Raw genomic sequence first — 115,343 nt, 5'->3', positions numbered from 1 at the left:
GCCGCTGTGAGTGATGCGCTTGATGGCTACTTAGCAAGAAAACTTAATCAGTCGTCTGCCTTTGGTGCTTTTATTGACCCCGTTGCTGATAAGTTAATGGTGGTTGCTGCTCTGGTAATTTTGATTCAAGACTTACAAGTGTGGTGGATATCAATATCAGCGATATTAATGATCGCGCGCGAAATATTTATTAGTGCTTTACGTGAGTTTATGTCTTCACGAGGTAAAAGAGAAATAATCGCTGTTTCACAAATGGGTAAATATAAAACGGCCACACAAATGTTAGGTATTATGGGATTAATTTGGTATCCAACTTATGATATCCCATTAATTTTGTTTGAATTTCCGCATGAAATATTACTTTTTGCCGCTTTTAGTTTTTATGCCATTGCCACTGTGCTTACTTTTTGGTCTATGGTGATTTATTTCAAAGCGGCTTGGCCAGAGTTAACTAAGATTAATTAGTGTTAAATAGCTTGTTTTTAGTTAAAAAAACACCACATTAGTCGCTTTTTGAGCAGTCAAAATAAAATTGATATTAAAGGGTTGACTCATAAGTTTTTCAATGTAGAATGCGTTTCCAGTTGACAGGGAGTCAGCACATGAAGCGGCTGTAGCTCAGCTGGTAGAGCATCACGTTGCCAACGTGAATGTCACGAGTTCGAGTCTCGTCAGCCGCTCCAATTTCTCTTTAAGAGAATGTACAGGGAATACTACCTTAAGGGTAGTAAATGAAAATAGTTTTAATGTAAGTGGCGGGTTGGCAGAGTGGCTATGCAGCGGATTGCAAATCCGTGTACCTCGGTTCGACTCCGGGACCCGCCTCCACATTGCCCGAGTGGTGGAATTGGTAGACACAAGGGATTTAAAATCCCTCGCTTGTAAGAGTGTGCCGGTTCAAGTCCGGCCTCGGGTACCATTTCATTTGTGCAGTAAGAATTAATACATATTGGCGTATGTACGGGAAAGTTTAAAATAATGAAGCGGCTGTAGCTCAGCTGGTAGAGCATCACGTTGCCAACGTGAATGTCACGAGTTCGAGTCTCGTCAGCCGCTCCAAATTTTAAACGTGTTAAAAATCTTAGTTTGCTAGTTATAAGTTTACTGGTTATAAATTAAGACCATGAAGCGGCTGTAGCTCAGCTGGTAGAGCATCACGTTGCCAACGTGAATGTCACGAGTTCGAGTCTCGTCAGCCGCTCCAAATCTGACAGTTATTACTGTCAAAGTAGGGTCCCAATCTCTACTATAAAAAATACTCTCGATGCCCGAGTGGTGGAATTGGTAGACACAAGGGATTTAAAATCCCTCGCTTGTAAGAGTGTGCCGGTTCAAGTCCGGCCTCGGGTACCATTACTGATTATATCAGTTGGATGTATTGTAGAATACCGAAGCGGCTGTAGCTCAGCTGGTAGAGCATCACGTTGCCAACGTGAATGTCACGAGTTCGAGTCTCGTCAGCCGCTCCAAATATGACAGTTATTACTGTCAAAGTAGGGTCCCAATCTCTACTATAAAAAAAACTCTCGATGCCCGAGTGGTGGAATTGGTAGACACAAGGGATTTAAAATCCCTCGCTTGTAAGAGTGTGCCGGTTCAAGTCCGGCCTCGGGTACCATCTTTTTACTTTACGTTCTGTTGAGTAAATTAAAAAAATTCTATAGTAATTAAATTTTTTCCCAATATAATCAAATCCTTGCCAATATCTTCTATACAAATATTTTTAACTACCTCTCTGTAATAGTTGCTAACTAGACTTGATGTTTTGTATTAATATTTAGATTTTTTCAAGATTCTTATGCTTTTAACGGCTTAAACCCTTGTTTAAATTTACCACGCACAAGTTCATTACGGATAAGTTCACTAATACTTGTATCATGACTATTAGCATAAGCCTTCAATACTACCTCTTGAACACCTCCATAAAAATTTAACCGCTATTTTCATTTACGCCATTTGAATTTATGACTACCGATGACAATATTTTTAACATTATTGATACTAAAAATTTAAGTTTTTTTACCAAAATCTGACTAATAGAAATAGTACTGACAGAAATTTCCTTATTTTACTTAAGTCTAGTATCATTCAATGCTGACTGTTTATGCGTTAATTTGACGTAAGCTACTGAGCAACATAGTCTCGTCTAAACAATAATAATAACAATTAACCCCCAATTGAACCCTAGTTCTATAGCAGCCCCGTCAACTATATTGCAACAGTTCACAGAGAAATTATGTCTATCCGACCCCCAAAGCAATTAAACATTATTATCGCCATGTATCTTGGTTATGCTGCCATGATGATCTGCCGTCAAATGATTACTATTCTAAGTCCTGCCATGCTTGCCGATGATACCTTAGGCTTAACAAAAACAAATATTGGAGACTTCGCGGCTTATGGCACCCTAGGTGCACTTGTGGGTAAACTCATCTGGGGGCCTCTTGCTGATGTGATTGGTGGGCGCTTTACTTTTTTAATTGGAATTTTTCTTACCGCACTGTTTGTTATCGCCTTTGGACTTTCGCCTAATGTAATGGCTTTTACTGTCTTTTCATTCTTGCTTTACTGCACAAAGTCTTCAGGCTGGCCAGGTATGACTAAACTGGTTGGAGAATGGTATCACCCTCATCATTACGGACGGGTGTGGAGTATTATCTCTACCAGTTCTAGATTTAGTGTGGTGTTGGCGACTTTATTTTTTGGTTGGTTGTTGAGCTTTATGCATTGGCGTTCAGTAGGCTTCATCGCTGCGGCTTTTGCCTTGGTTATATTTATTGGTTGTTATTTTTTCCTGAAAGAAAAACCTGAAAACCCAAATTTTTTCAGAGAAAATGAAGGTGATAATACCGACACTAGTGCCGAAGGTATAGAGTTGGCGAAAGCATCAAAACAGGCGATTGATAACAAATATAATCACCCCCTTCAAGGCACAAGTATGCTGGCGGGTATGCTGGCATTTGTTAAAAGCCCTAGAGTCTGGTTGGTCGTGCTCATGCTAATGATGCTTACTTGTATGATGGCCTTTTTAGATTTTGTTGCGGTCTATCTTATGGAAACTTACCAATTATCGCCCTCACAGGCAGCAATGGCCTCTACTATATTTCCCGTCGGTTCTTTAGCCGGACTGTTAGCGTCGATCGCATTTTACGACCGTTTTTCCAAAAAGGGCATCCGGACAGTTTTAACTATAGCCATGACGCTGAGTTTATTGAGTGTACTGACCTTGAAATATTTATCTTGGTTTAATCTCAGTGTTGAGGTGAACTACATGGTGGCTTTGAGTGCAATTTTCTTATTCGCTTTTTCAATTTCTCCCGCTTATTACTTACCTATGTCAATATTTTCCATCGAATATGGTGGCCCCCATAGCGCAAAACTAGTGAGCTTTATTGATGCTTTTGGCTTTGCGGCCAGTGCAACATTTGCTTTTATTGGTGGAAGATTGGCTGATAGTGCGGGCGGTTGGTCTAGTTTTATGAATATGCTTATATTGATTTCAGCGGTTGGTATTATATCTGTTTGGGCATTTATGCATGCAGAATATAAAGCGGCAAAGTCAGGGGAAGTGTTAATTAAGCGCTGATCACGTCAATTGCTTAATGTTTATAAACATTTTAACGCCATCCGCCTAAGTAATATTGGCGGGTGGTTCAAAAAACAACTTCTTCTAAATAGACCCTTTTCACCGAAGATTACTGTTTATTTCCTCTATATCCAGTAATATTTTAAATATTGTAGTATGCTACAGCGTCAAAATTTCTGCCATATTAAATAATGAAGTTATAAACCAGATAACTTCTAGGCTACAGCCGTTTTCTAATTATTGTTAACGGTTTGTCGCTAAGAGGCAAAAGGATGTCGCTGTTGATAAGCGCTTTGCTTCACAATTAAGATATTAATTTACTTAGTAGCAATTAAAATTGGCTAAGTCGCAGTAAGATAATCAACGAAGATAATCAACGAGGATATACATGTATCAAATAAACCGACCCGCTAAAACAGCATTGACTATGGCGATCGCTCTGGCATTGAGCAATGGCACAGTACAAGCTCAAGAAAATAGTACAGTAGAAGACAAAAAAGTTGAGACTGAACGTCAGGTCGAAACTATCGTTGTTACTTCAACTCGAAGAGCAGAGAACCAACAAACTGTACCGCTCGCTGTACAGGCAATGAGTGGAGCAAAACTTCAAGAACTAGGCATTGATAGCTTTGAAGACTACATTGCATTGCTACCAGGTGTTAGCTCTGAAGGTCAAGGGCCCGGTAAACAAGAAACATATATCCGTGGTGTATCCGCGGGTCGTTCTGATGTCAGACTTGCTGGCATTGGCGGCGAGCCAAGTGTTGCCTTTTATCTCGATGAAGCACCAATCACCACGCCTGGTCGTAATATAGATTTATATGCAGTTGATCTACAACGCATTGAAGTTTTAAAAGGTCCTCAAGGTACATTATTTGGCGCTAGTTCACAGGCAGGTACTGTACGTCTTATTACCAATAAACCGGTATTGGACGAATTCAGGGCAGGTGGTGAGGTAGGTATGTCATCTACTAAGAGTGGTGGCATCAGTAATAAAACTGAGGGTTATCTTAATATTCCCATTGTAGACGATACATTTGCACTACGAATTGCGGCTTATAATTCTACTGATGCTGGCTTTATTGATAATGCCCTTAGCACGACTCAATTACCATTGACTAATCCAGGATTAGGTGGCGGCGTTCCTTCATCTCGACAAGTGGTAAGTAACGCTACGCTTGCAAAAGATGATTACAATGAAGCGACACATAGAGGCATGAGAGTTAGTGCATTATGGCAAATCGATAACGATTGGGATTTGTTAATACAACACACAAACCAACAGCTTGATACTGAAGGCTCTTTCGAATACGACCCGTCTATTAGTACTGAAGATGACTTGAATGCTTCGACTTTCTCTCCCACTGAAGGTGATGATAAGGTCGACCTCACACAATGGACGCTAAATGGTATGCTTGGCGGACTTGAAGTTATCTATAACGGCTCGTTCACCAACCGAACGTTCCAAGGTAATACTGATTATACGGCTTATATTGAAATAGGCCCATATGTTCCTTACTACACTTGTAGTTACCCAGGTTATGATGAATGTTTTAGTCCTGTGATGACGACTTCTGAACAATTCGAAACAGAGCGTGTTGTGCACGAAATTCGTGTGGCAACCAATGCGGAAGATCGTTTTCGAGCGATTGGTGGTGTTTTCTATGATGATCAGCAACTTAACACCTTAACCGACTTCAACTATGCAGGGTCTATTGCCGCAGGTTTCTCACCAAACTTTCCGATACCGGGCGCTTTTACTAATACAGATGGTAGTGCTCGACCTCCTGGCGTAACCTACTTCAATGATTACCAAACAGATCGTGAAGAGCTATCGGTATTTGGTGAACTTGCTTACGATGTTACTGACGATGTCACCGTAACCGTAGGTGCTCGTCACTACGAGATTGAAATGGGCTTGATGGGACATTCGTCTAATGGCCAAAGAGCATCTGGACCAGAAGCTGCTAACGGAACAAATGTCGATTCAAGACTGGCTGGTTTGACTCCTGCAACGATATCAGGAACTATTTACAAAGCCAATATACGCTGGAAAATGAATGCTGACGCGATGTTTTATGGCACGTATTCAGAAGGCTTTAGAGGCGGTGGATTCAATCGTTCAGCGGGCACAGGTGGCATTCCAGCGACCTTTGATACCGATACTGTTGTCAGTGTTGAATTTGGCTGGAAAACAGCTTGGCTTGACAATACCTTACGTTTTAACGGCGCTATATATCATGTTGACTTCAGTGATATGCAACAAGGTGTTCTAGATCTTAGTATCGCCAATAACTCATTTTTTGACAATGTTGGCTCGTCTGAAATCAATGGTCTTGAATTTGAACTTAATTGGGCGGCGACCGAAAATGTCGACCTTTTTGGCTCATTGAGCTATATCGATTCAGAATTGACCGATATTCCAAATACGCTAGTGAATATAACACCTGTAGGGTCAAACCTGCCTTACGCACCAGAAAGTGAAGGCGTTATTGGCGGACGTTACTATCAAGAAATCGGCGATTTCTCTGCTGTTTTCCAAGGCGTATTCAAATGGACAGACTCACGTTTTAATAGTCTAGTTGATGCTGATCGCGTCGAGTTACCGTCTTATACTCAGGTTAACCTGTCAGCCTCTATTGGCAAAGATGACTGGAAAGCAACGCTCTTTGTTGACAATGCTACCGACTCTCTTGGACAAGTTGCCGCAGGTTCAGCCGATAATGTTTATAGGGTTTCACCGACAAGACCTCGTACTATTGGCTTTAGAATAAGCTATGATTATTAGCATTTGACCTTATTTTAAAGTACTTTAAGATAAGTTAGGGTCGGCGTTTAATCACGCCGACCTATTTTTTTCTGGACCTTTATAGATTCTGGACCTTCATAGATAATATCAATGGTATCTTGATATTTAGCGAGAGATTATTTTGCCAAATCAATTGAAAAACCTCCAACCTGACCAAGTGATTAAACAGTGTCAACTCTTGATTAAGAAAGGCCACTTAAGCCAAGCATCTGCAAATCTTGAAGATATGCTGGTGGAAAATCCAGGACATATTGAAGGTGTTTATTGTCTTGCAGTTTGTCAGCGTAAACAACAAAAGCATAGCCAAGCCATGGCAAGTCTTGATCAAATTCTAGTAAAAATGCCTGAGCACGGCAGAGCTCATCAAGAGCAAGGTTATATTCACAAAGCAATGGCGAACACCACCCAAGCCATAGCGTCTTTTGAAAAAGCCGTTACCTTAAACCCAGCATTGTTTGGCAGTTGGCGTGTACTTGCTGCAGAGCCTGACTATCCAATGCGTGAAGAAGCTAAAAATCGGGTTGAATGGCTCTCTAGCCTGCCACCGGCATTAGTTTCTGTTTCCAGCCTAATATACCAAAAAAAATTACATCGCGCAGAATGGCTCTGTCGTCACTTCCTCAAAGACAATCCACATCAACCAGAAGCTATGCGCTTACTGGCTGAGTTAGGGACAAAGTTTCAAATTCTTGACGACGCAGAATTCTTATTAGCCAGCTGCCTTGAATTTGAACCAAACTATAAAAGGGCCCGTTTGGACTATGTTCATGTGTTGCATAAACGACAAAAATTTCAAAAGGCACTTGAGCAAGCAAAAATTCTGTTAGATTCAGACCCAAAAAATTCAAATTTTAAAATTGGTCTTGGTAATGCGCAACAGGCAACCGGAGATTTTGAAGCGGCTATTAGCACCTTTGAAAGTGTCTTGCATAACAACGCCGCCAATAATTCAATCTACCTAACCCTAGGCCATGCTTTAAAAACAATGGGCCGTGTTGACGACGCTATTACAGCGTACCGTAAAAGCTATAGCATCAAACCTGACTTTGGCGATGCGTTCTGGAGTTTGGCCAATTTAAAAACTTACCGATTTACTGCCAATGAACGTCAGCAAATGCGGGATCAGGAAGCAAGCCCGACAACCGCGATAAATGATAAAATTCATTTCTGCTTTGCTCTAGGTAAAGATTTGGAAGATAGCGAACACTTTGATGAAGCCTTCTTTTTTTACCATCGCGGCAACAAGCTGAAAAGCGAACAAGACCAATTTGATAGTAAATCTCTAGAATTATCGTTTGAATTTCAGCAAAATAATTTTGATGCCGCGTTTTTCGAACGCAATAAACTGGCCGGTTGTTCTGCCCCTGATCCGATATTTATTGTTGGACTACCACGCGCGGGTTCAACACTTTTAGAACAAATTCTTGCTTCACACTCACAGGTTGATGGCACGATGGAATTGGCCAATATCATCGGATTAGCACACCGCTTGAATGGACGACAAGCCAAGCAGGATGAGCCAAGATATCCCAGTATCCTAAAAGAGTTATCAGCTGATGAGCTGACTAAAATGGGCGAACGTTATATTGAAGACACTCAGCATCATCGCCAAGGAGCGATTTTTTTCATCGACAAGATGCCAAATAATTTTAGACATATCGCTCTTATCAATCTGATCCTCCCTAACGCTAAAATTATTGATGCCAGACGTGACGCCTTATCTTGTTGTTTTAGCGGTTATAAACAATTATTTGGCGAAGGCCAACAGTTTTCCTATGATCTTGAGGACATTGGCAATTATTATCGCAACTATGTTGAAATAATGGACCACTGGGACAAAGCATTACCAGGCAAAATTTTACGGGTACAATATGAAGATGTAGTTGCTGATTTAGACACTCAAGTTCGGCGTATATTGGACTACTGTGGTTTGCCTTTTGAACAGGCCTGTATTGATTTTCACACCAATAAACGTGCTGTTCGTACACCAAGTTCTGAGCAGGTTCGCCAACCTATTTATCAAAGTGGTCTGGAACAATGGCGCAACTATGAATCACATCTAGGGCCACTGAAAAAAGCATTAAGCAATCCTAAGTAAGCATAAGTAAGCCTCAAATATGTAAACGCTGCATGTTCTTTATTGGCATTAACGGTCAATCAAGAAGCAGCGGTGTCTGCAATTAATCAGCAGTTTTTAGTACCCGTTAACTATTATTATATCTAAAATATAAAGGAATCAATCTTGGCTAAAAAAATACTAAAAATTGGACATCGTGGTGCCATGGGACATGAGCCAGAAAACACCATAAGGTCTTTTAAAAAAGCAATAGAATTAAATGTTGATGCGATAGAGTTAGATGTATACGTATGCAAGACAGGTGAGCTTGTCGTTATCCATGACGATAAAGTAGACAGAACCACTAATGGTGTTGGCTATACCCAAGATAAAACGTTTGCAGAATTAAGACAACTAGATGCCGGTAAAGGTGAACTTATCCCAACACTCGAAGAGGTCTTAGACTTTGTTGATAAAAGAGTGATGGTAAACATAGAACTAAAGGGCAGAAACACAGCGATTGCAACGTATCAAGTGATAGATAAATATATTAAAAAACATGCTTGGTCAGCGCTTGATTTTATGGTCTCTTCATTCGACCATCATGAATTAAATAAATTTAAACAGCTAGCTCCCCAAATACCTATTGGTGCCTTACTTGACGGCATACCACTTTCTTATTCCGATTGTGCGGTTGAACTTAATGCGCAGTCGATTAATTTAAGTGTAGATTTTATTAACCAGGACTTTGTCAATCACGCCCATAACAACGGTTTAAAAGTTTATGTGTATACGGTTAATGATTATGATGATATTGCCGAAATGGAAAAACTGAATATTGATGGTATTTTTTGTAATTTTCCAGAAAGACTATAATTAAGACAATATTACATGTGATACCAGTATCGATAGCGCCTCGTTAAGAGGCAAAAAATTGTTGGCTAAAATAAGCAATGCAGGAGCAAAACCAGTTGTTTTTTTTCCTGCTTGGGTCGCTTGTTATGAGTACGTGGCAACAAAGGGATGCATCATGTATTTATTATTTTAGGTCTAAGTAAGAAGCCAATAATGCTACCAAAGAGATTCTTGTACATTGCTTCTATCTCTTCTTTACTGATACTGCCGCCAAAGATAAGCATCTCAAGTTTTTCTCCTGGTTCTTTCACAAAATACCCTGATGAACTGAATCCGTTTTTTTCATAAAAAGCTTTACGCTTGATCCTTTGTTCGAAGTTTTTTTCTTGCTTATCAAGTTTCTCAATGTTCAGTACAATTCTTTTTCCTGAGTGCATAACTTTCATTGAATCCATCACTTTACTGCCATACCCACCTGAGCGAAAAGATTCCGATATAGCTAAAAAGTGTACCAATATAATGTCTTTAAACTCAGTGGTATAAATGAGACCTATCCAAGTATCATCTGCATAAAGAACGTTAAAGCCTACCTTACCTTTTCTCAGTTTAAATTTAAGGATCCAGGTGGGAATACGTTGAGCGGTGGTAAACGCTTTCTTATACAGATCGATAACCTTCGAGTAGTTATCGTCATTTTGATTTAGTGGTCGGAGATTAATGCTCAAATGTAATACTCAACGCCTGTTAACGGGCAATAATATAATTGGCTAATATTAGTGATCGTAGTGAACAAAAAGCCAGCTGTATTTTGTTATACGTATTTTATTTATTTTCACGGTGCCCATAACTCAATGCTCGAGTAATTTCCCATTTATTATTTAGATTACGCCAAACCATAACAAAATCAGATTTTCCTTCGCATTTTTTAGTTTTAGTTTCACAAAAAATGTGAACACCTTCAGTGATTGCACCAAACTGATTAATTGGATAGGCTTTGAAGGAACCTGCTACAAGTTTACGAGTGTAGTTACCGCATGCGTTTTTTTTAGTATTTGAGATCATACTTTTCCGATCCCAAGTAACACCACCGTTATCGTGATAAAACTCTACATCAGGAGAGAAATAACTAGCATATTTTTTTAACTCTCCAGGGCTCTGACAGTTGTTAAAAAATTCAAAAAGCTCTGTATCAAGAACTTTCATTTTGTCCTCCAAAGGAGCTTCATTAGCCAATGATTGCATTGATAAAAATACAAATACAAATAAAAATATACTTAATTTTTTCATATAACCTCGATTCCTATAGCATACGTATAACGCCTAAATTACAGCCAACTGTTTTTTTCCCTGTTTAATTTCTTAGCTACTACTTAGCGCTCAAGCCTTTAAACACAGAGCTCAAAGCTATCACAAGACAACTAGCATGAATTAAAACAACCACATAAAACCCTATAGGGTCTGAATTCAGATGCAAAACATGATCATTTCTGGAATGAATTACTCCATATTTATATGCATTAATTAATTGCCATGAAAAAAAAGGAATACAAAGAAACATTAAAAAAATTTTAAGGTAAGCTTTATCTTTTTTATTAATAAGTTTCAGAGGTTTAGGTTCATTCTCAGGGTTTTTTTCTCGTTTTCTTATTTCATTTAATAATAAATCGTATCGTTCGGGATAACACTTTTTATCAATGTTATCTTTAACATCGTACAACTCTACAAGAGTATATTTCGTATAATCGGGATTCATTCAACTCTATCCGTTTAAGCACCTTGATACTAAGTGTTACTTCGACTGGCTAGTTCTTTTTTATACTTTCGTTCCGACATAAACCAAGTTAATACACCAAACAATACTCCAGCTAATGGCCAAACTATATAATGAATAATGGCGGATTTCGATGTGAAGCCATCAGCAAAAGGCTTATTCATAAAAGCCATAAAAATAAACATTGGTAAGCCCCATGATAAGACACCGGTAAATAGCACAAAATTTAATTTCCCTTTTGTTCGCGTTGATTCCCAAACTTTAAATTGATCATCTTTCATTTGATTTAACGTCCATATTTGAATGACACATAACGCCCCATTAAGCATTAATAGGCTAAAAATTGTGGTCTAAAATGAAAGCGAAGCGAACAGCCCACTGTTTTTAGTCCGGTTGAATTGCTTATGTGCACTTCTTACTTGAGTCATTGTTTAAGCTTCGTGTAAGCATGCCACCAAAAATATTTAAAATGCCTTCAAGAGTATCTGAATTTTGATTGTTTTTAACCTTGTTTCCGTGAGTGCCACTCTTGTTTTTATTCTCATGTCTTTCGATTGCATTATCACCTGCACCGACAACAAAATCACATGCAACATTCGTTGGCTTAGTTGTTGAGCAACCACCTAAAGAAACTAAACATGAGATTATGGTAATTTTTACTGAAACTTTCGAGAACATACAAACTCCATGTGCACTAACGCCTCATTGAGAGGCAAATACTATGTTGGCTAAAATAAGCGACGCAGGAGCAAACAGCCAACTGTTATTTGTCTTACTGTAATACCTTGTTATGTAGAAAGTAAACGTAAATACTTCTTTTCATTTAACTCGTTATGCTAGAAAATATTTGAGGTTATTTAGACAATTATTTTCAATGTTAATCTTTTATTATTTAACGCTTATCTCTAATAATTCTCTCATCATTTGTCTGCCAAAGTTGACAAACTTACCTCCACCACTTGAAGTTAACATAACTACTCCAACACCATATTCTGGAGAAAATAAATACTCACAGCCATAACCATCTAAATCGCCACCGTGAAACAATACTGTTTCAGAAAACAGAGGAAACTGATTACTTGCTTCAAACATTCCAAGGCCATAGCTTAATCCAGGGTATTTCTCTCCACCCTGAGTAAATTTCGTATCATATTTTATTTGAGTTGAAACGAGCGGTGAGTTCTCTCCACTTTTACTAAATAACGAGTATGCCTTCATTTGTAACACCATAAGATGAGCCATATCATCAATGCTTGAGTAAACACCGCCATGTGGCGTTAACAATCCCATATCCCATGGCTTAGTCAGAACTTGGCGATCATCTTTTCTGTAAGGAAAAGCTTGTTGAGTGTTCTTTTGGCTTTCAGATAAATTTACCAGTGTGTTTGGAAGCTCATATTTATCAGAAATATAATATTTAACTAATTGAGCATAATTTTTATTTGTCACTTTGCTCAAGACATATCCAAGTAGGGCGTAATTAAAGTTTGAATAGTCCCATTTTTCATTCACTTTAAAGCTTAATTTCATCACTTTTAATGCACTTAATAGCATTTGTTCATCATAACCACCTAAAAATGCATCACCATCAATCCTAGTGACGTTTTTGGGATAATTTGGTAAACCAGAACGATGTGTCAATAAATGTTCAATCGTTAATGATTCAAACTTTGACAGAGAGTTTTTTGGGAAAGCATCGGGTAAAAGGCCAATAACACGGTCAGTTAGCTTAAGCTCCCCCTTATCAATGAGCTCCAATGTAATAATACTGGTTAATACTTTCGACTGAGAGCCAATTTGAAATAACGTTTTGGAGTTTATTGCTTGATTAGTTTCTCTATCTCTTACACCTAGTCCAGATGTAAACACAACTTTTCCTTGTTGAATAATGCCAACAGCTATTGCCGGAATATTTTCCTTAGCCATAAAGCTTTTAACTTGTTGTTCGATTTTAAGCTTATCTACTAGAGTAGTCTGAGCGAATACTGGTGGAATAAGGAATAAAGAAAGGAAAGCTAACTTTTTTATCATGATTTATCTCGTTTTAGTAAAGTTGGCGACTATTGCCAAATCTTAATTTTCTGCATAACAGCTTATATATGTATGTATGTATGCGTTTAAGCATCACACTCGCCAAAAGTAACATTAAATTAACATTAATGTCCGGTACTTTCAAAGCATTAGAAACTAGTAATGCTAAATCACATGTATATTAGGGTGTGTTACTAAGACGCCTTAGTAACACACCTCGAAAAATCATACTGACTTCCATATAAAAGGGCATTACATCGTTTACGCTAATAGATAATTCAAAAAAAATATATGGCAAAATTTTTAACTGCAATGTCAGTAATGCAGACAAATTAGCATTAGCAGTTTTATGATGAACGACCTTTTACCTAGCTAAATTATGCTTAATTGATGCTTGTATCGACTTTTAATGGTGACAAAAATTGTTATTCTTTTATGCTGCTTTGTGTACAAAACGCCATAGAGAATTTATTTATCATCCATTAGCGCTGCGGTATCATCAAAGATGTTATTTTTACTATTGAAGCAATATTGTCTGTATAAGTTAATGAGCCTGTAACAAAATCTGTTACAGGCGCAATTAAATCAATAATTTGCTGATGAGCTTTGTTGTTTTCTTAGTATTAATACTATTGAGAAAAGCCATCATGCTTGCCATGGTATTAACATTTTTACAGGGATATTATTATCAATCATAGGCAGAATTTATAATGATCTGGTTATGACGTTTGCGCGCTACATACACTATATACATCTGTTACTTGCTCAGGTATATTCTCATTATCTTCGTTTTTAAATACACCTTTAAATATCCCTTTAAAGACATTGTTTTTTAAACATATTTTTTAGAGATTATCCAAGTGAAAGAAAAAGCTACTTCTTTTGATATCGCCTATCAAGCCGGTGTTTCTCAGTCAACAGTTTCTAGAGCACTACGCAATAGTCCTTTAGTTAATGCAGAAACTCGACAAAAAATTCAGGCTATTGCTAAAGCATTAAATTACAAAGTAGATAAAAATGCCAGCAACTTACGCTCACAGCATTGTGACACTATTGCCTTGTTATTATTTGAAGACCCCACCAATGACAATTCAGCGATTAATCCCTTTTTCCTTTCTATGTTAGGTAGCATAACGAGAGCTTGCGCACATAAAGGTTATGATTTATTAGTCTCTTTTCAACAATCGAGTAATGACTGGCACGCAGATTTTGAAGACAGTAATAAAGCAGACGGCCTGATATTATTGGGCTATGGCGATTACGTTGATTATGAAGAAAAGTTAATTAAATTGAGCGAACAAGGAACACACTTTGTGCGCTGGGGTGCAGAAGTTAAAAATTTACCTGTGGTCTCTATAGGTTGTGATAATTTTCTTGGTGGCAAAGAAATTACTGAGCACGTGATCAAGCAAGGGAGAAAACACTTTGCTTTTTTAGGCAGTGCCTCTAGTCATGCGCCTGAATTTTTCGATCGCTATAAAGGCCATTGCCAAGCACTAGAAGATAATAGCTTAGTAGTGAACACTAACATGCAGTTTAATGCCTTTTACACTGAAGAGGCAGGTTACAAGGCGGCTTGTGAATTGATAGCAAGTGGGCAAGAATTTGATGCAATTTGTGCGGCTAGCGATTTAATTGCCATTGGCGCGATGAGAGCACTTAAAGAACGTGATATCAACATACCTGAGCAAGTGGCTGTTGTTGGCTTTGATGATATTGCCATTGCTAGCTTTACCTTTCCACCTTTAACAACGGTTAAGCAAGATACTCAAATAGCCGGTGAGCTATTAGTAAACACCTTGCTTGACTCAATTAATGGTAAAGAGACTTCAACGACCTTAATAACGCCAGAATTAGTGATTAGAAAATCTTCTGGCTATTAACTACTGGATATTAACTACTAGCATAAAGCCTAATAGTTAATACCCGTAACGCTGCGCTTAAATGGTTAGTCAGCATTTTGGCTTGCTATTTTATCCTCGGTACCATCTTTGACAAAATAGACCGACAGAGCCGCTAATATCATTGAGACACCCGCCATCATTATAATGTAAACCGCTTGGTTATCAAAAACGGCGGTTAATATCCAGCCAGCAAAAATACCTGAAACAATTTGCGGCGCAGCAATGGTGAAGTTAAATATTCCCATATAAACGCCTGTTTGTTTCACGGGTAATGAGCCCGCTAAAATGGCGTATGGCATGGCTAATATTGCCGCCCAAGCAATACCAATACCTACCATAGGTAAGAATAGGTCTACTGCGCCTTGTGGCACTTCAATTTGAGTAATCCCCAAGTTGACCATGATTAACTCAGGATTTTGCATCAGCATAATACTTAAGTAACCTATACCACCGGCAAGTAACGAGACAGAGTAAGTGAGTTTACGACCAATTTTACTGGCTACTTTAGCCATAAACAATGAAGCTATCGCGGCAAAAAAAGAGTAAGCAGCGAAAATGATGCCCACCCAATCTCCAGCGCTGCCTTTTGCGTTAGCAATATGTGTAGGTATGGTACCGATAGACGCTAAATAATCTGGGTCAAACCATTTGGCCTCAATACCCCAAATATGCTGAGCGATAGCTGGCATGGTATAAACCCACATAATAAATAATGCAAACCAAGAGAAAAATTGCACCAAGGCTAATTGCTTCATGGTACTGGGCATAGTTTTCATTAGGCCAAAAAATTCAACCAATTTATCGCTAAGAGTCTGCTCAGTATCGCTTTGTTCTAATGGGGCTAAGCCATGAGTGCCCGGGGCATATTCTTTGGTTCTAAATACTGTCCACAATACTGATCCTAGCATCACTGAGGCGCCAATATAAAAGGCCCAAATAACGGAAGGGGCAACCGACCCTGCGCTGCTAGCGGTGTTTTCTAGGCCAACAACATTGGTCAGCACGAAGGGCAGTATGGAGCCAAAAACGGCACCAATATTAATTAAAAAAGATTGGATTGAATAGCCAATATTACGCTGCTCAGCGGGCACCATGTCAGATACCAAAGCGCGGAACGGCTGAAAGGCTAAATTGAACGACGCATCCATTAAGGCTAGCATCATAGCGCCAAAAAATAAGGGCGTAATAACGCTAGCTAAGGTCGCTGAATTTGGCATTAATAGCATGCCAATAGCCGCCGCAAATCCGCCCGCTAAAATGTAAGGGTTACGTCGACCTAAACGATTCCAGGTTTTGTCTGATGCGGCGCCTACTATGGGTTGAATTAACAAGCCCATAATGGGCGCGACTAACCAAAATAACGATAAAGAGTGTAGATCAGCCCCTAAGTCTGAAAGTATTCGGCTGGCATTGGCATTTTGCAAAGCAAAGCCAAACTGCACGCCTAAAAAACCAAAACTTACGTTCCATATTTGCCAAAAATTAAGGCGGGGTTTTTGATGAGCGGTAGGGGTGTTTTTATTTTTATTTTTATTTATATGTTCATTGATACTTTTATTAGTATCGGCATCAGTTGTGGTCATGTAGCGGACTCTTATAATTAATGATTTTAGCGAGTTTAATAATCTAAATATACTCATTATACCGCTGAACAGCTATCTCCTACATACGTATTCAGCGGTATAATAAAATGGTATTTTTTGTATGAACGTTACTATTTAGTTGTATTTTAGTTAATTATCTATGCTGAGTGTTAATGGTTGGTGTTGCCAATTAAATTTCACTGTTAGTGTCTTTTCTGTTTTATGCCAATAAACCTCAGACTCGGCTGTATTAGGGCCTATTGGCAATTTCTCACCTGCAAGCGTAATGTTTTTAGGCATAGTAAGCCAATGATGAATGATTAAAGAAATCTGCCTGTTTTCTGGCATGTTAGGGTAACCTTCACCGCTGCGATTAAAGGAGAATACTGTGTTTTTTTCTCCTGAGCCATGCTTGTTGAGATTATTTTGCTTGGCGCTAAAATGTAATATTTCATACTGGTTTTTTGATAATGACTGCAAGCTTTTACCATCATCTTCATACATTTCTCCTGCACTGCGCTTAACTGAATCATCGGCGTAATAATGTAGCCTTAGTTGGCTGCTATCGTAATCTTGGGTTGATTGAATATCGTCAATCATGGGAATAAACGCACCCGCGCGAACCAATACAGGCAGCGTTTCTAGGTTAGTGGCTAAAGAAATGGTCTGCTCGCCTTGATACTTTTTATCGGTGAAGTAATCAAACCAAACGCCTTTGGGTAAAGGTATTGATACTGATTTTACGCCAGCATCTACAATGGGTGTTACTAAAAAAGCATCGCCCCAAAAATAACTGGTCGCATTGTCCATTAAACTTAGGCTTCTTTCATTTTCAAACTTATCTTTAAGCTCATTTTCAGACTTATCTTTAAGCGCGCCATCAAGCTTATATACAGTCGTTTCATTAAGCTCATTAGCAAAAAATAGCGGGCGCATTAAGGGCATACCCGTGGTGCTATTTTGATAGGCTAAGGTGTAATTGTAAGGTAGTAAGTTATATCTAAGCTTGATAAATTTTCGCAAAATATCTTGGGTTTCTTTATCATGAAATACGACTTCTGGCGCTATATTATCTTGTGCATGTGGACGGTATATAGGTTGAAATACACCGTATTGTAACCAGCGAATATATAGCTCTTTATTAAAAGTTTCACCGCCAGCAAAGCCGCCTAAATCTGAATGGGTATAAGCCATGCCTAACACACCCATTTGTAGGCTAAGCTCTACTTGGGGTTTTAATCCGCCCCAAGCGCGACTGACATCACCAGTCCATGGGATCATGCCATAGCGTTGTGAACCGGCAAAACCTGAACGCATCAAAATAAATGGCCGCTCGTTGGGCGCTAAGCTGAGCTGATTTTCAAAAACCATTTTAGCCCACTGATGACCATACACATTATGAATAGCATCGCCATTGACCACGTTACCGTCGCTTAAGGTATGTAAAATGTCACTCGGGTGAACCTCTGGCTCACCTAAATCACCCCACCAACCCGTTACGCCTTGCTGATATAAGGTTTTATATATGCTATTGAACCAGGTTTTTCCTTTATCGCTAAAGACATCGACTAAGCCGGTATTGCCAAAGTAAAAGTCAAAACGCTTGGCGTTACCGTCAGTGTTTTTCGCTAAAGCCTGACTTTTTTCGGCATCAGCCCATTTGTTCGAGCTGGTCAGTACAAACGGCTCGGTAATTAGTATGGTGTTCACGCCTTGCGCTTTAATGTCACTGATCATTTTTGTTGGGGTGGGAAAGGCGCCTTTATCCCATGCTAAGTTACCCATGTGGCCTTTAATGTCTTTACCAAACCAGTATAGGTCGAGTATTAACGCGTCAAGAGGAAAGTCTAAGTCGATAAATTTATTAACCGTATCTCGTACTTCTTGTTCAGTACGATAACCAAAACGCGAGGCGTAGTTACCTAGCGCCCAGCGTGGTGGCATGGGTTGCTTACCGGTAACATCAACATAATTATTGATAAGTTCAGGGTAAGTCTTGCCAGCAAAAACCAGATAAGACATACGACCTGATACCGCTTCAAATTGCATGATTTTTTGTTCTGACTTGCCTAAATCCATCCAACCTTTTGCTGAGTTATCAAATAACAAAATGTATTTATTACTCGAGAATACGGCAGGTAAACTGAAATTCATTTGGTTTGATTGGGTTTCATAACCGTAATGTGCGCGATTATATAACGGCATACGATGACCACGCCTGTCCATACCTAATACCCGTTCACCACCACCCAAGAGCTTTTCGTTTGCACTTAACTTAAAACGAAAGCCTTGCACATTATACGCTTGATTATCTTCTGTCGCCGTAGTTAGAAAAAATCCAGCTTCTTCTGAAACTAACAATTTGTCGCCTTGATAATAGCTAATGCTAAAAGGCGATTTATTAATGACCGCGTTAATTTTTCCAGCAGACAGTATCAGTTGCTGGGGATTTTCGCTGACCACAAAACTTTGCTTTAGGGCCTGTTCTTTAATGGCATATGAAGGTAAAAATGCGGCATTATTGCGTTTATTTTTATATTGATAATGTGCTTCAATCGCATAGTCGCTATAGGCACTTAAGGTCAAGGGTCCTAGTGTTGTGGTGATCACTAAGCTTTGATCTTTTAGTTGATGGTTTAGGTAGCTATTTTTTTCGCTGGCCATGGTTTGGACCGCGAATAAGAGTACAAATAGACAAGTACTTTTTATCAGTAAAAGTGAACGCAAGATAAAGCCCTTTATTGAATTTTTTATCTAATAACCAAGATAATAACCTGACTCAAGCTAACACAGCACTTTGAATACGTATGCAAGCTTGTGTTAGTTATATTATGTTATTAGTCATCACTAGGTTAATAGGTAAAGACATGGTGTTATGTCGGGCTATATTTTCAGCTCGTAATTTTCAGCTAGTAAAGTTTAGCTCGTCAGTTTTAGCTGATCACTTTATGTCGAGCAGATCGGGTATAAGTCATGGGAAATATTCCCCCCACAAGCGACTACATACGTATGCAAAATTAAGGAAAATCAATGCATACGTATGCAAAGGCTATTCCCCACCAAATGAATTGCGTATTCTTATGCTGTAATAATAAAGAGAGAATTCAAGAGCAAGTAATAACCCTATTTTTAGTGTCTTAAATGAATTCAAAATACAGCCTGGAGTTTTATAATGAGTGAACAAATGTGGTGGCGTGGTGCAGTAATTTATCAAATTTATCCGCGCAGCTTCTATGATAGTAATCAAGATGGTATCGGTGATTTACCTGGCATAATCAGTAAGTTAGATTATATTGCTAGTTTAGGCGTTGATGCTATTTGGATCTCGCCATTTTTTAAATCACCCATGAAAGACTTTGGCTATGATATTAGTGATTATCGTGATGTCGATGCTATTTTTGGTACTTTAGCCGATTTTGATGAATTAATTGCTAAAGCACATGAACGCAATATTAAAATCATGATAGATCAAGTGTTGAGCCATACATCAGATCAGCATCAATGGTTTATTGATAGCCGTGAAGACCAAAGCAATGATAAATCTGACTGGTATGTTTGGGCTGATGCTAAAGAAGACGGTACCGCGCCTAATAATTGGTTATCTATTTTTGGTGGTAGCGGTTGGACATGGGAGCCTCGTCGTCAGCAATATTATTTGCATAACTTTTTAACTAGCCAGCCAGATCTTAATTTTCATCAGCCAAAAGTGCGAAAAGCTGTGCTTGATAATGTTGAATTTTGGTTAAAGCGCGGTGTTGATGGTTTTAGGTTAGATGCGATAAACTTCTGTTTTCATGATGCTCAACTGCGTGACAATCCGGCTAAACCAAAAGCGTTAAGACAAAGTATCGGCTTTGATGAAAAAAATCCTTATGCTTATCAATATCATTATTTTAATAACACCCAAGATGAAAACTTAGTTTTTATTGAATCTATTCGAACCTTATTAGATCAATACCCTGGTACCGTCACTTTAGGTGAAATATCTTCAGAAGACTCATTAAAAACCATGGCAGAATATACCCAAGGTGATCATAGATTACATATGGGCTACAGTTTTGATTTATTGACCGATGAATTTTCAGCTACTTACATTAAGCAAGTTGTACAAACGCTTGAAGAACGTGTGTCTGATGGTTGGCCTTGTTGGGCGATTTCAAATCATGACGTGCAACGGGTGATCAGTCGTTGGGGGAAGAGTCAAAATGCAGCGCAAAATGCTGATTTAGCTAAAATGCTATTCGCCATGATTTCCTCTTTACGCGGTAGTGTCTGTAGTTTTCAAGGGGAAGAGCTTGGTTTAACTGAAGCTGACATTGCTTTTGAAGATATTCAAGACCCTTACGGTATTACTTTTTGGCCGCAATTTAAAGGACGTGATGGTTGTCGTACGCCGCATCCATGGCAACATGATGAAATTAATGCCGGCTTTAGCCAAGCTAAGCCTTGGTTACCTGTGGCGGTTGAACATCAAGAAAAATCGGTGAATTTACAAGACAGTTCAGCAGACTCAGTGCTCAATAGTTATCGTCATTTTACCCAATGGCGTAAACAACACAGTGCATTGCTTTATGGCGATATTGCTTTTGTTGATTCGCCAGAGCCGATACTGGCTTTTATCCGACAAGATAGCGTTGAAAAACTCTTAGTGTGTTTTAATTTTAGTGATCAAACTCAAGCGTTCTCACTTGATTTATTCAGCGATGAACTCTTAGCGCTAAGCGATCATAACTTAACAACCGCTCAGGTTATTAAGGGAAAAACTGTTGACGGTAAAACGCTTGATAGCAAAATAATATTACCCGCTTTTGGCTGTTTTTATGCTTCGTTATAACGTGATATAGAGAATATAAATGATGAGAAAATTGTTATCCCTTTGCAGTTTATGCGCGCTAACCTTAGTGGTTAATGTAAAAGTATATGCTAGCGATGTCAGTGAAAAATTTACGGCAAAAGCGGTTAAATTAGCGCCTTATCAACAACGAGACTTTCAGGATGAAATTTTTTACTTTGTCTTACCGGACCGATTTTATAATGGAGATAAAAGTAATGATTTAGGCGCAGCAGCAAATGATACCAAACGTGCTATATCACGTGGTGGCTTTGATAAAAAAAATAAAGGTATGTATCACGGTGGTGATTTAGCCGGGCTGACAGAGAAATTACCTTACCTTGATAATATGGGCATAAGCGCTATTTGGTTAACACCGGTATTACGCAATCAAGCGGTGCAAAACGGCAGTTCAGGTTATCACGGTTATTGGATTGTAGATTTTAGTGAGATAGACCCACATTTAGGCACGAATGCAGCATTAAAAAACTTTATTGATAAAGCCCACGAGCGCAATATTAAGGTATTTTTCGATATTATTACCAACCACACAGCTGATGTTATTAAGTATAAAGAATGTCACAGCAGTGATGGCTTAACTTGGCTGCTTGAAGATAAAAACTGCCCGTTTAAGTCACTAGCACAACTTGCACAAGGCGATACCTACACACCCTTTATTCCACAAGGTAGTGAAAACCTGAAAACACCGGCATGGCTAAATAGTGTTGATGTTTACCATAATCAAGGTGATTCTAATTGGGTAGGTGAAAGCGCCATTCGTGGTGACTTTGCCGGTCTTGATGATGTTGATACCAATAGTGAGAAAGTGGTTAAAGGCATGATTGATATTTACACCGCCATTATTGATGAGTTTAAACCTGACGGCTTTCGTATTGATACAGTAAAACACGTTAATATGGCTTTTTGGCAAACGTTTTCACCTGCCTTGATAGCACATGCCAAAACACAAGGTATTGATAACTTTTTTATGTATGGCGAAGTCTATAGCTTTGAGCCTGAGCTGCTAAGCCCTTTTACCGTAGAGGGAAAGCTACAATCAGTTTTAGATTTTGCGCTACAAGGTGCACTTCAACAAACCTTGGTTGAGCAAAAAGGCACTGATGTGCTCGCAAAATTATTTGCTCAAGATTATTTATACCAAACGTCGCATCAGGATATTGAAAATACTAATGCAAACCAACTGGTTAACTTTACTGGTAATCACGACATGGGGCGCTTTGCTTATACCTTAAAAGAAAGTGACTATAACTATAGCGAAGCAGAGCAAATTCAACGCAATTTGTTAGCCCACGCCCTGTTGTATTTTAGTCGTGGTGTGCCGGTTATTTATTATGGTGATGAGCAAGGTTTTGTTGGCGATGGTGGTGATCAAGCCTCACGCCAAGACATGATGCCATCTCAAGTGGTGAGTTATAATAATGATGATTTACTGGCAAGCAATCATACGACTGCAGATGATAATTTTGATACCAGCCACTTGTTTTATCAGAAATTTGCTCAGTATGCCGAGTTATACCAACAATACCCGGCGTTACGTTTTGGCAAACAAAGTACGGTATACGCGCAAGGTAAACCCGGTGTTTTTGCTATTACGCGCTCACATACCTTTTCGTTAAATGAACAAGAAAAAGAGCAAACTTTACTGATTGTTTTTAATACGGCCGATCAGGTTAAATCACTTAAGGTACTTAATAGCGGTATTTATAACGATAAGCATGCGAAGCGGCTTTATTTATCAGCCGATAGCCAAGGCGATGATAAAATAGCCCCATTAAGCTTTGCTATTTATCAGTTGCCATAACCTACCATCAGGTTAGCAACTTTTATCTCAACCTTTTACTGACCTTACTGACGATACCTTAGACAGCCGATAACTAAACCGACGGTTGTTTATGCCTTTAAACTGGCATGCATTAACAAGGCAGGTATCTAAATGATTAACGCTACAATAGGGATCACGATATTCGTGGTTCTCTTCTCACAATCCAATTAGCGGTTCAATTCGGCGATTATAGTGCTGTTATTTATTTTTTCAGTATTTTCACTATCATCCTGAACACAGCTTATTAAAAATATTTTTTGATCATCGCGTTACACTTCTTAACAAGGCGAATACGTTTTTTCGGGTATTATTACATGACTCTTCAGTATTTAATCCATTCTTTACAATACGATAAATATTTTATTCCCCATAATTTCCGAGAACTAATATGACATTACAAAAATCAATACTTGCCGCTGCCATCACATTGGCAACGTTTAACAGCTATTCAGCTTCTTTTCAGTTAAACGAAACCAGTGCTTCTGGCTTAGGTCGTGCATTTGCTGGTGATTCAGTGATCGCCGACGACGCGGCTGTTTTAGCGCGCAACCCAGCAGCCATGGCCTTATTCGACAAAAGCTCTTTTTCATTAGCCGCCACATATATCGATCCCGGTGTCAATATTAAAGGTATAGATGCACCCGATATGCTTGGCGCAGACTACGATGTTAGTCAACTTGACCAAGATGGTGTGGTACCAACCGCTATTATTCCAGCCATGTATTTTATTAACCCGGTCAATGATACTTTTGCTTATGGTATTGGCATTAATTCAAATTTTGGCCTTAAAAGTGAGTACGACAACGATTATGCTGCTGGCTCGATTGGTGGTAAAACCGACCTGAAAACGGTCAACGCTAATATTAGTGGCTCATACCGTGTCAATTCACAGCTTAGTCTAGGTTTAGGTATGAACCTAGTCTACGGTGAGGCTGAATTAATTAGGCATGCAGGTAGCGTGTTAAAAGCGGGTGTTACTATTCCTGGCGTTGGTACCCTTGTTGCACCAGTACCAACCAGTACTGAAATTGTTAATATGGCAGGTGATGATTTTGGTTATGGTTGGAATGCCGGTGTTGTTTATGAAATCAATGAAGATCACCGATTTGCGCTTTCTTATCGTAGTAAAGTAGAACTTGCATTTGAAGGCGAATTTTCTGGACTTGCAGTACCGGAAACTGCGGCTAGCTTATCGGTAGATATGCCAGCCGTGTCAGAGTTTTCAGGTTTTCATCAAGTTACACCGCAATGGGCTACACATTACAGCATTATGTATACGCAATGGTCGAGTTTTGAAAAACTTGAAGCCTATGCCGGCAATGAACTAGCGTTTGAAAAGCAAGAGAATTTTGAAGATAGCTATCGCTTTGCTTTAGGCGCAACCTATGATGTTAATCCAGTACTCGCGTTAAGACTTGGTGTTGCGTTTGACCAATCTGCTGCTGAAGACTATCGTTCAATTTCAATACCTGATAGTGACCGATTATGGTACAGCGCTGGCGCTACATATCAGTTAAGTAGCACTGAGAGCATCGATTTTGGTATTTCATATATTAACGGCGATAATGTCGTGGTCACTGAAGAAGATGCTTTATTAGGTCAATTACCTGAATCACTTAGTGCATTTGTTGGTAATAAAGACTGGAGCTTTAGCTCAGAAGGTAACGCCTTGCTGTTGGCCGTGCAGTACAACAAAAGCTTTTAAGGTGATAAGGTGTTTTGCGCAGTTAATTAAATATTCACCTTATTTACCGGTAGTTTAAAGCGTTTTTTTAGCTTTATATCAGCTAAACCGTGCTTCAGTTAAAGCCAATCGTGTAGACGATTGGTTTTTTTATACTTAAGGTAAGTCTCCATTATTGATATGGGTTCTAACCTTTGATGCTGGTATGAGTAAAATAGCTTTATGCTATTACTTTGATTTAAAATAAACTTTCAATAACAGTTGGACGTTGTCCTAAAACATTCGCTGTTTTGGCTAAACGTTCGGTCTTATTTATTTACATTATGTCGACTTAATAACAGCAGCTTACAGATTAATGTAATGCTATACTTTTGACAATAACACGATATTCCAGTGACAAATATTCTACATTTAAGAGGTTTTTATGGCACAACAAGGTTCTGGCGGTAATGTTTTAGCAGCTATATGCAGTTTTTTTATTCCAGGTTTAGGCCAATTGGTGCAAGGGCGTTTACTGCCTGCTATTTTGTTTTTTGTTTTCGCCAGTATTTTCTGGGCACTTTCATGGTTAATCTTCCCGATTGCCTTCGCACTTATTACACACTTGTGGGCAATTATTGACGCTGCAAAATTCTCCAGCGGTAACAGATTTTGAAAACATTAAAAACGCAAAATAGCGCAGTATCAAGATTATACTTGGTTGTTATTGCCCTAGTGTTACTGGTTGGCTGTCAATCGGCTTATTATTCTGCCATGGAAAAAGTGGGTGTGCATAAGCGCGATATTATGCTCGATCGGGTTGAAAACGCCCAAGGCGCTCAAGAAGATGCTCAGCAACAGTTTCAATCGGCATTAGAGCAGCTGTCTCAATTGATAAATTATGACGGTGGTGATTTGACCACGCAATATGAATTGGTCAATGACCAATATCAAGCCAGTAAAGCTTCGGCTGAAGAAGTGGCTTCTCGTATTGAGGCTATTGAAAGCGTTGCCGATGCACTGTTTGCTGAATGGAATGAAGAAATTCAACAATATTCAAGTAATAGCTTGAAGCAAAAAAGCCAGCAAAAACTGAGAAAAACCGAGCGTAATTACCAAAGTTTGATTAAGTCGATGTACCGAGCTAAAGACGGAATGGCACCTGTGTTATCAGCTTTAAAAGATAATAGTTTATATCTCAAGCATAATTTAAATGCGCAGGCTATTGGCGCCTTACAAGGCGAGTATAAAACCATTAAACGCGATGTTGAATCTTTAGTGTCAGAAATGAGTAAAGCGATAGCGCAATCACAGCAATTCATCAACTTGTTAAAAGCAGAATAGCTTGTGAAGCTTTTTATTTTACCGACCATGGTGCTCACATTACGATAGTTTTTTTGTCTTTTTATTATATATAATTAATCATGTAAAACAGGAGCATAAGCAAACTACTTTGTGTATGGCTCTGTGTTATTTCTTCAACGTATAGGAATCCAACATGGGTCGTTATTTTAAACGCCTAAGTCAAATTTTAGTTATTACCTTTATCCTCCTTTATGGTCTCATTTGGTTACTCTCACCGATTATAATACGTTATGCTCTTAATACTTATGGATTGCCTAAGCCTTTATTGCTAACTTCTGCATCTAGTATTCGCTATAACCCGTTTACAGCTCATTTAACTATTAGTCATTTAGAAGTTAAAACTAATCAGCAAAGCAGCGCACTTAAACTGCAAAGTCTGAACGCAGAATTACATTTACATCAGTTATTGTTTGATAAAATTTATGTGGCCGAATTTACGGTCAATGGCTTATTTATTCCTGTCACGGTCAATGAGTCGTCACTCAATGTTGCCGGCATTGAATTACGTAGCGAAAATTCTACCCCGTTAGCAACAGAAGCAGAAACAGAGCAAGCAAGCACTGACTTTCCTTATCAAGTTATTATCCCTGAATTTACCTTAACCGATGCTGACATCGAATTAGTGCATTTTTCACAAACACATAACATTCAATTAGATTCATTTTCTTTACAGAACATTTTACTTGCACAAAATGAACAAGAGATTAAATTAAATCTAGTCAGTCATTTAAATGGCGCACTAATAGAAGTGGCGTTAGATGGTCGTTTGTTGAAACAACAAGGCAAAATTAGTATAGATTTGAATGCGAAAAATATTGCCTTAAGTTCAGCAAAAACTTTTTTGCCTAGTTCTATATCAGCATTGGATGGCAAAGTAAGTTTTGACAGTAAAATGGATATTGTTATCAGCAATGAGCAAACATCAGTCAATACTAGTGACCTAATAGCCTCAGTTGATGATCTGCATGTCGAGCAAAATAATATTGCTCTAGCTATTAAGCGTCAAAAAATTCAGGTGCAAGATTTAGCGGTATTATTACAGCCAAACAAACCCATCAATCTTGATGTCATGTTGAATTATGTTATTGAAGGACTTGCGGCAAAATCGAAAGAGAGTAATGCGCTCTTAGCTGAAATAGAAAATTTATCAGCCAATAATATTGCCCTTCAATACCAGCAAAACAGGGCTAAAGTAACGATTGAAAATGTGCAAGTGGCTAACAGTGAGTTTTCAAAAAATAGGCAACAAAATATGCCAGCATTAGCGGCCTTTAATAGCTTGTCGGTAAATAATATTGAGTATACGCCTGAGCTTATCGCCGTTAATAACATAACTTTATCCGGACTTGTGGCTAACGTTTTATTAGATAAAGAAAAGCAATTGGCGACACTGGTTGCACTTGCTAATAACGAGGATAAAAAAACACTTGGCACTGAGCAAGAAAGTAAAACGGCTGATAATGAGCTTGTTACACCAGAGCTTTTAGTTGATGAAACGAATAAACCTATTAAGCCTATATTTAGACTAGGGCAGTTTAGCTTGCTTGATGGCGCACAGATAGACTTTAAAGATACGAGTGTTACACCCTATTATGAGCGTAACGTAAACATTACTCATTTGCTTTTGTCAGATCTTGATAGTGGCAAGCCTGAGCAGGAAGTTGTGCTTAATATACAAGGAAAAAGCGATAAATATGCTAGTTTTGACCTAAAAGGACGAGGCTTACCCTTTGCTCCCCAGCAGAAGTTCACGCTAGATGCTGTGGTTAAAGAGGTGAGTTTACCGGGTATTTCTAGCTATATTAAAGAGGCCTTACAATACGAGATTGAAAGTGGCCAACTTGATATAACGCTTAAAGCCGCCTTGACGGGTAAGCAACTGGATGGCGATATTGATTTATTACTTCGAGGTATAGAGTTCACTTCAGCGGATGATCACGAAAGAGGTGTGATAAAAGAGCAATTTAGTGTGCCATTTAATGTTGCTTTGGGTATGTTAAAAGATTCTGATGGTAATGTGGCCTTGTCGCTACCACTTACTGGCGATACGAGTTCACCTTCATTTGGCTTGTCAGGCTTGTTAACCTTATTGGTTAAACAGGCGACGATGTCAGCGGCAAAAGATTATTTGATCACCACGTTTGTCCCTTATGCCAGTGTGATGAAAGTGGCCATGGCAGCGGGTGAATTTGCCCTTAAACTAAGAATTAACGACTTAACTTATCCGGCCAGTGCAACTGAATTGAATACAGAACAATTAGAATTTAGTCGCCAAATGTCTGTGATGCTTGCCGATAGAGACAAGGTTAATGTTAAGCTTTGTGCTGTAGCAACCGCGAGCGATATTGCATTGACTGATGCTTCACAAGCGCATCAGCCGGAAAACATAGCGCGCTTAAATATACTATCGCAACAACGTGTGGAGATATTTAAAGCGCACATGGTTGAGCAATTAAAAGTTCCTTCCGCACGGCTTTTGTTTTGTACGCCACAAATAGACACTTCAAACGGGGCTAAACCACGTATAAAGTTTGTTATTTAGGTTATTTACTTGCTTAATAAGTCGTTCACTTAATTAATCAAATGAGTCTAACTTTAGTGTTTTTAAAAAAGTAGGGGTGTTATTTTATAATAGCATCAAGCATCAAGTATAAAGAGATAGCAAGAAATGCCATAGTTAGCCTATAGTTAATTTCTTCGCATACAACACAAGCAAAAGGCAAGACCCGCTTAAATTGATACGACAATAACTGCTACAACAGTTGCTGCAATAGAGCGAAATTTCTCGTACTTGTGTGTTAAAAATTCGGCTATTATGCCGAATTTTTTGCTTTTAATTAATACTTACGATTGACTTGTGGCTTGAGTTAAACGTTGAAAAAGTTTTTCAGCTTGTACTCTTTCACTAAATATTGATGTGTTATCTAAGCTTTTTCTAAGTACGGTTAATGCTTCTTTGTTACGTTCAAGCTTGGTCAATGTGAAGGCTAAATGATAAGTAATACTTGGGTTGTTTGAGTCCATAGCATAAGCATTACGTAGTAGATTTAAGGCTAAGTCATAATCGCCTTGTTGAGCGATGATCCAAGCATAAGTATCTGAAAATGCGGCTGACGTCGAGTTAATCTCAACGGCTTGCTTTGCGTAAAACCTAGCGGATTCCAAATCTTCAAATTGTAAAATACTGGCTAAATTATTTAATATCGCCGCCTGATTTTCTAGCGATTTAACGCTAGCCAGTTTTTCGTAGTGCGGCTTAGCGGCTAATAAATTGACATTATTTAAATAATGATCAGCAAGTAAATTGCGTGCTAAATGGTAGTCAGGAAAATCTTCCAGCAGTGCAGTTACCAGCTGAATAAATTCATCATTTTTTATATTTAGCTGCGCGAGTTGATAGAGTTTAATTAATGCTTGGGTATTTTTCTTATCAAGTATTAAGGTTTTAAAGTAATACGCTTGAGCGGGTAGAAATTGTTGTTGGGCATAATAATAATGGCCACGAAGTAGTGCTGTAAGACTATTTTTTGGATGTTGCTGTTCAATGCTATTCAAAAGCTTGTTGCTTACAGCATAATCTTGCAAAATTAAATTTATATTAACCAGCGCAAATTCAATGTTAAGTTTATCAGCTGAGTTACCCTCTATAGTAGAAAGAGCTTGCTCAAGACTCACCTTACTTGCGACTAACATGTTTGCTTTAGCTTGAAGTTCGGCTAACGCATAAAATTCTTGTGAAGATTTTGCCAAACTCGATAATATATCTATTTGCTTGTTGCTGTTGTCTTGATCTTTTAAGGCTAAGTAAACTTGCGCTTTTAAGCGTACATATTTAGGATTTAAAAAACTTAACTTGGTTAATTGATCCAATAAACTCATTGCCGCTATGTTCTTTTGCTGGCTAATATAAATATACAGCAAAGTCTCCAATGCAGAGATATTGCTTTGTTCTTTTTGTAACAGCTGAACAAGTGTTGCAATGGCGTGGTCAACTTCACCCAAATCTCGATTGATTTTTGCTTGCAATATTAATACCTGACTTGCATTGGGTGTGCGTGCTAATAAGTCATGACAAATAGTTAACGCTGGCGCGAGTTGATTCACTAAGGCAAGGGCAGAAGCTTTATTGAAAAGGCTGGTATAATCATTGGGTTTTATCACTAAAATTTGTTCAATAATGGTTAATGCTTCAAGCCATTTGTTTTGTGCTAAAAGCAGTGTAGATTTCAATTTTAAGTAATCACTATTGTTTACATCAGTTATCAGTAAGTTATCTGCGATAAGCATTGCAGCAGCAATATTATTATTTTCTTTTAAAATTAGCGCTTTGGTGATCAGTAATTTTGGATGTGCATCTAGGTTTAGCGCACTATCAAGTAACGCTAAAGCGCTAGTTGATTGGTTAAGACGAGTTAACAATAGCGCTTCTGCACGAAGGTAGTCAGCTGTTTTTTGAAAGTGAACAGGCAAATTATTTAACATTTGCTCAGCTTTAAAGAGTTTATTTTTTTTCAGGTATATTTCAACTAACTGCAGTGATAATTTTAGATCATTTTTAATTAACGCCGGCTTATTTTCAAGTGTCGTTTGTGCTTTAGACCACTGTCCTTGGCTTATATAAATAGACACCAGTAAATTAATGGCAAATAAGTCGTCTGAATTATCCTTTAGATAAGCTTGCAGTTGTGTTTGTGCTAGCTCAAAATCCCCTTTGACATAAGCACTGACACTAGCGACATAGAGCAACGACTGATTACTTCGCTTGTCTTCATCACTCAGTAAAGATAAGCGATTGCTGATGTCGTCTAAAATTAAGCGAGACTCTGCTTCTTGATGGCTATTTGATAGCAATCGGCTTTTTAGTAATAGTGCGAAGGGGTCTTCAGGGCTATTTTTTAGCACTAAATCAATAATGCTTAAAGCATCATTTATACGATTTTCACCAGTATATACATTGGCAAGTGTACGTTGAATAAAGGGGTCTAATGGCGCAAGCTGATAGGCTTTTTCCAATGCGATTAAGGCCTGCTTATATTCAAATTTGGCTATGTGTAATTGCCCTTGCAAATACCAACCTTTTGCATCTTCAGGAAATAAAGATAACAGCTGCGTTATTTTTTCATTTGCTTGGAGGTGTTTTTTTTGCGCTAAAAAATGAGTGGAGAGGCTTTGTAGTACCTTAATATTATCAGGCGCTATCACATAGGCTTGTTGTAAATATGAGTTGGTTTTTTCTGTTTTATCTAGAGTACTATAGGCATTAGCAGCTAATAATAACCATTGTAAGTGGTTGTTGTTATTTAATTTCCCTAAGTCGTTTAATGCAATAACTTGTTGGTATTGTTTAGATAACATCAATGCGTTAGCTAATTCATTTAATATTAAATTGATGTCGGCGCCATTGCTTAACGCTTCTTGATATAAGCTCGCGCTGTCAGTGTAATGATGCTGTTGTAGTAGTATTTTTGCCATTAATAATTGGCTGGGTAAGTCATCAGGCGTATTTTTTAAAGCATTTTTTAGATGTATATAAGCCGCTTCTATTTCACTGGCATTAAATGCGATGTGGGCTTTTTCATAGTCATAACTGGCATAACTAAAAGGAATGACCATCATTGACAATATTAAAACGGTATAGCGCATAGTACCTCGGGTTTCTTTAAAAGTAGTGTTGATATTGAAAATTTTATAATAGAATTTTAGTAAAAATAATACGCGAGCAGAAATGAAAAAAAGATGGTCACAGCCATCTTTTTTATTGATCAGGGTTAAGTGCGGCGTTTACCAAAACGCGTTAAGCAGATTAACGCGATTAAAAACATGACTATCGTATTAGGCTCAGGTACTTGCGCTGGATCACTAGCTGATTTGCTGAAAGAAATACCAGATAGCTTCATTCCATCATTACCTTCCCATGCGGCATTACCACCAAATACAGAATTTAATGCCCCAATTAACCACATAGTTGAATACTGGTCCTGAGTATCACCATGAAAATTTGAGTAATAACCACTAGCATTTTCGACTTGAGCATAATCTGACTTTAGGGTATGGCCACTTGCTAAGCCAGCCCAAGTTTTGTTATTTAAACTGTTAGAATTAGTAAACACTGAATTATCTAACGCTGCTACACTGACTTGGGTTTGGCTTGCACTTTTTGCTATCCAGCTATAGCTTGCACTGACTAATGATACTTCTTCAGAAAAAGACAATAGAAAGAAGTCATAGTCTTTATAACCACAAGTACCAAAATTATCTGCAGAATGGCTGTATGTATTGCAGTAACCACCATGTTGTTCGTCTTGATTTTGCATAGACCAACCACCATTAAATTTATCAAAATCTACAGCGCGTTTAATTGCACTGTCTTGACTACGATCGGTTGATAAATTAGCGGTATCAGACCAGCCAGAGACATTAATAGTTACGCCATCGACGTTAACATCAAACTGATTAAAGTTACTTCTTGTTTCAATTACGTTACCAAAACCTGCGGTTGTGGTACTTGCTAATGCAGGCCCAGAGAGTAATAACAATCCTGCCATCATTAGCCTTGTGAACGAATACCTCATTAATCTACTCCTATAATTCTTTATTAAATGTATATTAATATTTTCGACATATACAACGCGTTAAGCAAAAAGCAGGCCGATATACTTTGTTCTTTACTTACAGTTAGTTATGTTTATGTTTTTTTTGAACTGTAAAAAAAGCTGACAATATTTTAAGGTATTTATACTAATGACTCGCATTTCACTGCTTTTAACTTTAATCTATTAAAAAATAACAGTTATTATGGTGTGATGTGAAGATAAGTTGCTCGAGAATTTGGTGCTTAGTTACTTTTGAACTTTTACGTTTGTTTACCACTAAGCGTGGCTTATTGGCGTTATCAGCCTTTGCCACAATCTGGTTTATTATCTTGTATTATTTTGTTGGCTCAGCGTCTTCAATGGTTATTTCGCCTTCATTTGAAAGCATGGCGTCGCAACTGTTTGGTGCTTTGGGACTAACGGCGCTTTTAGATTGGCCGGTCGCTGAATACGCTATTTATTGGTTGGTGGCGGTATATTTTTTCCCAAGCTTTGCTTTATTGGTCTGTAGCGATCAGTTTTGTTCAGATAAGCATCGTGGCACATTAAGGTTTATCACCCTAAGAACAACTCGAGCCGAGTTAGTATTAGGGCGTTATGTAGGTCAGCTGCTTATTATAGCGATATTAATATTGCTGACCTCAATAGCGACAACTATATTAGCCAGTGTGCGAGATGTAACACTTTTATCAGCCAGCCTACAGATAGGTGCTAAATTATCTTTAGAATTATTAATTGTTGTTATGCCGTTTATTGCCTTAATGTCATTGCTTAATAACTTGGTTAATTCAGCGCGACTGGCGATAGTTGCCGCTACATTATTTTTTGCTTTAGGCCCCTTGGTGCTTGCTTTTATTCAATATCAATTTGGCCAAGTTTTTTATCTAAACTGGCTATTTCCAGGTGAGCAAATAAGCAGTATTTTATCGCAAAATAACATGGTTACTAGCCAATATTTATTACCTTTAATACAGACCGCTTTGTTATTAATGACCAGCCATTTCCTGATGAAGAGGGCATCACTATGAGTTTAATTATCGATGTTCAACACGTCACGAAACGATATGGAGATAAAACAGCCCTAAACAAGGTTGAGTTTTCCTTAGAAAAAGGTGCGCCAGTGGCTTTAGTAGGCCCTAATGGTGCAGGTAAAACCACTTTGTTCAGCTTGTTATGTGGCTATATTCAGCCATCATCAGGCAAGATTAGTATATTAGGACATGCCCCTGGAAATTCAGCGCTGTTTGGGCGTTTGTCAGCCTTGCCCCAAGACGCGCAACTAGACCCTAGGTTTACGATTGCGATGCAATTAAACTTTTATGCTCGCTTACAAGGTATGAGCAACAAGTTAGCTAAAAAAGATACGGCTAGGGTTTTAGACATGGTAGGTTTGTCGGATGCGTTAACTAGCCTACCAAGTGAGTTATCGCATGGTATGCGAAAACGCGCAACCATAGCGCAAGCCTTATTAGGTAGCCCGGAAATTGTCATGTTAGATGAAGCAACCGCTGGGCTTGACCCGGCTAATGCTAGAGAGATACGCGCTATTGTTAGTGAGCATGCCAGCGACGTTAACTTTATTTTAAGCTCTCATGATCTTAGTGAACTTGAGCGACTATGTGATCAGGTGCTTTATCTCGATAATGGTCAGTTAAAACAGCATCAAACGCTGAATAATAATGACAGTGCTGGATTTTTAACGCTGAGAATGAAACAAATTTATTCAGAAATTATACCGGTAATATTACAAATTCCTGGGGTTAGTCAGGTGGCTATGACACAAGATAAAGAATACTTACTTACCATCAGTAATGAGCAAGGTAAGCTAAGCATTGAAATGAATTTATTGACGGCTTTAGCAAGCAATAATTGGTCTTATACTCAACTTATTAATGGTAAAACACTTGAAAACCAATTGTTTTAACGAAAAAAAATCTGAAATTTTTTGATGGGAATATCACTGTTGTACTACTCACTTACCTGGCTAAGGGCAAATAGATAAAGACCATTTCCAGCGTTATGGATTTCAACCATATGTCTATATCGCTGTCGGTGATTAAGTTAATACAGGGTGCAGCCGTCGAGAATAACTCTTCCTGGCGGTGCAACCCTATCTCGCTCTACCTTCATTATCCATGCCTTTTAACTAATCTTTTATTGATTTGCAAAAAGTTGCCTATTTAAGAGGAGCGGGTATATATTCTCCCTCTAAGCTCGCTGGTATTTGGCCATTAGATAAATTATTAAGCCAGCTTAAATACTGCTCATAAGACATAGGTTTAGCATAGTAATAACCTTGGCCAATATCGCAACCAAAACTGCGTAAAGTTTCTTCATCTAAGCTGCTATTGATGCCTTCTGCAACCACTTCTAAGCCCAGCCCTTTTGCCATTTTTACTGCAGTTTCCGCAATAACTTTACGTTTATTATTGCTACAAACATTTTCAACAAATTCTCGGTCTACTTTTAACTCTTGGAACGGCAACTGATTAATTTGCGACATGGAAGCATAGCCAGTACCAAAGTCGTCAAGACTAATCGTAATACCTAGTTTAATAAGGTTTTCTATGGTTTCTATTGCGATGTTATTTTGTGCAAAAGAAACAGATTCTGTTAATTCGAAAATGATTTTTTCTGCTTTAATATCACTGCGATTAATTATCTTGGTGATGTCATCAATAAAATTTGCTTGAATAAGGTCTTTACCACTGATGTTGATAGACACCATGTGATTGAGACCCGTATGTTGGGTTAGTGCTGCTTGTTGACTCAAAGCGGTTTCTACTACCCATAAGGTTAATGAGGGTATTAAACCAAAATCTTCCGCGACAGGAATAAAAATGTCAGGTGAAACATGACCAAGCGTTGGATGTTGCCAGCGAATTAAACATTCACTACCACAGACTTTATTGGTTTTTAAATCGATCTGTGGTTGATGAAATAACTCAAACCCTTGCGTTGTTATTGCTTGTTGTAGGTCAATGGCCAACTGTATTGATGAAGGACTACTTTGGTTATCTTTTGGCGTGAAGTAAGCCCATTTATTTTGCGTTAACTCAGCTTTATTTGCGGCAATTGACGCGTTATTGATCATACTTGTACTTGAGCTATCATGAGCAGAAAAGTTTGCTAAACCCACATACGCGGATAATGGCAGTTTGAGATCTTTAATATAAAAAACATCACGAACGGCTTGCTGAATTGAGTTAACAAATAGTGCTATATCTTGCTCGTTAGGTGAATTGTCAATGACGATAGCCAAGCTGCTATTTTCGAGATAGCAGAGTTTCTCAAATTGCTCAGTGATATTAAGTACAGCATCATTAAACCTGAACAATGAAGATAATTTTAGATAGACCTGTTGAAAGAATTGGATGCATATTTGTTCATTGATATACAGTTCGATACGGTGAAATTGCTCTGGTTTGATCACTATTACGGTAAAGTCTTGCTTACCTTCTTCTATTAGCTGACTGATTTTATGGTCTAAATTTGTTTGTCTCGGTAAATGGTTACTTTGGTGGTAGGCAACCATAGTTAGCTTTTCTTGCTCATTGCGGCGAATACGCTCAGCTAAGGCAAATGACATAAAAGTTACTTCAATCATGATGGCAAATAGGAGTGCATTACCCGTTAAAAAGCTATATTCAAGCTGATTAAGCAGCACCATAGGTTGAATAACACCGCCAATTAATAAGGGCAACCAGGACAAGAAGTAAAAGCGTGCCCATAAAAAATCCCGCTTCAAGCGGTTAAGAATTAAGAAGAGTGTGACAATGTAAAATATTGGCTGCAGAGAGAAAAAAAGTTTAATTTGTGTTAATTCGTCGAGTGAAAGAGAATATAGCCCTAATAAACTTAGAACAATACTAAATACAAGTGAATATTTGTAAGCCCAATGTTTTAAACGGTCATAACGTAAAAAATAAACCGTAAATAACAGTAAAAAAATAATCAGTAAAAAATGTGTAAAGATAATATATTTATTGAGTAACTGCATTACCTGGTCGGAGAAAAGAAAATATCCATAACCTGTTAATGAGGACAGTGCTGCAAAAGCAGATAATAAGTAACCAATATACAATAAATAAACTTTATCTTTGTCAGCAAAAAATAATACTAAGTTATATATTGCCATGATGAGTAATATGCCGATAAATGCGCCATATATTAATTGAGATAGCATTACTCTTTGTTCGAAGTCTTGCGGGGTAAATAACAGCAGAGGAATATTAGGAGGACCAGAGTTTTTCACTTTTATCAGGTATTCACTATGGCCGAATTGATTCAGTTGTAGTCTTGCATAAGGGTAAACATTTTGGCTTAATTCTTTTGAGTTGGCGCGTTTATGATAAATTTCTTCTGGCGCGGTTAAGGCGTTTAGTTGATAAACGATAAAAACATCAAGCATACTATGTTCGGCCATCAATATTAGTTGCTTGTTGCCACTATCTTGAATAAAGCTTTCTGGCGCGCTGGCAGTTATCGATGTTTTATCAATAGGATAATGCAGAGATAGTTTTATCCAATAACTTTGCTGTGCTAATGTATAAGGAATACTATTTAATTTACTAGCGATAAAGTCAGTATTACTTAAGACATTATTAAGGTCAGTATTGTTAGTTTTATCAATGTAATAGCTGCTATTAATAGTAACGTCACTATTTAGTTCGCTGATGTTTTTTTGGTCAATATTATGAATAAGGCCAGCAAAGCTTACAACAATAGCAAGTAAAATGATGGCAATTAAAGCGGTGGAAATTCTTTTGCTGAATTCGGAAAATATCAAGAAATACATACTCATCTAAGTGAATGATAATTCAAAATGTTGGCCTTGCGGTTAACTTTCAAGACTCACCACATTTTCGTTACGGCACACATCATTTCGCTCAACAGCTTGTAGTCTAATGCTTAGCTTATGCTTGTTAGATATTTTTACTAGATTATATTACCTTGCTATACAGAATAATTGCACGTTAAAGGTGCTGCATTGTACAAATAACTAAAAAGTACAACTAACGCTATAACCAGTAAAAGTAAGCAGTAAAAAAATCGACAGTTCGATAGTCGCTAAAAAATTTAATATTTCTATTACCAATAATGTAACAGAAATATGACTATCAAGTCACTGTTTTAGTATTAATGAAATAATTTTCGAATGAAATTCAACGACTAGGGTGTAAAATAAGATTGTCAGAGATAAAGCTTTGGGTGGTATATTTTATAAATCAAACCTACAAAAATAATCAGCGGTAAGTGTAGAGCATATCTTAATAAATTCTTTATTTTTAAATTCCACACTAATTTTATAGTGACTTGGAAGCAAAAATTTTGTCATGGCTGAGTGAAACTAACCCATAGTTTTTAAAGACCAATAGAGGACATTAACATTTTAGAAGATGTATCTAGTTGTCAGTTATCCTTGGAGATAGTGAACATAAAATTGGGTATAGTTAGCATTGTCTCAGCAACAAAAGTTAGTAATTTAAATAACGCTTTAAAATTAGCTAATGAATAATTGCTATGATCTAGGCATGTTAAAAATAGCTGCTGAAAGGCAAACGGAAAAATGGGTCAATAAAGCGTTACTGTTTAAGCTTGCAGTTCACCGCTAATTGGCGAGATATAGCTAAAGTTCGTTGCTAAGATAGCCTGTAATTTATGAGGAATAAAAAACATGTGCGGTCGGTTCAATATGACCTTTGATAAGGGTGTTAAAAAACTTTATACCAGCTTAAAAATTAACAAGGTAATTGATAAGCCTATTAATAGCCGTTGTGTAAAGGCGGCGGATACCATTTCCATTGTCAGGAATGTAGGTGATCAACGGCGTGTGGAAAACGCTACTTGGTGGTTATTGTTAGACCAAACGGTAAATGGTTTTAAAGCGTCTAAATTTACTTCATTTAATACACGATATGATAAGTTAAACACCCCAAGAAGTGCAGGTTATCAAGCCTACCGTAGTTCACGGTGTGTTATTGCGGTTAAAGGTTTTGGTGAAACTGAATTTGTGAATAAAAAACCTATACATTATTACGATATGGCAGCAGAGTCAGGTGGTTTAATACTTGGTGGTTTGTGCCGTGAATGGAAGCACCAAACAACAGGTGAAATAAAACTTAGCTGCTCGGTTATTACCTTGCCACCACACCCAAAGCTGATGAAAATTCACAGCAAAGCAATGCCGCTAATCCTACCGCAAGAATCACTATTAGTAGATAGGTGGCTAAATACTCAATTTAATGAGGTTGAGCAATTTGAACACTTGCTACAACCCCATATTCCACAAAATCTTATTGCTCACCAGATTGATAAACCTATGACTTATAAAACGATCTCAGAGTCACAGCTTATTAACCATGATTGATTCTATAGGGTGGCCGTAACGCTTAATTAAACACTGTCTTTCTTTAGAGCCAGTGGTCTCCTTGGGCAGAAAAACATCTTATTTTAACAAGTGTTTAACACGTATTTTGATAGAAAATATGACACTTCAGCAGATGCAGCTAAGGAAAAAACATTACCCATTATTGACGTTGATAAGCTATTGCAAACTTAGCACAAAAAGTAGAGGTTCAACCATGAACAGACTAGGATTATTGGCTTTGGTAGCAAAGTAGAGCTGTGATCTATCATAGTTGGTCTTAATCATGATGTGACATATGAACTTAGCGTCCACTTACTTAACGTTTAATGCGTGATTTTCTAAGGCCTAATATGGCCCTTAACGAATTAGAGATAAATAAAAAATTGCCGTTAAGTTTTATAATAACAAAACCTTAAAATTTCATAGGCTTCTCGGGTTTTGATAAAGTCATCTGCGCAGCCGCCTTTATCAGGGTGATTAATGAAAACTTTTTTTTGGTAAGCCTGACGTATCTTAGACCAATCCACACCTTGATTTAGTCCTAACGTCGTCAGGGCATCGCCAACCTTATCTACCGCCTGATATTTTTGCCAAAAACTATCAAAAAGTGATTCAACCTCTTCAACAGTGATGTTATTTAAATTAGACCAGTTTAAATAGTAGTGGGCCAGATCATTATCGCGCGTGGTCAGGGAATTTTTAACGCCAGCGCAATGTGGTATCAGACATATTTTTAAAGGAAAAATTGTCAGTGAAAAACCCTCTGATTGAATATCATGTTGAATTTGATACAGCGCATTCATAACAAAAAAATTCTTTTGGAAAATGGCTATCTGAGGAGCGACATCCGTTAGAATAAGCGCAAGAAAGTCTTGTTCACAAAGCTTTACCAAATCAAGCAGCGAGCAGGAGCTTTTCTGCTCTCTTAAATATCTCAGTATCGAAATAATTAAAGGATTGGTCATAAATTTCAGTTCCCTTTCTATTTATTGCACACACATTACTGTCAGCGGGCACAGTACAAGCTAGCGTTCACTGGTTAGAGTCAAGAGTATCTTGCTCGCTCTTAAACAGACCATAGCAATAATGAGGATATCAGGTCAAAATAGTACTAACAATTAAGCTTTTCAGCTCAGCCAAAATATCCACTGTTAGCGAATAGAAGACCATTTTATGAAGATATAAAACAGCGCTTAATAGACTTTTTAGATACAAAAGCTGAACATGTCAGAATATAGACATGAAAGATTAATCAAGAGATACAAATTCATTAGCCAGAAATTATTTGAGATATACTTTCTAATGACATGTTTTATTTAAAGACCCTGTAACAAAAACTGTTACAGGGTCTATTTAAACGATAAAAAAATTTTAGTAAAACTCAAGGAAAGGGAATCGCATGTGCCTTTATTTACTCCCTGTTTATTCTTTAGTTATAAAATCAACTCGCCGCTTGAATCCGTTTTATCTGGTTGCTTACATCAGATAAATTTCCTGTTTTAAGCCAAACTTTTGCGCCATTACTTTTTGCTGTTACTGTTAATGTGTCGCCTAAAGGTAAACGCATCCAGCTATGCTTTTGCAGTAAATCATTTTGTGCTTGTAATTCCCCGGCTAATACTAATACCTCTGCACCTTCAGGAACCGATAAACTCATTTTTGTATTCGGTTCAAAATAATAAACCGAGACTTCTTCATGTTTGTCTTTGTATAACGGGGTAATAGATACGCCAACTGTTAGCGAAGGAATCGCTGACATTTTATTCATCTGGAGGCGAACATGGGTTCTATCTTCAGGTTGAAATTGCCACAATTTTACAAAAATAATACAGCCGTTATCAGAGCGTGGCGTATGACTCGATTGTGGAGGATTTCGAACATACGAGCCGATAGGGAAATCTCCACTTTCATCTTGAAATACACCGTCAAGTACCACAAACTCTTCGCCGCCGGTATGAACATGAGGAGAAAATTTACTGCCTTTTGCGTATCTTACTATGGAGGTTGCTCTAGCCACCTCGCCACCTACTCTATCTAGAGGTCTTCTTTCAACACCTGGCATAGGTGAGGCTAACCAGTCTAACGAGGCACTATGAACAATGGCTCTTTGCGTAAAATCATCAAGAATTCCCATCAATAAATCCTAGTTAAAAAAGAGTAAAGGGGAGCGAGTTGTTAATGCCATTGAAGCGGTTAAACAACTCGCGATATAGTTTTATTTAAGGCTTGGTCGGTCTTGAATCTTTGCACGCCATGCAAGTAAATGTGTGTATTGACTTGGCACGGTGAGTTGACCAAAATCAGCAAAAGCAAGACCTGCGAATAAGGTGATATCAGCCATCGTAAATTCGTCACCGGCGACATACGGCGTGTTACTTAATACGGTATTAAAATATTTAAAACCGGCCAGTACATTGTTAGCTTGTTTATTGCCCCATGCTTTATTTTGGTCTATTTCAAGGTCGGGTCCTAAACCATCAGTCGCATGATGAAAATAAGTAGCGGCAGCGTCAAGTACCATAAATTCAGCTCTGCGTTGCATCATGCTAATAACAGCACGCTCTTTTGCAGACGTTCCTGTTAATGAAATACCCGCAAATGTGTGATCGATATATTCAATAATAGCTGAACATTCAGAAATATAAGTACCATCATCTAATTCGAGTACTGGAACACCCGCAGCTGGATTTTTTACTAGGAAAGCATCACTTCTATGCTCAGCGTTCATTACATCAACAGGAACAAAAGTAACCTGGTCTAGCGCATTTTTTTCAGCTAAAGCCATTCGAACACGAAGTGGATTAGGAAAACCTTCAACATCATATATTTTCATTTTTATTTCCAATTAATGAGTGTAGTTAAATAAGTATTATTTTATTTACTATTAACTTACTTAGTTTTTATATCTAACAACCAATTTGTCTATCTATTGGTAGGTAGTTTGGTTGTTTTTATATCAATTGTCAAATGTTAACTTGTAGCTAAATGTAGCTGCTAGCGCGTTGTAAAATAGCTTGCTTTTACATTGAACGCTAGTTAATATTATCTATCAGTAGGTAGGCAGGTTTGAGGTGTTAATGAATAAAAAGCGCGTAATTATTGTTGGTGGTGGATTAGCTGGTTTGTACACAGCATTTCAGTTAGAACAGTTAAATATTCCCTATGTGCTTTTTGAAGCGAAAGATGTTTTTGGTGGGCGCATTCATAGCGAACAGCCTAAGGGAAATAATGATGAAGCGTTATTTCATGATCTTGGCCCAACATGGATATTTCCGCATCATTATCGTATGAAAGCATTAGCCGCTAATTTGCAGCAAAATTTATTTCATCAGCATATTGCTGGCGCGGTTGTTTATCATGAACATACCAATATAGCCCCTAAAATCATTAAAAATGGTCAAGGGCCTTTATTGCATCGTTTAGAAGGGGGTTTATATAAACTCATTTTGGCTTTACAAGCTAAGTTATCAAAAAGTAATTACCAGCTAAGTTGTCAAGTGGATCGTTTACTAAAGGTCAATGATACTTGGCAAGTAACAGTGAAAAATACAAAAGATGCTTCGGTGGTTATTCACGAAACCGACCATTTAATATTAGCCTTACCACCCAGACTTATTCATGAATACTTAACGCCTGCTCATTGGGCGAGTGAAGCGTTAACAAAAGCGTTATTGGCTGTACCCACTTGGATGGCAAACCAAGCAAAGTTTATAGCGACTTATCATAAACCTTTTTGGCGAGACAGTGGCTTGGCAGGACAAGCATTTAGTCGCGTTGGACCTATGGTAGAAATTCATGATGCCTCAGCCGCAGATCAGCAGGGTTTTGCATTGTTTGGTTTTATCGGACTTTCATCCCAAGCCATAAAAAGTGTCTCTATTGAAGATTTAAAAGCCCAGTGCGTTAATCAGCTTAAGTTATTGTTTGGCGAAGCAGCCGAGGACTATCAACAATGTTATTTAAAAAGTTGGGGTAACGATGTCCATGTTGCCACAGATAACGACAGAGCAGAGCCACCGGCGCATCCTGATTTTCATATCAAGCGATTTTCTCAGGAGTTATCGTCATTAAATTTATATTTGGCAGCTAGTGAGTTTTCTGAGCAAGACGCGGGTTACCTTGAAGGCGCGATTAACGCTGCTGATACAGCGATTAGTTTATTGCAAAAAGAACTCTTGTTTAAAAGCACTAAAAACGGACCAGCATCTTAGTAGTATCTATTTAGCGAAATTATTAAGTATTTGAATAAAATGACTTAGTCATTGATAATAGCTGATATTATTGAGTAATTAACATCAGCAGTAACCTTGTCTGCTTATATCGCTAATACGGGCCTTAAAGTTACTCAATAACTTCATTATTTACTTAACCTCTCAGATAGCATTTATTTATGAATAAAAAATCTCAAATACTCACATTAGCTGAAAACAAAGTAAGGTCTGGCGGCTACGGTAATTTTAGCTTTAGAGAGCTTGCCGATGAAATCGGCATTAAAAGCTCAAGTGTGCATTACTATTTTCGCACCAAAGCTGATTTAGCTGCAGAATTAGCCCATCAGTATACCGATGTATTCTTAGCATCACTAAATGATGAAAAAGCAAAGCAACCAGAGAGTAGTGCGATTAAGCTCTATATTAATATGTTCAAAGCGGCATTGGAAAAAGATAACCAAATGTGCTTATGTGGTTTATTAGGCGCACAGTTAGACGCCTTGCCAGAGCAAGTAAAAAGTGAAATTAAACGTTTTTTTGAATTGAATATAAACTGGTTACAACAAAGATATATTGAAGAAAAAGACATGACAGCAGCAAGTGCCAAAGCTAAAGCTATTCAGTTATTAGCCTCTTTAGAGGGCATGATGATTTTATCTAAAGTATTAGATGATAAAACGGCTTTTGATAATATTCAAGATTATCTTTAACCACGTATTCTGACAAACTATGCTATTTAGACAATGTTGCTAAACAATATTTACTTAAGCTACGTGCCATTGTTTTGGAATTATTGAGGAATGGTTATCGCATTAAGCCATATTAGAAAAACACCTAAATCTCATTTTTTATGTCCAATCACATAAGTCCGTGAATAGCCTAAACGAAGCTAAACCTATATGAAATTAATCCCAAAAAACAGGGTCAAAGCGAAACAAAAATAATTCAGCCTATGCTTGTGTAAACACACTTGGCAGTCACAGACAGTGAGTCACCTAATTTACTCAAACACACAGCTAATAGTTGGCTAGGTTTCGCTCAGCTAAACAATTTTAGCCAACGATAACTTAGCCTGCTATTTAGGCGTTGAGCAATATAAGGACGCAGATATGAATACAGATAAAGTTGCTGAGGATTTTAGCGATATAGAAGGGGCAACGGTTGTTATTACGCATAGAGTGCGTGAGGGCAAGCATGCCGATTACGAAAGTTGGTCTAATGAAATTGCGCCGCTTTGCAAAGCCTCAAAAGGGAATCTGGACTGGCACATTGTCCGTCCAATCTCTGGACTGACCGAAACCTACACAATTATTATCCGATTTGACACTCGAGCACATTTACAAGACTGGATGGAGTCGCCGACTCGCTCTCGTCTGATTGACAAGGTTCAGCCGTTATTAGTCACTGGCGATGATTTTTTTATCAGTAGTGGGCTAGACTTCTGGTTTACCCCAGAAAGAGCTAAAGCTAAAGTCCCCGTCCGCTGGAAACAGTGCATAGTGACATGGTCTGCCATTTACCCTTTAGTGCTTGGTGTGCCGATAGTCATTGCACCCGTGCTGCAACTATTACACTTTCCCGATAATCACTTTATAACTACGCTTGCAGTAACAGGAGTCATTGTTTTTCTCATGGTTTATTGGATCATGCCTCGTTACACACGATTTATCCAGCGATGGTTATTCAGTTGAGACACATTTATAGCCCAACAACAAGGTGCAGATGACAGCTTTTTTCCACTTTGCTTTGGCGAATACAAAGCTGAAGCGGGATTTTTTCACTACTACGAGAGATTTTTTTGATGGAATTTAAAATATTCGGTCTTTTTATCATTACAGCTTTAACTGAAATTATGGGGTGTTATTTACCCTATCTTTGGTTACGTGAAGATAAGTCAATTTGGTTGTTGGTTCCAGCTGCGCTAAGCTTGGCCACATTTGCGTGGTTGCTTTCTTTGCATCCTGAGGCCGCTGGTAGAGTTTATGCAGCCTATGGTGGTGTTTATATTTTTATGGCTATTTTATGGTTATGGATTATAGAAGGAATTCGCCCAACAGCATGGGATTTAGTGGGTTCAGGAGTAGCACTTCTGGGTATGGCTATTATTATGTTTGCCCCCCGCACGTCATAACAATTAAAAAATGTAAGCTGTGCGGCTGTTTCAGCGCTGATATAGCGAGAAAGGCCTAACGTTATTAGGGCGTCTAAAAAAGCTTTACCCCAGATCCAGCCACTTGAAAATAAAAGTTTTTAGAGACTAAATACAATCCAAAAATGACTGCGGCGTAGGCTTTGCAGCGGCTAAAGTATCACCATCAAATAGTTAACGTTATTTGGTCTTTAATTTTTTGTAAAGATAGTAGCCTAACTTTTAATCACTATGGGTAAATTTTGATTTTAAAATTTGTGAAGCCTTAAAAATTATTCTACTTTTATAAGTCTGTTATAAGTATTCATCTTGTTTTAAAAATGAAAAGTTTACAAGTGAGATCAACATGTCAAAAAAATTAGATAGTGATATCCCTCAAGAAGCATTTGACTGGTACGACGAATATGCTCATGGAGGAATGGATCGCAGAACCTTTATGGCAAAATTAGGTACTTTGGTTGCTGTAGGTTATTCAATGGCCTTATTAACATCAACACTGCTGCCTAATTATGTCTTAGCCGAACAAGTCTCTTTTAATGACGCTGATATAAAAGCAACCTATGAGACCTTTGATTCCCCAAATGGTTACGGCAAAGGCGCTGGCTATTTAGTCACGCCAACCAAACAAACAGGCACTTTACCCGTTGTTTTAGTTATTCATGAAAATAGGGGACTGAACCCATACGTAAAAGATGTCACTCGTCGGTTGGCTAAAGCGGGTTATCTTGCCTTTGCTCCAGATGCGCTGTTTACACTAGGAGGATATCCTGGGAATGACGACGAGGGTAGAGCAATGCAAAAAACCATGGAGCGTTCTAAAATACAACAAGATTTTGTTGCGGCAGCAAAATTCATCAAGAAGCATAACAGAAGTAACGGGAAACTCGGTGCTGTTGGGTTTTGTTTTGGCGGTTACATAGTTAATTATTTAGCTGCGATTGAGTCTGATCTTATTGTTGCTGGAGTACCTTTTTATGGCACACCTGCACAAAGTGAGTTAAGGAAAAATATTAAGGCTTCGTTACTTATTCAGCTTGCTGAACTTGATGAAAGAGTTAACAAATATTGGCCTGAATATGAGAACGACTTAAAAAAGGTAGGAGCCCCTTATCAAATGCACATGTATAAAAATGCCCAACATGGTTTTCATAATGACTCTACTGGTCGCTATGATAAAGAAAGTGCAGACCTTGCATGGGATCGTACGTTAGCATTTTTTGCTGAAAAATTAGTTTAAAAAACACTTCGTAGGAGGACCCACAAGTAAGGGATAACGTCAGTTTTTGGGTGATTAAGAAGGGCGTAAATGATCACTCTGGGATTTTTTTGACAGTAAACGTTGATTTTACTCAGCTCTTTATAACTTAAATAACTATAGCCTCAGATAATTTAACAGCATAATCGACCTTAACACCAAGATAACATCAGCTATTTTCCACTTACAATGATGGGGTAAATGCGTTATATCTATAGGCTAGTGATGGTAAAATATGATGTCTGTAAATTTAACTATTGGGTAACTGAAATAAAAATGATAAAAGTAATTATTGAGCGTGTACTCGCTGACGATATGGAAAGAACATACGATTCTGAAATTCGCAAAAGTTTAACCGCAATAATGACGGCAAAAGGTTATATTTCTGGCGCATCATACCGCAACATTAATAATCCTAATATTAGAACGATTATCACCAACTGGGATAATGTGGCTTGTTGGAATCGTTGGCATAAGTCAAAAACACGTCGTGAAGTTAATAAGGCGATTATTTTAATGCTAATACAAGACGAAAAAATTAAAGTATTAATATCGCAGTCATAATTTTTCTGCTAACGTCTGCAAAGCGCTCAAGAGAGTCATTGTTGGGACGATTTTGAACACCAAAAAACGACTGCTTTATCGCAATAGTTATGGTTAACTCTCCCTCCAAAGGCAGCGAGATTGCCTCAGGTTTTGAGACATTTAAAATCGGCATTAAGTTTCAGTGCTTTTTGATATAGATAAAGCATGGTCTATTTCAACAGCGAAATATTCAATTGTACTTTCTAAATTTGAATGTCTAAGCAATAGTTGGCTCGCGGCTAAAATTTTTTCTTGAGCGTAAATTAGTGATGCTTTAGCTCTTCACAGAGCATGTATTTTATACTGGGTTATATCTAAGCCTATAGTGGACACCCAGTATTTAACTATATTTGTATCATAGTGATAACAGATATGTTTCCTAATTTCTTTTGACCAACAGCTTTACCTTACGCCAAGTAGGGATTATTTAATCCTATTGACGTGCAAAACTGATCGCAAAAATGAAAAGGTGAGGTTTATAAATAGGGATACTCATTATTCAATTGTGTATTTAAAGGCGTTGCTATTAATATATGGCACCTCTAATTTACTGATCCCTGCATCTTCAAGTAGTTTCGGTATAAAAATATAAAAATATAGTAATAGAGCAGAAAATGTAATGCATGCGGAGAAAGAGCAGCGTTGGGTTGATTTCAAAAATTATTTTTTTGCGATCTGTTCTAATAAAAGTTATTCAATGATGGTTTCGGAGAAAATAATAATGTCAGAAATAAATAAGTTTTCAAAAACAGTCACTTTAGACGAATCACAACCTGCTTCACAAGCCATGCTTTATGCGATTGGTTTGACAGAAGAGGACATGAAAAAAGCACAAGTGGGTATCGTTTCTACAGGATGGGAAGGCAACCCCTGTAACATGCACTTAAATGAACTTGCTAAAGAAGTCAAAAAAAGTGTCATTGCTGCTGATTTGGTGGGATTAATTTTTCACACCATAGGGGTGAGTGACGGTATTTCAAACGGAACGGCAGGTATGAAGTATTCCTTAGTTTCTCGTGATGTAATTGCCGATTCTATTGAAACGGTTGCCGGTGCTCAATATTATGATGCTATGGTGGCAATCGTTGGCTGTGATAAAAACATGCCCGGGGCAATGATGGCCTTGGCGCGTGTTAATCGTCCAGGTATATTGGTTTATGGCGGCTCTGTTAAAGCGGGAAAATGGAAAGGTGAAGACTTGAATATTGTCTCTGCTTTCGAAGCTTATGGAAAAAAATTACAGGGCGTTATCTCTGATGAAGACTATAAAGGTGTGATTCAAAATGCGATCCCAGGAGCGGGCGCTTGTGGTGGAATGTACACCGCAAACACTATGTCTTCAGCGATTGAGGCTTTAGGGATGAGCCTGCCTTACTCTTCGTCTAATCTAGCGGTGAGTGAGGAGAAAAAGATAGAAGTGACCAAAGTGGGTGATGCCATTAAAAATCTACTGGAAAAAGACATAAAACCACAAGATATTATGACCAAAAAAGCGTTCGAAAATGCTTTAAGAATGATCATGGTTTTGGGCGGCTCTACCAACGCAACTCTGCATATGATAGCTATGGCGCGAGCCTGTGGTGTTGATTTAGGTTTAGATGATTTCCAAGCTATGGCTGACAAAACGCCATTGTTGGCAAACTTAAAGCCCTCAGGTGAATACTTAATGCAAGACTTACATGCCATAGGCGGGATCCCTGCGGTAATGAAGTATTTATTGGCTGAAGGTTTGTTGCATGGTGATTGTTTGACCGTTACAGGGCAAACCATTGCAGAAAACTTAGCTGATTTACCTGGCCTGCCAGCAGTTCAAGATATTATCAGACCTTTAAGTAACCCATTAAAAGCAACGGGTCACTTACAAATTCTTTATGGAAACTTGGCTTCTGAAGGCTCAGTTGCCAAAATTACAGGCAAAGAAGGTGAAGTATTCGAAGGTCCAGCAAGAGTTTATGAAGATGAATTCGCGGCAATAAAAGGCATTGAAGACGAAGTACAAAAAGGAGAGGTTATCGTTATCCGTTATTCTGGTCCAAAGGGAGCGCCTGGAATGCCTGAAATGCTAAAACCAACGTCAGCAGTAATGGGTGCGGGTCTTGGCAAAGACGTAGCACTAATCACTGATGGTAGGTTCTCTGGCGGTTCTCACGGCTTTGTTGTTGGACACGTTACCCCTGAGGCTTCAGAAGGTGGATTGATTGCTTTGGTGCAAAATGGCGACATTATCCGTATTGATGCAGTGACGAACAAGTTGGAACTCAAAGTAGACGAGGCTGAAATTGCCCAGCGTAAAGCCGCATGGATAAAACCGGCTTATAGAGCTACCAATGGTGTGTTACGAAAGTATATTGCCACGGTAAAATCTGCATCGCTAGGGTGTGTTACCGACGAAATAGACTAACAGAGCCCGTTTTCAGAGCCCGCTTTGATTTTGCATTCTGTTGTGATGCTATCAAAGCGGTCAAAGTTCTGAGATTAAGTTTCCAGCGAAAAATCTCCCGACACTGCAGGTGACTGTTTAGTCGACACACTAGCTTGTGTAGTGCTCGTGCTACGTTTTTCTGAATGCAAAAACACCTCAGTCTGTCTGGTTTTAACCACTAAATAGTCAAGATCAACCATAGGATATGCGGTGTCTGAAGGTTTGACTTGCCTGATAACCGCACTGATTATAGTAGATATTAATGTGGTTGAAATATCAGCCTCATACCTTTCTTTGAACGTATCGAGGATTTATCTGGTCCTCATACCTTTAACGTAACTTTGCATAAATTGTTTTTATTCACTTTGTACACGACGGACGGCATTTAGCCAGCCTTCATACAGATGATCACGCGTGGACTTATCAAATTCAGGTTCAAAACGTTTTTCGCGAAGCCACATCGACTCTAAATCTTCTAATGAGTTATATACTCCAGCTTTAAGTCCGGCAAGATAAGCCGCCCCCAATGCTGTAGTTTCCGTGATCTCAGGGCGATCAACTGTCGCGCCTAATACATCAGCAAGAAATTGCATTAGCCAGTTATTAGCGACCATGCCACCATCAACGCGTAATGCTATGGGGCGTACACCATCACTTTCCATCGCTCGTTGTAAATCTTTAGTTTGATAACACACTGATTGTAAGCCAGCGGTGACTATTTCTTTTATACCCGTATCTCGTGTTAAACCAAAGATGGCTCCTCGGGCATTTGGATCCCAATAAGGAGCCCCTAAACCCGTAAATGCAGGGACTAAATAAACACCATGATCAACAGGTGTTTGTTGCGCTAACGGTTCTGCCTCTGAAGCGGCATCAATCAGTTTTAAGCCATCTCGCAACCATTGAATAGTCGCTCCGGCAATAAAAATACTGCCCTCTAAAGCATAGGTAACCTTGCCATTAAGTCGATAGGCTACGGTTGTTAGTAATCTATTTGATGATTTCAGTGCGGTGTTGCCGGTATTAACAATCATAAAACACCCGGTGCCGTAGGTGCTTTTGGCCATACCTTCATGGAAACAGGTTTGACCAAATAGCGCGGCCTGTTGATCACCAGCCATACCTAAAATAGGAATTTCAACGCCTAAAATATTTTTATCTGAGACACCAAAATTATCAGACGAGTCCATAACTTCAGGCAATAACAAGCGAGGAATATTGAATGTAGTTAATAACTCTTCATCCCATTCTTGGCTGTGTATATTAAACAACATGGTACGCGATGCGTTTGTTGCATCAGTGCGGTGTTCTTTTCCGTTGGTTAATTTCCATAATATATAACTATCAAGGGTACCAAATGCTAATTCACCGTTTTCAGCACGAGCTTGGGAGCCTGCTACATTGTCTAAAATCCAGCGTATTTTAGTGGCAGAGAAATAAGGATCGATTAACAATCCCGTTTTTTCAGAGATTAATGTTTCTATATTATTGCTTTTGAGTTGTTGGCAGTACTCACTGGTACGACGATCTTGCCAAACTATAGCGCGATAAATGGGTATGCCAGTTTTGCGATCCCATATCAATGTCGTTTCACGTTGATTTGTAATACCAATGGCTTTAATAGTATCAGTGCTATTATCAATGGCAGCAATAACCTTTTTACAGGTACTTTCTACTGTGCGCCAAATATCATCAGGCTCATGTTCAACCCAGCCATCATTGGGGAAATGTTGTGAAAACTCCTCTTGGGCAGAATGTTCACTTCGGCCATCACGGTTAAATAATATAGCCCGAGAGCTGGTAGTGCCTTGATCAATTGATAGAATATAGTCAGTCATGCAAAATCCAGTGATGTTATTGTTCGGTGTTAAATGATGTTAAAAAACGTTAACTTATGTTCGTTAATGTTCATTTATATTAGCTGTATATGTTTTATCCATTATTTACAACAGGATAAATAATATTATCAGCTAAATTTCTTTGCTAATATCATTCATCCTGTCAGAATAGTGACTAATTGTTACGTTAACTTAAGTTTTGATTAAAATTAACATAGTTGCTTTAATTCAAACGAATCAAATAATCCAAAAGTATAAATTAAATGAACCAACAACAACGCCAAGCGTTAATTATTGAGAAGATTCAAGAGCATGGTTTTGTAACCATTGACGAGCTGGTTGAACATTTTAAAGTAACACCTCAAACAGTGCGCCGTGATCTTAATCAACTTGCTAAAGCACAGAAAATTTCACGTCATCATGGTGGTGCGGGTACTGAATCGAGTACAGTGAACACTGATTATCAAACACGAAAGATTACCGATCTTCACTCAAAAGAAAAAATTGCTGCTGAGTTGGTGCAAATGATTCCTAATGGCGCATCGCTTTTTATTAATATTGGTACCACAATCGAAACCATTGCCCGAGCGTTACTAAACCATAAAGGTTTGCAGGTTGTAACCAATAATTTAAATGTTGCCTCAATACTTGGCGCTAAAGAAGACTTTACAGTAGTTATTGCCGGTGGCGAAGTTAGACACAGAGATGGTGGTGTTATGGGGGAGGCCACAGAAGACTTCATTAAAAAATTCCGGATGGATTTTGGTATTATTGGTATCAGTGGTATCGATTTAGATGGTTCATTATTAGATTTTGATTATAGAGAAGTCAGGGTAGCTCAAGCCATTATCGAGAATTCACGTCAAGTACTGTTAGCGGCTGATCAATCAAAATTTGGTCGCAACGCTATGGTACGCTTAGGTAACATTAGCCAAGTAGATCATTTTTTTACTGATGCGACACCACCGGATGAAATAAAACAAATTCTTGTCGACCATAAAGTCACTTTGCACTTAGTATAGTTTTGCATTTAATTTATGCTACCTGAGATCATTAATTAGGGTATAAATTTTTCCATTAAGTGTTGTCAAAGTAAGAAAGTTTATTTTTAACAAGGGTCTATGTCAGTTGAGCAGAGAAATATTCAACAACTATTTTAATGATTAACTACTGAGGAAATTTTTACTACAATTTCTTGAATAATATCATTATTTAAGAAATTGCATTATTCATTTAAAAGTCAATATTTTCCAATCCAATTACCGCTACTTTACTGATATTTTCCCCTCACTTTTATATAGTTCAATATAGCATTAGTCTTTAATGAGCATAATTTAATAGGCAGATAGTGGTGAAATATATTAAGGCCAACAAGAAAAACTTCATTTAATAAGCCATTATCTAGATAACAGCCTGTCTCTATTATTAATCTCTTGTTTTATAAAACCTATCGAACAAACAGATGATCTAACATTAGCTTTACTTCTTTTATTAATTATCAAGTAGTTATTAAAAGAAGCAATAATAAATGTTCGTAAATGTTCGCTTTGTGTTGATATTGTTTCTTTTTAAAGGTATTGTCGACAAAACAACATTGTATTATCAGTGGATTTAGCCAGTGAATTTAGCAATAAGAAAGTTAGAAGCTACGTCAGATTCTTCCTTGCGGCAATTAAAGAGGACAATATGAAAGATCAAAGTGTTATTTATGACTTACTCGTTATTGGTGGTGGCATTAATGGAACAGGCATTGCTGCTGATGCAAGTGGTAGAGGTCTAAATGTTTTACTTTGTGAAATGAATGATCTTGCCTCATCAACCTCATCAAACAGCAGTAAACTTATTCATGGCGGCTTACGCTACCTTGAGCATTACGAGTTTCGCTTAGTTCGTGAAGCGCTTGCTGAGCGTGAAACCTTATTAAAAAATGCGCCTCATATTATATGGCCTTTACGTTTTCGCTTGCCTCATCGCCGTCATTTACGGCCTTCATGGATGATCAGAATTGGTTTGTTTATGTATGACAACTTAGCTAAACGCGCCACTTTGAAAGGTTCGCATGGTATCAAGTTTGGCAAAAACAGCCCAGTTATTGACAGCATAACTAAAGGCTTTGAATATTCTGACGCTTGGGTTGATGATGCCCGTATGGTGGTGCTTAACGCGATAGCCGCTAGAGATAAAGGCGCAAATATTATGACACGCACTCGTTGCTCTAATGCTAAGCGAGTAGATAATATTTGGCAAGTAACCCTTCATGATAATTTAACGGGGCAACAGCAAACTGTTAAAGCTAAAGCTTTAGTTAATGCGGCAGGTCCATGGGTGACTAGCTTTTTTGATGACGCATTGAAAACACCTTCTCCGAAAAAAATTCGTTTGATCAAAGGTAGCCATATTATTGTGCCGCGTATTCATAATGAACCTCAGGCATATATTTTACAGAATGAAGATAAGCGCATCGTTTTTGTTATTCCTTATGAAGATGACTTTTCTTTAGTCGGTACGACAGATATAGAGCATATTGGCGATCCAGCAACAGCTTGTATTTCAAAAGAAGAGAGTGACTACTTAGTGTCGATAGTTAATGCTCATTTCAAGCATCAAATAACCACTGAAGATATTGTTGCCACCTATTCAGGCGTAAGGCCTTTACTTGATGATGAATCAGATTCAGCCGCCGAGGTAACACGTGATTATACTTTTGAAGTAGATGCTCCTGACGGTAAAGCACCATTATTGTCAGTATTTGGTGGCAAGATCACAACCTATCGTAAATTATCTGAAGCGGCAGTTGATGGCATTATTAGTCATTTTCCTAAAGCGGGTAAAAGTTGGACAGCCGATGCTGCACTTCCAGGGGGTAATTTTGACACTCAACACAACCTACAAACTAGCCTTAAACGTCAATATAATTGGCTGCCGCGAAAAATAATTAATCGTTATGTTCGCTCATATGGCACCTTGAGTCATGAAATTTGTGCTGGTATTAGCTCAATGGATGAAATGGGCCAAAACTTTGGTGCAGGCCTCTATCAACGTGAGGTGGAGTATTTAATAGCACAAGAGTGGGCCGTTGACCTTGAAGATATTATCTGGCGACGCAGCAAATTAGGTTTGCACTTAACCCAAGTAGAAAAAGATACATTAGCAAGCTTTCTTGTAGCTTCTACTGACAGTTTGAAAGCCTCGTCAAAGCAAAACTCCCTATCAGAAAAAGTATAGCTATTTTACCTCCTATCTAAAACGATATCACTGACCTTGGCTGTTTCAGTAAGCTAAGTTCAGTGATAAAAATTAAAAATTAAAAATTAACAGCAGAGATTAATGTAAATTATTTAACTGTTTCATTTGTTTGCAGTCCAGATGATTTACATCAGACTGCTTTTGTATACTTAATAGTTTTGCAATAAATAAAAGGCTCTGTTCCTGTTAGCTGTTATCCCTTAATATCATCTTAGTTTCACCAATATATTAACAGTGCATCACATTATTATGATTTGCAGATAAAGTGTCTTTACATGGCTACTGTCATTAACAAAACATTACGGTTTTACACCAGTCAGCGCTCTTTTTTCTAACGCATCAATTCTATCTTCTATTGGTGGGTGAGAAGTCCATAAATGGGTAAAGCCTTGCTTTTTTTTTTCACCGATACCAAAAGCGGCCAATTGCTCAGGTAGTGCTTCAGGTTCTTTTCGAGCTAAACGCTTTAAAGCACTGATCATATTTTGATGACCCGCTAAATCAGCACCACCTGTATCTGCTACAAATTCACGTTTTCTAGAGAAATACATCACAATAACGCTGGCGAGTATCGATAATAGAACTTGCGAGATAAGAACCGTAACAAAGTAACCAATACCATGTCCGCGATCATTTTTTAAGATAACTCTGTCAACTACATGGCCAACAAGGCGAGACAAAAACACAACAAAGGTATTCACCACCCCTTGAATTAACGTTAACGTTACCATGTCACCATTCGCAATATGGCTCATTTCATGACCAAGTACTGCTTCAATTTCACCCTGGGCCATATTATCAAGGAGTCCTTGAGATACAGCGACTAATGCATTGTTTTTAGTTGCTCCTGTAGCAAAAGCATTCATTTCATTTGAAGGAAAAATAGCGACTTCAGGCATTTTTATACCAACAATATTGGCTTGCTTTTCTACCGTTTGTATTAACCATTTATTAATGTTGGTTGTAGGTGCTGTAATAACAACTGCACCCGTCATTCGCTTCGCCATCCATTTAGAAATGAATAATGAGATAAACGAACCACCAAAACCAATAACACCTGAAAGTATCACTAAGGATTGGATATTTAAATCGGAGCCATTTTCTGCCAATATACTATCAACACCTAGCAGTCTTAATGTGACACTTAATACCAACATAATAGCAATGTTCGTAAGTAAAAAGAGAAAAATTCGTTTCATTATAATTCCTAAAGTTGAATGTTCAGATACATTATAGTATCAATGCTGAGATGAGAAAATTTACTCAAGTATTTGTGTGTTAAATCAGGTGATGAATGTGTAAAAGAAGATTAACTTGAATATTTACATCGACCATGAAAATTGTAATAAACCATAACTCAGACGGTGTAAAAACGTTTTGATCACTTTTTCGAATAAGCACAGAATACTTATGATTAATCTCAATACAATTCAATAACCCACTATATATTTAGTCTAATATTCAGTAAGTTAATTGATTCTATAGTAGCTTTATGTTAGGCCATATTAAAGGTTTATCTCGCTCCCAAGTAATATTTCTTCTGAAATACTTGATAACTTTTTTTCTAAAGAAACCCCGGTCAGAGTAATAGACGTATTTGTCGATAACTTAGATCTAGAGCGCCTTGGCTTTAAAAGAATAAAAGGGTCGGTGACAGTTGATAATTAGTCTCATTTGATTGTTGTTTACTTTTAAATAATAACAATATCATATATTTAAACTAAACCTGTATTGGCTGTTATTTTTATGGTTAGTATCCTATGAATCAACTTAAATAAATAAAGTGATGATTATGAATTACAAAACTGTAGGAATACATATAACCAAAAAAAAATAGAAAGTATTTTGTGGCTGAAATTAATAATCACAAAATTAAATTAGAATCAGATGCTATCAGAGAAAACTAGAATTAGGTGAGCAGTCACTTTTGGTGGAAGATATTAGTATCCGCAATAAATACGGGTCAAATGACAAATATAAACTAGCAACTACTATAGACAAGCAAAAATGTACTGACATTTACTTTTTCAAAAGTACTGTTAGTATGAAATATTGGACCACAGACACTAGCGAAAAATCAGTTTTTAGACTTAGTGTCCTTAATGAACTTCTAAACCAACAACGAGAGTAAAAATTATGGAATATAAGAACAATCATAATAAATGAAAGATATGACTATATTAGCCTTCTCATATAATGAGGCTATGTAAAAAAGTGTATTTAAATAAAGTGATTCAATCGAGGTAAGAAATGTGTGGCTAACTCTATTTATATTTAGCCAGCTGAATTGGAATAGAGCTAGTATTCTTTTTCTTTACAGCGATTTATTTAAAAAAATATAGTTGGGTACGCATCGAATCAATGGTTAGTTTAAGTTCAGTTTTGTTGACTTTACATTGCTATATTAAACTATGTTTTTATTTTCTTAATTGGGTTATTATTTCAACATAGCGTTTGAAATATAGGGTAAATACCCCTTTATATATTCCCCAAAAAAAACTACAAGTTGTTGATTTTATTAGGGTGTAAATACTCAAGAATGAATAGGTAATGGAAAATATAATGACTTATAATATGTTGAATTTAAAGGAAATAAAGTCTGTCCTCTTTGTCTGTATGGGCAATATTTGTCGTTCGCCAAGTGCAGAAGCGGTTTTTCGTCAGAAATCACAAGCGCTCTCATTAATCATAGATTCAGCTGGGATCCTTGGTTCACATGCCCGTGAAAAACCTGATCACCGAGCACAAAAAGCGGGTATTGCACGAGGATATTCCTTTGATAAAATTAAGGCGCGTAAAGTTACTGAACAAGATTTTGAAAATTTTGACTTGATATTAGCGATGGATAAAAAAAACGTTCAAGATTTAATGAAAGTCGCGCCTGAAGGTCTTCAGTATAAAGTACAGTTATTTTTAGATTATGCGGAAAATGTTGAGGATCAAGAGGTACCAGATCCTTACTACGGTGGTGCTAAAGGCTTCCAGTTTGTTTTAGATTTAGTAGAAGATGCCAGTGACGGACTAATTAAACGCCTGATAAGTGCATAAGAGCCTTTTAAGCTGAGCTTAAATAACCTTTAAGTACTAATAGCTGTTTATGCCTATGTTAAAAATATTGCCCACTTGTGCTGGTTAAGCTACACCACGGCAGCGCTGCTCTCAATCACAATAGCCAGTTATTTCTTTTGCCTTGATTTATTTTCACTTCGTACAACAAGATCACAAACTTAATGACATTGGCATTAAGTAATTTGCAGACAGATAACTAGAGATAACTAGCTAAAATAGAAAACCAAAACACCAAAATACAGAAATTAAAAAGCCAATTGCGTAATGCAATTGGCTTTTTTTTTAAGCCCTTCAGATATTTATCCTGAAGATTAGCGGGTAACTTAACTAAGTGTTGGTTTAGTTGGACCCGCTGAATTTCGGCTAGTAACATTAGAAAAAAGTGCAGATTTTCCTGACTTAATATGCACTGTTCTCTGTTCATTCGCTACAAAGTCACGAGGAATAGTGCCATCACTAACAACAGTTTCTGGCTTAGTCATTGGCGCTGATGCTTTACCTGATGTTTTACTTGCTGCCGCTTTAACTTTACGTTTAATGTTTTTTACTTTAGCCCGTACTTTCTTAGGTTTTTCATCAAGGGTTACTGGCTTATCTTCAGTAGAGGCTGCAACGCTATCTTCAACAGTTGCTGCAACAGCATTTACAATTGCTGGCGTTTCTACTTCAGTTTTTGCTACTAAAGGCTCTGGTGCTATTGTTGCAGGTTGTTCGATAGAAACTTGTTCTTCTATCTTAGCCTCTACTACAGGTGCCTCAGCTTTTTGGCTGTTAACTTCTTCAGTAGTGTCAGTATTTTCTACTTGTACTTCAGCTGTTGACGCTACTTCATTAACGGTTGATGTTGCTGCTTCGTCCGCTACGTTTGCTGTTTGCGTATTAACAGTTACATCAGCTTTAATAACCACTGTTTCAGGCTCATCAAAAGGTAAGTTTTGCTGAACTTCATTTTCTGTGTCATTAATCACTTGTGTTAATGCGTCTGCTTGTACCTTTTGAACTTGCTCAACACTAGGTGCTGTCTCAGATACTTCAGCCGTAGCATTAGCGTCATTAACATTACTACTAGATTCAACTGAGTTTTGTTCTGGATAACGAGCCGTTACTGGATCTTCAGTAATTTCACTCTTAACATCGCTTGCCTCTGCATTTTGTCTACGACGTTGGCCGTGGGCACGCATATGGCGAGGAGAACGTCGGCTTCTTGGGCGTTGTTCTTCTTTTACATTGTTAGTTGCTTGTTCGACAGTGGCGTTATCAACATTATCAGTCGCATCTGCTACTGTTGAGTTATCAACTTTGCTAGTCTCAACTTTACTAGTTTCAACTTTGCTAGTTTCAACAGTATTGTGTTTAGGTGTCGTGTCTTGAACTAGGCTAACATCAGCTGCAATATTCTCAACATGCGTATTGTTTTTAACATCACTATTAACCCGCACTTTTTGGCGAATATTACGACGTTGACGACGCTCAGTTAGTTTGTCTTCTTTAGGTTTTTGTACGCGTTCTTTTTGAGGCTTAGCTGTTGTTGCAGGTGCCACAGGCGATGTAGGTGTTACATTGCTTTGGCTATTTGCATTATTGTCATTGGCCTCTTGAGATTTACGTTTGTCATTGCGAGAATCGTTGCGACCTTCATTACGAGAGTCATTATGGCTTTCGTTACGGTTTTCGTTACGTCCTTCATTACGGTTTTCGTTGCGAGAATCGTTACGATTATTGCGGCGCTGACCTTGACGAGCTCTTTGAGGGCGACGTTCACTACTTTTAGTGTTGCTCTCTTGAGGTTTTTTCGGTTCAGGTTTAACTTCTTCTTTTTCTTCTGCCGCAAAAAGAGACTTAGCCCAAGACACAATACCAGCAAGTAAGCTTTTTGTTTCAGCTTGTTTTACTACAACAGGCTCAGCAGGCTCTTGCTTTTTCGGGGCTTGTTTAGGTGAAGACATACCTTGAAGTAGCGGTTCATCACGTTTGTTGACTTCTTTATCAAATTTTGGCATCACAGCTTCTTCAGATGCTGCTTGTCTAATCATTACATCGTAGCTGGCTTCTTCGATACCTTCGTCATTTCTTACGCGAATAACTTCATATTGTGGCGTGACCATATTCGGATTTGGGATAATAAGAATATTGACGCTGTGTTGTTTTTCAATATGAAATACTGAGCGGCGTTTTTCATTTAATAAATAGGTTGCAACAGGTACAGGAACTTGTGCTTGCACTTGTTGTGTATTGTCTTTAATGGCTTCTTCTTCCATTAAACGTAATATTGATAATGCCAATGACTCAACGCCACGAACATGACCAGTACCACTACAACGAGGACATACACTTTGGCTAATTTCACCAATAGAAGGACGTAAACGCTGACGTGACATTTCAAGCAAGCCAAAGCGAGATATGCGACCTAACTGAATGCGAGCTCTGTCTTGTTTCACAGCATCGCGCATTCTATTTTCAACTTCACGTTGATGGCGAACTGGGGTCATATCGATAAAATCGATAACCACTAAACCACCTAAGTCACGTAAGCGTAATTGGCGAGCAATTTCTTCAGCGGCTTCTAAGTTAGTATTGAATGCTGTTTCTTCGATATCACTGCCTTTAGTTGCTCGGGCAGAGTTAATATCAATTGAGGTCATTGCTTCTGTTGGGTCAATAACGATTGAACCACCAGAGGGCAAACGCACTTCGCGTTGAAAAGCTGTTTCTATTTGCGTTTCAATTTGATAATGGGTAAATAAAGGTACGTCATTGCTGTAAAGCTTAACTTTACTCAAGAAGTCTGGACGCACAACTTCAATGTGTTTTTTAACACTTTCAAATATTTTAGGGCGATCAATCAATACTTCGCCAATATCACGACGTAAATAATCGCGAATAGCACGTAAAATAACGTTAGTTTCTTGATGGATTAAAAACGGTGCAGGACGGCTTGCGCCGGCTTCTGAAATAGCATTCCAATGGTGTAATAGAACGTTTAAATCCCATTCAAGCTCATCATATTCTTTACCAACACCTGCGGTGCGAACAATTAAGCCCATGCCCTTAGGTAGAGTAAGCTTACTTAATGAGGTTTTTAAGTCTGTGCGCTCATCACCTTCAATGCGACGTGAAATACCGCCAGCGCGAGGGTTGTTTGGCATCAGTACTAAATAACTACCGGCAAGACTAATAAAAGTAGTTAACGCAGCGCCTTTTTGGCCACGTTCTTCTTTATCAATTTGCACGATAACTTCTTGGCCTTCACGCAATACTTCTTTGATATTAGGACGGCCTTGAAAGCTGTAACCTTTAGGGAAGTATTCACGCGCGATTTCTTTCATAGGTAAGAAACCGTGACGATCAGCGCCGTAGTCGACAAACGCCGCTTCTAATGACGGTTCAATACGGGTGATTTTGGCTTTATAGATATTTGATTTTTTTTGTTCGTGACCAGGACTTTCGATATCTAAATCGTAAAGTTGTTGACCATCGACAAGCGCTACACGTAATTCTTCTGATTGTGTAGCATTAATTAACATACGTTTCATAGTTTGTGTGACTCATTTTAGTCACAACACACCATTGCTTAGAACACAAAGTAACCTATCGCTATGGTAACAGCAACTTGTCAGCCTCACGGGTGTCAATCTTACTACGCCATATTACGTAGCAAGCTGTTAAAAATTCTGATTGTCTAATATAACTGAGGTGTTTGACACCGCAATAAAATTGATTCTTTATGTGCTCAGCCTGTGTGCTGTGCGCAACAGAAAATTAAGTGCTTCGTTAATTTTAGTTCGATATTATTATCGTGTTTTCTAATAATTTAACGGTTGAAAATGTGACTTATTTTTTCTGTTTAATTACATAATTGCTTTAATTGCGCTGGACAATATGTTTATGCGTTATTTTTGACAAGTTACACGCGTCAAATTCGCAATAGGCCTTACTTTTAATATCTCAACAATGATGTTTGATAAAATTGTTTCATACTAACGTGGCCGCATACTTGCCTCTTACGTCTCGCTTAAAGCATCCTTTTTACTTGTTACTGCTAATATGTAGCAATAACCATCTTATTATCACACTTTATTTATGGGTAAGGCAATTAAATCCTCGTTTTAATTGCCTGTACTTAGAAAAAAATATGTTAAACTGCGAACAATTATGGTTCCTAGTAAAACAGATATGACTGATAGCCCAAAAGCGCCTAGCAAAATAGATATAACAGATACCCCAAAACCTCAAGTTAGATTTTTCACTGTAGACAGTGAAGATGCGGGTCAGCGTATCGACAACTTTTTAATGAAAACATTAAAAGGTGTGCCAAAAAGTATGTTTTATCGCCTGTTACGAAAAGGCGAAATACGTGTTAATAAAAAGCGTACCAAGCCTGAGTACAAGTTAGTTGATGAAGACATTATTCGCGTTGCTCCTATTCGTGTGTCGGAAAATACTAATACAGTGTCTACACAATTAAATGTTGTTGCTAACTTAGAGAAACAAATACTCTTTGAAGACGAGCGTTTAATTGTTATCAATAAACCTTCTGGTATGGCAGTACATGGTGGTAGTGGATTAAGTTTTGGTTTAATTGAAGCACTGCGAGCTTTGCGACCAGATGCGCGAATGTTAGAACTAGTGCATCGACTTGACCGAGATACTTCCGGTTGTTTAGTTGTCGCAAAAAAACGTTCAGCACTACGACACTTGCATGAACAACTTAGAAATAAAACCGTACAAAAATATTATCACGCTTTGGTTAAAGGCCGTTGGTCGAGTAAATTAACCCGCGTTGCGGAAGGGTTAAAGAAAAATGACTTAAAGTCTGGTGAACGTGTGGTGGTGGTAGATAATATCAACGGTAAAGAGTCAGAAACGCGTTTTAAAGTGATCCAACATTATAAAAATGCCACGCTTGTTAGGGCCTTTCCAGTCACAGGGCGAACTCATCAAATTCGTGTGCATTGTCAAACCAAAGGCCACTCGATTGCCTGCGATGCAAAATATGGTCATGAAGATTTCGACCACGAAATGAAAAACTTAGGTTTGAAGCGTTTATTTCTCCATGCTGCGAGTATCGAATTCATTCACCCATTAAGTAATGAACGTATAAAAGTTGAAGCTCCGTTAGAACCATCGCTAGAAAAATTGTTAAAGAAATTAACTAAAGCGGATGTCCAATAAAAGTACCTAAAAAATACTGAGCTGTTGCGTGAAAGCTCAGTATTAATGTGCCAGTTATGGCATAAATAAAAATATCATTGTTTAAACTTAAAACTCTTCAACAGATTTTGTTCTAGGGTTTTAAGTTTTGCTAAGACGATGAGCTCTTTATTTTTAGGGTGCAATGAATAATAGCTTGTAGCTTTATTTACGGTGAGCATAATAAAACCTTATGGATCTAATACACCAAACAAGCTAAATGCCATTGCTAAAACATTGTTGGTAACTTTTAGAGTATCTAGTGGCTCGACCATACTTAAAGTCACCACCTTTTATGCCTGGTATTTATCCATTTTTTTGATAAAAAAGTGGAACACTTAATGAATCAAATTGCTATTAGAGATGAAGCACCTAAAGCATGAGTACTTATCTTTTTTAATCTCAACCCAGTTGTCAGTCTAATAGCGTGCCTTGCCCGACAATAGGCCTCTAGCACGGTTCTATTGGCTTAAATCCCTGTAAGCCAATAGCGTAACATGTTTACATTGAACGTGCTTTTTGATGCACAACATCATAGATAGAGCCAAATGATTGTTTTACATTCAGGTCCATATTTATATGGAGTTTTCTTGCTATATCACTAGATGATATAACCCCTCGTATATGATGACTTTTTCTATCTAGCACTAGGCAGTGACGAAGTTGATAATTTTCTAATGTTGACACTACATCACTCACCGAAGCATCTAATAATTCACGATAATCAAAAGCGTGAAAATCCGACTTTGGAATCATTAAATCTTTCACTAACACATCTTCTCGACAAACCCCTTTAGATAGCTTTGCCACAATGTGTTGCTCTGACAATTCATTGGTGCTGATCAGGCCAATAAAGTTATTTTCTTCTGAGACCACAATGTTCATTCTAACGTGGGTTTTTAACATTAATTCTAATGCGGTCACGGCCATAGTATCGCCGTCGATCATAATAGCTTTATGAACTTTAAAATCAGTAAATATTTTTACCGCAGGTGATTGTAAGTTAATTTCTTCAAACTGCTCTGGTGAGACAATATTATCGGTATCTTCTAAGTTAACTAAATGTAATTTTTTCATATTTACCTCTGAATGTTTGCTGCATTTGTTGCCAATAATATCGACGGGTCGATTGATATCTAAACAAATGCTTTTAACTATTTATTTAACCTGACATTAGAATAATGGCCGGCAATATAAATATTAAATTAATGATCAATAACTTGCTGTTATGGGGCGTTATTGAATACTTTTTATTTCTCAACGTTAATAACTTGGTGCTTATCGAAACGAACTCGTTTGATTAAATATAGACTGCTGAGCCAAAATTCACTGTTTTAAATTTTGCATGAAAAAACACGGCAGACACAATGCAAGAAAAATACACAGCTATAAAAATAAGCTTTTCAGGCATTTCATTTATCTCAAAGTCAGTTTTTGGTCTTAGCAAGATATTGCCGTGCTTAACTTATAGGAGCGAGAGCACGACTCATCAAGAAGATAAAACCTTAATATTATGTGATAAGCGTATGGTGAAAAATAAAAGCTGGGGGAGCTCTAGAGTGAAAATTATGAAAATAATACTGCAGAATGAAGGGACTAAAATCACTTAAATTAATATAGTTACAATTTTGAAGCTGCACAATGAATGGGTATAACAATGAAGGGTCATCAAAATCTAGATTGTCAACTTGTTCAATTTCAGCAAGATTCGATTTTGTAAAATTTAAATCACCTAAAGCGGTTAATTCTATTTCATTCGCTGAAACAGCAGGTAATAACATGCTTATAATGAAAAGAAATTTAAACATCGCTTTAAACATTTTTTTAAACATTGCCTAGGTAAATTTAAGGTAAATTATAGTTATGCTTTAAGTGATGGAGTGGTGATAGCCATAATTCAAGTTAAAAAATATAAAAATAGCTCATTAATTACCAAAAGTTAATCGCTCAACTAGCAGAATGTAAGCTTGGGTGTGATGAATACGGTTATATATAACGCACTGTAATACCCAGTTGATTAATTATCTGCTCATTTTTCATGGTTGAAATGAAAAACTACAGGATTACAAAGTTGCATAACGACTGACTAAATTTTCCGCCTTATATTTAGCCATTTTTACTGATGAAAAAGTAGAACACTTAATGAGTTAAATGGGTATAAAACAATTTGTGAATGGAAACTAAAAGAGATACACGCCATGTTGAACAATCAATGTATCTCTTTTTTTGGCTAGTTAAGTTATTTATGCTGGATCTTAAGCGGTTATAAGAACAGATAATATTTTTCTGTGCTATTTGATACGATTCAACGTCAAATTAAGCGCTAATTTAAGCAGCACAGTGAGTTTATTTAAACACTGACCTGTTCAGCTAACACATTTACATCATGTTGCTTTAATAACTCAACCAGCTTGATAAGCGGTAAACCAATTAAAGTGTTGGGATCATCACCTTCCAACTTTTTGAACAAACAAATGCCTAATCCTTCACTTTTAAAACTACCGGCACAGTTATAGGGTTGCTCTGCGTGCAGGTAATTTTCAATGTCGCTTAGCGAAAGCTGATTAAAATGCACTAAAAAAGGCTCTATTAAAGCGGTTGTGTAATCTAAACCGCTGTCATAAACACATAACCCGGTGTAAAAAACGACAGTTTTATTACTAAATTTTTCTAGTTGCTTAACGGCATTTTCAAAGTTATGTGGCTTGCCAAGTATTTCACCGTCACACATAGCTACCTGATCTGAGCCTATAATTAAAGCGTCAGGAAATTCGCCGGCAACTGCTTTAGCTTTTTCAATGGCTAAACGTTCAACTAACTCGACAGGTGACTCGTTGTGAAACGCGCTTTCATCAATATTAGGTTTAGCACAGACAAAGGGAATATTAAGTTTTTCTAAAATTTCTTTACGAAAAGGGGAGGTGGAGCCTAAAACAAGTTTTTTCATTAATATCACTCAAAATATAAACAGATTGCTGTTAATATATGGCCTATCTTGAGTTTTTAAACAAATTTAGCTATTTTTCTTTTGACACTAGGTGATTGGCACCTTATTATGCGCGCCTTATGAAAAATCTTAAACTCCCGATAACGATAGACCCATCCAGAAGCGCACAGCGAAAGTTAGTGTGTGACGGATACTTTGAAGTATCTGGGATGAATAGATTGCTAGCTGTGTGTCAAACACGGTCTGAGCAGGTCCAAGTAAATGCCACTTTTGATGTGGATGAAGTTGGCTTGATAGTAATATCAGGCTCCTCATCGGCAACAGTTGCATTAACTTGTCAGCGATGTACTGAAGAGTTCGAATTGGAACTAGAAGTAAGTTTTACTTTTAGCCCAGTGAAAGACGTTGAAGCTGAAGCTGAGTTGCCGTCATATTATGACGCAATTGAATTAGATGAAAATGGTGAAGTTAACTTGCTTGAGTTAGTGGAGGATGAGTTTTTACTCGCGATTCCATTAATTCCAAGGCATTCGATCAAAGATTGTCAGTCTCCGGCTGATAGTGTTTGGGGTAAATTGCCTGAAGAGCTTGAAAAACCGAGTCCATTTGATGTATTGAAAAAACTTAAATAGTTAATTTTTAGCTAATAACCGAATTTTTAGGAGTAGGCAATGGCAGTTCAAAAGAGCAAAAAGTCTCGTTCAAGACGTGGCATGCGCCGTTCACATGACGCAGTAACGGCAACGCATTTATCAACAGATCCAGTATCTGGTGAAACTCACCGTCGTCACCATGTAACAGCTGATGGCTTTTACAAAGGTGTTAAAGTAATCAATAAGTAATCTGTAACGATTACCTTGATTAATCTAACCATAGCGTTAGATGTTATGGGGGGCGATCAAGGCCCCCACGTAACACTTCCTGCAGCAATGCTCGCAATAGAAAACTTCCCCAATCTTCACTTATTATTGTGTGGTGACGAAGCCGTCATTATTGAAATACTTTCAAAAAAACAATTTTACCCTCATCCAAGAATAACCTTATACCCAACAACCCAAGTTGTTGAGATGAACGATAAACCTATTTTTGCCTTGCGTAATAAAAAGCAATCATCCATGCGCAAGACCTTAGATTTGGTTCACGAAGGCCAAGCACAAGCTTGCGTGAGCGCGGGTAATACAGGGGCACTTTTTTCAATGGCGCACTTTGTTTTAAAAACCTTACCTGGAGTAGAGCGCCCAGCACTCATTTCTGCATTACCTAGCAACAAGCCTGATCAACATGTTTTTATGTTGGATTTAGGGGCGAATGTTTTTTGTGACTCAAACGTATTATATCAATTTGCCATTATGGGATCAGTCATGGCAAAAGAGGTTGACGGTATTGAAAATCCGAAAGTCGCGTTATTAAACATGGGTGAAGAAGAAAATAAAGGCAGTGATCATATCAAACAAACTGCCAGCTATTTACAGGCCAATGATGATATTAATTATATTGGTTTTATAGAAGGTAATGATATTTTTACTAATAAAGCTGATGTTATTGTTTGTGATGGTTTTGTTGGCAATGTTGCGTTGAAAACTTGTGAAGGTGTGGCCAAAATGGTCTACACACAACTACAAGAAATCATCAAAAAACACTTTTTAGCGCGAATTATGGGCAAATTATTGTCTAAGACCTTAAAAAAACTCTTTAAACCCATGAACCCCGACCAGTACAACGGTGCAAGTTTGATAGGATTGCGCGGTATTGTGGTGAAAAGCCATGGTAACGCCAATGTAACCGCATTTTATACGGCGATTACTGAAGCTATTACCGAGGTTGATCGGCAAGTACCGACAAAAATCAAAGATAAGCTTGAACATAGTTTATGCCACAAATAATATTTTTTGGCTATATAGCCGCGTAACAGGTGAATATAAGCTTGAGCAATTACAGCAGCGTAGATCGGGTAATGATTTACGCTGATACAGTGAAAAATTAAATTAAATTAGGTCTAATAATGCAAAATAATTTAGCGTTTGTCTTTCCCGGTCAAGGTTCACAATCTCTAGCTATGTTGGCGGATTTTGCTGAAAATGAAGTAGTACAAAATACTTTTGCGGAAGCATCTGCAGCACTAGGTTACAATTTATGGCACTTGGTTCAACAAGGGCCAGTTGAAAAGTTAAACCAAACAAACTTTACCCAACCTGCGTTATTAACGGCTAGTGTTGCCATTTGGCGTGTATGGCATGCTAATTCATCAATAACACCTAAACTATTAGCAGGTCATAGTTTAGGTGAATACTCAGCGCTAGTGTGCGCAGGGGTGTTATCGTTGGCGGATGCTGTTAAGCTCGTAGAGAAGCGTGGTGAGTTCATGCAAGCATCTGTGCCTGAAGGCGTTGGTGCGATGGCCGCCATTATTGGTCTTGATGATAAAATTATTATTGATGCCTGTGCAAAAGCGGCAAATGATGAAGTTGTTTCAGCGGTGAATTTTAATTCACCTGGCCAGGTGGTTATTGCAGGTCATAAGGCGGCCGTTGAACGAGCGGGTATATTATGTAAAGCAGCCGGTGCAAAACGCGTGCTACCTTTACCGGTAAGCGTGCCATCACATTGTGCATTAATGAAAGATGCGGCAGAAAAGTTAGCAGAAGAATTTAACAATGTTAGCTTTAATGAACCGACTATCCCAGTGGTTAATAATGTTGACGTTGCCACTGAAAACTCGGTTGAAGCTATTAAAATAGCACTCATTAAGCAATTATATAGCCCAGTTCGTTGGACAGAAACTATTCAATATTTAGCGCAACAGGGTATTGAAATTGCGATCGAAGCAGGGCCAGGTAAAGTATTACAGGGCTTGTTAAAACGCATTGATAAAACCATCAGTTGTCAATCTGTTAATGACAGTGCGTCGTTAACTAAAGCATTAGAATCAGTAGAGTAAAATTATATGTTTTCATTAGACGGTAAAGTCATTTTAGTGACGGGCGCAAGTCGTGGTATAGGTAAAGCTATTGCAACACAACTTAAAGCTTTGGGTGGTAATGTTATTGGTACGGCAACCTCTGAACACGGTGCGGCTAATATCAGTGAGTATTTAGGTGAAGGCCAAGGGTTGGTGTTAAATGTCACTGACGATGCCTCAATCAGCGCTATGTTTGATTTAATCAAAGAAAAACATGGTTCAGTTGATGTTTTAGTCAATAATGCGGGTATTACGCGTGACAATTTACTGATGCGTATGAAAGATGATGAATGGAATGATATTATAGAGACCAATCTAACATCGGTCTTTAAAATCAGCAAAGCGGTATTACGCGCTATGATGAAAAAACGCCATGGCCGCATTATCAATATTGGCTCGGTTGTGGGTACAATGGGCAACGCGGGTCAGGTTAACTATGCGACTGCGAAAGCCGGATTACTTGGTTTTACTAAATCTTTAGCACGTGAAGTTGCTTCTCGTGGCATAACCGTTAATACCGTTGCACCTGGTTTTATTGATACAGATATGACCCAAACATTAACGGATGAGCAAAAAGAAGGCATTTTTGCCCAAGTACCGGCCAACCGTTTAGGTAAGCCGGAAGAAATTGCTAACGCTGTTGCTTTCTTAGCATCTGATGGTGCGGCGTATATTACGGGTGAAACATTACACGTAAATGGTGGCATGTACATGGTTTAACACAAGTTTGCTTTTTGGCGATTTTATGTTAAATTCGAACAAATTATATACTGTCAACAGATTAGACCAGCAAAAAAGTAAAATTAGAAGCTTGCATGGTCGGCTTTTGACGAATAAACTACATACAATTCTGAACAATTGTATTTTCTAGTAAAGGAAGAAAAATGAGCACTATTGAAGAACGCGTAAAAAAAATTACTATTGAGCAACTTGGTGTAAGCGAAGACGAAGTTAAAGTTGAAGCTTCTTTTGTTGACGACTTAGGTGCAGATTCTCTAGACACTGTTGAATTAGTAATGGCATTAGAAGAAGAATTCGATACTGAAATTCCAGATGAAGAAGCTGAAAAAATTACAACAGTTCAAGCCGCAATCGATTACGTTACTGCTAACCAGTAATAATAAACGAATGTGATTAATTTCAGGCGGTTTAATTACCGCCTGATTTGTTTTTATAGTTTGAAAATATTTACAGCAAACACTTAACTTAAGTCATATTAAGCGCTAAGTGAGCTGAAATTAAACTCCCGCTTTTATTCAATTCTATCGGAGGCAGCACATCTCATGAGACGCGTTGTAGTAACCGGTCTTGGCATGCTTAGCCCTCTAGGCAACAGCCCTGAATCAACCTGGACAAATCTACTACTTGGTAAAAGTGGTATTGCTGACATTACGCATTTTGATACCACTGAGTATCCAACGCGTTTTGCCGGTTTAGTTAAAGGGTTTGATGCAGAAGACTATATGGCTCGTAAAGATGCCAGAAAAATGGATTTATTTATTCAATATGGCGTTGCTGCAGGTGTGCAAGCCGTTAAAGATTCTGGTATAGAAATTAACGAAGAAAATGCCCCACGTATAGGGGTAGCTATTGGCTCTGGCATTGGTGGTTTAGGTCTTATTGAAGAAAACCATGCTAAATTGTTAAATAATGGTCCACGTAAATTGTCACCATTTTTTGTACCTTCTACCATTATCAACATGATTGCGGGTCATTTATCCATTATGTTTGGCTTGAAAGGCCCCAATATCTCGATTGTTACCGCTTGTACTAGTGGTGTACATAATATTGGCCATGCAGCCCGTATGATAGCCTACGGTGATGCTGATGCTATGGTGGCTGGTGGTGCAGAAAAAGCATCAACCACATTAGGTCTAGGGGGCTTTGGTGCTGCACGTGCCATGTCAACGCGAAATGATGCACCACAACAAGCTTCACGACCATGGGATAAAGACCGCGATGGCTTTGTTCTGGGTGATGGTGCGGGTGTACTTGTACTTGAAGAGTATGAACATGCGAAAGCCCGTGGCGCAAAAATTTATGCTGAACTAGCAGGTTTTGGTATGAGTGGTGATGCCTATCATATGACCTCACCGCCGGCTGATGGTGCAGGTGCGGCTTTAGCAATGAAAAATGCCATCAATGATGCGAAAGTTGATATTGCTAAAATTGGTTATATTAATGCTCATGGCACTTCAACACCGACAGGCGATATTGCCGAAACCAATGCGATTAAATCTGTATTTGGTAGTTCAGCTTTTGATGTCATGGTAGGGTCAACTAAGTCTATGACAGGGCATTTACTCGGTGCTGCCGGTGCTGTTGAAGCAATTTTCAGTATTCAAGCATTAGTTAATAATGCGGTGCCTCCAACCATTAATTTAGATAACCCTGATGAAGGCTGTGATCTTGATTATGTTGCGCATACTGCACGAGATGCTAATTTAGATTACGTGTTGTGTAACTCATTTGGTTTTGGTGGTACAAATGGCTCGTTGATCTTCAAAAGAATTTAGTGAACTGTAGAGATTAAAAAGTCACGTTATTACATCAAATGTAGTTTTAATTTCATTAGCGCTTGAATTTAAAAGCTTAAGCCTGAATACTGCTGTATTCAGGCTTTTTTATGGCAATTATGGTATTAAGTTTTGTAGACGGAAAAATAGCTAATTCGATATCAATTGATGATCGTGGCCTAGCTTATGGTGATGGTTGTTTTACTACCGCTTTGATTACTGATGGTAAAGTGGCTATGTTGCCAGAGCACCTCAATCGTTTGGCACAGCAAAGTCAGCAACTAGGCTTACCTAAAGTAGCCTTACCTGTGCTAGCAGAAAGTATAAGAAAAATCAGCGTAGGAATTAAGATCGGCATCGTCAAAGTTATTATCACCTGTGGTAGCGGCGGTCGTGGCTATTCGCGCCTTGGTGCAGAGCAAGCTAGGGTAATTATTTCCGTTAGTGATTACCCTAAGTTTTATCCTCAATGGCAAAAACAGGGGATTTGCGTAGGGATCAGTGAACAAAAGCTCGGTATTAACCCTATGCTAGCTGGTTTAAAACACTTAAACCGTTTAGAGCAAGTTATGTTAAGAGCCGAGCTAGATAGACGCACAGAAGATGATCTAGTTGCTAGTGATATCAATGGCAGTGTTATTGAATGTTGTAGTGCTAATGTCTTTTGGTTAAAAGCGGGGCAATGGCAAACACCGATATTAACCACTGCCGGTGTAGCTGGCTTAATGCGGGCGAAAATATTGTTAAATAATCCAAATATTCAACAAGATAATTATCCACTGTCTCAATTAGATAATATCGATGCGATGTTTATTAGTAACGCCATTTTAGGTATAGTGCCGGTTAAGATTTTTAATGGTCAACAATTGGATATTTCACAGGTTAAAAGCATACAAAGCCAATGCCTTAACGTTGAAAGCTAAGATATAAAGATGAAAAGATTTTTTTTAAGCCTGTCGTTGTTGGTTAGAAGAACATTAATGACTTTAGCGGTTTGTGTACTATTCAGTATTTTGGCTGTTGTTGGCGTTATGATAATGTCAGAAATGAAAGTTCAGCAGCCACTCGCTATTAAACAAGCTGAGTTTTTAACGATTAAGCCTGGTACTTCATTTAATGCTTTTTCCAAGCAGTTGGTTGATAAAGGCTGGTTGCAAGAGCGTTTTTGGCTACGCAGTTATGTGAAATTTAATCCTCAAGATAGCAAAATAAAGTCAGGAACTTATCAAGTACAGGCAAACATAAGTACAATAGCACTACTTGATTTAGTGGTGTCAGGTAAAGAACACCAATTTTCCATTACCCTTATCGAAGGTAGTACTTTCAAGCAAGTCTTGGCTCAGTTAGCACAACATCAACATATTACCCATCAACTTGCTAATTTAACACTAGTGGCTATTGCGAAAAAATTATCCATAGCGCAAGATAACCCTGAAGGATGGCTGTTTCCTGATACCTATGCGTTTACTCAAGATACAACCGATCTGAGCATTATTAAACGTGCATATGAAAAAATGCAAAGCGCGTTAGCAGTGCAGTGGCATAATAGAGCTGAAAATTTACCCTACAAAACGCCATATCAAGCACTTATCATGGCGTCAATTATTGAAAAAGAAAGTGGCAGGCACACTGAACATCCTCGTATATCGTCGGTATTTGTTAACCGTTTAAATAAAAAAATGCGTTTACAAACCGATCCAACGGTAATTTACGGTTTGGGTGAACGTTACCAAGGTGATATCACTTACGCTCACTTGCGGGAAAAAACCGCTTATAATACCTATAAAATAAAAGGCTTACCGCCAACACCCATAGCGTTACCTGGTGCTCAAGCGCTACAAGCCGCATTAAATCCTGAGTTGAGTGATTATTTGTATTTTGTCAGCAATGGCGCAGGCGAACATATATTCTCTAAAAATCTAGCCGATCATAACCGTGCGGTAACCAAGTATCAGCGTAAGAAAAACTAACGTTCACATTTTAATAAAGTATTTTGGATGATTTCAGCATGAAGAAAGGTAAGTTTATTGTTGTCGAAGGCATAGAAGGCGCAGGTAAGTCATCAGCCATTAGCGTTATTGAAGCTGTGTTAAATAAATATAATATCCCTTTTATAAAAACTCGAGAGCCAGGTGGTACGCCATTAGCCGAAGCTCTGCGAGACATTGTAAAATCAGTCAGTCATGATGAAGCGCTAACGCAAGAAACTGAACTTTTGTTGATGTATGCCAGTCGTAGTCAATTGCTAGTCAATAAAATTTTACCCGCCTTAGCAAAAGGTACGTGGGTGATTGGCGACCGTCATGATTTATCATCACGGGCTTATCAAGGTGGTGGACGACAATTTGACGATGCGATAATGAATACTATAGCTGATGTTACCTTAAAGGGCTTTACACCCGACTTAACCGTTTATTTAGATATTGCGCCAGAATTGGGCTTAGCTCGAGCACAAGCGCGAGGCGAATTAGACCGGATTGAACAAGAGAAAATTGAATTTTTTCAGCGCGTACGCAACAAATATCTAGCTTTAGCACAAGCGTCAGACAGCACAGATATTATAGATGCGAGCCAAGATATGGACCTAGTGCACAAAGCTGTAGTTAAAGCTGTTGAAGCTTTTATTAATAGTAAACAAGGCTAACAGATGAAAACTTGGTTATTGGCGCTTCAGCAGCAATTGTCTCGACAAATTCACGAAAATAAGCTTCCTCATGCCTTGTTATTTTCTGGTGTTGATGGCGCGGGTCAAGAAGAAATAGCACACTGGCTGATCAACGTGCTGCTGTGCCAAGACTTAACACAAGACTTGCCACAAAACAGAAAACAAGAAACAGAAGAAAACTTACGCAAAGTAAGCCAAGTAAGTGAAGAAACGACCAATGCGCAGCCGTTTATTTTTCAACCTTGTGGTTATTGCAAAACTTGCAAGTTGTTTGCCAATGGCAGTTATCCGGATCATCTGACTATCGTTAATGACAAAAATACCATTGGCGTAGATGCAATACGGAAACTGAGCCAATTTTTTGAGAAAACCGCTCATATCGGCATCGCCAAAACAGCCTTAGTCAATCATGCTGACACCATGACCGTATCAGCAGCTAATGCGTTATTAAAAACGTTAGAAGAACCAACATCTCAAAGTTTCATTATGTTAACAACGCATAGCAGTGATGTGCTGTTACCCACTATTATCAGTCGTTGTCAAAAATTTGAAATACGTCCTCCGGTTGGCAAAAAACTTTTGGCTGAATATAAAAAACAGGGTAATGATGCTTTTGTAAACCTTAGCCATCTAAGCGAATTAACAGACGAAGCCACTGCCGTTGCGTTTACCGCGTTTCGTGATAAGGTCAAAGACTATTTATGCGCTCATCAACACCGTGCAGAGATATTAACCTTATTGGTTGAACGTCATGATGGCTTTCGTTGGTTGGAAAAAATCTTAGTTAATTTGATGCGTAATCAATGGGGCTGGCCAACAGCAGGGCATGAAAATCAACAAGCAAGTGTCATCAATAAACAACAGTTATGGCAGGTATATAATTTAGTCCAAGCGGCCAATATTAAGTTAAAGACATTAGTGCAAGTTAACCGGCAGTTTTTAAGTGAAAAATTACTCGCCGATATTAGCCTTGTCGTTGAACAAAAAAAGCAATAAAAACATTAATAAAAAAGCCAACAAAAATAGAGGGATGATTTTGAAAAATATTACACTTGATTTTATGTCAGATCGTGATTTATATCAGTCATATATGCCGTTTATGAAAAATGGTGGTTTATTTGTTCGCACCACAGAGCATTATGAATTAGCCACTGATGTGAACTTGCTTGTGACATTACCTGACTCCTTAGAGCCTTCAAAAATTAAAGGCAAAGTTTCTTGGATCACTCCCATTGGTGCGCAAAACGGTACACCTGCAGGTATAGGTGTTAGTTTTTTTGAAGATCCTGACAATATGCGTAGCCAAATTGACAAAGCGATAGGGCATTTATTGAGTTCATCTGAGCCGACCTTATCAATGTAACATGCTTATTTTTATCTAACTAAAATAGCACTATTGAATATTATGCCCATTGAGAATATTTTTGCGACGTCAGCAACTCATTAATTCAATGGCTATGATAAATACCCAAACTAACCTTTAGCACCTTTGTGCGGAGTAACCCTGTGTTCATAGATTCCCATTGTCATTTAGACCGTTTAAAACTCGAAGATTTTGACAATAATTTAGATAATGTTGTTAATGCGGCCTTGGCAGAAAAGGTTAATACTTTATTGTGTGTTAGCGTTACTTTAGAAGACTTTCCAGCGATGGCAGAAGCAACGGCTAAATATGACAATGTTTGGCTAACCTGTGGTGCGCATCCGCTAAATCAAGCGGATGAAATTGACCCGGCACTATTAACTCGTTTAGCGACCGACCCACGTGTTGTCGCTATTGGTGAAACGGGCCTTGATTATTTTTATGCGCCCGAAACAAAACCAGTGCAGTTAGACTCTTTTCGAAAACATATACGCGTTGCTAATCAGCTAAAAAAACCCCTGATTATCCACACTAGAGGTGCTCAAGAAGATACCTTAGCTATGTTAAGAGCAGAGCAGGCGGAAAATGTTGGCGGCATTTTACATTGCTTTACTGAAAGTTGGGAGATGGCTGAACAAGCAATAGCGATGGGTTTTTATATCTCCTTTTCCGGCATTGTTACTTTTAAAAATGCGACTGATTTAAAAGAAGTGGCGAAAAAAGTACCCTCAGACCGTTTTTTAATTGAAACGGATGCGCCTTATTTAGCACCAGTGCCCCATCGTGGTAAACAAAATCAGCCCGCTTACGTAGTTGAAGTCGCAAAACATTTAGCCAGTATTCGTGGTACTTCGGTTGCAGAGATTGCCCGACAATCGAGTGAGAACTTTCATCGTTTGTTTCCTGAAACTATTCCTGTCAAATAGTGCTACTTCAGAGAATTATTTAATACTATGAGTCAAAACTAACCATAAAACTAAGGCTAGTCTTGTGTGTCATAATATTTATACTAAGAATAAAAATAAAAGAGAGCAGGTTTGTTAAATCGTATTTGGAGCGGATTTTTCTTTGTTGCCTTTATTTCTGCCATAGTGCAATGGCTGGTTTTTGATCAAATTTTAATTTTTGAAGAAATTGTTAACGCCATTTTTGATATGTCTAAGGTAACGGTTGAGATTGCGATTGGCCTGATTGGCATTTTAAGTTTTTGGTTAGGCATGATGAAGATAGCGGAACATGCCGGTATTATCGACAAAATTGCACAGTTTATTTCACCACTATTTGTCCGTCTTATGCCAGAGGTACCCAAAGGGCATCCGGCCATAGGTTCAATGACCATGAACTTGTCGGCAAATTTCTTAGGGTTAGATAATGCGGCTACGCCTTTAGGCTTAAAAGCCATGCAAGATCTGCAATTGCTGAATCCAAACAAAGAAACGGCAAGTGATGCGCAAATACTCTTTCTGGTGTTGAATACTTCCGCGGTAACCTTATTCCCTGTTACTGTTTTTGTTTATCGTGCCCAACAGGGAGCGTTAAACCCGACTGATGTTTTTGTCCCTATTTTATTGGCAACATTTGCCTCAACCCTCGCAGGATTGTTTGCGGTTGCATTTGTGCAAAAAATAAAACTTTATCAGCAAGTTATTTTACTTTATTTAGCCGCAGGCATCGCACTTGTCGGTGGTGTTGTGGTTTATTTCACTACCTTGAGTGCAGAGTTGTTAGCGCAACAATCCTCCTTGATGGGCAATTTACTCATATTCTCCACGCTAATTAGTTTCTTATTCGTCGCCTTAAAACGCAAAGTGAATGTATATGACAGCTTTATTGAAGGGGCTAAACAAGGTTTTGAAACCAGTATAAAAATCATTCCTTATCTGTTGGCCATGTTGTGTGCGATTGGGGTATTTAGAGCCAGTGGCGCTTTAGATATTTTGATTGAAGGCATACGACAGTTAGTGTTGCTTTTTAATGGTGATACTCGTTTTGTTGATGCACTACCTACGGCATTTATGAAGCCCTTAAGTGGCTCTGGCGCTCGTGCTATGATGATAGAAACCATGAATACTCATGGCGCTGATTCATTCGCTGGTCGCTTAGCTTCTATTGTGCAAGGCTCTACTGAAACTACATTTTATGTTTTAGCGGTTTATTTTGGCTCTGTTGGTATTCGTTATAGTCGCCATGCCTTGGCTTGTGGACTTATTGCTGATCTTGCCGGCATTACTGCTGCTATTGGTGTTTGTTATTGGTTTTTTGGCTAACCCTGTCTATTGTCGACACTTGGTGGGCATTGTTAAACATGATAACAAGATGGATTAACGGATGAGTAAATGCGGCTGTATTTTACAAATACGCTTATTTAACATTAGTTTATTTGTTTTTATTTGTTTTTATTGGTGAGTAATTGTAATATCACTTCACGCTATTTCATAGTGTCTACGACTAATGCCTAATGAGTATTGTCGACAATACCCTAGGCTTCACATTGACTATTGCTGAAGAGTTGTTATCATAAGCGCCATATTTTTATATCTGTCGACAATATTAATGGCGTTAAACAACCCTACAACTCAAGCCGCGGTTACTACGGCAGATAAAGTATTTGAGCAAATGCTACACGCCATTGTTGATGGCACCATCAAATCTGGTAGTAAAATTAGTGAGCCAGAACTAGCTAAAAACTATCAAATTAGTCGTTCAACCTTGCGTGAAGCGCTAAATCGTTTGGAAAAATGTCATTTAATTGAACGCAAAGCCAATGTTGGCTCTCGTGTGGTTGAATGTTCAATTGCTGGGCTGTTAGAAATTTACGTCGTTCGCGAAGCACTCGAAGGCATGGCATGTCGCCAAGCCGCGATAAATATGACTGAAGATGAAATTATTGAAATGAAGGTCATGCTTAAGCAGCATGCAAGTGCCAAGGCATTGCGCGACGGTATTGCCTACTATCAAGAAGAAGGTGATTTAGACTTTCACTATAAAGTGATACTCGGTAGTCATAATCAACAACTCATTAATATCTTGTGTGGTCAGCTTTATCACCTTGTTCGTATGTATCGTTGCCAATTTGGAATGAATAGTCCACGAGCAACTAAAGCGTTTGATGAACATTCTCGCATTATTGAAGCGATAGCTGATCGTGATGGTGAATTAGCCGAAATGCTAATGAGGCGTCATATTGCGGCTTCACGCAAAAATATCGAAAAGAAAATTGCCCAGCAACAATAGCGGCAGCTGTAAAGTTAATTTAATACAACATATACACGACTAAAAAAGGATAAAGCAATGTCTAAACAATTATCTCCTGGTGCTAAATTTCGCCAGGCTTTAGCAAATAATAAACCCTTGCAGGTTGTAGGTACCGTTAACGCTTATTGTGCAATGATGGCTGAACAATTAGGTCACCAAGCTATTTACTTATCTGGTGGTGGTGTTGCGAATGCCTCTTATGGCTTACCCGATTTAGGCATGACATCATTAAATGACGTTATTGCCGATGTATCACGTATTACTTCAGCTTGTAGCTTACCGCTTTTAGTGGATATTGATACCGGCTGGGGCGGTGCATTTAATATTGCTAAAACTATTCGTGATATGGAAAAAGCCGGCGCTGCTGCAGTTCACATTGAAGATCAAGTAGCGCAAAAGCGTTGTGGCCATCGTCCGAATAAAGAAATTGTTTCTACAGAAGAAATGGCGGATCGCATTAAAGCGGCTGTTGACGCGCGTATTGATAGCGACTTTTTCATTATGGCTCGCACTGACGCGTTTGCTCAGGAAGGTTTAGAAGCCGCGCTTGAACGTGCTAAAGCCTATGTTGCTGCTGGTGCAGATGGTATTTTTGCTGAAGCTATTCAAACTGAAGCGCATTACCGAGCTTTTACTGAAGCGCTTGATGTGCCGGTATTAGCCAATATTACTGAATTTGGCCAAACAGAATTGTGGAATAAAGCCCAGTTAGGCGAGTGGGGCTGTGCCATGGTGCTTTATCCATTATCTGCATTTAGAGCGATGAATAAAGCAGCAGAGTCTGTTTACAAAACCTTGCTTGCAGATGGTGACCAAAAAACAGAAATCGATAACATGCAAACACGTATGGATTTATATGATTACCTGGGTTACCACGATTATGAGCAAAAGCTTGATGCTTTGTTCTCTGAAGGTAAAAACAAGTAGTTATATCTGTTCTACTTCAACACCTTAAAGTGGAACAGCTATAAGCATTAAAATATATCAATAAGAAACTAAATTTTAACCCTTAACAGTAAATTAATCACTGTTAAGTACTAGGGGAAAGAATAATGAAAGATAAAAAATTATCAGGTGCTGGCTTACGTGGACAAAGTGCTGGCGACACAGCTTTATGTACGGTAGGAAAATCAGGTTCGGGCTTAACTTATTGTGGTTACGATATTGCTGATTTAGCTGAAAATTCAACTTTTGAAGAAGTGGCTTACTTACTCTTCAACGGTGAACTCCCTAATGAAACAGAGCTAGCTAGCTATAAAACTGATTTATTGGCGATGCGTGATTTACCGCAAGCTTTAAAAGCTGTACTTAAGCTGATCCCAAAAGAAGCACATCCAATGGATGTTATGCGCACGGGTTGTTCATTTTTAGGTAATTTAGAACCAGAAAATGATTTTAGTGAACAAAATAAAGCTGCAAACCGCTTGTTATCGGCTTTTCCTGCCATTATGTGTTATTGGTATAAATTTTCACATGAGGGTATAGAAATTGACTGTACTTCAGATGAAGCGTCGCTAGGTGGACATTTTTTACGTCTATTAAATGGTAAAAGTCCGTCTAAACAGCATGAGCGCGTGATGGATGTATCATTAATTCTATACGCTGAGCATGAATTTAATGCCTCTACGTTTACGGCACGTGTTTGTGCTTCAACGCTATCAGATATGTTCTCATGTGTGACCGGTGCTATTGGTACGCTACGTGGGCCACTTCACGGCGGTGCTAACGAAGCTGCAATGGACATGATTGAAAAGTTTAACTCTCCTGCTGATGCCAAAGTACAAATGGCTGGTATGCTTGAGCGTAAAGAAAAAATCATGGGTTTTGGACATGCGATTTACAGCACATCTGATCCACGTAATGTCATCATCAAAGCATGGTCTGAAAAGCTGGCCGCTGAAAATGGCGATACGTCGTTATACGATATTTCAGTAGCCTGTGAAGAGTTTATGTGGGACAGCAAAAAGTTATTTTGTAATGCTGATTTTTTTCATGCCTCAACCTACAATTATATGGGCATTCCAACGAAATTATTTACCCCTATTTTTGTTTGTTCTCGTTTAACGGGTTGGGCGGCTCATGTTATGGAGCAACGTGAAAACAACCGTATTATTCGCCCGTCTGCTGACTACATTGGTGCAGAGCCTCGTAAAGTGCAACCTATCGCTACTAGGTAAGCTAACAGGTAGTTATTACTTAGCATCAGTATAAATAAAAGCCTTATCTATGCTGATAGGGCTGCTATAAGCTGCTAGTGATAATGCCGTGTCATTAATTAAATTACTTAAAAAGAGTCTGTTGTACTCTTTTTTACTATGTGGAGTAAGTTATGAATTACGATTACCGCAAACCTTTGCCAGGTTATAAACACAATGGTGTAACAATAGATTTTTTCGATACACGAGAAGCGATTGAAACAATCAGCCCCGGTGCTTATAAAACACTACCTTACACATCACGTGTGCTCGCTGAACAATTAGTTCGCCGGTGTGACCCTGCAACCTTAACTGATTCGCTAAAGCAAATTATTGAAAGCAAGCAAGATTTAGACTTTCCTTGGTATCCGGCACGTGTGGTTTGTCATGACATTCTTGGTCAAACCGCTTTAGTTGATTTAGCCGGCCTTCGAGATGCCATTGCGGATCAAGGTGGCGATCCAGCTAAAGTTAACCCTGTTGTACCCACACAATTAATTGTCGACCATTCACTCGCCGTAGAAGCTGCTGGCTTTGATAGTGAAGCCTTTGAGAAAAATCGAGCAATTGAAGACCGTCGTAATGAACACCGCTTTCATTTTATTGAGTGGACCAAAACTGCTTTTAAAAATGTTGATGTTATCCCCGCGGGTAACGGCATTATGCATCAAATTAATTTAGAGAAAATGTCGCCGGTTATTCAAGCGCGTGACGGTGTCGCTTTTCCTGATACTTGTGTTGGTACTGATTCTCACACACCACACATTGATGCCTTAGGTGTTATTGCTATTGGTGTTGGTGGTTTAGAAGCCGAAACCGTTATGCTGGGTCGTCCATCTATGATGCGCTTACCCGATATTATCGGTGTAAAGCTGACCGGTAAACGTCAACCGGGCATCACAGCAACGGATATAGTATTAGCGATCACTGAATTTTTACGTAATGAAAAAGTGGTGTCTGCTTACTTAGAATTCTTTGGCGAAGGCACTAGAAGCTTAACTATTGGTGATCGAGCGACTATCTCAAACATGACTCCAGAATATGGTGCATCAGCCGCTATGTTCTACATCGATGAACAAACCATTGATTATTTGAAAATTACCGGGCGTGAACCAGAGCAAATAGCACTGGTTGAAACTTATGCTAAGCACACTGGCCTGTGGGCTGATGATTTAGTAGAGGCGCAATATCCACGGGTTATCGAATTTGATTTATCAAGCGTAGGTCGTAACTTAGCCGGTCCTTCTAATCCACATCGTCGTTTAGCGACAGCTGATTTAGCCTCAAAAAATATCGCTAAAGATCTTGCTGCTTGTAAAGTGCAAGAAGCTAATGGCCAAATGCCTGATGGTGCGGTCATTATTGCCGCTATTACCTCTTGTACAAATACCTCTAATCCGCGCAATGTTGTCGCTGCAGGCCTGATTGCTAAACGTGCAAATGAGCTAGGCTTAGTGCGTAAACCTTGGGTTAAATCTTCATTTGCGCCAGGTTCAAAAGTAGCCAAGCTTTATTTAGAAGAAGCGGGCTTATTGGTTGAAATGGAAAAACTAGGTTTTGGTATTGTAGGTTACGCCTGTACCACGTGTAACGGCATGAGTGGCGCGTTAGACCCAAAGATTCAACAAGAAGTGATTGACCGTGATTTATATGCAACCGCCGTATTATCAGGTAATCGTAACTTTGATGGCCGCATTCATCCGTATGCAAAACAAGCTTTTTTAGCGTCACCCCCTTTAGTGGTTGCTTACGCTATTGCCGGTACTATTCGTTTTGATATTGAAAAAGACATTTTAGGTCAAGATCAAAACGGCAACGACATTACGCTGAAAGACATCTGGCCAAGTGATGAAGAAATTGATGCGATTGTTGCCTCATGTGTCAAACCTGAGCAATTCAAAAAAATCTACACACCAATGTTTGATTTAGGCGCTTTTGAGCCCGCTGAAAGTCCGTTATACGCTTGGGATGAAACCAGTACTTATATTCGTCGTCCTCCTTACTGGGATACAGAGGGACAAGGCGCACTAGCCGGTGAACGTACCATGAAAGGTATGCGGCCGTTAGCGGTATTGGGTGACAACATTACCACCGATCATTTATCACCTTCAAATGCTATTCAATTGGACAGTGCTGCGGGTGCCTACTTACATAAAATGGGCTTACCAGAAGAAGACTTTAACTCGTATGCAACTCATCGTGGTGACCACTTAACCGCGCAACGTGCAACATTTGCTAACCCTAAATTATTTAACGAAATGTGTCGTGATGAAAAAGGTGAAGTTAAGCAAGGCTCACTCACGCGTATTGAGCCCGAAGGTACTGAATCTCGGATGTGGGAAGCCATTGAAACTTATATGGAACGCAAGCAGCCGCTTATTATTATTGCCGGTGCTGATTATGGTCAAGGTTCATCACGCGATTGGGCGGCCAAAGGTGTTCGTTTAGCGGGTGTTGAAGTGATTATTGCTGAAGGTTTTGAGCGTATTCACCGTACTAATTTAGTGGGTATGGGCGTGTTACCGTTAGAGTTTATTAACGGTGAAACTCGTCATACTTACCATATTGATGGTTCAGAAACTTACGATGTAGTGGGTACGCCAACGTCAGGTGGAGCGATGACGGTCGTCATGACGCGACGCTCAGATAAAGGTCAGGGCGAAGTCGTTGAGATTCCAGTAAAATGTCGTTTAGATACTGCTGAAGAAGTGTCTGTTTATGCAGCCGGTGGTGTTTTACAAAAGTTTGCCAACGATTTTTTAGAGTCTAATGGCTAAAGGCTTATTTTTGATGATAGTGGCGTTACCTGTATTGAGCTATAAATATAGCGGGTGTACAGCTGTCTTGTGGTCAATAAAAATAATGGCTTTAGATAGTAAAGGTTAATGAAAAATATAAGCAGCAATTTAATTGCTGCTTTTTTATGTTCAGGGCGAACGGTATGACGTGATCACATGGATGTTAAGGAGCGTCGATGTAATCAACGAACGTTTTGACGTGATCACATGGATGTGAAGGAACGTCGATGCGCTAAACGAACACTAAATTTCTCACATGGAAGGTGAGTAAAGTGGCTCATATTGATAAAATTTAGAGGTGTTAAATGTCTTCAGTTTCTCAAATAAAAATCCCCGCAACCTATATGCGAGGTGGTACGTCAAAAGGTGTATTTTTTAATCTTACTGACTTGCCAGAGCGTTGCCAAATAGCGGGGCAAGCTCGTGATAATATGCTACTTCGAGTTATTGGTAGTCCAGATCCCTACGGTAAACAAACCGATGGTATGGGTGGGGCTACATCAAGTACCAGTAAAACCGTTATTTTGGCTAAAAGTGCTGTGGTAGATCACGACGTTGACTATTTATTTGGTCAAGTGGCGATAGATAAAGCGTTTGTTGATTGGAGTGGTAATTGTGGGAATTTGACCGCTGCAGTGGGCTCATTTGCCATTATGTCGGGTTTAGTTGCTGCTAGCCGTATTCCGGAAAATGGTATTTGTACGGTACGTATTTGGCAAAAAAACATTAGCAAAACGATTATTGCTCGCGTGCCTATTACGCATGGGCAAGTACAAGAAACTGGTGACTTTGAACTTGATGGCGTAACCTTTCCTGCTGCAGAAGTACCAGTAGAATTTATAGCGCCTGTTGACCCTAGTGAAGCTATGTTTCCGACAGGTAATGTAGTTGATGAGCTAGCAGTTCCCGCGATAGGTACTTTTAAAGCAGCTACAGTTAAAGTCACTATGATCAGTGCTGGTATTCCCACTATTTTCTTAAATGCTGAAGATATAGGCTACACAGGTACGGAATTACAAGAGGCGATTAATAATGATGAAGCGGCATTAGCACGTTTTGAAACTATTCGTGCTGCTGGCGCAATTAAAATGGGTCTGATAAATGATGTATCTGAAGCCGTTGCACGTCAACATACCCCAAAAGTGGCTTTTGTCAGTGCCGCTAAAGACTATGTAACATCAAGTGGTAAAGCGGTTTGTGCAACGGATATAGACCTACATGTTCGTGCTTTATCTATGGGTAAGTTACATCATGCAATGATGGGCACGGCAGCCGTGGCTATTGGCACTGCAGCCGCAATTCCAGGCACCTTAGTGAATTTAGCCGCTGGCGGTGGCGAACGTGACGCTGTTGTTTTTGGTCACCCATCGGGCACCCTTAAAGTGGGTGCTCAAGCATCAAAGGTTGATGGTATGTGGACGGTAAATAAAGCCATTATGAGCCGCAGTGCTCGGGTATTAATGGAAGGTTGGGTGCGTATTCCTGCGGATTCGTTTTAAGTTCATTACTGGCTTTGATCAGCCATAAAGGCTTTAATAAAGCACTATCAGTAATGCTTTTGATAGTGCTTTTTGTTAATGCACAAGATTTTTTTATTATAAAAGTTGTTATCTATAAAAATTTTTTAAGGCATTTACGTGAGACTAATTAATTGCTATGCGTCATTACAATAGCTCGCTATTGTTCGACTCTATGCTGCTATATTGTGCTATTGACTGAGAGTTATGTAAGCATGCATGATTTATCTATTGGCTATGGCAAAAATAAAACCTATGGCTGTTGAGCAATATGACACTATTTATATAAAGAGATGGTTGCTAAACCGTAAATAAATAATCATCAAGGTTGGCAAAATAAAAGCTTAAAGAAATATATCAAAAAGCGAGTAGTAGACGATTTAACGATGAAAAAATGATAAATGCGCCACTAAAGTTAATATTTATCATAAAATTGCTAGATAATTGCGAATTGCTGCTGATAGCGCTTTAGTTTTCTGCGCTATCAGGGTATGTTATGCGTTTTTATTGTAGGCATCTTCATTAATGACAAAAAACACCTTTTATCGTGACTTATATAAGCAAGTTGAAGCCTTGATCAGTGATGAAACTGATGTGATTGCTAATATGGCCAACGTCAGTGCTTTGTTATTTGAGCAATTAGCAGATGTTAATTGGGTTGGTTTTTACCGTTTGATCAATGACGAACTTGTCCTTGGTCCATTTCAAGGTAAAGTGGCTTGTATCCGTATCCCTTTAGGTCGTGGGGTTTGTGGAACAGCGGCAAGTAAAAATGCAGTACAACGTGTTGCTGATGTGCATGCGTTTGACGGTCATATTGCTTGTGACGCTAGCAGTAATGCTGAAATAGTATTACCTTTAAGGTTGAACGAGAAAGTGATAGCTGTGCTTGATATTGACAGCATAGCGTTCAACCGTTTTGATAGTGATGATCAAGCAGGATTAGAAAAAATAATTAGTTTGTTTGAAAATGTTATGATTAACCATGGCGTGGTAAACTAATGAAAGAATTTATTGTTATTCATGACTACCTAGTTTCAGAAGCCGTTGTTGGCGATTGGGAAGGTGATGAAGAGATAGTTGCTGAGCGTATTAACGAGATTTATCATACCGTTTATGACTTAGCAGAAGAAGATATTGCACCAGAGGTTTTAGAGCAGTTGCTTTCTTTGGTGTGGGACACGTGGATAGGGCAAGAAGCCTTAGCTGAAATCGAAAGTGAAGATATTTATGATTGGTGCCGACATTTGTTGGAAAATCGTGAACAATATCTAGCAGAGCAGAATTAAAATTTTGAAAAGTTGTATTTATGGAAACTAAAATAGAAAGTGAAGTAAAAGTGGTAGCAGACGCGGCAGTTGAAACAACAGTAGCAGACGCAGCAGTTGAAACAACACCAGTAGTAGATGCGGTGGTTGAAACAACGCCAAATGTTGATGCTGAAGTTAAGCGTATTAGCACAAAAGAAATTATTGGCTATTTGGCGGAAAAATTTCCAGCATGTTTTTCTATCGAAGGTGCTGCAAAACCATTAAAAATTGGCATTTTTCAAGATTTAGCAGAAAAGCTGATTGGTGATGAAACGGTAAGTAAAACTCGCCTACGTCAAGCACTTAGACATTACACAAGTAGCTGGCGTTATTTGAAAGCGATTAAATTAGGCTGTTTTCGAATTGATATTGACGGTAATGACTCTGCAGAGATTGATCAAGAACAAGCAGATTATGCCAGCAAAACATTAAAAGAAAGCCAAGAAAAGTTTGGTACCAAAAAACCTAAAGACAAAGTGGCTAAAAAACCTTATAAAGGTAATGCTGCTAAGGGAACTAAGCCGGTTGCTAAAGACTCTACAGATGGTAGCCGTAAAGAAAAATTCAATACGGTAAAATCAACCAAGCGCGTAGTTGCAAAACCAACCGTTACACTTAAACCGGTTGAAACAAGTAATGTTGTTGTTGGCAAAAATATCAAAGTGCAATTGGGACAATCTTCAATGGACGCTGTTATTACAGAAGTTTCTGGCAAAGATGTTAGCGTACAATTAAACTCGGGTATGGTTGTGAAAACACAAGTTAAAAATATTTTTACAGAATAAATTTGGAGTATGTGAATGCATAAATTTTGTTGTATAGCTATAGCGGTATCATTGTCACTTGCCAGCATCTCAGTTTTTGCTGAGACTAAGGTAGACAATGAAAGCTTATTGATACTGGCGCCAGAAAGTCAACATGCTGCCTCTACAAAGCGAATTACGGCACAGTTTACGCGTGCACACTACAAAAAAATAAAAATTGATGACTTACTTTCAGAGCAAATTTTTGATCGTTATATTAAGCAATTAGATTACGCTCGTAACGTATTTCTGGCTGCTGACGTTAAAGGCTTTGAGCAGTATCGTGATGAATTTGATACGGTTATTGCCCGCGGTAAGCTTGATGTTGCCTATGAAATTTACAACCTTAATTTACAACGCCGATTAGAACGCTATCAATATGCACTAAGCCTTTTAGCAAGCGAAAAACCTTTTGATTTTGACCTTGATGAATCCTACGACTTTGATCGTGAAGATGCTCAATGGCCTAACTCTGTTGATGAATTAGACGAGTTATGGCGTAAAAAAGTTAAATATGATGCATTAAATTTAACGTTAGCCGGTAAAGAGTGGGAAAAAATTCAAGAAGTATTAGGCAAACGTTATCGTTACGCGATTAAACGCTTAAAGCAAAGTGAAAGTGAAGATGTGTTTCAAGTCGTCATGAACAGCTTTGCCCGCGTAGTTGAACCACACACTTCATATTTATCTCCCCGTAATGCTGAACGTTTTCAAATGGAAATGAATTTATCACTGGAAGGTATTGGTGCAGTTTTACGTGCAGAAGAAGACTATACCGTTATTCAAAGTGTGGTTTCTGGTGGCCCGGCTGATAAATCTAACGAATTAAACCCTAAAGATCGTATTGTCGGTGTTGCACAAGATGATAAAGAGTTTGTCGACGTTATTGGTTGGCGTTTAGACGATGTTGTTGAACTGATCAAAGGTCCTAAAGGCAGCAAGGTTAGGTTACAAGTTTTAGGCGCAGAATCAGAAGATGACAGCAGCATTAAAGTGGTTTCTATTGTTAGAGATACCATAAAACTTGAAGATCGCGCGGCAAAATCAGAAGTCTATTTTGAAAAAGAAGGTGATGAGAACACTAAAAAACTGGGTGTGATCACTATCCCCAGCTTTTACAACCATCTTTCTCGCGATGTTAAGCTTGAAATAGCTAAACTTAAAGAGGAGAACGTGGCTGGTATCATTGTTGACCTTCGTGGCAATGGTGGTGGCTCGTTAACAGAGGCAACTTTACTTACCGGGCTATTTATTGATAAAGGCCCCGTAGTACAAGTGCGTGATGGTGCTAACCGCGTACAAGTTAACAGTGATAAAGACGGTATTAGTTTTTATGACGGGCCACTGACTGTTATGGTTGATCGCTACAGTGCTTCAGCGTCAGAGATATTCTCAGCAGCCATTCAGGATTATGGACGAGGCATTATTGTTGGTGAACACACTTTTGGCAAAGGCACTGTCCAGCAACATAGAGGTCTAGGCCGTGTCTATGATTTGTACGAAAAACCGTTTGGCAGCATTCAATTTACGATTGCCAAGTTTTATCGCATTAATGGTGGTAGCACCCAACACCGTGGTGTATTACCCGATATTGAATTTCCATCGGCGATAGATCCAGCTGACTGGGGCGAAAGTAAAGAAGAAAACGCCTTGCCTTGGGACCAAATCCCAAAAGCGCAATATAATAAGCTTGATGATATTAGCAAAGATGTATCATATTTGACTTCATTGTACAGTTCACGTGTTGAAAAAAATCAAGAGTTTAATTATTTACTCTCTGATATTGCAGAATATAAAGCTGAAAAAGATGATAAAAATATCTCATTAAACTTAGCCAAGCGCAAAGAAAAAAGAGAAAGTCGTAAGGCTAAGCAATTAAAGCGTGCGAATGAACGACTTACCGTTATGGGTAAAGAAAACGTAGCTGACTTAGATGACTTACCAGAAGATTTAGAAGCACTAGACCCGTTTTTAGACGAAACAGCAAGAATTACCTTTGACTTAGTGTCACTGGGTAAAGTTGCCAAAAAATAGCTGCTTTACTGATGCAATAATGAAAGCCACCTTAGGGTGGCTTTTTAGTGCCAGGTTTCTTCGACTGATTTTTACCTGAAATAACTGCATAATTATTCTTTAAATCCTTATAAACAAAGGGCTAGTTAGCAGCTTATTGTCAAAAATAGCTTGCACTATCTGCGAACAGTCGGCATCTTACTAGCACAAATAATTTAACCACTATAATAATTAAGATAATAAGGTGTAAATTTATCTATGTCTGACCCTCAATCTTCGCGACAACCTTCTATGTTGGACTCTCTTATTCCAATCGTTGTCCTTATTTGTTTATTAATTGCCGCGGTAACTTTTTTTGGTGATAGTTCATCATCAGGACCTAACCAAATAGCCTTGTTTTTAGCGACGGGCGTAGCTGCGGTGATTGGGCTAAAAAATGGTCATAAATGGCATGAGATGGAAAAATCAATTATCCATGGCATATCAATTTCATTAGGCGCGGTGCTAATTTTATTAGCAGTAGGGTCATTAATTGGTACATGGTTGTTATCAGGTACTGTGCCTACGATGGTTTATTATGGCTTGAAAATTATAGACCCCAGTTGGTTTTATGCCGCAACCTGCCTAGTGTGCGGTGTTGTAGCGATGAGCATAGGCAGCTCTTGGACCACTGCCGCGACAGTAGGTGTTGCATTTATTGGTATTGCTGGCGGCTTTGAATTATCGCCATCGGTTACTGCTGGTGCCGTCATATCAGGCGCCTATTTTGGTGATAAATTATCGCCATTATCCGAAACGACTAATTTAGCCCCTGCGGTAGCCGGTAGTGAATTATTTGCTCATATTCGCTACATGCTATGGACAACGATTCCTTCAATTACCATAGCGCTAATTTTATTTCTTATTATTGGCTTTAACCATTCTACTTCAGGGGTGGGGAACACAGATAGTATTGTGTCATTAACGAGTACCTTGGAAAATACCTATAACATATCAGCCTTGAACTTAATCCCCTTACTGCTACTATTAGTAATGGCTTATAAAAAAATGCCAGCATTTCCAGCGGTTGCTATCGGTGCGGTATTAGGCGCTATTTGGGCGGTGATTTTTCAACAAGACTTGATTTCTAGCATGGCTCAAGAAGGTGTAGATTCAACTAAAGCCACTATTATGGTAGTATGGACGGCATTTTTTGACGGCGTAGTTGTCGACACAGGTAACGCGGAAATTGATCAACTGTTAAGCCGTGGTGGTATGTCGGGTATGTTAAATACTATCTGGCTAGTGGTTACCGCATTAAGCTTTGGTGCAATTTTAGAGCATTTAGGTATGTTGAAAAAATTTGTTGAGTCAATCTTAGCGAAGGCAAAATCAACAGGTAGCTTAATTGCCAGTACCGTAGCAACTTGTATAGGCACTAACTTGATCACAGCCGACCAATATATGGCTATTGTGATGCCGGGAAGAATGTACAAAGAAGAATATGAAAAAAGAGGCTTAGACCCAGTAGTATTAAGCCGAACATTAGAAGATTCGGGCACTATTACTTCACCATTAATCCCTTGGAATACCTGTGGTGCATTTATGTTTGGCGCTATGGCATTAACATCTTATGATTATATCTTTTATTGTTTCTTTAATTTAATTAACCCTATTTTAGCCGTGACATATGGTTATATGGGCTTTAAGATAAAAAGACTAGTGACAAAGAACTAAAAAATTTACAAAATTAATAAATATTCACAAAGCCTGTTTAATACAGGCTTTTTAATGTCTATTACAGGCGTTAACTTCTAACCAAGATACAATGTACTCTATTAAGGATGCGCATGAGTGATTTTACCCCACGCTATTTAGCTGACTATAGCGAAGCAAACTTTTCTATTTCTACCGTTGAGTTAACCTTTAAACTTGATGAATATAAAACTCACGTGACCAATCGCATGCACATGACTCGAAAGGTGGCAGATAATCAACCCTTGATACTCGATGGCGAGCACTTAACTTTATTATCAGTTTTGATTGATGATGAACCGCTCTCAAGTGATGATTATCTCGTCAGTGATAGCAGTTTAACCCTTGCTATTGATCGCAACGAATTTACGCTAGAAATCGTTACTGAAATTAATCCTATTGAAAATACCGCACTTGAAGGCTTGTTTAAGTCAGGCGAGGCCTACTGCACTCAGTGTGAAGCGGAAGGTTTCAGGCGCATTAGCTATTACCTCGACCGTCCCGATATTATGGCAACGTTTACCACCAAAGTTATTGCCAACAAAGCGCAGTTTCCTTATTTGTTGTCTAATGGTAATAAGATTGCTGCAGGTGACTTAACCAGTGGCCAGCATTTTGTGCAATGGCACGACCCCTTTCCTAAACCCTGTTACCTATTCGCCTTAGTTGCCGGTGATTTTGATGTTTTAAAAGATACTTATAACACCAGTTCTGGTCGTGACGTTGCCTTGGAAATATTTGTTGATAAAGGCAATATTCATAAAGCGCATCATGCTATGGCGTCGTTAAAACATGCGATGAACTGGGATGAAGAAACCTTTGGCCTTGAATATGATCTTGATATTTACATGATAGTCGCTGTTGATTTTTTCAATATGGGCGCGATGGAAAATAAAGGTCTAAATGTATTTAACAGTAAATTCGTTTTAGCCGATGAAGCTAGCGCGACCGATGTTGATTACTTTAATGTTGAGGCAGTTATTGCCCATGAATATTTTCATAACTGGACCGGTAACCGTGTTACTTGCCGAGATTGGTTTCAACTGAGCTTAAAAGAAGGGCTGACAGTATTTAGAGATCAGCAATTTAGTGCTGATATGCATTCAGCTTCAGTTAACCGTATTCAAAATGTGCGGGTGTTACGTTCGCTGCAATTTGCCGAAGATGCTGGCCCAATGGCACATCCGATTCGACCAGAAAAAGTTATCGAAATGAATAACTTTTACACCTTAACGGTTTACGAAAAAGGTGCTGAAGTTATTCGTATGATTCATACCTTGCTTGGCGTGGATAAATTTAGAAAAGGTTTAGATCTATACTTTCAACGCTTTGATGGTATGGCGGTGACATGTGATGATTTTATCAGCGCCATGGCAGATGCATCGGGTGTTGATCTTAGCCAATTTAAGCGCTGGTACACCCAAGCAGGAACGCCTGTATTACAGATTAGCGAAAGCTTTGACGAAGACTTGTCTGAATATCACTTAACCATAGCGCAAACTAATGGCGAAAATCCTGCCTTGCATATTCCTGTTGGTATTGAATTAATTGCTAATGATGATCAGCCAAATCAGTCGCAGTTACTACAATTAACCGAGCAAAAGCAAACATGGACTTTTAAAGCTTTTAGCCAGAAACCTGTATTGGCTTTACTAACGGGGTTTTCTGCACCGGTTAAAAGCCAATTTTCGCAATCGGATCAAGACCTACAATGTATTATGACCCGTGCTAACGATGATTTTTGTCGCTGGGATGCAGGGCAAAAACTCTTAACAACCTATATCACTCAGCTGATGCTGCAACCGACGTTGAGTTTACCTGAACATTTATACCAAGCCTTTAAAACCATATTAACCGCCGATATTTCAGCCGCTTTTAAAGCTGAGCAATTAACATTACCGAGCTTTAGTGAATTAGTTGATAATATTGAAGAAGTTGACCCTATCGCTCTACTTGACGCCATTGATAGTGTTAAGCATGTTTTAGCAAAAGAACTAGCACCATTTTTTTTACAGCAGTATCAGCAAAATATACAAGCTGATTATGCAAGTGACGGTATTGCTATCGGTAAACGGGCATTAAAAAATATTTGCCTATCTTACTTGAGTACGCTTAGTAGCCAAGAAGCTTTATTAACCAAGCAGTTTCAGCAGTCAAATAATATGACCGACACTTTAGCTGTGCTTAACTGTGCGGCGAAAAATAGTCATGAAAACTTTGCTAATATGATGTTAGATTTTGAGCATAAATGGTCTGACACAGCATTAGTCATGGATAAATGGTTTGCGATACAAGCAGGTGTTAATGAGGAGGCTATCTATGAAAATTTAGCGGCACTTATTGCACATCCTTTATTTAGCTTAAAGAATCCAAATAGAGTTCGTGCCCTTATTGGTGCTTTTACGGCTAGCAATCCTCGTTATTTTCATTGTGCTAGTGGCCGAGGTTATCAGTTTTTAATTGAACAATTAATTCTGCTTAACGATATTAATCCACAAGTGGCGTCGCGATTAATTACGCCGCTTATTCAATTTAAGTCGTTTGATCAGTACAGACAAACCATGATAAAAACCAAGCTCGAACAATTTGCTAAGCAAGTAAATCTTTCAAAAGATTTAAAAGAAAAACTTGATGCTGCGTTAGCGCATTAGGAAAAAGCATGAAGTACTATTTTAGCTTGAATATAACGAGCCAAGAATACTTACCTTATTATCAAGGGCGAATTAAATCCATTATTGTTATGACCGAGCAGAGAGTAAAGGTTGAATTTCCGGCGATGCATTTACGAGTTTATTTAACTAGAAATGGCATTAAAGGGCGCTTTTGCTTGCAAACACTTAACAATAAGTTTTTATCATTAGATAAAGTATCATGATTAGAGTTTTTGCTTTAAACAGTGGTCGGACCATTTGAAATAAGTGTCGCTATTAGCAGGTTGTATGTCGGCGGTTATTTCTGTTCACTATTTGAGGATTACAGCTTATTAAGATTAGGCGTTTAAAACAAGCGTTTTAAACGCCTTTTTGTTCTCATCAGATGACCTGATTCAAGTCTTGAATATAAAGGGCTTTAACAAAGACTTTAGCACTTGCCACTGGGTCAAAATGATGTAATTATTGTTTTATACCATGTACGTAGCATATAAAAATAAAATGCAAAATCACATCTGGGGAGATAGGAAATGAAACAGAACCTTCGCAACGGTTTTTACAAAAAGCCACTGGCTTTGAGTATAGCTGCCGCTTTGATAACATTAGCTAATGTTAATGTTCAAGCAAAAATCTTTGAGTTAGGAAACTTCGACATTACTTTTGACTCTACATTTTCAGCAGGTACAAGCTGGCGAGTAGAAGACCGTAATTGGAATGACAACGTTGGTAAATCTAATAACGTTAATAATGGTTTTGATTTTAGCCAATATCATCCAATACTAAATGCTAATCCGAGTGCGGCTACTGTATGGGACGGGGCTGGAAGTTATTCGACCAATGGCGATAACGCTAATTTAAATTTTAATTCGGGCGAAAGCTTTTCAAAATTAATTAAAGGGACACATGAGCTTGGTGTGCGTTATGAAAACTTAGGTTTTTTTGGTCGCGCTATGTATTTTTATGATTTTGAAATGGTCGACGGCGATAGAGCTTGGACAAATCCAAGTTCTGGTAAGGTTAATGATCCATGCCGTGATAATGAAGCGAAAGACCAAGTATGTCGTGATGTTCGCATGTTGGATGCTTTTGTTTATGGTGATTTTGAACTCGGTGCAATGCCGTTTTCTGTCCGTGTTGGTCAACAGGTGATTAGTTGGGGCGAAAGTACCTTAATCTCTCACGGTATTAGTGAACTTAACCCCGTAGATATTGCCCGCTTAAAAGCACCTGGCGCAGAGTTAAAAGAAGCCTTTATTCCTTTTGGCGCCGTATGGGCATCGCTAGGGGTTACAGAAACTTTTAACGTTGAAATGTTTTATCAATATAGCTGGGAAAAAACTGTTTTACCTGCACCAGGGAGTTATTTTTCAACTAATGATTTTGCCGGTGATGGTGGCCACTATAATAATGTGCAATTAAACTTTGCTAGTAATCCAGATATGGATCTTGACTCATTAATTAACAATTTAAATGGCTTAAGAGCGCAAATATTAAATGGCAATGTTGCTCTTGCTGACGCTGCTGGTGCTTATGTGGGTGGTTTCCCAACGAAATTAACCTTACGTGAAGATGGCGCTGAAAACGATCCAGAAGATGGCGGTCAATACGGTTTGCGCCTTTCTTGGTATTTACCGGCGTTAAATGATACAGAAGTTAGCTTGTATCACATGAATTATCATAGCAGACGTCCAGTATTTTCAGGTATTACCGCTGACTTTACCGGCGCAGCTTTAGCTCATGATGTTGGTATGTTAGTGTCGACTGAAATCACACAAGATAACTATACGGATTTACAGGCTTTTTCTCGTGTTGAACTGGATTATATTGAAGATATAAAACTGTATGCTTTAAGCTTTAATACCGCTATTGGCACAACATCGGTTGCCGGTGAAGTGACCTTCCGTCAAGATGAACCGTTGCAAATAGATGACGTTGAATTGTTATTTGCGGCTATGCCACAACAATTAGCGAATAATTTAGGGCGTGATGAGCTTGATGGTATTTCGCAAATGCCTACTTTCGCTGGTGGCACACGTGCTAATGGCTATATTTTATCTGACACAATACAAGCACAAATGACTTTAACCCATTTATGGGGACCAACGCTTGGCGCCAGTCAATTTGTGACCTTGCTTGAAGTGGGTGGTATTGATATTCGTGATATGCCAGAGCAAGATGTTTTACGTCTAAATGGCCCAGGCACTAGCCGAAATGGTGGTGTTGCAGGTAAAGAAGGTCTAGAACTAGCGCTACAAGACGGCGTTGAAACCAACCCATTCCCAAGTGCTTTTGCATGGGGTTATCGCTTTGTAGGTAAATTGGATTATACCAACGTGTTTGCCGGCATTAACGTTTCACCAAAAGTTGTCTTTTCACATGATGTGAATGGTATTACACCGGATCCTTTATTCTTGTTTGTTGAAGATAGAAAGTCAGTGTCATTAGGTTTAGGGTTCGATTACCAAAGCCGTTGGTCTGCTGATTTTAGCTACAACAGCTTTTTTGGTGGTGTAGGCACTACGAACCAATTGGAAGATCGCGATTACGTATCTTTTAACATCAAGTATTCAATTTAAGGCTGTAGGAGGATTACTTTCATGAGAAATATTTTTAAAAATACCTTTAAAAAGGTAACGCTAGTATCAATAGCGGTAACCGTAGCATTAGCATCAACCAGCGCTACTGCAAAAATTAGCGAGCAAGATGCAGCTAAGTTACAAAAAGAATTAACGCCCTTTGGTGCTGTTCGTGCAGCTAACGCAGATGGTTCTATTCCAGCGTGGACAGGTGGGATTACATCAGCACCTGCGGGCTATAAAGTGGGTGATCATCATCTAGACCCATTTGCTGATGACAAGGCAATGTATACCATTACAGCTAAGAACCTTGCGCAATATAAAAATTTATTAACGCCAGGCCAAATTAAGTTATTTGAAACTTATCCTGATACTTACAAGATGAGTGTTTATCAATCTCGTCGTTCAGCATCATATCCTGAGCATGTTTATCAGGCGACTGTGGAAAATGCCACTAGAACTGAACTAGTTGAAGGTGGAAATGGTATTATTCAAGCGGCAATTGGTATCCCATTTCCAGTACCAAGTGATGGTTTAGAAGCTATTTGGAATCATATTTTACGCTATCGTGGTGAAAAATTGACGCGTGAAGGTGGTCAAGCAGCGCCAACGGCGTCAGGCGATTATACCTACATGGGATTTGATGATCAGTTACTTATACCCTATGGCGTTAAGGGTGTTAAAGCTGAAGAGCTTCAAAAAACCAATATTTTATTTAAGTTTAAACAAAAAGTGACTGAGCCCGCACGTTTAGCAGGTACGGCTTTATTGGTTCATGAAACTATGGATCAAATAAAAACACCTCGCCAAGCTTGGACCTATAATACCGGTCAACGTCGTGTTCGTCGTGCACCTAATGTTGCTTATGACGCACCAGGTACAGCGTCAGATGGTTTAAGAACAACAGATGACTTTGATATGTTTAACGGCGCACCGAATCGCTATAATTGGACATTAAAAGGCAAGCAAGAGTTGTTAATTCCATATAATGATTATCGTTTGCATAGTGATGATTTAAAATATGATCAAATTTTACAACCGGGTCATATTAATCCTGAATTAGTACGTTACGAGAAACATCGTGTTTGGGTGGTCGAAGCGAACTTAAAATCAGATACACGTCATACTTATAAAAAACGCGTGTTTTATATTGACGAAGATAGCTGGCAAGTAGCGGTTACTGATATTTATGATAACCGTGATGAACTATATCGAGTGGGTGTTGCCCATGGTATTAATTACTATGAAGTACCAACGCAATGGTCAACTTTAGAAGTGTTTCATGATCTACAATCTCGTCGTTATATTGCGATGGGTTTAGATAACGAAGCCAGTATGTATGACTTTTCAGCCGATTTAAATGATGTTGACTTTACGTCTTCAGCATTACGTCGTGAAGGTCGCAGATAAGTAATAACCTTGATAAAACGGCTGGCGAGTGCTAGCCGTTTTTGTTTTAAAGTTTTCAAATAGTTATTTAATTTTTATTCCACCGTTTATTAGCTAAGCTAAAGACGGTGGATATCTTGGTATCGATGGGCATTGCTAAAGCCCATTTTCTCCTTAATATACCTAATTTGAGGCTTATGGCCTCTACAGTCCAAATGAATGGAGCTAATATAGTTAATGATGCGTCTTCTCGTTATTTTACTCAGTTTTCTTACTATCCCTATTATTAATGCGCAAACACTCGACTCGGTAATTGCTCCACTGGCGAGTAAATCACTCTTGCTTGATATTACGGTAATTAATCAATCAAAATTAGTGGTTGTTGGTGAGCGTGGTCACATTTTACTTTCAACAGATGGTGTGCAGTGGCAGCAAGCACAAGTGCCTGTACAAGTAACATTAACCGCGGTTTATTTTACCGATGAAGACAACGGTTGGGCGGTCGGCCATGACGCCACTATATTATCGTCAAAAGATGGTGGCCTTTCTTGGCAAATACAACAGCATCTACCACAAGTAGAAAAACCCTTGTTGGATGTGTTGTTTTTAGATAAAGATAACGGTATTGCTATTGGCTCCTATGGTTTGTTTTACCGTACAAATGACGGTGGCGAGCATTGGGTTATAGAGCATCATAATGAATTGCTTTACCCAGAGGACCAAACGTATTTAGCCGAATTAAAACTACAAGATGAAGAAGCGTATTTAGATGTGCAAAGCAGTATATTACCGCATTTTAATCGCGTTGTTGCCGATGGTCGTACGTTATATTTAGCGGGTGAAATGGGTTTAATTGCAAAAAGTAATGATTTTGGCGCGAGTTGGGAAAAACTTGATGAGATATATCCAGGTTCATTTTACGATATAAAACGCACACAGGAAGGCAACTTACTGGTTGTGGGTTTACGAGGTCATATCTTTCGTAGTTTACGTAATGGTACGCCATGGCAAGCAATTGATAGCGACGTTACCGCCTTGTTAAGTGCTATTGTGCTTAGTGACGATCAACGGGTTTTTATCTTGGGTAATAACGGCGTCTTATTAGAAAGTCGTGATGATGGTGCTACATTTACCCAACATCTTCAAAAAGATGGTAAAGCACTTATAGCGGGGGTTTGGTATGAAAATAAAATTATCGCCGTCTCTGATGTTGGTATCAAAACCATTAACGTAACTAAGTAACTGTCATGAAATTTAACTCTATTATTAATGTTGTCGAAGCAACACTTTTTCGTCGTCGATTAGCCGTACTGGTATTTTTTGCTCTGACCAGTATATTTTTGTTGTTTCAAGCAACACAAATTAAGCTTGATGCAGCCTTCACCAAGCATATCCCACTTAACCACACTTATATGAAAACCTATCTCGAGCATAGGGAAAATTTTGGTGGTGCAAATAACGTATTGATTTCAGTGTGTGATAGCAGTGGGGATATTTTTAATTCTGAGTTTTTTACCGCCTTAAAAGGCGTACATGACCAGCTATTTTTTATACCGGGTGTTGACAGAATTCAGGTGAAATCTTTATTTTCACCTAGTACACGATTTGTTGAAATCGTTGAAGATGGTTTTGCCGGTGGGCCAGTAATACCGGCCAGTTTTCAATCAGATGCCGCGGGTTTAGCTATTGTAAAAGGGAATATAGAAAAAGCGGGCATTGTTGGTAGTATTGTTGCTGATGATTACAGTTGTTCTATGGTGAAAGCCTCGTTAATGGAGATTGATCCAAATACGGGTGAGAAGTTAGATAGCATCGTACTTGCTGGTCAATTGGAAGATGAAATTCGGGGTAAGTTTGAAAAAGACAATATCTCAATTCATATTATTGGCTTTACCAAAATGGTGGGTGATGTTGCACAAGGAGCAAAAGGGGTTGTAACTTTTTTTGCTATTGCCATCGCTATTACAACGTTAATGGTATTTTGGTTTTGTCGCTCAATTGCTTTAACTATTTTACCTATTTCATGTTCATTGATTGCCGTTGTATGGCAACTAGGTATGTTATCAACGCTCGGGTTTGGCTTAGACCCTATGTCGATTTTGGTGCCCTTTTTAGTCTTTGCAATCGGGGTTAGTCATGGTGTGCAAATGATTAACTCTGTTTCTAAATTGGTTAATACGGGAAAAACTAGCAAAGAAGCGGCGCAACTAAGTTTCCGTGTGCTATTAGTGCCAGGTGGTATCGCACTGTTGTCAGATACTGTGGGCTTTATGACGTTGTTATCCATTGATATTGGCATTATTCGCGAGCTTGCCATTACTGCGTCACTGGGTGTCGCCATGATTATTTTAACTAATTTGGTCTTGTTACCGCTGTTAGTTTCTTACATGCATGTGCCAAAAAGTAAAGAAAACCAGCAAGCTAAAGAGGGTTCTGCGACCGATGGTATATGGCACTTTATGTCGTTATTTGCGACACGTAAGGTCGCGTTGATTATACTAGCTTGTACGGCTGTGCTTTATATTGTGGGTTACCAAGAAGCCCAAAATATGAAAATAGGGGAGTTACATGCCGGTGCACCCTCACTGCATGAAAAGTCACGTTATAACCAAGATACCTTTTTAATTACCGACAAATATGCCATTAGTGTCGATTATATGTCAGTGATTGTTGAAACCACGGCAGACGCTTGTACTTACTATAATCATATGAACACTATTGATAGATTTCAGTGGCGCATGGAGAACATTCCAGGCGTGCAGTCAGCGGTAAGTTTAGCGTCCATCGCAAAAATTGTGAACGCGGGCTACAACGAAGGTAATCCGAAATGGCGTGTGCTATCTCGTAATACACAAACCTTGGTGCAATCAATTGCACGCGTGCCATCCTCTAGTGGTTTACTCAATAGCGATTGTAGCGCCATGCCGGTGATTTTGTTTTTAACAGATCATAAAGCCGAAACAATTAATCGTGTGGTTGATGCGGCAAAACTTGCGGCTAGCGAACTAGGTAATGATAATTTATCGTTTAAACTTGCTTCTGGTCCTGTTGGCGTAATGGCGGCGACTAATGAAGCGGTAGAAGCTGCCCAGATCCCTATGATGCTTTATGTTTATGGAGCGGTGATTATTTTATGTTTGTTAAGCTTTAGAAGTTTAAGAGCAACAATCGCTGTCGTTGTGCCACTTTACGTCGTATCAACGCTTGCACAATGGTTGATGACAGCACTTGATATTGGCTTAACGGTATCAACGTTACCCGTTATCGCCTTAGGCGTAGGTATAGGTGTTGATTACGGCATTTATATCCTCTCTACTATGAGTGTTAAGCTGCGCAATGGTGCTACGGTTCAAAGTGCTTATTTTGACGCGCTTAAAGAGCGAGGCAGTGCGGTACTAATCACCGGAGTGACTTTAGCCATAGGTGTTTCAACCTGGTTTTTCTCTGATTTAAAATTTCAAGTTGATATGGGAATACTATTAACCTTTATGTTTTTAGTTAATATGATTGCTGCCGTACTGGTATTACCAGCTATAGCGGCATTTTTATGGCCACAACGAAAATAAATGCTAATTAATTTAAAAAATAATTGTGCATAAATAAACAAGAAAATGACCGAAAGGTCATTTTCTATTTATAACTAATGAATAAATAGAAAATGTCAGTATCAGAGACAGATAAATGTACAGTTTTTAAAGTAATGCATCTAAAATAGTCCTCGCATTTCCCTATGTTTATTAATAAGATCGCTGTTATAATTTGTAGTCTAAGACAGACTAAAAATAATAATTTTTTTAAGCGTTTTATCCAAAAAGGGAAAAGGCATGACGTTAGTAGACGGTTTACCTTCAGTGATACTCTCGAACGTAGCAGAGTTAATACAAAAAAAAGTTCCATCGGCAACAGCTCCCCTTGTAAATCAATTTTCTGAGTTGCTTTATAAAAACATTTCCACGTTAGATTTAGATCATAGAAATGATAGTGACATGTACGGTGCCACGCTAAGTCTGTGGAATACGTTGAACGATTCTCAAGATGATAAGCCAGTGATTAAAGTCTTTAATCCACAGGTTTCAAAAAACGGTTGGAAATCTAGCCATACCATTATCGAAATAATTGTCCGTGATATGCCATTTTTAGTCGACTCTGTGCGTATTGCCTTAAGTCGATTAAACCTAACACCACATTTAATGCTAAATTCGCCAATAAAAATTATTCGTGGCAAAAGCAAAAATATCACTAAACTTTCTTCCTCTGTCGACCAATCATTTAAGTCAACGTCTGTTGAAACAGTATTTTTTATCGAAATTGATCGTCAAATTGACGCTAAAGTATTAGAAAATATCGCCAAAGAATTACATTCAGTGGTCAGTGATATTGCTGTGACAGTAAACGATTGGCAACCTATGCAGGCACGTCTGCGTAGTGTTATTGAGGAAGTTAAACAGGCTGTTTTACCTTGTTCTAAAGAAGAGCACCGCGATAGCGTGAGCCTTTTAGAATGGATGTTAGCCGATAACTTTACCTTATTAGGTTATCGCGCTTACCAAGTGAAGACATTAGAAGGCGACATAGCGCTGTCGGCTGATATTAGCACGAGTTTAGGCTTAATGAACCAGTATGGCGGCAGCAAAGAGCGCCTGATGTCTGAGCTGAGCGAATCAGCCCGAGAAATAGCGTTAGGCAATAACTTACTTGTTTTAACAAAAACCAATGCTAAGTCGCGCGTACATCGTCCCGCTCATCTTGACTATATTGGTGTGAAACGTTTTGACAATAAAGGCAATGTTATTGGTGAAGAGCGCTTTGTTGGCTTATTTGGTTCGGCTTATTATACCAATAGCGCTTTAGATTTACCGTTAATCAAATCTAAAGTTTTGGTTACTTGTAACAATTCCGGTTTTGCTCAAGGCACCCATGCTTATAAAGCATTAATCAACATACTTGAAACTTACCCAAGAGATGAGATTTTACAAAGTTCACCCGCTGAATTATTGAAAAATGTCATCGGTATATTTCAAATGCAAGAGCGTGATTATTCAGGCTTGTTTATGCGCCGTGATGCCTTCAACCGCTTTTACTCTTGTATGGTTTATGTACCACGCGAGCGTTACAACACGGCACTACGTGTTAATACTCAAAAATTGTTACAAGAAGCATTAGGTAGCAATGAAGAAGTAGAATTCACCACTTACTTCTCAGAGTCCGCACAAGCTCGTACGCACTATATCGTTAGAGTTAACTCGACAAAAGCAGACATTAATGTGAAAGAAATTGAAAAGAATTTAAACCATGCTGCACGCAGTTGGGATGATAATTTAGCTGATTCATTAAACTCGCATAAAGGCGAAGCCAAAGGCAAAGCGTTAAGTAGAAAATATACTAGCTTCCCACAAGCCTATAAAGATGAAGTTTTACCGGGCACAGCTATTGTCGATATTGAAAAGTTTGAAGCTTTATCTGCTGACAACAAACTTGAAATGTTGTTTTATCAACCACAAGAAGAAGACGCTAACAGCCGCTCTGTAAAATTAAAGTTATTCCATTCGGGTGAGCCATTACATTTATCTGATGTTCTACCTATGTTGGAAAACTTTGGTTTACGTGTTATCGGCGAAAGTCCGTATGCCGTAAAATCAGAAAGCGGTGAAGTCTATTGGATTTTAGACTTCTCAATGTTACTTACTGGCAAAGGTAAGTTCAACTTAGAGATTGTTCAGAGCTTATTCCAAGACGCTTTTGCAAAAGTGTGGTCAGGGCAGTTAGAAGACGACGGATTTAACCGTTTAATCTTAGGCGCTGAATTAGGCGGTCGTGAAGTATCAATTATCCGTGCCTACGCTAAATATGAGCGTCAAATTGGTGGTACCTTTAGCCAAAATTACACTGAAAATACTTTTGCTCGTTATCCGAGTATTGCCAAGTTATTAATTAGACTGTTTAACTTACGCTTCTCACCGGCTAAAAAGTTAAATGAGAAATTGATAGAGAAGGTGCACACTAGCATAGAGTCCTCTCTAGACAGTGTTGCTAGCTTAGATGATGACCGTATTATTCGCCGCTTTGTTGAGATGATTAATGCCACTATTCGTACTAACTATTTTCAGCCACATCCTGTTACGGGTGAGAAGTCTTATATTTCATTCAAGATTTTACCAGCGCTAATTACAGACGTACCTTTGCCTTTACCTAAATTTGAAATATTTGTTTACTCTCCGCAAGTAGAAGGTGTGCACTTACGCGGTGGTAAAGTTGCTCGTGGTGGTTTACGTTGGTCTGACCGTCGCGAAGATTTCCGCACTGAAGTACTAGGTTTGGTGAAAGCCCAACAAGTTAAAAATACCGTTATTGTCCCTGTGGGTGCAAAAGGTGGTTTTGTTTGTAAGCAACTACCAAGCGGTAACAGAAATGAAATTTTTGAAGCGGGTAAAGAGTGCTATCGTACCTTCATTCGTGGTTTACTTGATATTACCGACAATATTATTAACGGTGAAATAGTCCCGCCATTAAATGTTGTGCGTCACGATGAAGATGACCCTTATTTAGTTGTTGCCGCTGATAAAGGTACCGCTACATTTTCGGATATTGCCAATAGTATTTCTGATGAATTTAATTTTTGGTTAGGCGACGCGTTTGCCTCAGGTGGCAGTGTTGGCTACGACCATAAAGGCATGGGAATAACCGCTAAAGGTGCATGGGAATCAGTTAAACGTCACTTTCGAGAAATGGATATTGATTGTCAAACTACTGATTTTACTGTCGTTGGTATTGGCGATATGGCTGGTGATGTTTTTGGTAATGGCATGTTATTATCAAAGCACATCCGACTACAAGTCGCATTTAACCACTTACATATCTTTATTGACCCAACGCCAGATGCAGCGACTACTTATGTTGAGCGTGAGCGTTTATTTAATCTTCCAGGTTGTTCATGGGAAGATTTTGATATGTCACTGGTTTCGGAAGGAGGGGGATTATTCAATCGCTCTGCTAAGTCAATAAAGTTGACGCCGCAAATTAAGAAAATGATTGGTACGCAAAAGCAAACCATGGCACCTAATGACTTAATTCAAGCTTTATTAAAAATGAAGGTTGATTTGTTATGGAATGGTGGCATTGGTACTTACGTTAAAGGCTCAAAAGAATCTCACCTAGAAGTGGGTGACCGTGCTAACGACTCATTACGCATCAATGGCCAAGATCTAGAAGCGAAAGTAGTAGGTGAAGGCGGTAATTTAGGCTTAACGCAGTTAGGTCGAATTGAATTTGCCGCTAAAGGCGGTCGTCTTAATGCTGATTTTGTTGATAATGCCGGTGGCGTTGATTGCTCAGATAACGAAGTTAACATCAAAATATTACTCAATGGTTTAGTTCAAAATGGTGACTTAACGGTTAAGCAGCGTAATAAAATTCTTGCTGACATGACCGAAGAAGTGGGTGATATCGTGATAGATGATTGCTATCGCCAAACTCACTCTTTGTCAATCACAGAGTTACGTGGTGTTAAGCAGCTGAAAGAACAAGCACAATTTATTACTGAGTTAGAGCGTTCGGGTAAATTAGTTAGAGCGTTAGAATTTATTCCAAGTGATGAAGAAATTGCCGAGCGTTTATCTTTAGGTAAAGGGTTAACACGCCCTGAGCTTTCCGTTTTACTTGCCTATAGTAAAATGGTACTAAAAGAAGAGCTGGTTTGTCCTGAAATTAGCGACAACGAATTTCACCAAAGCTTGCTCATTAAAGCCTTTCCAAAAAAGCTGCAAGATAATTACAGTGCGCAAATGCAAGATCATCCCCTACGAGCTGAAATTATAGCGACTAAGTTAGCCAATAATATTGGTAACGATATGGGCTTTAATTTTGTTCACCGTATGAAAGAAGAAACTGGGGCAACAACGTCTGAAATTGCTAATTGCTATAGTATGGCGAGTGCGGTATTTGAGTTATCAGACATTTGGACACAGATCAGTGATTTAGATAATAAAATTTCTACCTCTATCCAAACAGAAATGCTATTTCAGTTACGCAGAACAGTACGCCGTGCGACACGTTGGTTCCTTCGTCATCGCTCTAAGTCAATGAACATCGCTCAATCAATTGAATTTTATCATGCCACATTTGCTAAACTTTCAAGCAATATTACTAGTTATATGATTGAAGATGAAGCAGCGCAAATTAAACGCGTAGAAAATGATTTGATTAAAGCTGGGGCGCCTGAGTCTGTGGCATTAAGAATTTCATTACTGAGCACCTTGTTCTCGGTAATGGATATTGCAGAAATTGCAAAATCTGAAGCCGTGCCAACTGAATTAGCGACCGATCTTTACTTTAAACTGGGTGCTAGATTAGACTTACATTGGTTCTTAGATCAAATTACCACGCAACCGGTATCGAACCACTGGCAAGCGCTAGCAAGGTCGTCATTTAGAGAAGAACTTGATTGGCAACAACGTTCATTAACTTCGGTGATATTAAGTGGTAATAAAAACTCAACCGATATTGACGCCATGTTGGATAAATGGTTTGTAGATAATGCCCAACCACTTGAACGCTGGCAGCATATTTTGGCTAACTTTAGAGTTGGGCAAACTCATGAGTTTGCCAAGTTCTCCGTTGCGTTGCGAGAATTAATGTTGTTAAGTTTGAACTGCGACCCCGTGAAATAAGTGTTAAGATCCCCGCCATGAGCGGGGATTTTTTTGTCATCAAGTTTATGTTTAGCGATTGATGTTAGTTTCTCGCATGGCAATTTATACCAATTTCATTAATTAGGTGGTCTACTTTATACGCAGGAAAAATGGCCAAATATAAGGCGTTTATTTTAATAACTAGTTGTTCTAATTATTAAATAAATAACGCAGTAGTTGGTTATTTTAACCAGTAAAAATGATCAGATAATTAGTAAGATTGGTATTAGTATTATATATAATTAAAGAGGTATTATGTTTTACTCAGCTATTCGTAAAGTGTTTTTTAAATTCGATGCAGAAGCAATTCACGAATTAACGATTAAAGGCTTTAAAGCAACAGGCGCTTCGCCGCTTAATTTACTTTATAAGCAAACCATAGCCAATAAACCGGTAGAGGTTATGGGCATTAAGTTTCCTAATCCAGTCGGTTTAGCGGCAGGGTTAGATAAAAATGGCGAGTGCATTAAAGCCTTTGAAGCTTTAGGTTTTGGCTTTGTTGAAGTGGGAACAGTAACGCCACGACCTCAACCAGGTAATGACAAGCCACGAATTTTCAGATTACCAGAAGCAAACGCTATTATTAACCGTATGGGTTTTAATAATAAAGGTGTTGATTATCTCGTTGACCAAGTAATTAAAGCTAAGTACCCTGGTGTTTTGGGTATTAATATTGGTAAAAATAAAGATACGCCAGATGAAAATGCTAAAGATGATTATATTCACTGTATGCGTAAAGTTTATGACTATGCTACTTACATTGCGGTTAATATATCATCACCTAATACCCCAGGTTTACGCTCGCTACAATATGGCGATGCACTTAATGAACTACTATCAGCATTAAAAGCTGAACAAACTGCGTTAGCAGAGCAATATGGTAAGTACGTGCCTGTTGCGGTAAAAATAGCGCCAGATTTAAATGCCGAGGAAATAAAGTCTATTGCTGAGTGCTTAATTGCCAACAATATTGATGGCGTAATTGCCACAAATACCACCTTAGCACGTGATAAAGTGTCACATTTACCCTTTGGTAATGAACAGGGCGGATTAAGTGGCGCACCGGTAAAAGAAAAAAGTACTGAAGTTATTCAATTACTAGCAAAAGCACTTGATAACAAGCTGCCGATTATTGGTGTCGGCGGTATAGCGTCTGGCGCAGACGCTCAAGAAAAATTTGCGGCAGGGGCAAAGTTAGTCCAAGTGTATACTGGCTTTATTTATCAAGGGCCAGAATTGATAAAAGAAATCGTGCAAACACTGAAGTAAAATTGCTTAGTCTTACGCGATCAAATTGATTGCAAAAGCAAAAAATATAAAAAGGCTATCAACTGATTTCAGTTGATGGCCTTTTTGTGGTTCAATCTCCACTTATAATTCAATGCCCACTTATATAGGGTGAGTTAAATTTAGGGTCCAGACTTACTCGCTAATATAGCCTCTAAACGTTCCATTCGCTCTACGAGTAATTGCAGACTAGTATCAAACTGATTGATACTAGTCGCGGTAAACATTTGTTGCTTATCACGACTTTTTGCATTGGCATCTAAAGTATTGAGCTGTGTAGATAGTTTTTTAAATTGCTCTTTTAAGCTACTGGCAGTAACCATTTGCTCAGAAACAGCATTAATTGAAAACTCGGTGGCGGTAATCTTATCTTTTAAATCATTAAGTGCGTTATTTTGCTGGCTAACTGAACCGGTGTTTTTATCTTGCTGTTGAGCCATGTTGATACTTTTTGAATTTAAGGCTTTAATTTCTTCTTGATTTCTCCGCCAAGCTGAAGCCCAGAGTTTATCCATTTCAGATAATAATAATTCTGTTTTTTCACTAACCGCTTCTAACTTAACCTTTAAAGCAATGGTTGACTCACCGATTTCTTCACCGGTAGCTGAGAGTTGGTTTTCTAGCTGTTGAATTCGCGCAGAGCTCGACGCTAAGGTATTATTTACACTCACTTGCTGTTGATAAAAATACCAGCCAGTACCCGCTAGAGCAAAATAAGGTATTAATATTAATAATGTTTGCGCTGCAGTTAATGTTTTGGGTGTATTAGTTGCAGAGTTCACTTGCTCTGACTTGTGTGCTTTAGCTACAGGTTCACGAGCCATCTTAACTTGATCTTGATCGATATTAATCGTTGGAATTTCAGGTTCTACACGGTTTGACAAGATAGCTTCCTACTAACAATGGCTGTAATACCCATTGGATTAATGAATTGATTTATTTGGCCATATACTAAGTTAAGAGTATAAGTTGAGAGTAACTGTATAATATTTAGTAAATATTGTACAAAAAAACCGACTTTAATAGTCGGTTTTTAATTTTAGGCTTAAAATCTCTCAGTTAGCTAAGACTAATAACTGTCATTATGCACACTTTGCACAGCACGTCCTGAAGGATCGGCCATGTTAGCGAAACTTTCATCCCAAGCTAACGCTTCTGGTGTACTACAAGCGACTGATTTTCCGCCAGGTACACAATCTGCTGCGGATGCTAGCGGAAAGTTTTCTTCGAAAATACAACGATAAAAATAAGCTTCTTTAGTATCGGGTGTATTCACGGGGAACTTAAATTCTGCGCTCGCTAGTTGTTGGTCGCTAACTTGTGCTTCAACATGCTGCTTTAGACCATCAATCCAAGAATAACCCACGCCATCAGAAAATTGCTCTTTTTGACGCCATAAGATCTCTTTTGGCAAGTAACCTTCAAAAGATGAGCGTAAAATAGCTTTTTCCATCTTGCCATTACCGCACATTTTATCTTCTGGATTAATGCGCATGGCAACATCCATAAAGTTTTTATCTAAGAAGGGTACGCGTGCTTCAATGCCCCACGCTGACATAGATTTATTCGCACGTAGACAATCAAACATGTGTAATTTATCAAGCTTGCGCAACAATTCGTTATGAAACTCTTCCGCATTTGGCGCTTTGTGGAAATATAAATAACCACCAAATATTTCATCAGCACCTTCACCAGAAAGTACCATTTTAATGCCCATGGCTTTTATTTTTCTCGCCATTAAATACATAGGTGTAGAGGCACGAATCGTGGTTACATCATAAGTTTCTAAGTGATAGATCACTTCTTTAAGTGCGTCGATACCTTCTTGTTCGGTAAATATAATACTATGGTGTATTGTACCTATGCTCTCAGCAACGGTTTTAGCGGCAATTAAATCTGGCGAGCCAGCTAAGCCGCAGGCAAAAGAATGCACTTTAGGCCACCATGCTTCAGACAAATCATTTTCTTCGATACGTCTAGCGGCAAATTTTTGCGTAATGGCAGAAATTAATGATGAGTCTAAACCGCCAGAAAGTAATACGCCGTAAGGTACGTCAGTCATCAAATGGCTTTTAACTGATTCTTCTAATGCTTCGCGTATTTTTTCTTTACTGGTGTTGTTATCTTTTATCGCTGAATATTTTTGCCAGTTGCGTTGGTAATATCTTTCAACTTTACCGACTCTGCTATCTAGAATATGACCTGGAGGGAACTCTGCTACCGTTTTACAAATGGGCATTAACGCTTTCATTTCTGAGGCAACATAGAAGTTACCTTCAGCGTCATAACCGGTATAAAGTGGAATAATACCCATGTGATCACGGGCAATTAGATAACTATTGTCTTGCTCGTTATATAGACAAAAGGCAAACATACCTTGGAGCTTATCGACAAAGTCAGTGCCAAATTTTTCAAACATTGGAATGATAATTTCACAATCCGAAGCGGTTTGAAAATCATAGTCAGGCGTATGTTGGCTGGCTAATGCTTTATGATTATAAATTTCACCATTGACCGCTAAAACTTTTGATTTGTCACTGTTATATAATGGTTGAGCGCCATGTTCAGTGTCAACAATTGACAGACGTTCATGCACTAAAATTGCGTGGTCATTGTTGTAGATACCAGACCAATCTGGACCACGATGACGAAGTAAGCGAGAATATTCTAAAGCTTTTGGACGAAGTGCGTCTGCACCTGTTTTAATATCTAATATACAAAATATCGAACACATTGAAGTGCTACCCCTTTATATTTATTAATGACAAATTGTGTGGTGAATGCGCTCTAACAAGTTTATTCAAGCGTATTATGCGATATTATCTCTAGGTAAACATGATAGTGTTTACAGAAACTTATCGTTCAGCAATATTGCTGTTGTGTGACACCTTACAGTATTTGATAAACAATCAATAGTATTTTTACTCTAATGACACAATAAGGTGTAAAAGTGGTTTTTGGTGTAACATTAATCGCTCGTGTTAAAAAAGTAGATACATTAATATATCAATGATAAGTATAGAGAAATTAGCCGTTTGATTTTAATTTCAATCATAAGTAAGAGCAATAAATGTTAAAAACTGTAAATAAAATAACCCTAAAGATCTTTGTTGTCGCCATCTCGCTTGGCCTAAGTTTATCTATTAGTAGCCAAGAAATTAACTACGCTGCATTAACGGTTGAAGAATTACGTCTTGATAACGCGCTTAAAGCAATGCCAGATGTTTCGACAAGATTAAGGGCACAAGCTGAAAAATTTGCTAGTCAACTAAACCGAGCAACTAGCTATACCGTGTTAACACAATTAACTATTCGTCACGGTAAAGGGCTATGGTTAGAGGCGAAAAAGTCATTTAACCAATTGAACGACTACGACGATCGGCCGTTATATTGGGCGCGCTTACAAATGAGCAAAGCGTTACGCTCTACCAAAGCATTTACGACCTTGTTTCCTAATCAACAACGCAAGTTGTTATGGACACTGGAGTTATTATCTCGTGGTCAACTGGATGTGAAGTTTGATAAAAAAGCCGATAAAAAAATACTGCTTACTGGTTTTGATCCCTTTTTTCTAGATAGACATATCGATCAAAGTAATCCATCAGGGGTAGTTGCACTCGCTTTGGACGATTTAGTGGTTAGCATTGAAGGGCAAAGTGCTGAAATTGAAGTGCTCATTATTCCTGTGCGTTTTGCAGATTTTGATCAAGGTATGATAGAGGAATTACTAGCGCCTTATATTCAAGGTAAATCTGTTGATATGGTATTAACCGTAAGCATGGGCAGAGAGAATTTTGATTTAGAGCGTTACCCGGCGTTAAGACGCAGCGCTAACGCGCCTGATAACCTTAATATATTGACAGGTGCTACGAAAAATAAGCCATTAATACCCAAGTTTAAAACAGCCGCTTTGCAAGGACCTGAGTTTGTTGAATTTAGCTTACCTATATTGGCAATGTTAAAGGGTGCTGGTCAATATCAGGTTAACGACAATCGCACAATATCGACCTTATTAGGTGGTACATTTAAGGGTCAATCACTGGCAGATATTGTTAAGCAAACTTCGGTTAGCGGCTCAGGTGGTGGTTACCTTTCTAATGAAATATCTTATCGTAGTATCTTATTACGTGACCAATATTATTCAACTTTACCGGTAGGTCATATCCATACCCCGAAAATTAAAGCCTTCAATCAACAAGCATTGATGGATATTGTTAAGCAAACGAAAAACATTATTACTCAAGGTGTCGCCGGTTTATAATCGTTTAGTTATAAACGCGTTAATATTATAAAGGCATTAATATGACCAACCACTGATGCTTTATTTCAGCACAAAAAAAACGCTAACTCAGTTAGCGTTTTTTAATTTTTCCCTTCGCAACTATCTGCTACGACTAAATTTATTGGTGATAATATTATCAATAATTAAGGTGTTAAATATTATTCGTCACATCTACCGACAGCTTTAACATCTGTCCCGGTTGTAAGTATTTATCACGATTAAGGCTATTCCAACGTTCAATATCTTTTATTTTGACATTAAACTTGTCGGCGATACGGGCAAAAGAGTCACCTTTGCGAACACGATAATGAATGTTGCGCATTATCGCTTTTTCGTTTGGTGTCATAGCATCTAAAGCCAGTGTTTTAACCGCTGTTTTTTGCCAGATAACGAGTTTTTGTCCAGGTTTAATCGTGTCTCTTGGCGCCATAGCATTCCATTTTGCAATACTGCGGGTTGAAACACGATAGGCGCGGCTGATATCCCACAAGGTATCACCAGATTTCACTATATGAATGCGCTTTTCACCGGCCAATACTTTATTTTGTGTTTTTGCTAAACGTTGATTTTGTGAGAGTAAATAACTGTCTAACGAGGCGGTAGCAACAGGAATTAATAAAAATTTCCCCGCTCTGATCTGATTGCCTTTAATGTTATTAACTTGTTTTATTAACGCTATTTCAGTATTAAATTTTTGTGCTATTTCACCTAGGTTGTCACCGTTTTTAATTTTATAGCGTTGCCAAGCTAGACGTTCTTTTGCGCTCAATTTGGCAAGGCCTTGCTTAAAGTTTTCTATTTTGTGGTTGGGTAACAATAAATAATGTGGGCCGTCAGGGTCGGTTGCCCAACGATTAAAACCTGGGTTGAGTCGCTGCAACTCTGTTAATGTCAAGTCAGCTAATTGCGCTGCTTTGGCTAAATCAAGCTGTGAACCAATATCGACTTGACTGATCACCGAGCTATTATCAATTACGTGCAGTTTAATTTTAAATTCTTCGCTACGTTTTACAATGTCAGCTAACGCTAATAATTTAGGCACATAAGCACGAGTTTCTTTTGGTAAATCTAAAGACCAAAAATCTGTAGGTAGGTTTTTCTTTTTATTTTTTCTAACCGCACGTCTTACTCGTCCCTCACCTGAGTTGTAAGCGGCAAGCGCTAACATCCAATCACCATCAAAAAACTTGTTTAAGTATTTTAAATAGTTAATAGCACCTTGGGTTGAGGCAACTATGTCACGTCGTCCGTCAAACCACCAATTTTGTTTCATGCCGAAGCGTTTGCCTGTGCCGGGAATAAATTGCCACATACCTGATGCACGACCATGTGAGTAAGCAAAAGGGTCAAAAGCGCTTTCAACTATGGGTAATAAGGCAATTTCAATGGGTATATCGTTCGCTTCTAATGCTTCAACGATGTAATACAAAAATGGCTCAGCGCGTTTAGCTACGCGGTTTAGATAGTCAGGGTGCTTTATAAACCAATTTCGTTGGCTAACAACACGAGGATCTTCGGGTATCGAAAATTCAAGCTTGCTGCGAATTCGTTGCCAAACATCATTTGACAAATAGCTTTCTTTTAAGTCATTGCCCAGATCTATATCACCGTCGGCAATGGGATGAATAACGTCAATAGCTTCATCAACCAGCAGCGCTTGATTGATCTCTGCCGAAGAGGCAACATCGATAAGTACTTGAATATCATTATTAGTTTCAAGGTTATTTGATTGATTTTGGTTTAAAACTGATTGGCAACCGGACAATAGCAGTACGGTTGCGATAGATAGGGTTATATTCTTCATGCAAGGTCTATTTAAATTTACTAGCCGCCAGTGTCACTTATTTAGGGCGGTTATTCAAGATTTGCGCAATAAAAACGCCTTAAAAATTGTCTTTCCATGCGCGGATAATGGTAAAGGTTTGTAATTTATCATTAACCTTTTCACCACTGAACTCAGCCGCGCTTGTCATCAAGCTAGACTCGTTACAGCGTAGAAATGGATTGATTTTCCTTTCAAGCATGATTGATGTTGGGATAGTGGCAATGTCTTGTTCGCGCTTTTGTATTACTTGATTATAATAATCTACCAACTCGGTATTATCGGGTTCAACACTTAGAGCAAAATTAAGGTTAGCTTGAGTATATTCATGAGCACAATAGACCTGAGTGCGCTCAGGTAAAGCGCTTAGCTTTTCTAATGAGCAGAGCATTTGGCTCGGCGTGCCTTCGAAAAGGCGTCCACAGCCACCTGAAAACAAAGTATCACCACAAAATAAATTGTCTTGTGATAAATAAGCTATATGGCCACTGGTATGACCTGGCAGATCAATGACATCAAATTCGAGGTCTAAATCAGTTAACGCCACCTTAGCGCTTTCGTTAAGCGCGACATCACAGTGTGGAATGTTTTCACTTTCAGGGCCGTAAATGGTTAATGGCCATTGCTTACTTTTACAATAATCAACAAGTTTTTTAATACCACCCACGTGATCAGCGTGATGGTGAGTGATTAATATACTCGACAGTTGCAGTTTTTGTTGTTCAATAAATTCGATACAAACATTGGCGTCACCTGGGTCAACTAAGGCCATGTTGTGACCTAAGTTCGACGAAATAGCCCAGATATAATTATCTGAAAAGGCCTTTATCATGGAAACTTTCATATTAGTGCTGCTTTGGGTTTGCTGCATGTGTGGCTCCTGAGTATACTGAAGATATGATTATACTTACTTTTTCGACAGTTTAATATAATGAAGCCAGCACTCGCGTTTAGGCACCCTGATTATCCAAAATCTTGGCAAAACTTACCTAATGGTGACTTGATAGTTGCCAATATTAATCAAGCGTTAGCCCCTTGGTGGCCAAAGTTTTTTGGCTATCATATGCTAAAAATTGGCGCTTTAAGTGGTGAAATATCGAGTGTAGATAGCCCGATTAAGCATCAATTAACCTTAACAAACCAGCTGGAAAATAGTGATGTTATTGCTGAAATTGATGATTTACCCTTACAAAAGCACAGTGTTGATGTCTGCGTATTGGCCCATGCTTTGGAGTTTTCGTTAGACCCTCATCATGTGGTGCGTGAAGCCAACCGGGTATTAATTCCTAATGGCTATTTAGTGATCACTGGATTTAATCCTTTTAGTTTAGTGGGTCTTAATCAATTTA

Annotated in this window: 83 protein-coding genes and 8 tRNA genes (2 of these 91 only partly in view); 68 read left to right on the top strand and 23 right to left on the bottom strand. The window is 38.5% G+C overall.

Features of this window, described 5'->3' with window-relative positions:
• The 13 genes from pgsA to H4J41_RS12690 all read left to right on the top strand — a co-directional run.
• Positions 1-465: the 3' portion of a CDP-diacylglycerol--glycerol-3-phosphate 3-phosphatidyltransferase gene (gene pgsA / locus H4J41_RS12750; RefSeq protein ID WP_182137737.1), read on the top strand. 120 nt of this gene lie to the left of the window's left edge; only the last 465 of its 585 coding nucleotides appear in the window; its start codon lies off the left edge, out of view; its stop codon occupies positions 463-465.
• Positions 466-607: 142 nt separating this feature from the next.
• Positions 608-683 (top strand) — tRNA-Gly (locus H4J41_RS12745).
• A gap of 71 nt (positions 684-754) precedes the next feature.
• A tRNA-Cys gene (locus H4J41_RS12740) sits at positions 755-828 on the top strand.
• A gap of 4 nt (positions 829-832) precedes the next feature.
• A tRNA-Leu gene (locus H4J41_RS12735) sits at positions 833-919 on the top strand.
• Positions 920-983: 64 nt separating this feature from the next.
• Positions 984-1,059, top strand: a tRNA-Gly gene (locus H4J41_RS12730).
• A 69-nt stretch (positions 1,060-1,128) separates the two neighbouring features.
• Positions 1,129-1,204, top strand: a tRNA-Gly gene (locus tag H4J41_RS12725).
• 62 nt (positions 1,205-1,266) lie between these two features.
• Positions 1,267-1,353, top strand: a tRNA-Leu gene (locus H4J41_RS12720).
• A 40-nt stretch (positions 1,354-1,393) separates the two neighbouring features.
• Positions 1,394-1,469 (top strand) — tRNA-Gly (locus H4J41_RS12715).
• 62 nt (positions 1,470-1,531) lie between these two features.
• Positions 1,532-1,618 (top strand) — tRNA-Leu (locus H4J41_RS12710).
• 618 nt (positions 1,619-2,236) lie between these two features.
• Positions 2,237-3,586, top strand: coding sequence for an MFS transporter (locus H4J41_RS12705; protein WP_182137738.1), 1,350 nt, complete (start codon positions 2,237-2,239; stop codon positions 3,584-3,586).
• Between the two features lie 388 nt (positions 3,587-3,974).
• The gene (locus H4J41_RS12700; protein WP_182137739.1) at positions 3,975-6,374 is read left to right on the top strand and encodes a TonB-dependent receptor; all 2,400 of its coding nucleotides are present in this window, start codon (positions 3,975-3,977) and stop codon (positions 6,372-6,374) included.
• A 142-nt stretch (positions 6,375-6,516) separates the two neighbouring features.
• The gene (locus H4J41_RS12695) at positions 6,517-8,493 is read left to right on the top strand and encodes a tetratricopeptide repeat-containing sulfotransferase family protein (RefSeq protein WP_182137740.1); all 1,977 of its coding nucleotides are present in this window, start codon (positions 6,517-6,519) and stop codon (positions 8,491-8,493) included.
• Positions 8,494-8,637: 144 nt separating this feature from the next.
• The gene (locus H4J41_RS12690; RefSeq protein WP_220461010.1) at positions 8,638-9,327 is read left to right on the top strand and encodes a glycerophosphodiester phosphodiesterase family protein; all 690 of its coding nucleotides are present in this window, start codon (positions 8,638-8,640) and stop codon (positions 9,325-9,327) included.
• 152 nt (positions 9,328-9,479) lie between these two features.
• Here the strand turns inward: H4J41_RS12690 and H4J41_RS12685 are convergent, their stop codons facing one another.
• From H4J41_RS12685 to H4J41_RS12660, 6 genes are all read right to left on the bottom strand, one after another.
• Positions 9,480-10,031 (bottom strand): GNAT family N-acetyltransferase, encoded by a 552-nt coding sequence (locus H4J41_RS12685; protein WP_182137741.1) that lies wholly within the window; start codon positions 10,029-10,031, stop codon positions 9,480-9,482.
• A gap of 97 nt (positions 10,032-10,128) precedes the next feature.
• Positions 10,129-10,593, bottom strand: coding sequence for a DUF4440 domain-containing protein (locus H4J41_RS12680; protein ID WP_182137742.1), 465 nt, complete (start codon positions 10,591-10,593; stop codon positions 10,129-10,131).
• A gap of 79 nt (positions 10,594-10,672) precedes the next feature.
• The gene (locus H4J41_RS12675; protein ID WP_182137743.1) at positions 10,673-11,059 is read right to left on the bottom strand and encodes a hypothetical protein; all 387 of its coding nucleotides are present in this window, start codon (positions 11,057-11,059) and stop codon (positions 10,673-10,675) included.
• A 29-nt stretch (positions 11,060-11,088) separates the two neighbouring features.
• A complete protein-coding gene (locus tag H4J41_RS12670) occupies positions 11,089-11,358 on the bottom strand; it encodes a hypothetical protein (RefSeq protein WP_259364557.1) in 270 nt (89 codons plus the stop codon).
• A 121-nt stretch (positions 11,359-11,479) separates the two neighbouring features.
• Entirely contained in the window at positions 11,480-11,755 is a 276-nt protein-coding gene (locus H4J41_RS12665) for a hypothetical protein (protein ID WP_182137745.1), read from the bottom strand.
• 210 nt (positions 11,756-11,965) lie between these two features.
• On the bottom strand, positions 11,966-13,108 hold the full coding sequence (locus H4J41_RS12660) for a serine hydrolase (RefSeq protein ID WP_182137746.1): 1,143 nt from the start codon (positions 13,106-13,108) through the stop codon (positions 11,966-11,968).
• Positions 13,109-13,968: 860 nt separating this feature from the next.
• Between H4J41_RS12660 and H4J41_RS12655 the strand changes: the two genes are divergently transcribed.
• Positions 13,969-14,991, top strand: a complete 1,023-nt coding sequence (locus H4J41_RS12655) for a LacI family DNA-binding transcriptional regulator (RefSeq protein ID WP_182137747.1) — start codon at positions 13,969-13,971, stop codon at positions 14,989-14,991.
• Between the two features lie 65 nt (positions 14,992-15,056).
• Here H4J41_RS12655 and H4J41_RS12650 read toward each other — a convergent pair whose 3' ends face one another.
• Complete coding sequence (locus H4J41_RS12650) at positions 15,057-16,595, bottom strand: MFS transporter (protein WP_182137748.1); 1,539 nt, start codon at positions 16,593-16,595, stop codon at positions 15,057-15,059.
• A gap of 150 nt (positions 16,596-16,745) precedes the next feature.
• The gene (locus tag H4J41_RS12645; protein WP_182137749.1) at positions 16,746-19,259 is read right to left on the bottom strand and encodes a TIM-barrel domain-containing protein; all 2,514 of its coding nucleotides are present in this window, start codon (positions 19,257-19,259) and stop codon (positions 16,746-16,748) included.
• A gap of 508 nt (positions 19,260-19,767) precedes the next feature.
• Between H4J41_RS12645 and H4J41_RS12640 the strand changes: the two genes are divergently transcribed.
• The 6 genes from H4J41_RS12640 (at position 19,768) to H4J41_RS12615 (ending at position 28,839) form a co-directional block, all read left to right on the top strand.
• Positions 19,768-21,429, top strand: coding sequence for an alpha-glucosidase (locus H4J41_RS12640; protein ID WP_182137750.1), 1,662 nt, complete (start codon positions 19,768-19,770; stop codon positions 21,427-21,429).
• Between the two features lie 19 nt (positions 21,430-21,448).
• The gene (locus H4J41_RS12635; RefSeq protein ID WP_182137751.1) at positions 21,449-23,248 is read left to right on the top strand and encodes an alpha-amylase family glycosyl hydrolase; all 1,800 of its coding nucleotides are present in this window, start codon (positions 21,449-21,451) and stop codon (positions 23,246-23,248) included.
• A 409-nt stretch (positions 23,249-23,657) separates the two neighbouring features.
• Entirely contained in the window at positions 23,658-24,974 is a 1,317-nt protein-coding gene (locus tag H4J41_RS12630) for an outer membrane protein transport protein (RefSeq protein ID WP_182137752.1), read from the top strand.
• Positions 24,975-25,377: 403 nt separating this feature from the next.
• The gene (locus H4J41_RS12625) at positions 25,378-25,608 is read left to right on the top strand and encodes a hypothetical protein (protein WP_182137753.1); all 231 of its coding nucleotides are present in this window, start codon (positions 25,378-25,380) and stop codon (positions 25,606-25,608) included.
• A complete protein-coding gene (locus tag H4J41_RS12620) occupies positions 25,605-26,276 on the top strand; it encodes a DUF2959 domain-containing protein (RefSeq protein ID WP_259364558.1) in 672 nt (223 codons plus the stop codon). Before H4J41_RS12625 ends, H4J41_RS12620 begins: the two co-directional genes overlap by 4 nt.
• A gap of 154 nt (positions 26,277-26,430) precedes the next feature.
• Entirely contained in the window at positions 26,431-28,839 is a 2,409-nt protein-coding gene (locus H4J41_RS12615) for a DUF748 domain-containing protein (protein ID WP_182137754.1), read from the top strand.
• 302 nt (positions 28,840-29,141) lie between these two features.
• On the opposite strand, the gene H4J41_RS12610 is transcribed toward H4J41_RS12615, so the two are convergent.
• Positions 29,142-31,940, bottom strand: coding sequence for a tetratricopeptide repeat protein (locus H4J41_RS12610; protein WP_182137755.1), 2,799 nt, complete (start codon positions 31,938-31,940; stop codon positions 29,142-29,144).
• A gap of 125 nt (positions 31,941-32,065) precedes the next feature.
• The gene (gene xdp1 / locus H4J41_RS12605; RefSeq protein ID WP_182137756.1) at positions 32,066-32,869 is read right to left on the bottom strand and encodes an exosortase-dependent surface protein XDP1; all 804 of its coding nucleotides are present in this window, start codon (positions 32,867-32,869) and stop codon (positions 32,066-32,068) included.
• Positions 32,870-33,102: 233 nt separating this feature from the next.
• Between xdp1 and H4J41_RS12600 the strand changes: the two genes are divergently transcribed.
• On the top strand, positions 33,103-33,918 hold the full coding sequence (locus H4J41_RS12600; RefSeq protein ID WP_182137757.1) for a hypothetical protein: 816 nt from the start codon (positions 33,103-33,105) through the stop codon (positions 33,916-33,918).
• Positions 33,915-34,814, top strand: coding sequence for an ABC transporter ATP-binding protein (locus H4J41_RS12595; RefSeq protein ID WP_182137758.1), 900 nt, complete (start codon positions 33,915-33,917; stop codon positions 34,812-34,814). Before H4J41_RS12600 ends, H4J41_RS12595 begins: the two co-directional genes overlap by 4 nt.
• Positions 34,815-35,066: 252 nt before the next feature.
• Here the strand turns inward: H4J41_RS12595 and H4J41_RS12590 are convergent, their stop codons facing one another.
• A complete protein-coding gene (locus tag H4J41_RS12590) occupies positions 35,067-37,679 on the bottom strand; it encodes an EAL domain-containing protein (protein WP_182137759.1) in 2,613 nt (870 codons plus the stop codon).
• 888 nt (positions 37,680-38,567) lie between these two features.
• On the opposite strand from H4J41_RS12590, the gene H4J41_RS12585 reads away from it, so the two are divergent.
• Positions 38,568-39,260, top strand: a complete 693-nt coding sequence (locus H4J41_RS12585) for an SOS response-associated peptidase family protein (RefSeq protein WP_182137760.1) — start codon at positions 38,568-38,570, stop codon at positions 39,258-39,260.
• Positions 39,261-39,649: 389 nt separating this feature from the next.
• Here the strand turns inward: H4J41_RS12585 and H4J41_RS12580 are convergent, their stop codons facing one another.
• From H4J41_RS12580 to H4J41_RS12570, 3 genes are all read right to left on the bottom strand, one after another.
• Positions 39,650-40,225 carry a DNA-J related domain-containing protein gene (locus H4J41_RS12580; RefSeq protein ID WP_182137761.1) on the bottom strand — a complete coding sequence of 192 codons (576 nt, stop codon included), beginning with the start codon at positions 40,223-40,225 and terminating at the stop codon, positions 39,650-39,652.
• A 476-nt stretch (positions 40,226-40,701) separates the two neighbouring features.
• Entirely contained in the window at positions 40,702-41,394 is a 693-nt protein-coding gene (locus H4J41_RS12575) for a cupin domain-containing protein (RefSeq protein ID WP_182137762.1), read from the bottom strand.
• A gap of 81 nt (positions 41,395-41,475) precedes the next feature.
• On the bottom strand, positions 41,476-42,093 hold the full coding sequence (locus H4J41_RS12570; RefSeq protein WP_182137763.1) for a glutathione S-transferase: 618 nt from the start codon (positions 42,091-42,093) through the stop codon (positions 41,476-41,478).
• Positions 42,094-42,337: 244 nt separating this feature from the next.
• On the opposite strand from H4J41_RS12570, the gene H4J41_RS12565 reads away from it, so the two are divergent.
• From H4J41_RS12565 to ilvD, 7 genes are all read left to right on the top strand, one after another.
• Entirely contained in the window at positions 42,338-43,471 is a 1,134-nt protein-coding gene (locus H4J41_RS12565; RefSeq protein ID WP_182137764.1) for an FAD-dependent oxidoreductase, read from the top strand.
• Positions 43,472-43,650: 179 nt separating this feature from the next.
• The gene (locus H4J41_RS12560; protein ID WP_182137765.1) at positions 43,651-44,181 is read left to right on the top strand and encodes a TetR/AcrR family transcriptional regulator; all 531 of its coding nucleotides are present in this window, start codon (positions 43,651-43,653) and stop codon (positions 44,179-44,181) included.
• 399 nt (positions 44,182-44,580) lie between these two features.
• Entirely contained in the window at positions 44,581-45,162 is a 582-nt protein-coding gene (locus H4J41_RS12555; protein WP_182137766.1) for an antibiotic biosynthesis monooxygenase, read from the top strand.
• A 110-nt stretch (positions 45,163-45,272) separates the two neighbouring features.
• Entirely contained in the window at positions 45,273-45,602 is a 330-nt protein-coding gene (locus H4J41_RS12550; protein ID WP_182137767.1) for a YnfA family protein, read from the top strand.
• A 364-nt stretch (positions 45,603-45,966) separates the two neighbouring features.
• Positions 45,967-46,857, top strand: coding sequence for a dienelactone hydrolase family protein (locus H4J41_RS12545; protein WP_182137768.1), 891 nt, complete (start codon positions 45,967-45,969; stop codon positions 46,855-46,857).
• 294 nt (positions 46,858-47,151) lie between these two features.
• Entirely contained in the window at positions 47,152-47,439 is a 288-nt protein-coding gene (locus H4J41_RS12540; RefSeq protein ID WP_182137769.1) for an antibiotic biosynthesis monooxygenase, read from the top strand.
• Between the two features lie 742 nt (positions 47,440-48,181).
• Positions 48,182-49,861, top strand: a complete 1,680-nt coding sequence (gene ilvD, locus H4J41_RS12535; protein ID WP_182137770.1) for a dihydroxy-acid dehydratase — start codon at positions 48,182-48,184, stop codon at positions 49,859-49,861.
• A gap of 377 nt (positions 49,862-50,238) precedes the next feature.
• On the opposite strand, the gene glpK is transcribed toward ilvD, so the two are convergent.
• Complete coding sequence (glpK, locus tag H4J41_RS12530) at positions 50,239-51,720, bottom strand: glycerol kinase GlpK (protein ID WP_182137771.1); 1,482 nt, start codon at positions 51,718-51,720, stop codon at positions 50,239-50,241.
• A gap of 263 nt (positions 51,721-51,983) precedes the next feature.
• Here glpK and H4J41_RS12525 point away from each other — a divergent pair, with 263 nt between their 5' ends.
• On the top strand, positions 51,984-52,742 hold the full coding sequence (locus H4J41_RS12525) for a DeoR/GlpR family transcriptional regulator (RefSeq protein ID WP_182137772.1): 759 nt from the start codon (positions 51,984-51,986) through the stop codon (positions 52,740-52,742).
• A 664-nt stretch (positions 52,743-53,406) separates the two neighbouring features.
• A complete protein-coding gene (gene glpD / locus H4J41_RS12520) occupies positions 53,407-54,945 on the top strand; it encodes a glycerol-3-phosphate dehydrogenase (RefSeq protein ID WP_182137773.1) in 1,539 nt (512 codons plus the stop codon).
• A 320-nt stretch (positions 54,946-55,265) separates the two neighbouring features.
• Here the strand turns inward: glpD and htpX are convergent, their stop codons facing one another.
• On the bottom strand, positions 55,266-56,165 hold the full coding sequence (htpX, locus tag H4J41_RS12515) for a protease HtpX (protein ID WP_220461011.1): 900 nt from the start codon (positions 56,163-56,165) through the stop codon (positions 55,266-55,268).
• A gap of 1,363 nt (positions 56,166-57,528) precedes the next feature.
• Between htpX and H4J41_RS12510 the strand changes: the two genes are divergently transcribed.
• On the top strand, positions 57,529-58,014 hold the full coding sequence (locus H4J41_RS12510; RefSeq protein ID WP_259364559.1) for a low molecular weight protein-tyrosine-phosphatase: 486 nt from the start codon (positions 57,529-57,531) through the stop codon (positions 58,012-58,014).
• Positions 58,015-58,358: 344 nt separating this feature from the next.
• Here H4J41_RS12510 and rne read toward each other — a convergent pair whose 3' ends face one another.
• Complete coding sequence (gene rne, locus H4J41_RS12505; RefSeq protein ID WP_182137774.1) at positions 58,359-61,568, bottom strand: ribonuclease E; 3,210 nt, start codon at positions 61,566-61,568, stop codon at positions 58,359-58,361.
• 640 nt (positions 61,569-62,208) lie between these two features.
• Between rne and rluC the strand changes: the two genes are divergently transcribed.
• Positions 62,209-63,207: a 23S rRNA pseudouridine(955/2504/2580) synthase RluC gene (rluC, locus tag H4J41_RS12500; protein ID WP_182137775.1), complete on the top strand. Its 999-nt coding sequence runs from the start codon at positions 62,209-62,211 to the stop codon at positions 63,205-63,207.
• Between the two features lie 519 nt (positions 63,208-63,726).
• Here rluC and H4J41_RS12495 read toward each other — a convergent pair.
• Together H4J41_RS12495 and H4J41_RS12490 are read right to left on the bottom strand one after the other, a co-directional pair.
• Positions 63,727-64,302, bottom strand: coding sequence for a CBS domain-containing protein (locus tag H4J41_RS12495; protein WP_182137776.1), 576 nt, complete (start codon positions 64,300-64,302; stop codon positions 63,727-63,729).
• A 1,273-nt stretch (positions 64,303-65,575) separates the two neighbouring features.
• Positions 65,576-66,172, bottom strand: a complete 597-nt coding sequence (locus H4J41_RS12490; RefSeq protein ID WP_182137777.1) for a nucleoside triphosphate pyrophosphatase — start codon at positions 66,170-66,172, stop codon at positions 65,576-65,578.
• 119 nt (positions 66,173-66,291) lie between these two features.
• Between H4J41_RS12490 and yceD the strand changes: the two genes are divergently transcribed.
• From yceD to pyrD, 32 genes are all read left to right on the top strand, one after another.
• The gene (gene yceD, locus H4J41_RS12485) at positions 66,292-66,804 is read left to right on the top strand and encodes a 23S rRNA accumulation protein YceD (RefSeq protein ID WP_182137778.1); all 513 of its coding nucleotides are present in this window, start codon (positions 66,292-66,294) and stop codon (positions 66,802-66,804) included.
• A 39-nt stretch (positions 66,805-66,843) separates the two neighbouring features.
• Positions 66,844-67,014, top strand: a complete 171-nt coding sequence (rpmF, locus tag H4J41_RS12480; protein WP_077286058.1) for a 50S ribosomal protein L32 — start codon at positions 66,844-66,846, stop codon at positions 67,012-67,014.
• 15 nt (positions 67,015-67,029) lie between these two features.
• Positions 67,030-68,055, top strand: a complete 1,026-nt coding sequence (gene plsX, locus H4J41_RS12475) for a phosphate acyltransferase PlsX (RefSeq protein WP_220461012.1) — start codon at positions 67,030-67,032, stop codon at positions 68,053-68,055.
• Between the two features lie 119 nt (positions 68,056-68,174).
• Positions 68,175-69,110 (top strand): ACP S-malonyltransferase, encoded by a 936-nt coding sequence (gene fabD, locus H4J41_RS12470; RefSeq protein ID WP_182137779.1) that lies wholly within the window; start codon positions 68,175-68,177, stop codon positions 69,108-69,110.
• 6 nt (positions 69,111-69,116) lie between these two features.
• A complete protein-coding gene (gene fabG, locus H4J41_RS12465; RefSeq protein ID WP_182137780.1) occupies positions 69,117-69,851 on the top strand; it encodes a 3-oxoacyl-ACP reductase FabG in 735 nt (244 codons plus the stop codon).
• 164 nt (positions 69,852-70,015) lie between these two features.
• A complete protein-coding gene (acpP, locus tag H4J41_RS12460) occupies positions 70,016-70,249 on the top strand; it encodes an acyl carrier protein (protein ID WP_077286054.1) in 234 nt (77 codons plus the stop codon).
• 165 nt (positions 70,250-70,414) lie between these two features.
• Positions 70,415-71,647, top strand: coding sequence for a beta-ketoacyl-ACP synthase II (gene fabF / locus H4J41_RS12455; protein WP_182137781.1), 1,233 nt, complete (start codon positions 70,415-70,417; stop codon positions 71,645-71,647).
• A 110-nt stretch (positions 71,648-71,757) separates the two neighbouring features.
• A complete protein-coding gene (gene pabC, locus H4J41_RS12450) occupies positions 71,758-72,570 on the top strand; it encodes an aminodeoxychorismate lyase (RefSeq protein ID WP_182137782.1) in 813 nt (270 codons plus the stop codon).
• A gap of 9 nt (positions 72,571-72,579) precedes the next feature.
• Positions 72,580-73,617, top strand: a complete 1,038-nt coding sequence (gene mltG / locus H4J41_RS12445) for an endolytic transglycosylase MltG (protein ID WP_259364560.1) — start codon at positions 72,580-72,582, stop codon at positions 73,615-73,617.
• A gap of 38 nt (positions 73,618-73,655) precedes the next feature.
• Positions 73,656-74,291, top strand: coding sequence for a dTMP kinase (tmk, locus tag H4J41_RS12440; RefSeq protein WP_182137783.1), 636 nt, complete (start codon positions 73,656-73,658; stop codon positions 74,289-74,291).
• A gap of 3 nt (positions 74,292-74,294) precedes the next feature.
• Positions 74,295-75,308: a DNA polymerase III subunit delta' gene (locus H4J41_RS12435; protein ID WP_182137784.1), complete on the top strand. Its 1,014-nt coding sequence runs from the start codon at positions 74,295-74,297 to the stop codon at positions 75,306-75,308.
• A 40-nt stretch (positions 75,309-75,348) separates the two neighbouring features.
• Positions 75,349-75,675 carry a PilZ domain-containing protein gene (locus tag H4J41_RS12430; RefSeq protein ID WP_259365560.1) on the top strand — a complete coding sequence of 109 codons (327 nt, stop codon included), beginning with the start codon at positions 75,349-75,351 and terminating at the stop codon, positions 75,673-75,675.
• 143 nt (positions 75,676-75,818) lie between these two features.
• Complete coding sequence (locus H4J41_RS12425) at positions 75,819-76,601, top strand: TatD family hydrolase (RefSeq protein WP_182137785.1); 783 nt, start codon at positions 75,819-75,821, stop codon at positions 76,599-76,601.
• A gap of 111 nt (positions 76,602-76,712) precedes the next feature.
• Positions 76,713-77,942: a nucleoside recognition domain-containing protein gene (locus tag H4J41_RS12420; RefSeq protein ID WP_182137786.1), complete on the top strand. Its 1,230-nt coding sequence runs from the start codon at positions 76,713-76,715 to the stop codon at positions 77,940-77,942.
• Positions 77,943-78,228: 286 nt separating this feature from the next.
• A complete protein-coding gene (locus tag H4J41_RS12415; protein WP_182137787.1) occupies positions 78,229-78,909 on the top strand; it encodes a GntR family transcriptional regulator in 681 nt (226 codons plus the stop codon).
• Between the two features lie 57 nt (positions 78,910-78,966).
• Entirely contained in the window at positions 78,967-79,857 is an 891-nt protein-coding gene (prpB, locus tag H4J41_RS12410) for a methylisocitrate lyase (protein ID WP_182137788.1), read from the top strand.
• 125 nt (positions 79,858-79,982) lie between these two features.
• A complete protein-coding gene (gene prpC, locus H4J41_RS12405) occupies positions 79,983-81,107 on the top strand; it encodes a 2-methylcitrate synthase (protein WP_182137789.1) in 1,125 nt (374 codons plus the stop codon).
• A 152-nt stretch (positions 81,108-81,259) separates the two neighbouring features.
• A complete protein-coding gene (gene acnD / locus H4J41_RS12400; RefSeq protein WP_182137790.1) occupies positions 81,260-83,902 on the top strand; it encodes a Fe/S-dependent 2-methylisocitrate dehydratase AcnD in 2,643 nt (880 codons plus the stop codon).
• Between the two features lie 326 nt (positions 83,903-84,228).
• Entirely contained in the window at positions 84,229-85,422 is a 1,194-nt protein-coding gene (prpF, locus tag H4J41_RS12395) for a 2-methylaconitate cis-trans isomerase PrpF (RefSeq protein WP_182137791.1), read from the top strand.
• Positions 85,423-85,965: 543 nt separating this feature from the next.
• Entirely contained in the window at positions 85,966-86,442 is a 477-nt protein-coding gene (locus H4J41_RS12390; protein ID WP_182137792.1) for a GAF domain-containing protein, read from the top strand.
• Complete coding sequence (locus H4J41_RS12385; RefSeq protein ID WP_182137793.1) at positions 86,442-86,729, top strand: hypothetical protein; 288 nt, start codon at positions 86,442-86,444, stop codon at positions 86,727-86,729. Before H4J41_RS12390 ends, H4J41_RS12385 begins: the two co-directional genes overlap by 1 nt.
• Positions 86,730-86,749: 20 nt before the next feature.
• Complete coding sequence (proQ, locus tag H4J41_RS12380; protein WP_182137794.1) at positions 86,750-87,535, top strand: RNA chaperone ProQ; 786 nt, start codon at positions 86,750-86,752, stop codon at positions 87,533-87,535.
• A 15-nt stretch (positions 87,536-87,550) separates the two neighbouring features.
• Complete coding sequence (prc, locus tag H4J41_RS12375) at positions 87,551-89,587, top strand: carboxy terminal-processing peptidase (protein ID WP_182137795.1); 2,037 nt, start codon at positions 87,551-87,553, stop codon at positions 89,585-89,587.
• Positions 89,588-89,824: 237 nt separating this feature from the next.
• Positions 89,825-91,282 (top strand): Na+/H+ antiporter NhaC, encoded by a 1,458-nt coding sequence (gene nhaC, locus H4J41_RS12370; RefSeq protein ID WP_182137796.1) that lies wholly within the window; start codon positions 89,825-89,827, stop codon positions 91,280-91,282.
• Positions 91,283-91,389: 107 nt separating this feature from the next.
• The gene (gene pepN / locus H4J41_RS12365) at positions 91,390-93,951 is read left to right on the top strand and encodes an aminopeptidase N (protein WP_404842468.1); all 2,562 of its coding nucleotides are present in this window, start codon (positions 91,390-91,392) and stop codon (positions 93,949-93,951) included.
• Positions 93,952-93,959: 8 nt separating this feature from the next.
• Positions 93,960-94,175 carry a DUF2835 family protein gene (locus H4J41_RS12360; protein WP_182137798.1) on the top strand — a complete coding sequence of 72 codons (216 nt, stop codon included), beginning with the start codon at positions 93,960-93,962 and terminating at the stop codon, positions 94,173-94,175.
• Positions 94,176-94,481: 306 nt separating this feature from the next.
• Positions 94,482-96,527 (top strand): DUF1302 domain-containing protein, encoded by a 2,046-nt coding sequence (locus H4J41_RS12355; protein WP_182137799.1) that lies wholly within the window; start codon positions 94,482-94,484, stop codon positions 96,525-96,527.
• A gap of 21 nt (positions 96,528-96,548) precedes the next feature.
• Entirely contained in the window at positions 96,549-97,937 is a 1,389-nt protein-coding gene (locus H4J41_RS12350) for a DUF1329 domain-containing protein (protein ID WP_182137800.1), read from the top strand.
• Positions 97,938-98,153: 216 nt separating this feature from the next.
• Entirely contained in the window at positions 98,154-99,158 is a 1,005-nt protein-coding gene (locus H4J41_RS12345; protein WP_259364561.1) for a YCF48-related protein, read from the top strand.
• A gap of 5 nt (positions 99,159-99,163) precedes the next feature.
• Positions 99,164-101,482: an RND family transporter gene (locus H4J41_RS12340; protein WP_182137801.1), complete on the top strand. Its 2,319-nt coding sequence runs from the start codon at positions 99,164-99,166 to the stop codon at positions 101,480-101,482.
• A 258-nt stretch (positions 101,483-101,740) separates the two neighbouring features.
• A complete protein-coding gene (locus H4J41_RS12335) occupies positions 101,741-106,582 on the top strand; it encodes an NAD-glutamate dehydrogenase (protein ID WP_182137802.1) in 4,842 nt (1,613 codons plus the stop codon).
• Between the two features lie 276 nt (positions 106,583-106,858).
• On the top strand, positions 106,859-107,872 hold the full coding sequence (gene pyrD, locus H4J41_RS12330; RefSeq protein ID WP_182137803.1) for a quinone-dependent dihydroorotate dehydrogenase: 1,014 nt from the start codon (positions 106,859-106,861) through the stop codon (positions 107,870-107,872).
• A gap of 140 nt (positions 107,873-108,012) precedes the next feature.
• Here the strand turns inward: pyrD and H4J41_RS12325 are convergent, their stop codons facing one another.
• Positions 108,013-108,774 (bottom strand): hypothetical protein, encoded by a 762-nt coding sequence (locus H4J41_RS12325; RefSeq protein WP_182137804.1) that lies wholly within the window; start codon positions 108,772-108,774, stop codon positions 108,013-108,015.
• Between the two features lie 185 nt (positions 108,775-108,959).
• Entirely contained in the window at positions 108,960-110,624 is a 1,665-nt protein-coding gene (asnB, locus tag H4J41_RS12320) for an asparagine synthase B (protein WP_182137805.1), read from the bottom strand.
• Positions 110,625-110,960: 336 nt separating this feature from the next.
• Here asnB and H4J41_RS12315 point away from each other — a divergent pair, with 336 nt between their 5' ends.
• The gene (locus H4J41_RS12315) at positions 110,961-112,151 is read left to right on the top strand and encodes a hypothetical protein (RefSeq protein ID WP_182137806.1); all 1,191 of its coding nucleotides are present in this window, start codon (positions 110,961-110,963) and stop codon (positions 112,149-112,151) included.
• A 172-nt stretch (positions 112,152-112,323) separates the two neighbouring features.
• Here the strand turns inward: H4J41_RS12315 and H4J41_RS12310 are convergent, their stop codons facing one another.
• Positions 112,324-113,976 carry a LysM peptidoglycan-binding domain-containing protein gene (locus tag H4J41_RS12310; RefSeq protein WP_182137807.1) on the bottom strand — a complete coding sequence of 551 codons (1,653 nt, stop codon included), beginning with the start codon at positions 113,974-113,976 and terminating at the stop codon, positions 112,324-112,326.
• A 79-nt stretch (positions 113,977-114,055) separates the two neighbouring features.
• Entirely contained in the window at positions 114,056-114,865 is an 810-nt protein-coding gene (gene gloB / locus H4J41_RS12305) for a hydroxyacylglutathione hydrolase (RefSeq protein WP_259364562.1), read from the bottom strand.
• Between the two features lie 60 nt (positions 114,866-114,925).
• Between gloB and H4J41_RS12300 the strand changes: the two genes are divergently transcribed.
• Positions 114,926-115,343, top strand: partial view of a class I SAM-dependent methyltransferase gene (locus tag H4J41_RS12300; RefSeq protein WP_182137808.1) — the 5' portion only. Its footprint extends 344 nt past the window's final position; the window shows 418 of its 762 coding nt (coding positions 1-418); the start codon lies at positions 114,926-114,928; its stop codon lies beyond the right edge, outside the window.

Origin of the sequence: Colwellia sp. MB3u-45 (assembly GCF_014077005.1) — a bacterium.
Lineage (GTDB): Bacteria > Pseudomonadota > Gammaproteobacteria > Enterobacterales > Alteromonadaceae > Cognaticolwellia.
This window is presented reverse-complemented; position numbering and strand designations above follow the sequence as displayed.

What these genes read in the sequence shown, in the direction of transcription:
- H4J41_RS12580 (WP_182137761.1), bottom strand. Translation starts at nt 40,225, where the DNA reads ATGACCAATCCTTTAATTATTTCGATACTGAGATATTTAAGAGAGCAG.
- H4J41_RS12335 (WP_182137802.1), top strand. Translation starts at nt 101,741, where the DNA reads ATGACGTTAGTAGACGGTTTACCTTCAGTGATACTCTCGAACGTAGCA.
- H4J41_RS12650 (WP_182137748.1), bottom strand. Translation starts at nt 16,595, where the DNA reads ATGACCACAACTGATGCCGATACTAATAAAAGTATCAATGAACATATA.
- fabF (WP_182137781.1), top strand. Translation starts at nt 70,415, where the DNA reads ATGAGACGCGTTGTAGTAACCGGTCTTGGCATGCTTAGCCCTCTAGGC.
- H4J41_RS12560 (WP_182137765.1), top strand. Translation starts at nt 43,651, where the DNA reads ATGAATAAAAAATCTCAAATACTCACATTAGCTGAAAACAAAGTAAGG.
- proQ (WP_182137794.1), top strand. Translation starts at nt 86,750, where the DNA reads ATGGAAACTAAAATAGAAAGTGAAGTAAAAGTGGTAGCAGACGCGGCA.
- H4J41_RS12490 (WP_182137777.1), bottom strand. Translation starts at nt 66,172, where the DNA reads ATGAAAAAACTTGTTTTAGGCTCCACCTCCCCTTTTCGTAAAGAAATT.
- gloB (WP_259364562.1), bottom strand. Translation starts at nt 114,865, where the DNA reads ATGCAGCAAACCCAAAGCAGCACTAATATGAAAGTTTCCATGATAAAG.
- H4J41_RS12545 (WP_182137768.1), top strand. Translation starts at nt 45,967, where the DNA reads ATGTCAAAAAAATTAGATAGTGATATCCCTCAAGAAGCATTTGACTGG.
- H4J41_RS12585 (WP_182137760.1), top strand. Translation starts at nt 38,568, where the DNA reads ATGTGCGGTCGGTTCAATATGACCTTTGATAAGGGTGTTAAAAAACTT.
- H4J41_RS12315 (WP_182137806.1), top strand. Translation starts at nt 110,961, where the DNA reads ATGTTAAAAACTGTAAATAAAATAACCCTAAAGATCTTTGTTGTCGCC.
- asnB (WP_182137805.1), bottom strand. Translation starts at nt 110,624, where the DNA reads ATGTGTTCGATATTTTGTATATTAGATATTAAAACAGGTGCAGACGCA.
- H4J41_RS12680 (WP_182137742.1), bottom strand. Translation starts at nt 10,593, where the DNA reads ATGAAAAAATTAAGTATATTTTTATTTGTATTTGTATTTTTATCAATG.
- H4J41_RS12565 (WP_182137764.1), top strand. Translation starts at nt 42,338, where the DNA reads ATGAATAAAAAGCGCGTAATTATTGTTGGTGGTGGATTAGCTGGTTTG.
- H4J41_RS12615 (WP_182137754.1), top strand. Translation starts at nt 26,431, where the DNA reads ATGGGTCGTTATTTTAAACGCCTAAGTCAAATTTTAGTTATTACCTTT.
- prpB (WP_182137788.1), top strand. Translation starts at nt 78,967, where the DNA reads ATGTCTAAACAATTATCTCCTGGTGCTAAATTTCGCCAGGCTTTAGCA.
- H4J41_RS12640 (WP_182137750.1), top strand. Translation starts at nt 19,768, where the DNA reads ATGAGTGAACAAATGTGGTGGCGTGGTGCAGTAATTTATCAAATTTAT.
- yceD (WP_182137778.1), top strand. Translation starts at nt 66,292, where the DNA reads ATGAAAAATCTTAAACTCCCGATAACGATAGACCCATCCAGAAGCGCA.
- ilvD (WP_182137770.1), top strand. Translation starts at nt 48,182, where the DNA reads ATGTCAGAAATAAATAAGTTTTCAAAAACAGTCACTTTAGACGAATCA.
- H4J41_RS12705 (WP_182137738.1), top strand. Translation starts at nt 2,237, where the DNA reads ATGTCTATCCGACCCCCAAAGCAATTAAACATTATTATCGCCATGTAT.
- prc (WP_182137795.1), top strand. Translation starts at nt 87,551, where the DNA reads ATGCATAAATTTTGTTGTATAGCTATAGCGGTATCATTGTCACTTGCC.
- H4J41_RS12415 (WP_182137787.1), top strand. Translation starts at nt 78,229, where the DNA reads ATGGCGTTAAACAACCCTACAACTCAAGCCGCGGTTACTACGGCAGAT.
- rpmF (WP_077286058.1), top strand. Translation starts at nt 66,844, where the DNA reads ATGGCAGTTCAAAAGAGCAAAAAGTCTCGTTCAAGACGTGGCATGCGC.
- H4J41_RS12540 (WP_182137769.1), top strand. Translation starts at nt 47,152, where the DNA reads ATGATAAAAGTAATTATTGAGCGTGTACTCGCTGACGATATGGAAAGA.
- tmk (WP_182137783.1), top strand. Translation starts at nt 73,656, where the DNA reads ATGAAGAAAGGTAAGTTTATTGTTGTCGAAGGCATAGAAGGCGCAGGT.
- mltG (WP_259364560.1), top strand. Translation starts at nt 72,580, where the DNA reads ATGAAAAGATTTTTTTTAAGCCTGTCGTTGTTGGTTAGAAGAACATTA.
- rne (WP_182137774.1), bottom strand. Translation starts at nt 61,568, where the DNA reads ATGAAACGTATGTTAATTAATGCTACACAATCAGAAGAATTACGTGTA.
- H4J41_RS12635 (WP_182137751.1), top strand. Translation starts at nt 21,449, where the DNA reads ATGATGAGAAAATTGTTATCCCTTTGCAGTTTATGCGCGCTAACCTTA.
- H4J41_RS12550 (WP_182137767.1), top strand. Translation starts at nt 45,273, where the DNA reads ATGGAATTTAAAATATTCGGTCTTTTTATCATTACAGCTTTAACTGAA.
- H4J41_RS12525 (WP_182137772.1), top strand. Translation starts at nt 51,984, where the DNA reads ATGAACCAACAACAACGCCAAGCGTTAATTATTGAGAAGATTCAAGAG.
- H4J41_RS12340 (WP_182137801.1), top strand. Translation starts at nt 99,164, where the DNA reads ATGAAATTTAACTCTATTATTAATGTTGTCGAAGCAACACTTTTTCGT.
- H4J41_RS12435 (WP_182137784.1), top strand. Translation starts at nt 74,295, where the DNA reads ATGAAAACTTGGTTATTGGCGCTTCAGCAGCAATTGTCTCGACAAATT.
- pabC (WP_182137782.1), top strand. Translation starts at nt 71,758, where the DNA reads ATGGCAATTATGGTATTAAGTTTTGTAGACGGAAAAATAGCTAATTCG.
- prpF (WP_182137791.1), top strand. Translation starts at nt 84,229, where the DNA reads ATGTCTTCAGTTTCTCAAATAAAAATCCCCGCAACCTATATGCGAGGT.
- H4J41_RS12595 (WP_182137758.1), top strand. Translation starts at nt 33,915, where the DNA reads ATGAGTTTAATTATCGATGTTCAACACGTCACGAAACGATATGGAGAT.
- fabD (WP_182137779.1), top strand. Translation starts at nt 68,175, where the DNA reads ATGCAAAATAATTTAGCGTTTGTCTTTCCCGGTCAAGGTTCACAATCT.
- acpP (WP_077286054.1), top strand. Translation starts at nt 70,016, where the DNA reads ATGAGCACTATTGAAGAACGCGTAAAAAAAATTACTATTGAGCAACTT.
- H4J41_RS12510 (WP_259364559.1), top strand. Translation starts at nt 57,529, where the DNA reads ATGACTTATAATATGTTGAATTTAAAGGAAATAAAGTCTGTCCTCTTT.
- H4J41_RS12665 (WP_182137745.1), bottom strand. Translation starts at nt 11,755, where the DNA reads ATGTTCTCGAAAGTTTCAGTAAAAATTACCATAATCTCATGTTTAGTT.
- H4J41_RS12345 (WP_259364561.1), top strand. Translation starts at nt 98,154, where the DNA reads ATGATGCGTCTTCTCGTTATTTTACTCAGTTTTCTTACTATCCCTATT.
- H4J41_RS12570 (WP_182137763.1), bottom strand. Translation starts at nt 42,093, where the DNA reads ATGAAAATATATGATGTTGAAGGTTTTCCTAATCCACTTCGTGTTCGA.
- pyrD (WP_182137803.1), top strand. Translation starts at nt 106,859, where the DNA reads ATGTTTTACTCAGCTATTCGTAAAGTGTTTTTTAAATTCGATGCAGAA.
- H4J41_RS12555 (WP_182137766.1), top strand. Translation starts at nt 44,581, where the DNA reads ATGAATACAGATAAAGTTGCTGAGGATTTTAGCGATATAGAAGGGGCA.
- H4J41_RS12390 (WP_182137792.1), top strand. Translation starts at nt 85,966, where the DNA reads ATGACAAAAAACACCTTTTATCGTGACTTATATAAGCAAGTTGAAGCC.
- H4J41_RS12630 (WP_182137752.1), top strand. Translation starts at nt 23,658, where the DNA reads ATGACATTACAAAAATCAATACTTGCCGCTGCCATCACATTGGCAACG.
- H4J41_RS12625 (WP_182137753.1), top strand. Translation starts at nt 25,378, where the DNA reads ATGGCACAACAAGGTTCTGGCGGTAATGTTTTAGCAGCTATATGCAGT.
- htpX (WP_220461011.1), bottom strand. Translation starts at nt 56,165, where the DNA reads ATGAAACGAATTTTTCTCTTTTTACTTACGAACATTGCTATTATGTTG.
- xdp1 (WP_182137756.1), bottom strand. Translation starts at nt 32,869, where the DNA reads ATGAGGTATTCGTTCACAAGGCTAATGATGGCAGGATTGTTATTACTC.
- H4J41_RS12670 (WP_259364557.1), bottom strand. Translation starts at nt 11,358, where the DNA reads ATGAAAGATGATCAATTTAAAGTTTGGGAATCAACGCGAACAAAAGGG.
- H4J41_RS12495 (WP_182137776.1), bottom strand. Translation starts at nt 64,302, where the DNA reads ATGAAAAAATTACATTTAGTTAACTTAGAAGATACCGATAATATTGTC.
- H4J41_RS12355 (WP_182137799.1), top strand. Translation starts at nt 94,482, where the DNA reads ATGAAACAGAACCTTCGCAACGGTTTTTACAAAAAGCCACTGGCTTTG.
- fabG (WP_182137780.1), top strand. Translation starts at nt 69,117, where the DNA reads ATGTTTTCATTAGACGGTAAAGTCATTTTAGTGACGGGCGCAAGTCGT.
- H4J41_RS12645 (WP_182137749.1), bottom strand. Translation starts at nt 19,259, where the DNA reads ATGGCCAGCGAAAAAAATAGCTACCTAAACCATCAACTAAAAGATCAA.
- H4J41_RS12575 (WP_182137762.1), bottom strand. Translation starts at nt 41,394, where the DNA reads ATGGGAATTCTTGATGATTTTACGCAAAGAGCCATTGTTCATAGTGCC.
- glpK (WP_182137771.1), bottom strand. Translation starts at nt 51,720, where the DNA reads ATGACTGACTATATTCTATCAATTGATCAAGGCACTACCAGCTCTCGG.
- rluC (WP_182137775.1), top strand. Translation starts at nt 62,209, where the DNA reads ATGACTGATAGCCCAAAAGCGCCTAGCAAAATAGATATAACAGATACC.
- acnD (WP_182137790.1), top strand. Translation starts at nt 81,260, where the DNA reads ATGAATTACGATTACCGCAAACCTTTGCCAGGTTATAAACACAATGGT.
- H4J41_RS12700 (WP_182137739.1), top strand. Translation starts at nt 3,975, where the DNA reads ATGTATCAAATAAACCGACCCGCTAAAACAGCATTGACTATGGCGATC.
- pepN (WP_404842468.1), top strand. Translation starts at nt 91,390, where the DNA reads ATGCGCATGAGTGATTTTACCCCACGCTATTTAGCTGACTATAGCGAA.
- prpC (WP_182137789.1), top strand. Translation starts at nt 79,983, where the DNA reads ATGAAAGATAAAAAATTATCAGGTGCTGGCTTACGTGGACAAAGTGCT.
- nhaC (WP_182137796.1), top strand. Translation starts at nt 89,825, where the DNA reads ATGTCTGACCCTCAATCTTCGCGACAACCTTCTATGTTGGACTCTCTT.
- H4J41_RS12350 (WP_182137800.1), top strand. Translation starts at nt 96,549, where the DNA reads ATGAGAAATATTTTTAAAAATACCTTTAAAAAGGTAACGCTAGTATCA.
- H4J41_RS12610 (WP_182137755.1), bottom strand. Translation starts at nt 31,940, where the DNA reads ATGCGCTATACCGTTTTAATATTGTCAATGATGGTCATTCCTTTTAGT.
- glpD (WP_182137773.1), top strand. Translation starts at nt 53,407, where the DNA reads ATGAAAGATCAAAGTGTTATTTATGACTTACTCGTTATTGGTGGTGGC.
- H4J41_RS12360 (WP_182137798.1), top strand. Translation starts at nt 93,960, where the DNA reads ATGAAGTACTATTTTAGCTTGAATATAACGAGCCAAGAATACTTACCT.
- H4J41_RS12660 (WP_182137746.1), bottom strand. Translation starts at nt 13,108, where the DNA reads ATGATAAAAAAGTTAGCTTTCCTTTCTTTATTCCTTATTCCACCAGTA.
- H4J41_RS12310 (WP_182137807.1), bottom strand. Translation starts at nt 113,976, where the DNA reads ATGAAGAATATAACCCTATCTATCGCAACCGTACTGCTATTGTCCGGT.
- H4J41_RS12675 (WP_182137743.1), bottom strand. Translation starts at nt 11,059, where the DNA reads ATGAATCCCGATTATACGAAATATACTCTTGTAGAGTTGTACGATGTT.
- H4J41_RS12385 (WP_182137793.1), top strand. Translation starts at nt 86,442, where the DNA reads ATGAAAGAATTTATTGTTATTCATGACTACCTAGTTTCAGAAGCCGTT.